Annotated in this window: 84 protein-coding genes; 34 read left to right on the top strand and 50 right to left on the bottom strand. The window is 71.1% G+C overall.

All coding sequences use genetic code 11. From position 1 onward, the window contains the following. Positions 1 to 512: 512 nt before the first annotated feature. The 3 genes from proC to ACIRP2_RS19900 all read right to left on the bottom strand — a co-directional run bounded on the left by proC (position 513) and on the right by ACIRP2_RS19900 (position 3,003). On the bottom strand, positions 513 to 1,322 hold the full coding sequence (proC, locus tag ACIRP2_RS19910) for a pyrroline-5-carboxylate reductase (RefSeq protein ID WP_404251908.1): 810 nt from the start codon (positions 1,320 to 1,322) through the stop codon (positions 513 to 515). Positions 1,323 to 1,438: 116 nt separating this feature from the next. After that, positions 1,439 to 2,239 carry an ABC transporter permease gene (locus tag ACIRP2_RS19905; RefSeq protein ID WP_404251906.1) on the bottom strand — a complete coding sequence of 267 codons (801 nt, stop codon included), beginning with the start codon at positions 2,237 to 2,239 and terminating at the stop codon, positions 1,439 to 1,441. Then, a complete protein-coding gene (locus ACIRP2_RS19900; protein WP_404251904.1) occupies positions 2,236 to 3,003 on the bottom strand; it encodes an ABC transporter ATP-binding protein in 768 nt (255 codons plus the stop codon). The genes ACIRP2_RS19905 and ACIRP2_RS19900 overlap by 4 nt, the downstream gene beginning before the upstream one ends. 214 nt (positions 3,004 to 3,217) lie before the next feature. Here ACIRP2_RS19900 and ACIRP2_RS19895 point away from each other — a divergent pair, with 214 nt between their 5' ends. Next, positions 3,218 to 3,595 carry a hypothetical protein gene (locus ACIRP2_RS19895; protein ID WP_404251902.1) on the top strand — a complete coding sequence of 126 codons (378 nt, stop codon included), beginning with the start codon at positions 3,218 to 3,220 and terminating at the stop codon, positions 3,593 to 3,595. On the opposite strand, the gene ACIRP2_RS19890 is transcribed toward ACIRP2_RS19895, so the two are convergent. The 3 genes from ACIRP2_RS19890 to ACIRP2_RS19880 form a co-directional block, all read right to left on the bottom strand. Continuing rightward, a complete protein-coding gene (locus ACIRP2_RS19890; protein ID WP_404251900.1) occupies positions 3,523 to 4,353 on the bottom strand; it encodes a class I SAM-dependent methyltransferase in 831 nt (276 codons plus the stop codon). The genes ACIRP2_RS19895 and ACIRP2_RS19890 overlap by 73 nt on opposite strands. A 156-nt stretch (positions 4,354 to 4,509) precedes the next feature. Then, a complete protein-coding gene (locus ACIRP2_RS19885; RefSeq protein ID WP_404251898.1) occupies positions 4,510 to 5,073 on the bottom strand; it encodes a hypothetical protein in 564 nt (187 codons plus the stop codon). A gap of 114 nt (positions 5,074 to 5,187) precedes the next feature. Beyond that, on the bottom strand, positions 5,188 to 5,523 hold the full coding sequence (locus ACIRP2_RS19880; protein ID WP_404251896.1) for an SH3 domain-containing protein: 336 nt from the start codon (positions 5,521 to 5,523) through the stop codon (positions 5,188 to 5,190). A 123-nt stretch (positions 5,524 to 5,646) separates the two neighbouring features. On the opposite strand from ACIRP2_RS19880, the gene ACIRP2_RS19875 reads away from it, so the two are divergent. Beyond that, positions 5,647 to 7,905 (top strand): PQQ-binding-like beta-propeller repeat protein, encoded by a 2,259-nt coding sequence (locus ACIRP2_RS19875; RefSeq protein WP_404251894.1) that lies wholly within the window; start codon positions 5,647 to 5,649, stop codon positions 7,903 to 7,905. 43 nt (positions 7,906 to 7,948) lie between these two features. Here the strand turns inward: ACIRP2_RS19875 and ilvD are convergent, their stop codons facing one another. The 4 genes from ilvD to ACIRP2_RS19855 form a co-directional block, all read right to left on the bottom strand. Then, positions 7,949 to 9,799: a dihydroxy-acid dehydratase gene (gene ilvD, locus ACIRP2_RS19870; protein ID WP_404251892.1), complete on the bottom strand. Its 1,851-nt coding sequence runs from the start codon at positions 9,797 to 9,799 to the stop codon at positions 7,949 to 7,951. A 180-nt stretch (positions 9,800 to 9,979) separates the two neighbouring features. After that, positions 9,980 to 10,621 (bottom strand): TetR family transcriptional regulator, encoded by a 642-nt coding sequence (locus ACIRP2_RS19865; RefSeq protein WP_404251890.1) that lies wholly within the window; start codon positions 10,619 to 10,621, stop codon positions 9,980 to 9,982. Next, the gene (locus ACIRP2_RS19860) at positions 10,618 to 11,430 is read right to left on the bottom strand and encodes a sugar phosphate isomerase/epimerase family protein (RefSeq protein ID WP_404251973.1); all 813 of its coding nucleotides are present in this window, start codon (positions 11,428 to 11,430) and stop codon (positions 10,618 to 10,620) included. The genes ACIRP2_RS19865 and ACIRP2_RS19860 overlap by 4 nt, the downstream gene beginning before the upstream one ends. A gap of 97 nt (positions 11,431 to 11,527) precedes the next feature. Next, positions 11,528 to 12,475, bottom strand: a complete 948-nt coding sequence (locus tag ACIRP2_RS19855; protein WP_404251888.1) for a Ppx/GppA family phosphatase — start codon at positions 12,473 to 12,475, stop codon at positions 11,528 to 11,530. A gap of 40 nt (positions 12,476 to 12,515) precedes the next feature. On the opposite strand from ACIRP2_RS19855, the gene ACIRP2_RS19850 reads away from it, so the two are divergent. Next, positions 12,516 to 13,358: a hypothetical protein gene (locus ACIRP2_RS19850; RefSeq protein ID WP_404251886.1), complete on the top strand. Its 843-nt coding sequence runs from the start codon at positions 12,516 to 12,518 to the stop codon at positions 13,356 to 13,358. Between the two features lie 40 nt (positions 13,359 to 13,398). Here ACIRP2_RS19850 and ACIRP2_RS19845 read toward each other — a convergent pair whose 3' ends face one another. Beyond that, entirely contained in the window at positions 13,399 to 15,249 is a 1,851-nt protein-coding gene (locus tag ACIRP2_RS19845; RefSeq protein ID WP_404251884.1) for a hypothetical protein, read from the bottom strand. 240 nt (positions 15,250 to 15,489) lie between these two features. On the opposite strand from ACIRP2_RS19845, the gene radA reads away from it, so the two are divergent. Beyond that, on the top strand, positions 15,490 to 16,902 hold the full coding sequence (radA, locus tag ACIRP2_RS19840; protein WP_351077408.1) for a DNA repair protein RadA: 1,413 nt from the start codon (positions 15,490 to 15,492) through the stop codon (positions 16,900 to 16,902). Between the two features lie 80 nt (positions 16,903 to 16,982). Further along, a complete protein-coding gene (gene disA / locus ACIRP2_RS19835; protein WP_404251881.1) occupies positions 16,983 to 18,107 on the top strand; it encodes a DNA integrity scanning diadenylate cyclase DisA in 1,125 nt (374 codons plus the stop codon). A 155-nt stretch (positions 18,108 to 18,262) separates the two neighbouring features. On the opposite strand, the gene ACIRP2_RS19830 is transcribed toward disA, so the two are convergent. After that, positions 18,263 to 19,093, bottom strand: coding sequence for a hypothetical protein (locus ACIRP2_RS19830; protein WP_404251879.1), 831 nt, complete (start codon positions 19,091 to 19,093; stop codon positions 18,263 to 18,265). 171 nt (positions 19,094 to 19,264) lie between these two features. On the opposite strand from ACIRP2_RS19830, the gene ACIRP2_RS19825 reads away from it, so the two are divergent. From ACIRP2_RS19825 to cseC, 6 genes are all read left to right on the top strand, one after another. After that, positions 19,265 to 19,924: a phosphatase PAP2 family protein gene (locus tag ACIRP2_RS19825; RefSeq protein ID WP_404251877.1), complete on the top strand. Its 660-nt coding sequence runs from the start codon at positions 19,265 to 19,267 to the stop codon at positions 19,922 to 19,924. 145 nt (positions 19,925 to 20,069) lie between these two features. Beyond that, a complete protein-coding gene (locus ACIRP2_RS19820) occupies positions 20,070 to 20,972 on the top strand; it encodes an A/G-specific adenine glycosylase (protein ID WP_404251875.1) in 903 nt (300 codons plus the stop codon). 174 nt (positions 20,973 to 21,146) lie between these two features. After that, a complete protein-coding gene (locus ACIRP2_RS19815; RefSeq protein ID WP_404251873.1) occupies positions 21,147 to 21,782 on the top strand; it encodes a SigE family RNA polymerase sigma factor in 636 nt (211 codons plus the stop codon). Then, positions 21,770 to 22,522 (top strand): hypothetical protein, encoded by a 753-nt coding sequence (locus ACIRP2_RS19810; RefSeq protein WP_404251871.1) that lies wholly within the window; start codon positions 21,770 to 21,772, stop codon positions 22,520 to 22,522. The genes ACIRP2_RS19815 and ACIRP2_RS19810 overlap by 13 nt, the downstream gene beginning before the upstream one ends. A gap of 10 nt (positions 22,523 to 22,532) precedes the next feature. Then, positions 22,533 to 23,237 (top strand): two-component system response regulator CseB, encoded by a 705-nt coding sequence (gene cseB / locus ACIRP2_RS19805; RefSeq protein WP_404251869.1) that lies wholly within the window; start codon positions 22,533 to 22,535, stop codon positions 23,235 to 23,237. Beyond that, the gene (cseC, locus tag ACIRP2_RS19800) at positions 23,234 to 24,616 is read left to right on the top strand and encodes a two-component system sensor histidine kinase CseC (RefSeq protein WP_404251867.1); all 1,383 of its coding nucleotides are present in this window, start codon (positions 23,234 to 23,236) and stop codon (positions 24,614 to 24,616) included. The genes cseB and cseC overlap by 4 nt, the downstream gene beginning before the upstream one ends. A gap of 75 nt (positions 24,617 to 24,691) precedes the next feature. Here cseC and ACIRP2_RS19795 read toward each other — a convergent pair whose 3' ends face one another. Beyond that, positions 24,692 to 26,302: an MDR family MFS transporter gene (locus ACIRP2_RS19795; RefSeq protein ID WP_404251865.1), complete on the bottom strand. Its 1,611-nt coding sequence runs from the start codon at positions 26,300 to 26,302 to the stop codon at positions 24,692 to 24,694. Between the two features lie 126 nt (positions 26,303 to 26,428). Here ACIRP2_RS19795 and ACIRP2_RS19790 point away from each other — a divergent pair, with 126 nt between their 5' ends. Continuing rightward, the gene (locus ACIRP2_RS19790) at positions 26,429 to 27,043 is read left to right on the top strand and encodes a TetR/AcrR family transcriptional regulator (protein WP_404251863.1); all 615 of its coding nucleotides are present in this window, start codon (positions 26,429 to 26,431) and stop codon (positions 27,041 to 27,043) included. Here the strand turns inward: ACIRP2_RS19790 and ACIRP2_RS19785 are convergent. Together ACIRP2_RS19785 and ACIRP2_RS19780 are read right to left on the bottom strand one after the other, a co-directional pair. Beyond that, entirely contained in the window at positions 27,033 to 27,722 is a 690-nt protein-coding gene (locus ACIRP2_RS19785; RefSeq protein WP_404251861.1) for a M23 family metallopeptidase, read from the bottom strand. The genes ACIRP2_RS19790 and ACIRP2_RS19785 overlap by 11 nt on opposite strands. Positions 27,723 to 28,333: 611 nt before the next feature. Next, positions 28,334 to 30,862, bottom strand: coding sequence for an ATP-dependent Clp protease ATP-binding subunit (locus tag ACIRP2_RS19780; protein WP_093894034.1), 2,529 nt, complete (start codon positions 30,860 to 30,862; stop codon positions 28,334 to 28,336). A 427-nt stretch (positions 30,863 to 31,289) separates the two neighbouring features. Between ACIRP2_RS19780 and ACIRP2_RS19775 the strand changes: the two genes are divergently transcribed. Then, positions 31,290 to 31,898 carry an SCO3374 family protein gene (locus tag ACIRP2_RS19775; RefSeq protein WP_404251858.1) on the top strand — a complete coding sequence of 203 codons (609 nt, stop codon included), beginning with the start codon at positions 31,290 to 31,292 and terminating at the stop codon, positions 31,896 to 31,898. On the opposite strand, the gene ACIRP2_RS19770 is transcribed toward ACIRP2_RS19775, so the two are convergent. From ACIRP2_RS19770 to ACIRP2_RS19725, 10 genes are all read right to left on the bottom strand, one after another. Beyond that, positions 31,877 to 32,212 (bottom strand): Lsr2 family protein, encoded by a 336-nt coding sequence (locus ACIRP2_RS19770; protein ID WP_093894032.1) that lies wholly within the window; start codon positions 32,210 to 32,212, stop codon positions 31,877 to 31,879. The genes ACIRP2_RS19775 and ACIRP2_RS19770 overlap by 22 nt on opposite strands. Positions 32,213 to 32,356: 144 nt before the next feature. After that, positions 32,357 to 32,860, bottom strand: coding sequence for an amino-acid N-acetyltransferase (locus ACIRP2_RS19765; RefSeq protein WP_404251971.1), 504 nt, complete (start codon positions 32,858 to 32,860; stop codon positions 32,357 to 32,359). Positions 32,861 to 32,923: 63 nt separating this feature from the next. Beyond that, complete coding sequence (locus ACIRP2_RS19760; protein WP_404251856.1) at positions 32,924 to 33,424, bottom strand: BlaI/MecI/CopY family transcriptional regulator; 501 nt, start codon at positions 33,422 to 33,424, stop codon at positions 32,924 to 32,926. Between the two features lie 109 nt (positions 33,425 to 33,533). After that, positions 33,534 to 33,713, bottom strand: coding sequence for a hypothetical protein (locus ACIRP2_RS19755; RefSeq protein ID WP_361446901.1), 180 nt, complete (start codon positions 33,711 to 33,713; stop codon positions 33,534 to 33,536). A gap of 110 nt (positions 33,714 to 33,823) precedes the next feature. Next, entirely contained in the window at positions 33,824 to 34,405 is a 582-nt protein-coding gene (locus ACIRP2_RS19750; protein WP_404251969.1) for a hypothetical protein, read from the bottom strand. A 138-nt stretch (positions 34,406 to 34,543) separates the two neighbouring features. Further along, on the bottom strand, positions 34,544 to 35,341 hold the full coding sequence (locus ACIRP2_RS19745; RefSeq protein ID WP_404251854.1) for a type III pantothenate kinase: 798 nt from the start codon (positions 35,339 to 35,341) through the stop codon (positions 34,544 to 34,546). Beyond that, positions 35,341 to 36,384 (bottom strand): carboxylating nicotinate-nucleotide diphosphorylase, encoded by a 1,044-nt coding sequence (nadC, locus tag ACIRP2_RS19740; RefSeq protein WP_404251853.1) that lies wholly within the window; start codon positions 36,382 to 36,384, stop codon positions 35,341 to 35,343. The genes ACIRP2_RS19745 and nadC overlap by 1 nt, the downstream gene beginning before the upstream one ends. A gap of 2 nt (positions 36,385 to 36,386) precedes the next feature. Beyond that, a complete protein-coding gene (locus tag ACIRP2_RS19735; protein ID WP_404251851.1) occupies positions 36,387 to 38,129 on the bottom strand; it encodes an L-aspartate oxidase in 1,743 nt (580 codons plus the stop codon). Then, positions 38,126 to 39,214, bottom strand: a complete 1,089-nt coding sequence (gene panC / locus ACIRP2_RS19730) for a pantoate--beta-alanine ligase (RefSeq protein WP_404251849.1) — start codon at positions 39,212 to 39,214, stop codon at positions 38,126 to 38,128. The genes ACIRP2_RS19735 and panC overlap by 4 nt, the downstream gene beginning before the upstream one ends. After that, positions 39,211 to 40,161 (bottom strand): Rossmann-like and DUF2520 domain-containing protein, encoded by a 951-nt coding sequence (locus ACIRP2_RS19725; RefSeq protein WP_391746162.1) that lies wholly within the window; start codon positions 40,159 to 40,161, stop codon positions 39,211 to 39,213. Before ACIRP2_RS19725 ends, panC begins: the two co-directional genes overlap by 4 nt. 195 nt (positions 40,162 to 40,356) lie before the next feature. Here ACIRP2_RS19725 and ACIRP2_RS19720 point away from each other — a divergent pair, with 195 nt between their 5' ends. Next, on the top strand, positions 40,357 to 41,604 hold the full coding sequence (locus ACIRP2_RS19720; RefSeq protein ID WP_404251967.1) for a threonine aldolase family protein: 1,248 nt from the start codon (positions 40,357 to 40,359) through the stop codon (positions 41,602 to 41,604). A 70-nt stretch (positions 41,605 to 41,674) separates the two neighbouring features. Here the strand turns inward: ACIRP2_RS19720 and ACIRP2_RS19715 are convergent, their stop codons facing one another. Continuing rightward, a complete protein-coding gene (locus tag ACIRP2_RS19715) occupies positions 41,675 to 41,908 on the bottom strand; it encodes a hypothetical protein (RefSeq protein WP_404251847.1) in 234 nt (77 codons plus the stop codon). Positions 41,909 to 42,013: 105 nt separating this feature from the next. Here ACIRP2_RS19715 and ACIRP2_RS19710 point away from each other — a divergent pair, with 105 nt between their 5' ends. Next, positions 42,014 to 43,126, top strand: a complete 1,113-nt coding sequence (locus ACIRP2_RS19710; RefSeq protein WP_404251965.1) for a DUF5937 family protein — start codon at positions 42,014 to 42,016, stop codon at positions 43,124 to 43,126. A 12-nt stretch (positions 43,127 to 43,138) separates the two neighbouring features. On the opposite strand, the gene ACIRP2_RS19705 is transcribed toward ACIRP2_RS19710, so the two are convergent. Both ACIRP2_RS19705 and ACIRP2_RS19700 read right to left on the bottom strand, forming a co-directional pair. Next, on the bottom strand, positions 43,139 to 43,816 hold the full coding sequence (locus tag ACIRP2_RS19705; RefSeq protein ID WP_404251845.1) for a response regulator: 678 nt from the start codon (positions 43,814 to 43,816) through the stop codon (positions 43,139 to 43,141). A 42-nt stretch (positions 43,817 to 43,858) separates the two neighbouring features. Further along, positions 43,859 to 45,061 carry a sensor histidine kinase gene (locus ACIRP2_RS19700; RefSeq protein WP_404251843.1) on the bottom strand — a complete coding sequence of 401 codons (1,203 nt, stop codon included), beginning with the start codon at positions 45,059 to 45,061 and terminating at the stop codon, positions 43,859 to 43,861. A 96-nt stretch (positions 45,062 to 45,157) separates the two neighbouring features. On the opposite strand from ACIRP2_RS19700, the gene ACIRP2_RS19695 reads away from it, so the two are divergent. Together ACIRP2_RS19695 and ACIRP2_RS19690 are read left to right on the top strand one after the other, a co-directional pair. Further along, on the top strand, positions 45,158 to 46,150 hold the full coding sequence (locus tag ACIRP2_RS19695; RefSeq protein ID WP_404251841.1) for an SAM-dependent methyltransferase: 993 nt from the start codon (positions 45,158 to 45,160) through the stop codon (positions 46,148 to 46,150). A 102-nt stretch (positions 46,151 to 46,252) separates the two neighbouring features. Next, the gene (locus ACIRP2_RS19690; protein ID WP_351077463.1) at positions 46,253 to 47,395 is read left to right on the top strand and encodes an NADH-quinone oxidoreductase subunit D; all 1,143 of its coding nucleotides are present in this window, start codon (positions 46,253 to 46,255) and stop codon (positions 47,393 to 47,395) included. Between the two features lie 147 nt (positions 47,396 to 47,542). Here the strand turns inward: ACIRP2_RS19690 and ACIRP2_RS19685 are convergent, their stop codons facing one another. From ACIRP2_RS19685 to ACIRP2_RS19670, 4 genes are all read right to left on the bottom strand, one after another. After that, on the bottom strand, positions 47,543 to 48,553 hold the full coding sequence (locus ACIRP2_RS19685) for a hypothetical protein (RefSeq protein WP_404251839.1): 1,011 nt from the start codon (positions 48,551 to 48,553) through the stop codon (positions 47,543 to 47,545). Between the two features lie 93 nt (positions 48,554 to 48,646). Then, on the bottom strand, positions 48,647 to 49,627 hold the full coding sequence (locus ACIRP2_RS19680; protein WP_404251837.1) for an ABC transporter substrate-binding protein: 981 nt from the start codon (positions 49,625 to 49,627) through the stop codon (positions 48,647 to 48,649). A gap of 130 nt (positions 49,628 to 49,757) precedes the next feature. Beyond that, positions 49,758 to 50,435 carry an ABC transporter permease gene (locus tag ACIRP2_RS19675; RefSeq protein WP_404251835.1) on the bottom strand — a complete coding sequence of 226 codons (678 nt, stop codon included), beginning with the start codon at positions 50,433 to 50,435 and terminating at the stop codon, positions 49,758 to 49,760. A gap of 3 nt (positions 50,436 to 50,438) precedes the next feature. Beyond that, on the bottom strand, positions 50,439 to 51,149 hold the full coding sequence (locus ACIRP2_RS19670; protein WP_404251833.1) for an ABC transporter permease: 711 nt from the start codon (positions 51,147 to 51,149) through the stop codon (positions 50,439 to 50,441). A gap of 130 nt (positions 51,150 to 51,279) precedes the next feature. On the opposite strand from ACIRP2_RS19670, the gene ACIRP2_RS19665 reads away from it, so the two are divergent. Continuing rightward, positions 51,280 to 52,467 (top strand): betaine/proline/choline family ABC transporter ATP-binding protein, encoded by a 1,188-nt coding sequence (locus tag ACIRP2_RS19665; RefSeq protein WP_404251831.1) that lies wholly within the window; start codon positions 51,280 to 51,282, stop codon positions 52,465 to 52,467. A gap of 123 nt (positions 52,468 to 52,590) precedes the next feature. Here ACIRP2_RS19665 and ACIRP2_RS19660 read toward each other — a convergent pair whose 3' ends face one another. After that, on the bottom strand, positions 52,591 to 53,712 hold the full coding sequence (locus ACIRP2_RS19660; protein WP_404251829.1) for an alpha/beta hydrolase: 1,122 nt from the start codon (positions 53,710 to 53,712) through the stop codon (positions 52,591 to 52,593). A 140-nt stretch (positions 53,713 to 53,852) separates the two neighbouring features. Here ACIRP2_RS19660 and ACIRP2_RS19655 point away from each other — a divergent pair, with 140 nt between their 5' ends. The 6 genes from ACIRP2_RS19655 (at position 53,853) to ACIRP2_RS19630 (ending at position 58,790) form a co-directional block, all read left to right on the top strand. After that, positions 53,853 to 55,694: a phosphatidylglycerol lysyltransferase domain-containing protein gene (locus ACIRP2_RS19655; RefSeq protein WP_404251827.1), complete on the top strand. Its 1,842-nt coding sequence runs from the start codon at positions 53,853 to 53,855 to the stop codon at positions 55,692 to 55,694. Positions 55,695 to 55,787: 93 nt separating this feature from the next. After that, complete coding sequence (gene folP, locus ACIRP2_RS19650; RefSeq protein WP_404251963.1) at positions 55,788 to 56,585, top strand: dihydropteroate synthase; 798 nt, start codon at positions 55,788 to 55,790, stop codon at positions 56,583 to 56,585. Beyond that, positions 56,582 to 57,064, top strand: coding sequence for a nuclear transport factor 2 family protein (locus ACIRP2_RS19645; protein WP_391746141.1), 483 nt, complete (start codon positions 56,582 to 56,584; stop codon positions 57,062 to 57,064). Before folP ends, ACIRP2_RS19645 begins: the two co-directional genes overlap by 4 nt. A gap of 192 nt (positions 57,065 to 57,256) precedes the next feature. Further along, the gene (gene folB / locus ACIRP2_RS19640) at positions 57,257 to 57,616 is read left to right on the top strand and encodes a dihydroneopterin aldolase (RefSeq protein ID WP_351077489.1); all 360 of its coding nucleotides are present in this window, start codon (positions 57,257 to 57,259) and stop codon (positions 57,614 to 57,616) included. Next, positions 57,613 to 58,224, top strand: a complete 612-nt coding sequence (folK, locus tag ACIRP2_RS19635) for a 2-amino-4-hydroxy-6-hydroxymethyldihydropteridine diphosphokinase (RefSeq protein WP_376278781.1) — start codon at positions 57,613 to 57,615, stop codon at positions 58,222 to 58,224. The genes folB and folK overlap by 4 nt, the downstream gene beginning before the upstream one ends. A gap of 83 nt (positions 58,225 to 58,307) precedes the next feature. Further along, complete coding sequence (locus ACIRP2_RS19630; protein ID WP_351077492.1) at positions 58,308 to 58,790, top strand: DUF3180 domain-containing protein; 483 nt, start codon at positions 58,308 to 58,310, stop codon at positions 58,788 to 58,790. A 36-nt stretch (positions 58,791 to 58,826) separates the two neighbouring features. Here the strand turns inward: ACIRP2_RS19630 and folE are convergent, their stop codons facing one another. The 6 genes from folE to dacB form a co-directional block, all read right to left on the bottom strand. Beyond that, positions 58,827 to 59,432 (bottom strand): GTP cyclohydrolase I FolE, encoded by a 606-nt coding sequence (folE, locus tag ACIRP2_RS19625; protein WP_351077564.1) that lies wholly within the window; start codon positions 59,430 to 59,432, stop codon positions 58,827 to 58,829. Positions 59,433 to 59,583: 151 nt separating this feature from the next. Beyond that, complete coding sequence (gene ftsH / locus ACIRP2_RS19620) at positions 59,584 to 61,614, bottom strand: ATP-dependent zinc metalloprotease FtsH (protein WP_404251823.1); 2,031 nt, start codon at positions 61,612 to 61,614, stop codon at positions 59,584 to 59,586. Between the two features lie 211 nt (positions 61,615 to 61,825). Beyond that, positions 61,826 to 62,365, bottom strand: a complete 540-nt coding sequence (gene hpt / locus ACIRP2_RS19615; RefSeq protein ID WP_072487175.1) for a hypoxanthine phosphoribosyltransferase — start codon at positions 62,363 to 62,365, stop codon at positions 61,826 to 61,828. A gap of 96 nt (positions 62,366 to 62,461) precedes the next feature. After that, the gene (gene tilS, locus ACIRP2_RS19610; protein ID WP_404251821.1) at positions 62,462 to 63,526 is read right to left on the bottom strand and encodes a tRNA lysidine(34) synthetase TilS; all 1,065 of its coding nucleotides are present in this window, start codon (positions 63,524 to 63,526) and stop codon (positions 62,462 to 62,464) included. 201 nt (positions 63,527 to 63,727) lie between these two features. Beyond that, positions 63,728 to 64,861 carry a zinc-dependent metalloprotease gene (locus ACIRP2_RS19605; protein ID WP_404251819.1) on the bottom strand — a complete coding sequence of 378 codons (1,134 nt, stop codon included), beginning with the start codon at positions 64,859 to 64,861 and terminating at the stop codon, positions 63,728 to 63,730. Between the two features lie 253 nt (positions 64,862 to 65,114). Then, on the bottom strand, positions 65,115 to 66,617 hold the full coding sequence (gene dacB / locus ACIRP2_RS19600; RefSeq protein ID WP_404251817.1) for a D-alanyl-D-alanine carboxypeptidase/D-alanyl-D-alanine-endopeptidase: 1,503 nt from the start codon (positions 66,615 to 66,617) through the stop codon (positions 65,115 to 65,117). Positions 66,618 to 66,703: 86 nt separating this feature from the next. Between dacB and ACIRP2_RS19595 the strand changes: the two genes are divergently transcribed. Further along, on the top strand, positions 66,704 to 67,198 hold the full coding sequence (locus ACIRP2_RS19595; protein WP_003968257.1) for an inorganic diphosphatase: 495 nt from the start codon (positions 66,704 to 66,706) through the stop codon (positions 67,196 to 67,198). A 275-nt stretch (positions 67,199 to 67,473) separates the two neighbouring features. Continuing rightward, entirely contained in the window at positions 67,474 to 69,177 is a 1,704-nt protein-coding gene (locus ACIRP2_RS19590) for a threonine/serine exporter ThrE family protein (protein WP_404251815.1), read from the top strand. Positions 69,178 to 69,203: 26 nt separating this feature from the next. Here the strand turns inward: ACIRP2_RS19590 and ACIRP2_RS19585 are convergent, their stop codons facing one another. Further along, positions 69,204 to 69,899, bottom strand: coding sequence for a DedA family protein (locus ACIRP2_RS19585; RefSeq protein ID WP_404251813.1), 696 nt, complete (start codon positions 69,897 to 69,899; stop codon positions 69,204 to 69,206). Between the two features lie 146 nt (positions 69,900 to 70,045). Between ACIRP2_RS19585 and ACIRP2_RS19580 the strand changes: the two genes are divergently transcribed. Continuing rightward, entirely contained in the window at positions 70,046 to 70,411 is a 366-nt protein-coding gene (locus ACIRP2_RS19580; RefSeq protein WP_376211244.1) for a YbjQ family protein, read from the top strand. 61 nt (positions 70,412 to 70,472) lie between these two features. Here the strand turns inward: ACIRP2_RS19580 and ACIRP2_RS19575 are convergent, their stop codons facing one another. Further along, positions 70,473 to 71,231 (bottom strand): MerR family transcriptional regulator, encoded by a 759-nt coding sequence (locus tag ACIRP2_RS19575; RefSeq protein WP_404251811.1) that lies wholly within the window; start codon positions 71,229 to 71,231, stop codon positions 70,473 to 70,475. A gap of 137 nt (positions 71,232 to 71,368) precedes the next feature. On the opposite strand from ACIRP2_RS19575, the gene ACIRP2_RS19570 reads away from it, so the two are divergent. The 3 genes from ACIRP2_RS19570 (at position 71,369) to ACIRP2_RS19560 (ending at position 74,969) form a co-directional block, all read left to right on the top strand. Continuing rightward, complete coding sequence (locus ACIRP2_RS19570; RefSeq protein WP_404251809.1) at positions 71,369 to 72,673, top strand: ion channel protein; 1,305 nt, start codon at positions 71,369 to 71,371, stop codon at positions 72,671 to 72,673. 176 nt (positions 72,674 to 72,849) lie between these two features. Next, the gene (gene wrbA, locus ACIRP2_RS19565; protein WP_404251807.1) at positions 72,850 to 73,473 is read left to right on the top strand and encodes an NAD(P)H:quinone oxidoreductase; all 624 of its coding nucleotides are present in this window, start codon (positions 72,850 to 72,852) and stop codon (positions 73,471 to 73,473) included. A gap of 71 nt (positions 73,474 to 73,544) precedes the next feature. Then, positions 73,545 to 74,969: a glutamate decarboxylase gene (locus tag ACIRP2_RS19560; RefSeq protein ID WP_404251805.1), complete on the top strand. Its 1,425-nt coding sequence runs from the start codon at positions 73,545 to 73,547 to the stop codon at positions 74,967 to 74,969. Positions 74,970 to 74,985: 16 nt separating this feature from the next. On the opposite strand, the gene ACIRP2_RS19555 is transcribed toward ACIRP2_RS19560, so the two are convergent. From ACIRP2_RS19555 to ACIRP2_RS19530, 6 genes are all read right to left on the bottom strand, one after another. Further along, positions 74,986 to 75,771, bottom strand: coding sequence for an ABC transporter permease (locus ACIRP2_RS19555; RefSeq protein ID WP_404251803.1), 786 nt, complete (start codon positions 75,769 to 75,771; stop codon positions 74,986 to 74,988). After that, positions 75,768 to 76,715: an ATP-binding cassette domain-containing protein gene (locus ACIRP2_RS19550; protein ID WP_404251801.1), complete on the bottom strand. Its 948-nt coding sequence runs from the start codon at positions 76,713 to 76,715 to the stop codon at positions 75,768 to 75,770. Before ACIRP2_RS19550 ends, ACIRP2_RS19555 begins: the two co-directional genes overlap by 4 nt. A 77-nt stretch (positions 76,716 to 76,792) precedes the next feature. Beyond that, positions 76,793 to 77,434: a PadR family transcriptional regulator gene (locus ACIRP2_RS19545; RefSeq protein WP_404251800.1), complete on the bottom strand. Its 642-nt coding sequence runs from the start codon at positions 77,432 to 77,434 to the stop codon at positions 76,793 to 76,795. Between the two features lie 18 nt (positions 77,435 to 77,452). Further along, positions 77,453 to 78,004: a DinB family protein gene (locus ACIRP2_RS19540; RefSeq protein WP_404251960.1), complete on the bottom strand. Its 552-nt coding sequence runs from the start codon at positions 78,002 to 78,004 to the stop codon at positions 77,453 to 77,455. A gap of 99 nt (positions 78,005 to 78,103) precedes the next feature. Continuing rightward, positions 78,104 to 79,561, bottom strand: a complete 1,458-nt coding sequence (locus ACIRP2_RS19535) for an aldehyde dehydrogenase family protein (RefSeq protein WP_404251798.1) — start codon at positions 79,559 to 79,561, stop codon at positions 78,104 to 78,106. A 54-nt stretch (positions 79,562 to 79,615) separates the two neighbouring features. Continuing rightward, on the bottom strand, positions 79,616 to 80,497 hold the full coding sequence (locus tag ACIRP2_RS19530; protein ID WP_404251796.1) for a helix-turn-helix domain-containing protein: 882 nt from the start codon (positions 80,495 to 80,497) through the stop codon (positions 79,616 to 79,618). A 326-nt stretch (positions 80,498 to 80,823) separates the two neighbouring features. Here ACIRP2_RS19530 and ACIRP2_RS19525 point away from each other — a divergent pair, with 326 nt between their 5' ends. Beyond that, the gene (locus ACIRP2_RS19525; RefSeq protein WP_404251794.1) at positions 80,824 to 81,321 is read left to right on the top strand and encodes an ATP-binding protein; all 498 of its coding nucleotides are present in this window, start codon (positions 80,824 to 80,826) and stop codon (positions 81,319 to 81,321) included. Positions 81,322 to 81,398: 77 nt separating this feature from the next. Here the strand turns inward: ACIRP2_RS19525 and ACIRP2_RS19520 are convergent, their stop codons facing one another. Then, the gene (locus ACIRP2_RS19520; protein WP_266746995.1) at positions 81,399 to 81,641 is read right to left on the bottom strand and encodes a DUF397 domain-containing protein; all 243 of its coding nucleotides are present in this window, start codon (positions 81,639 to 81,641) and stop codon (positions 81,399 to 81,401) included. 503 nt (positions 81,642 to 82,144) lie between these two features. Here ACIRP2_RS19520 and ACIRP2_RS19515 point away from each other — a divergent pair. Then, positions 82,145 to 82,309: a hypothetical protein gene (locus ACIRP2_RS19515; RefSeq protein ID WP_404251792.1), complete on the top strand. Its 165-nt coding sequence runs from the start codon at positions 82,145 to 82,147 to the stop codon at positions 82,307 to 82,309. A 19-nt stretch (positions 82,310 to 82,328) separates the two neighbouring features. Here ACIRP2_RS19515 and ACIRP2_RS19510 read toward each other — a convergent pair whose 3' ends face one another. Beyond that, the gene (locus tag ACIRP2_RS19510) at positions 82,329 to 84,482 is read right to left on the bottom strand and encodes an FUSC family protein (protein ID WP_404251790.1); all 2,154 of its coding nucleotides are present in this window, start codon (positions 84,480 to 84,482) and stop codon (positions 82,329 to 82,331) included. Positions 84,483 to 84,606: 124 nt separating this feature from the next. Beyond that, entirely contained in the window at positions 84,607 to 85,812 is a 1,206-nt protein-coding gene (locus tag ACIRP2_RS19505; RefSeq protein WP_404251788.1) for a DUF2786 domain-containing protein, read from the bottom strand. A 422-nt stretch (positions 85,813 to 86,234) separates the two neighbouring features. Between ACIRP2_RS19505 and ACIRP2_RS19500 the strand changes: the two genes are divergently transcribed. Both ACIRP2_RS19500 and ACIRP2_RS19495 read left to right on the top strand, forming a co-directional pair. Beyond that, positions 86,235 to 87,239, top strand: coding sequence for a DUF1259 domain-containing protein (locus tag ACIRP2_RS19500; protein ID WP_404251786.1), 1,005 nt, complete (start codon positions 86,235 to 86,237; stop codon positions 87,237 to 87,239). 267 nt (positions 87,240 to 87,506) lie between these two features. Beyond that, entirely contained in the window at positions 87,507 to 88,712 is a 1,206-nt protein-coding gene (locus ACIRP2_RS19495; protein WP_404251784.1) for a cytochrome P450, read from the top strand. Positions 88,713 to 88,889: the final 177 nt, after the last annotated feature.

Below are 88,889 nucleotides of genomic sequence, written 5' to 3'. Positions count from 1 at the left end.
TTTCCCTTTCCGGCGAGTCCGACTCTATCAGATCCTTTCGGGCCTGATTCCCAGTCAGCGGGGCTTGTCTTCCCGGCCGTTGGGCCGTTCCGACGAGTGAGACTTTAGCGGAATCCTGGGCCTCGACGCTAATCGGGGTCACGTTCCTTCGAACGCGGATTCCTCATTTCGCAAATGCGCACAGAAAGTCGGGCGACAGATGTCGCCGACCAGATGTGGTTACTGCGGAATGGCTGTCCGGGGACCGACCGGGGTCGGCGCTCACGTCGGACAACTCGGAGCACATTACGGTCGCGGGCGTGTCGTGTCAACCCCGGGCTGGAACAGGTCCGGATGGAGGCCCTCGCGGCAGCCGGGAGGGCCGGAGGCGAGGGCGTCGGCATCGCGGTGAGGCGGAGGTCGATGCCGGGTGCGGCGCCTGCTGACGTTCCGATGACGTCGTCGCGAACCCACCGCCGTGTCGTTGCCCGGCGGTGGGTTCGCGGAGGTGGTGCGGGGTGGGCCCTGTCCGGTCAGCCGTTGCCGGTGGCGAGTTCGCGGCTGCGGTCGCGGGCGGCTTCCAGGGCGGCGATGAGGGCGGCCCGTACACCGTGGTTCTCCAGCTCGCGGATGGCGCTGATGGTCGTGCCCGCCGGGCTGGTGACGGCTTCGCGGAGCTTGACGGGGTGTTCACCGCTGTCCCGGAGCATCACGGCGGCCCCGATGGCGGCCTGGACGATCAGTTCGTGTGCCTGGGCCCGGGGCAGGCCGAGCAGGATGCCCGCGTCGGTCATCGCCTCGACGAGGAAGTAGAAGTACGCGGGACCCGAACCGGAGAGCGCGGTTGCCGCGTCCTGCTGCGACTCGGGGACGCGCAGGGTCTTGCCGACGCCGCCGAAGATCGCCTCTGCGGCCGCGAGGTGCTCGGTGGTGGCGTGGCTGCCCGCCGAGATGACGGACATGCCCTCGTCGACGAGGACGGGGGTGTTCGGCATGACGCGTACGACCGGGGTGTTCGCGGTGAGCCGGTCCTCGATGAACGTGGTCGTGATGCCCGCGGCGGCACTGATGACCAGGCGGTCGGCGGCGACGTGCTCGGCGAGCTCGTCGAGGAGCCGGCCCATGTCCTGGGGCTTGACCGCAAGGATGAGGATGTCGGCGCGCTTGGCGGCCTCGGCGTTGGTGACGGAGTCGACTCCGTAGCGGCTGTGCAGCTCCTCGGCACGCTCGGAGCGGCGGGTGGTGACCAGCAGGTTCGACGGGCGCCAGCCTGCCCGGATCATGCCGCTGAGCAGGGCCTCGCCGATCTTGCCGGTGCCGAGGACGGCAACTGTCTGGGTCATGCGGTTCACCCTCCGGGCTGTGCTCGCTGTTCTCGGTGCGTCGTGCTGACGGGGCTCGGTGCGCGGGCCCGTACGCGGGCCTGTGCTTGTGTCCGTCATCCTCGCACCGGGGGCGGTCAGGCGGTACGTCGGCGGAGTGTGGCCGCGCCGAGGGCGAGGACGAGCAGGGCGCAGCCCGCGACGACCAGGACGTCGCGGACGAAGTCGCCGGTGACGTCGGGGTGGTGGAGGACCTCGTTCATGCCGTCGACCGCGTACGACATGGGCAGGACGTTCGAGATCGCTTCGAGGGCGGGCGCCATCCGGTCGCGTGCGATGAACAGACCGCAGAGCAGGAGCTGCGGGAAGATCACCGCCGGCATGAACTGGACCGCCTGGAACTCCGATGCGGCGAAGGCCGAGACGAAGAGGCCCAGTGCCGTGCCGAGCAGGGCGTCGAGCAGGGCGACGAGGAGAAGCAGCCACGCGGAGCCGGTGACGTCCAGACCGAGCACCCAGACCGACAGCGCGGTGGCCAGGAGGGACTGGAGGATCGCCACCGCGCCGAAGGCCAGGGCGTAGCCGCCGATCAGGTCGCCCTTGCCGAGCGGCATGGCGAGGAGGCGTTCGAGCGTGCCCGAAGTGCGTTCGCGCAGAGTGGCGATCGAGGTCACCAGGAACATCGTGATCAGCGGGAAGATGCCGAGGAGCGATGCGCCGATGGCGTCGAAGGTGCGCGGGCTGCCGTCGAACACGTACCGGAGCAACGTGATCAGCACGACCGGGACCAGCAGGAGCAGCGCGACGGTGCGGGGGTCGTGGGTCAGCTGACGCAGGACGCGGGCGGCGGTGGCCAGGGTGCGGGCGGGGCTCAGTGGTGGCGCGGCCGGGTGGGTGCGGCCGGGAGACAGGGGCTGTGGGGCCGGGGGCGTGCTCATCGGAGGGTCTCCTGACGGGTGGCGGCTTCGTCGACCAGGTGGAGGAACGCCTCTTCGACGGTGGCGGTGCGGGCGGCGGTGCGCAGGGCCTCGGGTGTGTCGTCGGCGAGGATCTCGCCCTCGCGCATGAGCAGCAGGCGGTGGCAGCGCTCGGCCTCGTCCATGACATGGGACGAGACGAGGAGTGTGGTGCCGCGGTCGGCGGCGAGGGCGTGGAAGAGGTTCCACAGGTCGCGGCGGAGCACCGGGTCCAGGCCCACGGTCGGTTCGTCGAGCACCAGGAGTTCGGGGGTGCCGAGCAGGGCCACGGCGAGGGAGACGCGGGTGAGCTGGCCGCCGGAGAGGGCGCCGGCCAGGGCGTCGGCGTGGCTGGTCAGGTCCACCTCGGTGATCGCGCGGACGACGGCGGCGCGGCGGGCGTCCCGGTGGCGGCGGCCCGGTCGGAGGATCGCCGCGAAGTAGTCGAGGTTCTGCCGGACGGTCAGGTCGGTGTAGACGGACGGGCTCTGGGTGACGTACCCGATGCGCGGGCGGAGGGTGGGGTGGCCCGCGGGGCTGCCGAGCACGTCGAGGGTGCCGGTGACTTTGGCCTGGGTACCCACGATGGCACGCATCAGGGTGGACTTGCCGCAGCCGGAGGGGCCGAGCAGACCGGTGATCCTGCCGGGCTCGACGGTGAAGTCGAGGTCGCGGAGGACGGTGCGGTCGCCTCGTACGACGGCGAGGCCCCGGGCCTCGATGGCGACACCCGAAGAATTCATCATGCGATGAATTTTGATCCCGGCGGTCCCTCCCGTCAAGACGCGGGGCAGCGGTGGCGGAACGGGGCGGAGGAGCGGCGACGCGACTGGGACTTGGCGTCGCCGGGGTGCAGGCGGTCGAGGGCGCGATCGGACGGAGGTATTCCACTCCTCTGTGCTTCCGTGCCCATCGACCGGCTCCGGGTACGGGGCGGACGAGCAACTCCCGTAAAGAACAATGAAGGGAGTGCTGGTGGGGCTGCTGCCGGCCGTGGCCGAGACCGCCTGGGACATCAGCCATGTGCACATCGAGGCGCATGAGGGCGACGGAGACGGGGTGTTGCGGGTCCGGGTGGCGGGCCATGCCACGTTCCTGCGGCTGCCGAAGCTGCTGGACGCCCTGCCGCACGACCGGGCCGTGGTGCTGGACCTCAGCGGGCTGCACCACATGCACCACACCGACCACGCGTGCGCCGCGGCCCTGGGGGGCTGGGCCGCGGAGCGGAAGGCCCGAGAGGCTCGCGAGGAACGGCGGCCGTCGGATCAGGAGCGCGACGGGGGCGAGCCGGGCGGGGCCGAGGACGGGCGGATCGCCACGTTCAGGTCGACCACGTAACGCTCCTCGACCGTGCCGTCCGGGAAGACCGCCGCGAGCCGGTCGCGCTCCTCGGCGAGGAACCGGCGTGTGGGTTCCTCACCGAGGACGAGGAACGCGGAGTGGCTGCCGAGGTTGGCGAGGTGGGTGTCGAGGGGCACCCGCCGGGCCCAGGGCACCAGGCGGCGCACGAAGCCGAACTCGGGCGGCAGGTCACGGGAGGGGACGGGCGAGCCGTGGGCGCTTTCGCCGGCGCCGAGGAAACGGCGCATCCGGGCGTCCTGCTCGGCTGTCCAGGGGACCGCGTGGTCGAAGACGTTCCACCAGAGGGCGAGTGCGCCGCCGGGACGCAGGACGCGCAGTGCCTCGGAGCCGGCGCGGCTCCGGTCGGTCCAGTGCCAGGCCTGGGCGTACGTGATCAGGTCGGCCGATGCGGTGGCGAGGGGGAGGCGGTTCCCGTCGCCGCGCACGACCGGCACGTGCGGAAGTGCGCGGTGCAGTTCTTCCGCCATGCCGCGGCCCGGCTCGACGGCGACGACCCGGGCGCCCCGGTCATGGAGGAGCCGGGTGGAGATGCCCGTGCCGGCGCCGACGTCGACGGTCCTGGCGCCGCGCAGGGGGCGCCCGGCCAGCTCCTCGACGGCGTCGACGAGGGCGGACGGGTAGCCGGGGCGGGCCGCGGCGTACTGCGCGGCCGCACGGTCGAAGGAGAGCGCACGAGATGAGGAGGGCGGGAGCGGCCGGGGGTCGGGGCCATGGGCGGCGGCGGAAGGAGACATGAGGCCATCGTGGCCTGTGCGGGAGCCCGGTGCCGGTGCCCGCGGGAAACGGTGAACGGGTCTCGGCCGCGCACGGAGTCCGACCCGCACGCGAACCCGCGCGAGGGAAGTCCGGCCGCGCTCGTGCGGTGCGGCCGCGGGCCCTGCTTTCGGTTCCTACTTGCGCTTGGGCCGCTTGCCCTTGGGCGTCTTGGTGGTCTTGCGGGCGGCCGGGTTCCCGGTACGGGACGAGCGGCGCTTCGCGTAGCGGGCCAGGGCCGTCTCGTACTCCGTGCGGCGCAGTCCCTCGCCCGGCGCCTCCATGAACGTACGGAGGAAGTACGCGATCAGCGACCCGACGAAGCCGATCGTCTTCAGACCGCGCAGATTGGCCTCGCGCGCCGGATCGGCCGGGCGGCGGCTGAACCCCTCCCATGTCTTGCGGAAGGCGATCGCGCTGCAGATGGCGAACATCGCGACGACCAGGATGCCGACGAGATTGCCGACGTCGGCGATCTGCAGCCCCTGGAAGGCGAAGCGCAGGACGAAGCAGGCGGCGACCGCGGCGACGAGGGAGCCGACCGCCGCCCCGGCCCGCCGCAGCCCGTAGCCCCCGTCGTGGTCGACCCAGGTCGTACCGAAGAAGAACAGGGGCTCGGGCCGCGGACCCGGCGTGCCGCCGCCGGACGTGGTGCTGCCGGGTGTCGCGCCGGTACCGGGGTCTTCGCTGTTCTCGCTCACGAGGTCGATTATCCCCGGGCGGCCGCGGCTCCGGTCGCGCCGGTCATCGACGCGGGAACCCGACCCGGTCTCGGCCCTGCCCGGGTCGTGGCACCGGGCGGGACACGCTTGCGGTCAGTCGCAGCGCGGGGCGATGTAGCCGTCGCTGCCCGTGTGGACATAGGCGTCCGACACGAACTGGCCGTTGGCGATGTTGTCCCAGATGTTCGAGGTGCCGTACGGGCCGGTGACCCGCTCGCCCGGCTTCTGGCAGTAGACCGGAACCTTCACTCCGTACGGGAGCGTCCGGACGATGCCGTACTTGGTGCCAGGTCCCGTGCGGACGTTGACGCGGTAGCCGGGCGCGATGGGGTACCGGGTGACGTCGTCGGTGCCGGCGAGCGCGGCCGTGCTCTCGGCCGCCCCGGCCGCGTCGGTGGTGGCGGTGTCGATCTGCTCTTCCATGGCCATGAGGCCCTCCCCCGTTGAGAGACGGTGTGTACGACGCGCAGGCTACAAGCCCCGGCCGTATCGCACGCACCATCGACTAGGCTCCGTGCGTCGCGCTTGCGGACGAACACACGGGGGTGGGCGATGCCGCCGCTGCGAGGTACCGGGGCGAATCCGGAAGCGGAGCATCCGGAATACGCCGGTCAGTACCGCCTTGAGGCATGCCTCGGCGCGGGCGGCATGGGCGTCGTGCATCTGGCCCGCTCCACCTCGGGACTGCAGCTCGCCGTCAAGGTGGTGCATCGGCACTACTCCGCGGACCCGGAGTTCAGGGCTCGTTTCCGGCAGGAGGTCGGGGCCGCGAGGCGGGTCAGCGGGGCCTTCACCGCACCGGTCGTCGACGCCGATCCGGATGCCGCGCGCCCGTGGATGGCGACGCTGTACGTGCCCGGTCCCACGCTCTCCGATCAGGTGAAGCGGAACGGGCCGATGGCTCCCGCCGAGTTGCGCAGGCTGACGGCGGGACTCGCCGAGGCGCTGCGCGACATCCACCGGGCCGGGGTGATCCATCGTGACCTCAAGCCGAGCAATGTGCTGCTCTCCGACTCCGGGCCCAAGGTCATCGACTTCGGGATCTCCCGGCCGTACGACAGCGATCTGCGCACCGAGACGGGCAAACTGATCGGCTCGCCGCCGTACATGGCACCCGAGCAGTTCCAGCGGCCGCGCGAGGTCGGGCCCGCCGCGGACGTGTTCGCGCTGGGGGCCGTGCTCGTCCACGCGGCGACCGGCCGGGGGCCCTTCGACTCCGACAGCCCGTACATCGTGGCCTATCAGGTGGTGCATGACGAGGCGGATCTGGCAGGGGTGCCGACGGATCTGGCTCCGCTGATCGGGCGGTGCCTGGCGAAGGACCCCGCGCAGCGGCCCACCCCGGACGAGATCATGGCGACGCTGAGCCCTCCTTCGTACGACGCCGCCGCGTTCATACCGTCGCAGCGGCGACCCGGCACGGTCGGAAACCGGGCCGGAGCCGGCGTCGAAGCCGAAGACCCCGCGGTCGCGTCGCCGGGGGCCGGGGCGGAGGCGGAGACGCATGTGGGCGCGCGTGGGACCGGGCGGGGCAGGAGGGGCACCACGACCGGCGTCGGCAGACGGCGGTGGCAACTGGCATCCGCCGCCGCACTGCTCGTCGTGGGTGCCGGCGGGGCGTGGGCGGCCGGTGTCATGGGCGACTCCGGGGAATCGGGGGAGCCGGGTGACGCGAAGGGCGCGGTGGCGGCGTTCGCACCCTGGCGGACGCCGCTCGTGACCTCGGGCAGCGCGACGCCGGTCTGCTCCTCGGCGGCCGGCGGCGGCGAGCAGGCCGGAGAGGGGACGTCCGGCGGAACCGCGGCGCTGTACTGCGCCACGGGCGGTGCCGGCGCCGCCCGGCTGGATCCCGTCGACGGCCGGGTGCTGTGGTCCCGTCGCTCCGCCGGGAACGCTCCGACGTCCGGCGTGCTGTCGGTCTCCGGCGGTCTGGTGCACAAGGCCGTGCCGGGCGGGAAGCTCCGGGCGTACGACCCGGCCGAGGGCGAACAGGTCTGGGCCGCGGATCTCTCCCCGTACCTGGGCACGCCCTTCGCCTCGGGTGACACGCTGCTGCTGACGGCCGAGGACGGTACGACCGAGGCGCTCGACTCCGCCACCGGCGTGTCCCGCTGGCGGCATTCGCTCGCGGGGCACCTGCGTCCGGACTTCGCGCTGTACGACGCCGCGTCCGGGCTCGCCTACGCGTTCGAGCACTCGGCCTACGGATCCACCACGCTGGTCACGGCCCTCGACGCGGCTTCCGGGCACACGGCGTGGCAGCGACGGCTGGACGGAATGCTCACCCCGGTGGGGACCTCCGGCGGCGCACTCGTCCTGACATCCATGAACGGGGACACCCAGACCGTCGGGCTCGTCCGCTACGACCCGGAGAGCGGGCACGTCTCACGCGTGGCGCTGCCGTTCCGGATGAACGAACCGGAAGCCGTGGTGCGTGGGGACACCGCGTATCTGCTGGCCCACGGCGGAACCCTGGTCGCCGTCGACACGCGCCCGACCGCCGGGAAGGGCGACGGGAAGCGGGACGGCAAGGCCGTGCTCTGGCAGTTGGAGACCGCGGCCGGGCGGACGTCGGCGCCCGTCCTCGCCGCCGGGAACCGGCTGTACTTCTCCGCGGCGGACGGGCGCCTGCTCGCCGTGGACACCGAGCGCGGGACGCTGCTGGGCCAGACGAGCCCCCGACTCCGGGACGGGAAGCTCAGCTACGCCTCGGCGCTGCCCGCCCCCGTCGCCATCGGCCGGACCGTCGTCGGGACCGCGCCCGACGGGTCCGTGTTCGCCGTCGACGGCAAGGACCCCGCTCACTGGTGAGAGCGGGGCCCGGCCTTCCGTGGCGTTCGCGGCGCGGTTCAGTTCAGCCGAGCTTGGACACGTCCCGCACCGCGCCCCGGTCCGCGCTCGTCGCCATCGCCGCGTACGCGCGCAGCGCCGCGCTGACCTTGCGGTCGCGGTTCTTCGGCGCGTACACACCGTTCAGCGCCTCGCGGCGGGCGGTCAGCTCGGCCTCGGGGACGAGGAGTTCGATCGAGCGGTTCGGGATGTCGATCCTGATCCGGTCGCCGTCCTCGACGAGTGCGATGGTGCCGCCCGAAGCGGCCTCCGGCGACGCGTGGCCGATGGACAGCCCCGACGTACCGCCGGAGAAGCGGCCGTCGGTCACCAGGGCGCAGCTCTTGCCGAGGCCGCGGCCCTTGAGGAACGACGTGGGGTAGAGCATCTCCTGCATGCCGGGGCCGCCGCGCGGGCCCTCGTAACGGATGACGACGACGTCACCCTCCTTGATCTCCTTGCGGAGGATCTTGTCGACGGCCTCCTCCTGCGACTCGCAGACGACCGCCGGGCCCTCGAAGGTCCAGATCGACTCGTCGACGCCCGCCGTCTTCACGACGCAGCCGTCCTCGGCGAGGTTCCCCTTGAGGACCGCGAGGCCGCCGTCCTTGGAGTACGCGTGCGCCATGTCGCGGATGCAGCCGCCGGCCGCGTCCAGGTCGAGGGTCTCCCAGCGCTCGGACTGCGAGAAGGCGGTCGCGGAGCGGACGCATCCGGGGGCCGCGTGCCACAGCTCGACGGCCGCCGGGGACGGGGAGCCGCCGCGGATGTCCCAGTTCTTCAGCCACTCGGCGAGGGAGTCGGAGTGGACCGAGTGCACGTCCTCGTCGAGCAGGCCGCCGCGGTGCAGCTCGCCCAGGATGGCGGGGATGCCGCCGGCCCGGTGCACGTCCTCCATGTAGTACGTGCCGCCGGGCGCCACATTGGGAGCGACCTTGGACAGGCAGGGGACGCGGCGCGAGACCTCGTTGATGTCGTCGAGGTCGTAGGAGAGCTCGGCCTCCTGCGCGGCGGCGAGCAGGTGCAGGATCGTGTTGGTCGAGCCGCCCATGGCGATGTCCAGCGCCATGGCGTTGTCGAACGCGGCGCGGGTGCCGATGGAGCGGGGCAGGACCGTCGCGTCGTCCTGCTCGTAGTAGCGCCTGGTGATCTCGACGACCGTACGGCCGGCGTCCTCGTACAGCGCCTTGCGGGCGGTGTGCGTGGCGAGGACCGAACCGTTGCCGGGCAGGGAGAGACCGAGGACCTCGGTCAGGCAGTTCATCGAGTTGGCGGTGAACATGCCGGAACAGCTGCCGCAGGTGGGGCAGGCGTTCTCCTCGATACGGAGGATGTCCTCGTCCGAGACGTTCTCGTTGACGGCGTCACTGATCGCGTTGATCAGGTCGAGCTTGCGGACCGTGCCGTCGACGAGGGTGGCCCGGCCGGCCTCCATCGGACCGCCGGAGACGAAGACCGTCGGGATGTTGAGGCGCATCGCGGCCATCAGCATGCCGGGCGTGATCTTGTCGCAGTTGGAGATGCAGATCAGCGCGTCCGCGCAGTGCGCCTCGACCATGTACTCGACGGAGTCGGCGATCAGGTCGCGGGAGGGGAGGCTGTACAGCATCCCGGAGTGCCCCATCGCGATGCCGTCGTCGACGGCGATCGTGTTGAACTCGCGGGGCACCGCGCCGGCGGCCTTGATCGCGTCGGAGACGATCCGGCCGACGGGTGCCAGGTGGGTGTGGCCGGGGACGAACTCGGTGAAGGAGTTGGCGACCGCGATGATCGGCTTGCCGATGTCCTCGCTCGCTACGCCCGAGGCCCGCATAAGGGCGCGGGCGCCGGCCATGTTGCGGCCGTGGGTGACAGTGCGGGACCTCAGCTCGGGCATCGTCGCTCGCTCCTTCGACAGAAAAGACTGCTTCCGAGCCTACGCCTCCGGCTCCAAGATCTGGACACGGTGTCCGCTATGCGGGACAGGGTGCTCGATGGATGGGCGGCTCGCCGAGGCGGTGCGGGGCGCCGGGGCGCGTGGCGGGCGGGACGGTTTCGCCGCGGGCCGCGGGCGGGATCAGGATTCCGTCAAGTAGCGCTGCAGCGTCGGTGCCACCATCTCGACGATCTGCTCCGGGGGCGCCGAAGCCAGTGGCTCCGCCCGGATCACGTAGCGCAGCATCGCGATCCCGATCATGTGCGAGGCGGCCAGTTCCGCGCGGAAGGTCGCGTCCGGGACGTCCAGTGTCTCCGCGATGCGTTCCAGGAGGCGGCGCAGGACGAAGCCGCGGAGGACCCTCGCCGCCGCCTCGTGCGTCAGCGCGGACCGCATGACCGCCAGCAGCGGAACCCTCGACGCCGGGTTCTCCCACACGGCGATGAAATAGCGGGCCAGCCGCTCCCCCAGGCCGTCGGTGCCGCTGCCCAGGATGGCAGGGATCACCAGGGCCGGCTCGAAGGAGAGCTCGATGGCGGCCGCGAAGACCTCGTCCTTCGTACCGAAGTAGTGGTGGACGAGGGCGGAGTCGACGCCTGCCGCCTTGGCGATGCCCCGGATCGACGTCTTGTCGTAGCCGCGCTCCGCGAATTCGGTACGGGCGGCCTCCAGGATGCGGGTACGGGCATCGGGGCCGGCGGTTTCGGCCGCGCGGGAGGGGCGGCCGCGGCGCCTGGGGGCGGGCTTCGCGGAGCCGTCGGCGCCGGTGGTGCCGTCGGTCACGGGCGCGGCGCCTCGGCCGAGGAGGACGCCAGATGGAGCCGGGTGAAGGCCAGCGCCTCCGCCAGGTCGGCCTCGCGTTCGGCAGTGGACATGGCGCGGCGGGTGTTGACCTCGATGACGACATGGCCGCCGAAGCCGGTACGGGCCAGATGCTCCAGGAGTTCGGCGCACGGCTGGTCGCCCCGGCCGGGCACCAGGTGCTCGTCCTTGTTGGAGCCCTTGCCGTCGGCGAGGTGGATGTGGGCGAGCCGGCCGCCCATCCGGTCGACCATCGCCATGCCGTCGGTGCGGGCCGTCGCGGTGTGCGAGAGATCCACGGTGAAGTGGCGGTAGTCGTCGTTGGTGACGTCCCAGTCGGGGGCGTACGCGAGCATCTCGCGGTCCCGGTAGCGCCAGGGGTACATGTTCTCGACGGCGAACCGCACGTCCGTCTCGTCCGCCATGCGCCAGATCCCACTGACGAAGTCGCGCGCGTAGTTGCGCTGCCAACGGAACGGCGGGTGCACGACGACGGTCGTCGCCCCGAGCTTCTCCGCGGCGGCACGCGCCCGCTGGAGCTTCACCCACGGGTCGGTGGACCAGACGCGCTGTGTGATCAGGAGGCAGGGCGCGTGGACGGCGAGGATCGGTACCCCGTGGTAGTCCGAGAGCCGGCGCAGGGCCTCGATGTCCTGGCTGACGGGGTCGGTCCACACCATGAGCTCGACGCCGTCGTAACCGAGGCGCGCGGCGATCTCGAAGGCCGTCGACGTCGACTCCGGATAGACGGATGCCGTCGACAGGGCGACCTTCGCATCCGGGATGCGCACCACTGCTTCTGCCACTGGGACAGCGTACGGGCAGTGGTACGCCTCGCCGAGGGACCCGGGCGGAAAGTGAGAAGGGCCATGGCAGGCCCCGCGGCGCTCAGCGCAGCGCGGCCTGTTCCGTGGGCAGGTGGTCCAGTCGGCGCAGGATGACGCCCTCGCGCAGCGCCCAGGGGCAGATCTCCAGCTCCTCGACCCCGAACAGATCCATGGCGCCTTCCGCGACCAGCGCCCCGGCCAGCAGCTGCGCGGCCCGCCCCTCGGAGACCCCGGGCAGGTCGCACCGCTGCCGGACGGTCATCGACGCCAGCTTCGGCACCCACTCCTCCAGCGACTTGCGGGTGAGGGCGCGCTGCACGTACAGACCGTCGGTGGTGCGCGCGGCGCCCGCGATCCTGGCGAGCTGCTTGAAGGTCTTGGAGGTGCCGACGACATGGTCCGGGCGCCCGAGGCGGGTGAACTCCCCGACGCTCCGGGCGATCCTGGCCCGCACGGAGCGGCGCAGTGCCTTCACGTCCGCCGGGTCCGGCGGATCGCCCTGCAGCCATCCGGCGGTCAGCCGGCCTGCTCCGAGCGGCAGCGACACCGCGGCGTCCGGCTCCTCGTCCATGCCGTACGCGACCTCCAGCGAGCCGCCGCCGATGTCCAGAACCAGCAGCCGCCCCGCGGACCAGCCGAACCAGCGACGGGCGGCGAGGAAGGTGAGCCGGGCCTCCTCCGCGCCACTGAGGACGGCGAGGTCGATGCCCGTCTCCTCCCGTACCCGGGCCAGCACCTGGTCGGCGTTGCTCGCCTCCCGCACCGCGGACGTGGCGAACGGCAGAACGTCCTCGCACCCCTTGTCCTCGGCGGCCTGCAGCGCATCGGTGATCGTCGCCACGAGCCGGTCCACGCCGTGGGGGCCGATCGCCGCGTCCTCGTCGAGGAGTTCGGCAAGGCGCAGTTCCGCCTTGTGCGAGTGCGCCGGCAGCGGGCGCGCACCGGGGTGCGCGTCCACCACCAGCAGATGCACTGTGTTCGAACCCACGTCGAGGACTCCGAGTCTCATACCCGGAACGCTACCGGGGCGGCGGACTTACTCTTGGCGCGTGCCAAAGACGAAAAAGGCGAAGCCGGGCAAAAACACGAAGAAGCAGAGAACGAAGCAGGAGATGCAGCAGCAGGAAGCGAACGGACCGGACCGGTCCGAGGACGAAACGGGTATCGATTTCGCACGCGCCTGGGTCGAGTTCCCCGACCCGGCGGACGACGAGCAGGTCTTCCGCTGCGACCTGACCTGGCTGACGTCCAGGTGGACCTGCATCTTCGGCAGTGGCTGCCAGGGCATCCAGGCGGGCCGCGCGGACGACGGATGCTGCACCCTGGGCGCGCACTTCTCGGACAAGGACGACGAGAAGCGCGTGGCGGGCCATGTCGCGCGGCTGACCCCTGATCTGTGGCAGTTCCACGACGTCGGCACCAGGACCGGCTGGGTCGAGGTCGACGACGACGGGGAACGCCAGACACGGCGCTGGGAGGGTTCGTGCATCTTCCAGAACCGTCCCGGCTTCGCGGCGGGCGCGGGCTGCTCACTGCACATCCTGGCGCTGCGGGAGGGCAAGGAGCCCCTGGAGACCAAGCCGGACGTCTGCTGGCAGCTGCCGATCCGGCGGACGTACGACTGGATCGACCGACCCGACGACACCCGTGTGCTCCAGGTGTCGATCGGCGAGTACGACCGCAGGGGCTGGGGTCCGGGCGGTCACGATCTGCACTGGTGGTGCACATCGGCGACCTCCGCGCACGGGGCCGGTGAGCCGGTGTACGTGTCGTACCGGCCGGAGCTCACCGAGCTGATGGGCGAGAAGGCGTACGACCGGCTGGTCGAGCTGTGCGAGGAGCGCCTGTCCTCGCTGCTGCCGATGGCGCCGCACCCGGCGGACCCGGCGTAGCGGCCGGGGCGTCCGTCCGCCCCGCCCCCGACGCCCCGTTTCAGCCCGCCGGGGCGGTCGTGCCGGTCCCGGGGTCGGTGGGGGGCGACGGGTCCGGGGTCGGGGTCGGATCGGTCGGGGCCGGGTCCGTCGGCGTCGGCGTCGGTTCGCTCGGGCCGGGTGTCGGGTCGGTGGGCTGTGTGGGGTGCGGCGAGGACGAGGGCGGAGCCGACGGGCCGGTGGGGCCGGGCGTGCCCGGGTGTCCCGGACCGTCGGGTGACGGCGCCGTCGCCCCGTGCCCCCGGATCACGACGACCGAGTCCGAAGGGGCGAGGGCGATACGGGCGCTCCACGGACCGGCGGGTTCCCGCGGCCGGTCCACGAGGACGCGGACCGTGACGCTCTCACCCACGGCGAGCGTCCCCGAGGAACTGCTGAGACGCAGCCAGGACACGTCCGAGCGGGCCGACCAGGCGACGGGGGCACCGCCCGAGGCGGTCAGGCGGATCAGAGTCGTGCCGCCGGACGAGCGGGCCTCGACGGTGAGCCCGCCGATGCCCCCCACCGAACCCGAGCTGATCACCTCGGCCGAGACGTCCGGGGTGCGGCCGTCCCTGAAGCGGGCACCCGGCTGGGGACGGGCGTTGCCGGCGTTCTCGTAGTGGCCGTCCGGAGTGCCGTGGTCGTGGCGGACGTCCGTCTCGGTCGCGGTGACCGAGGAGCCCTCATGGCCCTCGCCGGTCTGCGGCGCGCCGCGGTAGGCGGTCCACAACGCGATCACCGGGGCGGCCACGACCGTCGCCACCACCGTCGTCGTCACGACCCTGGCCCGCATCCGGTCCCGGCGCGCGGCGTGGTCCTTCGGGTCCAGCGGGAAGCCCGCCCGGTCGAAGCGCGGGCCGCCGGACCGGCTCCGCTGGGCGTGGACCATCGCGACGTAGGCGGAGGGCCGCGGTGCCTCGACGACCGGCAGCACGGCGGCCGGGGTGAGCGGCCCTCCCGGCCAGGGGCCGTCGGCGCCGGCCCGCTCGGCGACCCGGCGGCAGCGGGGGCAGTCGTCGACATGGCGGACGAGTTCACGGCGCAGGGTGGCGGAGAGCAGGACGCGGTGGTCGCCGGTGAGCCGGGCGACGGTAGGACAGTTGCCGGTCTCGACGACGGCGAGGGCGGCGCGGGTCCGCTCCACCTCGCAGGCCGCTGCGGCCAGGAGGTCCCGGGCGGTAGCGGGTTCCAGGCCGAGGACGGAGGCGACAGCGCGTGGGGCGAGGCGGTGGCGCACGGCGAGTTCGAGCGCTTCGCGCTGTTCGGGGGTGGTACCCGCGGCCTCGGGCCAGGCCAACTGGGCGAGTTCGCGACGGTGCGCCTCGGCGGCGGCTTCGGATTCGGGGGTGTGGGCCTTGCCCGCCGGGGCGCCGCCCGGGGTGAAGGCGGCCGGAGCCTTCGCAAGGGCGGCAGGGGGCGTACAGCGTCCTGTGCGCGCCCCCTGGGCGGCCGTCCCACCCGGCTGTTTGCCCAAAGGCCCGCCCGCCCGCTTCGTCTCCGGCTTGAGCGGCTGCCTTCCCGACCGCTTCCCGGCCTTGTGGCGGTGCGCCTGGCGGCCCTGTTTCCGCTCGGCGAGCTTGCGCAGACACATCCACCTGGCCAGCGCGTACAGCCAGGATTTACGTTCCTCCTCGCCCGCCGGGCACCGGCCGCCCTGCCGTTCCGCGATCGCGAGCACCCCGCCGAGCGCCTCGGTGGCGGCGTCGTGGTCGCAGAGCACGGAGAGGCAGTAGGTGAACAGGCCGTCGAGATGCGGCTCGTAACGTGCGGGAGGCCGCCGCGGCGAAGGCTGCGCCGCGGCGTGGGGCGCACGGCGCCGCGTCCGGTGTGCGCCGGTGGTGTGCGTAGGGGGCTCCAGCCTGCTGCTCATCACCTGGCGACCGTAGGCAGCACAGAGCATGCTCTTAGCGCCTCTTCAGCACATTTAATCCTTACGGGTGAACGTATCGCTCAAAAGGGGACAGGAATTCATGATTCAAGAGGCCGAAACCGGGAAACCGAGGGGCCGAAATCAGACATTCCGGCGGAAGTGCCCGGGTAGCCGACGGGCACGCGCCCGCCCCGGGCCGCACCCGGCTGCACTGTCCGACCTCACCGATACGGTTGCGCCATGGCTGCCCGTACGAAAACCGCGAAGGACCGGCCGTCCTACCGCTGCACCGAGTGCGGCTGGACGACCGCCAAGTGGCTCGGCCGCTGCCCCGAATGCCAGGCATGGGGGACGGTCGAGGAGTTCGGCGGCGCCCCCGCCGTGCGGACCACCGCGGCCGGCCGGGTCAGCACGGCCGCGCTCCCCATCGGCCAGGTCGACAGCCGGCAGGCCACCGCCCGGTCGACCGGCGTGGGCGAGCTGGACCGGGTGCTCGGCGGCGGTCTCGTCCCCGGGGCCGTCGTGCTGCTCGCGGGAGAGCCGGGCGTCGGGAAGTCGACGCTGCTGCTCGACGTGGCCGCGAAGGCGGCGAGCGACGACCACCGCACCCTCTATGTCACCGCCGAGGAGTCCGCGAGCCAGGTACGCCTGCGCGCCGACCGGATCCGGGCGATCAACGACCATCTGTACCTCGCCGCCGAGACCGACCTCTCCGCGGTCCTCGGCCATCTGGACGCCGTCAAGCCCTCGCTCCTCATCCTCGACTCCGTGCAGACCGTCGCCTCGCCCGAGATCGACGGGGCGCCCGGCGGCATGGCACAGGTCCGGGAGGTCGCCGGCGCCCTCATCCGGGCCTCCAAGGAGCGCGGGATGTCGACGCTCCTGGTCGGCCATGTCACCAAGGACGGGGCGATCGCGGGACCGCGGCTGCTGGAGCATCTCGTCGACGTGGTGCTGTCCTTCGAGGGCGACCGCCATGCCCGGCTGCGCCTCGTGCGGGGCGTCAAGAACAGATACGGCGCGACCGACGAGGTCGGCTGCTTCGAGCTGCACGACGAGGGCATCACCGGCCTCGCCGACCCGTCCGGCCTCTTCCTGACCCGGCGCGACGAACCCGTCCCCGGCACCTGCCTGACGGTCACCCTGGAGGGCAAGCGCCCGCTCGTCGCGGAGGTCCAGGCGCTGACGGTCGATTCACAGATTCCGTCGCCCCGGCGCACCACCTCCGGCCTGGAGACGTCCCGGGTATCGATGATGCTGGCCGTTCTGGAGCAGCGCGGCCGGATCAGCTCGCTCGGCAAGCGGGACATCTACAGCGCGACGGTCGGCGGTGTGAAGCTCTCCGAGCCTGCCGCGGACCTCGCCGTCGCCCTGGCCCTGGCCAGCGCGGCCAGCGACACCCCGCTCCCGAAGAACCTGGTGGCGATCGGCGAAGTGGGCCTCGCGGGCGAGGTCAGAAGGGTCACGGGGGTCCAGCGCAGGCTGGCCGAGGCGCACCGTCTGGGTTTCACGCACGCGCTGGTCCCGACCGATCCCGGAAAGGTCCCGGCCGGTATGAAGGTCACAGAAGTCGCCAACATGGGTGATGCGCTGAGGGTGCTCCCGCGCCGGTCTCGCGCACAGGCCCCACAGGAGGAGAACGCGCGCCGGTAGACTTTGCCCTGGTCTCGCCCGTCCGTACGAACGGCATGAGGGACGCAAGGGCACCACAAACCTGTGACCGGAGGAGTGCAGTGGCAGCCAGCGACCGGGCAACATCGCCCGGAAAGTCCGGCCAAGGCACCGGTAACGAGGCGCTCATGCGCGCCTCGTTGTCCGCCGTCGCGCCCGGAATGGCCCTGCGGGACGGCCTGGAGCGCATCCTCCGCGGCAACACCGGCGGGCTGGTCGTCCTGGGCATGGACAGAACGGTCGAGTCGATGTGCACCGGCGGATTCGTGCTGGACGTGGAGTTCACCGCGACGCGCCTGCGCGAGCTGGCCAAGCTCGACGGGGCGCTGATCCTCGACAAGGACATGACCAAGATCCTGCGTGCCGGTGTGCAGCTGGTCCCGGACGCCTCCATCCCCACCGAGGAGACCGGCACCCGCCACCGCACGGCGGACCGGGTCTCCAAGCAGTGCAACTTCCCGGTCGTCTCGGTCTCGCAGTCGATGCGTCTCATCGCGCTGTACGTGGACGGCGAGCGCCGGGTCCTGGAGGAGTCCGCCGCGATCCTCTCCCGCGCCAACCAGGCACTCGCCACTCTGGAGCGCTACAAGCTCCGGCTCGACGAGGTCGCGGGCACGCTCTCGGCGCTGGAGATCGAGGACCTGGTGACGGTCCGGGACGTGACGTCCGTCGCGCAGCGGCTGGAGATGGTCCGCCGGATCGCGACCGAGATCGCCGAGTACGTGGTGGAGCTGGGCACCGACGGCCGGCTCCTCTCGCTCCAGCTCGACGAGCTGATCGCGGGTGTCGAGCCGGAGCGTGAGCTGGTCGTGCGCGACTACGTGCCGGAGCCGACCGCCAAGCGGTCCCGCACGGTCGCCGAGGCCCTCACCGAACTCGACGCGCTCTCCCACACCGAACTGCTCGAACTCCCGGTCGTCGCACGAGCACTGGGGTACAGCGGTTCGCCGGAGACGCTGGATTCGGCGGTCTCGCCGCGCGGCTTCCGGCTGCTGGCGAAGGTGCCGCGGCTGCCCGGAGCGATCATCGACCGGCTGGTGGAGCACTTCGGCGGCCTGCAGAAGCTGCTCGCCGCCAGCGTGGACGATCTCCAGACGGTCGACGGGGTCGGCGAGGCGCGGGCGCGGAGCGTGCGCGAGGGGCTTTCGCGGCTGGCCGAGTCGTCGATCCTCGAGCGGTACGTGTAGCGGGCGGTACGCGCGGCCCTGCACACGGAAAGCACGTCGGGACCCGGGAGACCGGGCCCCGACGTGCTTTCCGGAGCCGACCGCCCCCGGGCGCACGGCCCTTCTTCGAGCCCCTCCCTCGGCCTTCTCCCGGCCTCTCTGCCCGCGTCCTTCGCTCAGTCCTTCTCAAGGCGGAACGAGGCGCGCTGCAACGGCTCGCCCGGCGCCTTCGCCTCGACCAGATACGTACCGGGCGCCGCCGTCCCCGCGGGCGGCGTCGCGCACTGCGGAACGCTCTTCTTGCGGTCCCACTCGACGGTGTGGACGACGGTCGTGCCCGCCGGGACCTTCAGCAGCAGGCTGCCGCCGTTGCGCGGGCAGTCCTTGGAGGACCACACCTGCTTGTCGTCGCCACCGGCCTCGGTGATGGTGAGCACCGCGCTCCTCGGTCCGAGGTCGGCCTTGCAGGTGGTGGACGAGGTGTTCCTGGCCATCAACCGGAATTTCGGCTTCTCGTCGGGGCCGTAGCTGAGTTCGGTGCTCAGGCTCAACTGCAGTGTGGCGGGGACGCAGTCGGGGAGCGAAGAGCCGGCCGGGACCTGCTCGCCGGGCACCGCACCGCTGCCGCCCGCGCCCCCGGCGCCGGTGCCCGAACCGGCTGTGCCCGACCCGTGGCCGGTGCCCGTACCACCATCGCCGCCCGTACCGCCGCCGGAGCCCGCGCCCGTGCCGCCGGTGCCTCCGCCGCCGGTGTCGCCCGACTCGTCGCGTCCGCCCGGCTGTTGGGTGATGGCCGTGCCCGGCTGCGAGGGGCCGGGAGTGATCTCGTGCGCGGGACTCTTGCCGCCGGGCCGGGCGTCGTCCGTGTTCTTCTTGCCGTCGCTGCCGGAAGTGACGGCCCATACGATCAACAGCGCGAGCAGCGCAACCAGCGTCGCCGCTACGGCCCTCCGTCGCCAGTAGATGGTGGAGGGAAGCGGCCCGATCGGATTACGCAAAGATCCCACGGCGCAAACTCTACGAGAGATCGGCGCCGACTCCCGCCCCACCCGCCGCCCGGCCCCGAAGTTTTGCGGATCATCATCCCGGGTCGACCCTTTACGCCCGGAATTCCAGCCGAGTTGGGCCCCGGAATCACCTCGTCCGACCACTCCGTTTCGTTGACTACCCTCTGTCACATGGATAGTTCAGTTACTGCCCCGCTCTACCGGGACATCACCGACTTCGCTCATGACATGCCGTCATGGGTGCAACATCTGGCCGAGATATGGACGGAACTCGGCCTTCTGGTCTTCGGAGTCCTGTTCATCACCGGATGGTGGCGCGCCCGCCGGGCGGACGAGGGCGCCCTGGCCCTGGCGGTGCTCGCGCCGCTCGCGACGGCCTTCGCCTACGTGGGCAGCGAGGTGTTCAAGTCGTTGGTGAACGAGGAACGCCCGTGCAGGGCGGTCGCCGGGGCGGCGGCGTCACTGGTGCCGTGTCCGCCGGTGGGCGACTGGTCGTTCCCCAGCAACCACTCCGCGATCGCCGGCGCGGCAGCCGTGGCCCTGGCGATCGCCCGCCCCCGGCTGGCCTGGCTCACCGTGCCGCTGGCCCTGCTGATGGCCTTCTCCCGGGTCTTCGTCGGCGTGCACTATCCGCATGACGTGGCGGTCGGTCTGCTGGTGGGGGCGGCGCTGGCGGCCGTCGTGGTCGCGGTGCTGCGGCGCCCGGCACGGTCGCTCGCCCGCACGGTACGGAGCAGCGGGGCCCCGGTGGCGGCCCTGGTCTCGGGGCCGGGTGCGGGGCCGGCAGCGGGACCGGCCGGCCGGTCCCGGAGGCGGCGCAAACGGCACTGACGGCCCGAGGGAGTCCCCTTGGGCCGGTTGCCGGACACCGAGGGGACAAGACGGGTGGCATTATCACCCCAAGGGCCCTCACGAGGAGCGACACCACCGTGCGCGGAGCCGTTGTCCGCCCTTCCGTGCCAGGATCGTCGGTGCGATGACTGCCATGACTGCGACACAGACGCCCCCCGCCTCCCTCCACGCTCCCGTCATCGGGTGGTTCGAACAGCACGCCCGCGATCTGCCCTGGCGCCGCCCCGAAGCGGGCGCCTGGGGTGTGATGGTGAGTGAGTTCATGCTGCAGCAGACCCCCGTCAGCCGGGTCCTGCCGGTGTACGAACAGTGGCTGGCCCGCTGGCCCCGCCCGGCCGACCTGGCCGCCGAGCCGCCCGGCGAGGCGGTCCGCGCCTGGGGCCGGCTCGGCTACCCGCGCCGAGCGCTGCGGCTGCACGGGGCCGCCCAGGCAATAACGGAACGGCACGGCGGCGACGTACCGAGCGAGCACGGTCAGCTGCTCGCGCTCCCCGGTATCGGTGAGTACACCGCGGCGGCCGTGGCCTCGTTCGCGTACGGACAGCGGCATGCCGTGCTCGACACGAACGTCCGCCGGGTGTTCGCCCGCGCCGCGACCGGCATCCAGTACCCGCCGAACGCGACCACCGCCGCCGAGCGCAAGCTCGCCCGCGAGCTGCTTCCCGACGAGGAGGAGCGGGCCGCCCGCTGGGCCGCCGCCACGATGGAGCTCGGCGCCCTCGTCTGCACCGCCAAGAACGAGGACTGCGCCCACTGCCCGATCGCCGAGCAGTGCGCCTGGCGGCTGGCCGGGAAGCCCGCACACCAGGGGCCCCCTCGGCGCGGTCAGACGTACGCGGGCACGGACCGGCAGGTGCGCGGCCGGCTGCTCGCCGTATTGCGCGAGGCCATGACACCGGTGCCGCAGTCGGCACTGGACGCGGTGTGGGACGAACCGGTGCAGCGCGCCCGTGCGCTGGACGGACTGGTCGCGGACGGCCTGGTCGAACCGCTGGCCGGCGGCCAGTACCGGCTGCCGCTGAGCTGAGCCGCGAGCACCCCTCTCCGCCGCTGTTACACAACCGATGGACAGCCGTGCGTCGGCGTATGGCTGCTCCGCACAGCCCCGTGACAACAGCTCCGTAGCGTCGACGACGTCGGCCCGGCCCATCGGCGGCCGACAGCGGTTCGACGGGGTTCTACGGGGACGGAGGCGGTTGGAATGGCGCAGGGCGAGGTGCTCGAATTCGAGGAGTACGTGCGCACTCGGCAGGAGGCACTGCTGCGCAGTGCACGCCGACTCGTACCCGACCCGGTGGACGCGCAGGACCTGCTGCAGACCGCCCTGGCCCGCACGTACGGCCGCTGGGACGGCATCGCCGACAAGTCCCTCGCCGACGCCTATCTGCGCCGCGTCATGATCAACACCCGTACCGAGTGGTGGCGGGCCCGCAAGCTGGACGAGGTCCCCACCGAACAGCTGCCCGACGCGAGCGTCGAGGACGGCACCGAGCAGCGCGCCGACCGCGCCCTGCTGATGGACGTGCTGGGCGTACTGGCTCCCAAGCAGCGCAGCGTCGTCGTGCTGCGACACTGGGAGCAGATGAGTACGGAAGAAACGGCTGCGGCCCTCGGCATGTCGGCCGGTACGGTGAAGAGCACGCTGCACCGCGCGCTGGCCCGTCTGCGCCAGGAGCTGGAGAGTCGTGAGGCAGCGAGCAGGGAGGCCCGGCTCCGGGAGGAGCGGGGACCGGCGGCGGCCGACCGTGCTCCGGTACGTGCGCGGGCAAGGGCGCAGGTCCGGATGGAGTCGGACAGGCGTGTGGACGAACGGGGGCGGGAGCGGTGCGCGGCCTGACAGCCAGCGATGACAGCGGCAACGGCGACGAGGACGGCGACCGTGGCGGCAGCGGGAGCGACGGTGGCCGCGAGGGCACCTTCAGGCGTGGCCGGGCCCTGACCGGCTGGGCGGCGAGCACCGCGACCCTGGTCGCGCTCGCCGCCTTCGGGCTGTTCGTCGTCGGGTGCTCCAGCGGCGGCACCGGCACCCGGGACGAGGGCCCGGCGGGCACCCAGCCGGTCGCCCAGGTCACGCCGAGCGCCGGCGCGGCGACCACGGCGAAGCCGACGCCGCGGGTCGATCCCGTGACACTGCTGAAGCACGACCCCAAGGTCAGCGAGCGGGTCAGAACGGATCTGAAGCCCTGCAGCGGCTCCGAGTACCCGGTGGACACCTCGTACGGCACCCTGACCGGCGGTCCCTCGGCCGACGTCGTGGTGAACGTGATGACCTGCGGCGATTCGGTGGGGGTCGGCACCTATGTGTACCGCCAGCGGACCGACGGCACGTACGAGAACGTGTTCGCCGTCGAGCAGCCCGCGGTGTACGGCACCATCGACCGCGGTGATCTGGTGGTGACGGCACAGGTGTACGGGAAGAAGGACTCGGTCGCGTACCCCTCCGGCGAGGAAGTGATCACCTACCGCTGGGCGGACGACAAGTTCAGCGAGCACGACCGGGTGCACAACGACTTCAACCGAGCCGTCGGTAACGGAGAGGCCGGTCTTCCGGAATCCGCGGAACCGGCGGGGAACTGAGAGCAGCCCGATGGCCGAGACCCACGTCCTGTTCGTCGAGGACGACGACGTCATCCGCGAGGCCACCCAGCTGGCGCTGGAACGCGACGGTTTCGCGGTCACCGCGATGCCGGACGGTCTGTCCGGCCTCGCCGCGTTCCGGGCCGACCGTCCCGACATCGCCCTGCTCGACGTGATGGTGCCGGGGCTCGACGGCGTCAGCCTCTGCCGTCGCATCCGCGACGAGTCGACGGTCCCCGTGATCATGCTGTCGGCGCGGGCCGACTCGATCGACGTGGTGCTCGGCCTGGAGGCCGGTGCCGACGACTACGTCACCAAGCCCTTCGACGGGGCGGTCCTGGTCGCCCGGATCCGTGCCGTGCTGCGCCGCTTCGGTCATGCGTCGGGCGGGCAGCCGGGCAACGGGGACCGGGAGTCGCAGCCCCTCGGCGGCGTGCTGGTCTTCGGCGATCTGGAGGTCGACACGGAGGGCATGGAGGTCCACCGGGGCGGCGAGCAGGTGGCGCTGACGCCGACCGAGATGCGGCTGCTGCTGGAGTTCTCCGCCGCGCCCGGCACGGTGCTCTCCCGCGACAAGCTGCTGGAGCGGGTCTGGGACTACGGGTGGGGCGGTGACACCCGGGTCGTGGACGTCCATGTGCAGCGGCTGCGCACCAAGATCGGCCAGGACCGGATCGAGACGGTCCGCGGCTTCGGCTACAAACTCAGGCCATGAAGCGGCCGACGCTGCGGACGGGTGTCCGCTGGAAGATCAGCATCGCCATCGCGGCGGTGGGCGCGCTGACCGCGGTCGCGCTCAGCTTCGTCGTCCACAACGCCGCCCGGGTCTCGATGCTGGAGAACGCGCGCGAGGTCCAGCTGACGCGGCTGACGTACGCGCAGCTGCTGTACGAGGCGAAGAAGACGCAGAAGACCGATCCCCGGTTCGGCGCCAAGCTCAACGACCCGTTGATGCCACGCAGCCTGCGTGTGGAGACCAGCAAGAACCGGCGCGCCACGCATGTCGAGGAGCTCAAGCAGGGGGGACCCGACGTGTGGGCGGCCGTCCCGGTCGGCAACGGCAACGTGCTCTCGCTGCACACCCGTTTCACCGGCCGCAGCGCCAGGGTCCTGGGTGATCTCGACCGGGCGCTGATCATCGGCTCGGTCTCGGTGGTGCTCGGCAGCTGTGCGCTGGGTGTGCTGATCGGCGGGCAGCTGTCGCGCCGGCTGCGCAAGGCCGCCGCCGCGGCGGGCAGGGTCGCACAGGGCAATACGGATGTACGGGTCAGGGAGGCCGTCGGCGGGGTCGTCCAGGACGAGACCGATGAACTGGCCCGTGCGGTGGACGCGCTGACGGACGCGCTCAACGAACGGATCGAGGCGGAACGCCGGGTCACCGCGGACATCGCGCACGAACTGCGCACCCCGGTGACCGGCCTGCTGACGGCGGCGGAGCTGCTGCCGCCGGGCCGCCCCACCGAGCTCGTACGGGACCGGGCGCAGGCGATGCGCACCCTGGTCGAGGACGTTCTGGAGGTGGCCCGGCTGGACAGCGCGTCGGAGCGGGCCGAGCTGCAGGAGATCGCGCTGGGCGAGTTCGTCAGCCGACGCGTCGCGCTGCTGGACCCGGATGTACGGGTGCAGGTCGTCCATGAGTCCTGGGTCAGCACCGATCCGCGCCGGTTGGAGCGGATCCTCGGCAATCTGCTGGGGAACGCCGCCAAGCACGGGGCCACACCGGTCGAGGTCACGGTCGAGGGCCGGGTGGTGCGGATCCGCGATCACGGTTCCGGGTTCCCCGCGGCGCTGCTGCGTGAGGGGCCGAGCCGGTTCCGTACCGGAAGCAGTGACCGGGCCGGGCACGGGCACGGTCTCGGGCTGACGATCGCGGCCGGTCAGGCGCGCGTCCTGGGGGCCCGGCTGACCTTCCGCAACGCGGCACCGGAAGGGGCCGCGCAGGGCGCGGGCGGGGCGATCGCCGTGCTGTGGCTGCCCGAGCACGCACCCACGAACACCGGCAGCTTCCCGGTCCTGCGCCTGTCCGAACAGCGCACCCCGGACAGCGGTGACGGGAAGAGCGCGCAGTCCGGCAGCCGGCAGCCCGGCAGCTGAACCGGATACGGAAGGAGGCTCCCGGGGTGCGCCCCGGGAGCCTCCTCGTACATCGCTCGTACCACCGCGGAGGGGTCAGACCGCCTCGGGCTGCTTGGCGCCGACGGCCGCGGCCGGTGCGGCGCCGCCGTCCGACGACGTGGCCTCCGGGCCCGCTCCCCGCAGCGGCACCTCCTTGACGAACACCGACGCGATCAGCGCGATCACTCCGACCGAGGCGCCCACCAGGAACGCGATGTGCGTACCGGACGACACCGCGAACTGGTACGCCTCACGCACCGCGGCCGGCAGCTTCGCCAGGCTCGACGCGTCCAGCTGGGCGGACCTCGCCGTGACCGCCCCGCCGCCGCGGGCGGCCATCTCGTCCTGCACCCGGCCGGTGAACAGGGCGCCCATGATCGCGACACCGAAGGAGCTGCCGAGCGTACGGAAGAGGGTGGTCGCGGAGGAGGCGACTCCCATGTCCTTCATCTCCACGCTGTTCTGCGCGACCAGCATCGTGATCTGCATCAGGAAGCCCATGCCCGCACCGAGCACCGCCATGTAGATGCCCGAGGTGAGCCGCGTGGTGCCGGTGTCCATCCGTGAGAGCAGGAACAGACCGGACACCATCAGGACCGAGCCCAGGATCGGGAAGATCTTGTACTTGCCGGTGCTGGTGGTGACCCGTCCCGCGATCAGCGAGACGACCATCATCGCCAGCAGCATCGGCAGGAGCAGCAGACCCGAGTTGGTCGCCGACGCGCCCTGGACGGACTGCTGGTACAGCGGCAGGAAGAGCACCGCGCCGAACATCACGAAGCCCGACATGAAGCCGACGACCGACATCAGGGTGAAGTTGAGGTTGCGGAATATGTGGAGCGGAATAATCGGTTCTGCGGCCTGCATCTCGACGAAGCAGAAGCCCGTGAGCGAGACGGCACCGATCGCGATGAGCCCCACGATCACGGCGGAGCCCCAGGCGTACTCGGAACCGCCCCAGGTGGTGACCAGCACGATCGCGGTGATGCCGACGGTCAGCAGCGCCGCACCGAGGTAGTCGATCTTCACCTCGGCGCGCTCCCGCTTCGGAAGGTGCAGCACGAGGGTGACCATGGCCAGAGCGACCGCGCCCAGCGGCAGGTTGATGTAGAAGCTCCAGCGCCAGCCGAGGTGATCGGTGATGGTGCCGCCGACCAGCGGTCCGCCGATCATCGCGATGGCCATGACGCCGGCCATCATCCCCTGGTACTTGCCACGCTCGCGAGGCGGCACCAGGTCGCCGATGATCGCCATGACACCGACCATCAGGCCGCCCGCGCCGAGCCCCTGGACCGCCCGGAAACCGATCAGCTGGCCCATGTCCTGGGCCATGCCGCTCAGGACCGAGCCGACCAGGAAGAGCACGATGGACGTGAGGAACACGTTCTTGCGCCCGTACATGTCGCCGAGCTTGCCCCAGATGGGGGTGGAGGCGGCGGTGGCCAGGGTGTACGCGGTGACGACCCAGGACAGATGCTCCAGGCCGCCGAGGTCACCGACGATGGTCGGCATGGCCGTGCCGACTATCAGGTTGTCCAGCATGGCGAGCAGCATCGTGATCATCAGGGCGAGCATCACCACCCGGACACTGCGCTGCTGCCTCTCGGGTTTCCCGGCCGGCCGGTCACCCACCCCTCCGTCCGTCGCCTTCTTCAGCTCCGCCATGGTCCCCACTCCCCTGATCCCCGATGCGCGCCGGGTTCTTACTTGCCGCCCGGCTAGTTGACTACACTGGGGAAAGTAGACCCGTAACTAGCCGGGCGTCAAGTAAGTTTTTTGAGGGAGAGCGCCATGGGCAGCACGCCGCAGGCACGCCGGGGCAACACGCGCCAGCGCATTCAGGACGTCGCCCTGGACCTCTTCGCCGAACAGGGCTACGAGAAGACCTCGCTGCGGGAGATCTCCGAGCGGCTGGATGTCACCAAGGCCGCGCTGTACTACCACTTCAAGACCAAGGAAGACATCCTGGTCAGCATCTTCGAGGACCTCAACCGGCCGGTCGAGGAACTGATCGAGTGGGGCAGGGACCGGCCCCACACCCTGGAGACGAAGAAAGAGATCCTGCGCCGCTACAGCGAGGCTCTGACCGCCGCGGCCCCGCTCTTCCGCTTCATGCAGGAGAACCAGGCGACCGTGCGGGACCTCAGCATCGGGAAGACCATCAAGGACCGCGTCATCGGCCTGGTCGACCTGATCAAGGAACCCGACGCGTCACTGGTCGACCAGGTGCGCTGCTTCACCGCGCTCTTCACGATCCACGCGGGCATGTTCGCCCTGAAGGACTTCGAGGGCGACCCCGAGGAGAAGCGCAGCGCCGTCCTCGAAGTCGCCTTCGAACTGGTCACCCGGGCGCACAGCCCGGGGTCCGCCGAGCAGCGGGACACGTCCGGTCCGGTCAGACCGTGACGCCCTGCTTGGACAGGAACGAGACCGGGTTGATCGCGGAACCGTAGTTCGGGGTGGTCCGTATCTCGAAGTGCAGGTGCGGGCCGCTGGAGTTGCCGGTGTTGCCGGAGAGCGCGATCCTCTGGCCCGTCTCCACGGTCTGGCCGATGCGCACATCGATCTTCGACAGATGGGCGTACTGCGAGTACGTGCCGTTGCCGTGGCGGATCACTACGGCGTTGCCGTACGCGGGGCCGTCGCCGCCGCCGTTCGGGCCGGCCTTCACAACGGTGCCGCCGTGCGCGGCCTCGACCTTGGTACCGACCGGGACGGCGAAGTCCTGGCCGGAGTGCTTGTGGGCCCAGCGGGAGCCGTCGTTGCCGAAGCTCGCGCTCAGTGCGTAGTGGCCCACAGGGATCCTCCAGGCGGCGGCCTTCTTCGCGGCCGCCTTCTCGGCCGCCGCACGCTCGACCTTGGCCGCCTGGGCCGCCTTGCCCTGCGCGGCCGCCTGGGCGGCGACCGAGCCGGCCGCGCCATTGCTGATCAGGTCCGCCGTGTGAGGGGCACCCGCCACGCCGGCCGCGAACGCAGCACCGGCGCCGAGAACCATCGACGTTCCCAGGCCGGCCGCCACCACGGCGCCGCGGACACGGGACAGGGACGGACGACGGGAGTGCTGGAACGAAACGCGCTTCGACATAAGCGGAGAACCTCCGGAGATGACTGGACCCGACGCTTTCGCCGGGCCGGCCATCCCTTGGTAACCCGCACCCGCACCGATGCTCAAACACCCTATCTACGAACAAAAGCCGTATCCAGCACCTCGGGAATGTGCCGGTGTCGACTGCGCACACCCCTCGTTCGGGCCCACCGAAACTCTCGCTCCGGGTAGGTTTAACCCCAGCTCAAAATCGGTCGAAACGGACTGAACCCGGCGATCCGGGCTCCTCTCGTCCCGACTCCGGAAGCCCCTCGCCACACAGGGCCGAAGGCCCCTGTGTGGATCACGACGCCCTCCCCTATCGCCCGTAGTAGGGGCGGAACGGGCTGTGTGCCTTGTCACCGTCGGAGGGCCCTGGAGCCCTCCGATCAGGGCCGTCCGCCGCGCGCCGACGGCCGTCGCGCCGGGCCCGGCCGATACCGCGGGCCATGGAGGAGCCGCGGGCCGTCGAGGAGCCGCGGCGTCCACCGACTGCGAGACCGCACGGCGTCACGGCAAGGCCCGTACCGCACGGAAAAGGGGCTGCCCCGGACCGTTTCTCAACGGTTCCGGGGCAGCCCCTTCAGGCGCTCAGGCGCTCGGTGGCGTCCTTACACGTCCTTCGACATGTTCGGACCCGCACCGCCCGCCGCCTGCTCGATCGGGGGGACGTCGGGCAGAGCCGACTTCTCCTCGCCGCGGAAGGTGAACTTCTTCTCCTCACCCTCGCCCTCGGTGCCGACGACCACGATGTGACCGGGCCGCAGCTCGCCGAAGAGGATCTTCTCGGAGAGGATGTCCTCGATCTCGCGCTGGATCGTCCGGCGCAGCGGCCGGGCGCCCATCACGGGGTCGTAGCCCTTCTTCGCCAGGAGCGACTTGGCTTCCGAGCTCAGCTCGATGCCCATGTCGCGGTCCTTCAGGCGCTCGTCCACCTTGGCCAGCATGAGGTCGACGATCTGGATGATGTCTTCCTCGGTGAGCTGGTGGAAGACGACCGTGTCGTCGACACGGTTGAGGAACTCGGGGCGGAAGTGCTGCTTGAGCTCTTCGTTGACCTTGTTCTTCATCCGCTCGTAGCCGGTCTTGACGTCGCCCTGGGCGGCGAAGCCCAGGTTGAAGCCCTTGGAGATGTCCCGGGTCCCGAGGTTGGTCGTCATGATGATGACCGTGTTCTTGAAGTCCACGACCCGGCCCTGGGAGTCGGTCAGACGACCGTCTTCCAGAATCTGGAGCAGGGAATTGAAGATATCGGGGTGGGCCTTCTCGACCTCGTCGAAGAGGACGACGGAGAACGGCTTGCGGCGCACCTTCTCGGTGAGCTGGCCGCCCTCTTCGTAACCCACGTAACCGGGGGGAGAACCGAAGAGGCGGGAAACCGTGTGCTTCTCGCTGAACTCCGACATGTCGAGGGCGATCAGCGCGTCCTCGTCGCCGAAGAGGAATTCGGCGAGCGTCTTGGAGAGCTCCGTCTTACCGACACCGGACGGGCCGGCGAAGATGAACGAGCCACCGGGGCGCTTCGGGTCCTTCAGACCGGCCCGCGTACGGCGGATCGCCTGCGAGAGGGCCTTGATGGCGTCCTTCTGGCCGATGACGCGCTTGTGGAGCTCGTCCTCCATGCGCAGCAGACGGGAGGACTCCTCCTCCGTCAGCTTGAAGACCGGGATGCCGGTGGCGGTGGCCAGGACCTCGGCGATCAGCTCGCCGTCGACCTCGGCCACGACGTCCATGTCGCCGGCCTTCCACTCCTTCTCGCGCTTGGTCTTCGCGGCGAGGAGCTGCTTCTCCTTGTCCCGCAGGGACGCGGCCTTCTCGAAGTCCTGCGAGTCGATCGCGGACTCCTTGTCGCGGCGGACGCCCGCGATCTTCTCGTCGAACTCGCGGAGGTCCGGCGGCGCGGTCATCCGGCGGATGCGCATCCGGGAACCGGCCTCGTCGATCAGGTCGATCGCCTTGTCCGGCAGGAACCGGTCCGAGATGTACCGGTCCGCCAGCGTCGCGGCCTGGACCAGCGCCTCGTCCGTGATGGAGACGCGGTGGTGGGCCTCGTAGCGGTCACGCAGACCCTTGAGGATCTCGATGGTGTGCGGCAGCGACGGCTCCGCGACCTGGATGGGCTGGAAGCGGCGCTCAAGAGCGGCGTCCTTCTCCAGGTGCTTGCGGTACTCGTCGAGCGTCGTGGCACCGATGGTCTGCAGCTCGCCGCGGGCCAGCATCGGCTTGAGGATGCTGGCGGCGTCGATCGCGCCCTCGGCGGCGCCCGCACCCACCAGGGTGTGGAGCTCGTCGATGAACAGGATGATGTCGCCGCGGGTGCGGATCTCCTTGAGGACCTTCTTCAGGCGCTCCTCGAAGTCACCGCGGTAGCGGGAGCCGGCGACCAGCGCGCCGAGGTCGAGGGTGTAGAGGTGCTTGTCCTTGAGGGTCTCGGGCACCTCGCCCTTGACGATGGCCTGCGCCAGTCCTTCGACGACCGCCGTCTTGCCGACGCCGGGCTCGCCGATGAGAACCGGGTTGTTCTTGGTACGGCGGGACAGCACCTGCATGACCCGCTCGATCTCCTTCTCGCGCCCGATGACCGGGTCGAGCTTGGATTCGCGAGCGGCCTGGGTGAGATTCCGGCCGAACTGGTCGAGCACCAGGGACGTGGAAGGGGTGCCTTCCGCGGGGCCGCCCGCGGTTGCCGCCTCCTTGCCGCCGGAGTACCCGGAGAGCAGCTGGATGACCTGCTGCCGCACCCGGTTCAGGTCGGCACCCAGCTTCACGAGGACCTGGGCCGCGACGCCCTCGCCCTCGCGGATCAGGCCGAGCAGGATGTGCTCGGTGCCGATGTAGTTGTGGCCGAGCTGGAGGGCCTCACGGAGCGACAGCTCCAGGACCTTCTTGGCCCGGGGCGTGAAGGGGATGTGCCCGGACGGGGCCTGCTGGCCCTGACCGATGATCTCCTCCACCTGCTGGCGGACCGCCTCGAGCGAAATCCCGAGGCTCTCCAGGGCCTTAGCGGCGACACCCTCACCCTCGTGGATAAGGCCCAGGAGGATGTGCTCGGTGCCGATGTAGTTGTGGTTGAGCATCCGGGCTTCTTCCTGAGCCAGGACGACAACCCGCCGCGCGCGGTCGGTGAACCTCTCGAACATCGTTAATCGCTCCTCAGAGCGGTCAGGCAGTAAGGGGTCGGTCCCCTCCCTGTCCTTCCGCAGCTTAGTCCCGCAAGCGGGGACCGCTCATTCCAACTGCCGACACCGTCCTTGGCCTCCTGACCTCGAACGCCGACATCTGCTCCAACCCGATGGTGCGAGACGATGTTCCCGCAGGCCAGGCAGATACCCCTTTCGCCAGTACGCCGATGGCGAACGTGAGATGCCCGAGCCTGCGTGTCGCCCCTCCCCACTAGGGATGTCTTACCCGTAATTACAGACAGTCCATGCGGCGCGCGCCGGTTCCCTCCGCTACGGGCGAACATCTTTGCGCTCCCGAATACGTCTCTACGCCCCCCCCGGGCACACTACGCACCCGCGCGCGGACCCTGCGTAACCCCGGGGACGGCTCGGCCGTTCTTCCGGCATGGCCGTCACCGTCCCGCCTCCCCCGCCGTCGCTCGCCGACACGCGTGACGCCCACGCCGGTTACGCGCAGTGGGCGCGGTGGTACGAGCACGAGCTCGGCTGGCCGACGGAGGGCACCGCACCGGTGCGGCTGCTGACCGGACTGCGGTTCGACGTCCTCGAAGTACCCGCGGTCGCCGGCCATGCGGCACTGCGGCGGGTGGGCCGCACCGGGCCGGTGGCGCTGTCCGGCGGACGGATGAGTCTGCTGGTGGCGGCGGGAAGCGCCGACGAACTGCCCGGACTGCTCGACTGGCTGGAGTGGGGCGGCGTCGCCCTCTCGCTGACCGCCGTCGGCACGGGCGGCCGGATCACTGCGCCGGCACCGCCCGGACGGGCGGCCGGCCGGCCGGGGGCCGCCGTATGGCTGCGACCCCCCGGGCTGCGGCACGAGGGAGAGCCGGAACTCCCGGCCCTCGTCGGCCTCGGGAGCAGGGGTGGGGATGCTCCCGATCTCGTACGGCTCGTGGACTCGGTGGCCACGGAATGCCACCGGGCCCGATTGATGCACGCCCGAACGGGGCGGTCGACCGATGGGCCGACAGCTCAGCCGTTGGCCTTCTCGTAAGCCTCGCGGATCTCCGCGGGAACACGGCCGCGGTCATTCACATTGTGGCCGTTCTCGCGGGCCCACTTACGGATCTCCGCGGTGTCCTTGTTGCCGCCGGTGACGGCGCGACCCTTGCCACGGCCGGCCGCCGCGCGACCGCCCGTACGCCGACCGCCCTTGGTGTACGGCTCAAGAAGACCACGGAGCTTGTCCGCGTTGCTCGTGGTGAGGTCGATCTCGTAGGTCTTGCCATCCAGAGCGAACGTGACCGTCTCGTCCGCCTCGCCACCGTCGAGGTCATCGACAAGAAGGACCTGAACCTTCTGTGCCACCGGATTTCCTTTCATCGAAAATGCAGTACGCGGAAAGGAAACCGCTTTTCCCCGGAAAACACAAACCCTTGGGAGAGGTTCAGGATCGCAAGAAGACGGGAAACATGCGCGATTCGGACATAGGGCGACGGCTTCTTGTGACGGTCACAGGTGCAGAAGCATCCGGCTGTTGCCCAAGGTGTTCGGCTTCACTCGTTCGAGACCCAGGAACTCTGCTACACCTTCGTCATAGGAACGCAGCAGCTCGCTGTAGACATCTCCATCGACCGGCGTCTCCCCGATCTCCACGAAGCCGTGCTTCGCGAAGAAGTCGACTTCGAAGGTGAGACAGAAAACCCGCCGTACGCCCAGCCAACGGGCGGTCTGCAACAACTTGTCCAGTACTTGATGCCCGACTCCGGCACCCCTGATGCCGTGATCGACAGCGAGAGTACGCACTTCGGCGAGGTCTTCCCACATCACATGCAGTGCACCGCAGCCGATGACCCGGGCGTCCTCGTCGCGTTCCGCGATCCAGAACTCCTGGATGTCCTCGTAAAGTGTCACCGTCGCTTTGTCGAGCAGGATGCCTTCACGTACGTACCCGTCGAGGAGACTGCGGACCGATGGGACATCGCTGGTCCTGGCACGGCGGACAGTGATGGCCATGTTTATAACCGACGGTTCGGTACGGAAATCGGTATGCGGAAGCTCTGAGGACATACCCCGACGCTATCGCCCGGTGTCCGGACCCGCGGCATCGGCCGGATCTTCGGCCGCTTCTGCGTCGGCTTCATCAGCCGGTTCATCACCCGGCTCGGCCGCCACCCCGTCGGCCGCTTCTTCGGCCGGGTGTCCGGAAGCCCCGGGCAGTCCGGGGCGCACGATCCGCATGGCATCCGCGAGTGCCTCCCGCTGCTCGGCGGACATCATGCCGAAGAAGGCGACAAGAGCGGCGGCCGGGTTGTCGCTCCGCGACCAGGCTTCGTTCATCAGTGCGGCCGAGTAGGCGGCGCGGGTGGAGACCGCCGTATATCGATATGCGCGGCCGTCGACTTCCCTGCGCACCCAACCCTTCTGATGGAGATTGTCCATTACCGTCATGACGGTGGTGTAGGCGATGGAGCGTTCCTGCTGAAGGTCCTCGAGGACTTCCCGCACAGTGACCGGGCGGTTCCATTGCCAGACCCGTGTCATCACGGCGTCTTCCAGTTCTCCCAATTGGCGGGGCACAATGTCACTTTAGTGCTGGATGCCCGGAATGCCTGGTTATTTACGCGGCAAAAAGGCGCACGACTCCTGAGGAGTCGTGCGCCTTTCGGGTACTGCGAGGTACGGGGAGTCAGACGCCGTCGGTGCGCGGCGCCTGCTGGACGGACTCGGCGCGACCGACCGCCAGGTCCACGGCCGCGTCCTCCTTGGCCTTGTTGGGACCGCCCTGGCTCTTGACGATCGTCACGACGAGGCCGATGAAGAAGGCGGCCATCACCACGGGGGGCACGAGCGCGGATACGTAGTCCATGACGTCCAGAGTAGCGAGGCCGGTACGGACTTCCGCGCGCCCCCTCCGCGTCGAGCCGCTGAGGGCTGTCCCGTAATCCCTGGCGCCCGCCGGGGATTACGGGACGGCCCTCAGCCCGCCGCCCACTGCTGCCGCGGCGGGGCGGGCTTGCGGGGCGGGAAGACCTCGGAGGGCTTGGGAGCCGGGCGCCGCTCGGACGGCGGGACGGGCCGGGGCGGGGCCGCCGGGGTCTTGGGCCGCTCGGGTTCGGCGTCGGCCGCCCGACCGCCGGGCAGGGCCAGCAGGCGACTGCGGGGCGCCGGGGCCGCCACCGGCGCGGCACGCCCGGCCAGGCGGGCCCGCACCGAGCGCTCCGCGAGCATCTGACAGCGCTCCAGGAGCGCCGCGGCCACCGGCCTGTGGCGCAGGGCGCGCAGCGCGGCCAGGTCGTCGGGGCGGGGGTCGTATCCGCCCGCCAGGGCGTCCTGGAGCAGCTCCAGGTAGCCGCTGACGGAGCCGGGGAGGGCGTTGCGGTAGCGGACGAGGTCGGCGAGGAGGAACGTGCGCAGTCGTCCCGCCTCGCCGACCGCCTCGTCCACGGCGCCCGCCAGTCGCAGGCAGTCCTGGACGTCCTCGTCGGGCAGGGGCTTGGGGTGAAGGGCGATGGCGAGGGCACGTCGGAGCACCCGCAGCTCGTCCGCGCTGAACGCCATACCGCCGCGTGATCCGTAAGGCGTGGGCATGACGCGACAATACGTGCTAAAGGGACAAAATCCTCTTAGCTGGCCGTCGGCGGCGCGGCGTCGGCCCCCGCCCCGCCGGACCGTTCCCGCAGGTACGCCCCGTATCCGCTACATCCGGGACACATTCCGCTCGTAGACCAGGCGCAGCCCGATGAGAGTGAGCCAGGGCTCGTGCTCGTCGATGACGGAGGACTCGCCCAACACCATCGGCGCAAGGCCGCCCGTCGCGATGACGGTGACGTCGTCGGGGTCGGCCGCCAGCTCCTTCTTCATCCGCGCGACGACACCGTCGACCTGGCCGGCGAAGCCGTAGATGATGCCCGACTGCATCGCCTCGACCGTGTTCTTGCCGATCACGCTGCGCGGCCGGGCCAGTTCGATCTTGCGGAGCTGGGCGCCCCTGACGCCCAGCGCCTCGACCGAGATCTCGATGCCGGGGGCGATCACACCGCCGGTGTACTCGCCCCGGGCGGAGACCGCGTCGAAGGTCGTGGCCGTCCCGAAGTCGACGACGATCGCCGGACCGCCGTACAGGTCGACGGCGGCGACCGCGTTGATGATGCGGTCCGCGCCGACCTCCTTCGGGTTGTCCATCAGGATCGGCACGCCGGTCTTGATGCCCGGCTCGACGAGGACCGCGGGGACGTCGCCGTAGTAGCGGCGGGTCACCTCGCGCAGCTCGTGCAGGACGGCCGGGACCGTGGAGCAGATCGCGATGCCCTCGATGCCGTCGCCCAGCTCCTCGCCGAGCAGCGGGTGCATGCCCATCAGCCCCTGGAGCAGTACCGCGAGTTCGTCCGCGGTGCGGCGGGCGTCGGTGGAGATCCGCCAGTGCTCGACGATCTCCTCACCGTCGAACAGGCCGAGCACGGTGTGGGTGTTGCCGACGTCGATGGTGAGCAGCATCAGACGCCGGCCTCGTCGGTGTCGCGGAAGTCCAGGCCGATGTCGAGGATCGGCGAGGAGTGGGTGAGCGCGCCGACGGCCAGGTAGTCGACGCCCGCCTCCGCGTAGGCGCGCGCGGTGTCGAGGGAGAGTCGGCCGGAGGACTCCAGGACCGCGCGGCCGCCGACCAGGGCGACCGCCTCGGCCGTCTGCAGCGGGGTGAAGTTGTCCAGCAGGATCAGATCGGCGCCCGCGTCGATGACCTCGCGGACCTGCTGCAGGGTGTCGACCTCGACCTCGATCGGTACGTCCGGGAACTCGTCCCGTACCCGCTTGAAGGCCTCGGCCACACCTCCCGCCGCGATCACGTGGTTGTCCTTGACCAGCGCCGCGTCCGACAGCGACATGCGGTGGTTGACGCCGCCGCCGCAGCGCACCGCGTACTTCTCCATGGCGCGCAGGCCCGGCGTGGTCTTGCGGGTGTCGCGGACCTCGGCCTTCGTGCCTTCGAGCACATCGGCCCAGGCGCGGGTGGCGGTCGCGATGCCGGAGAGCCTGCAGAGCAGGTTGAGCGCGCTGCGCTCGCCGGTGAGCAGGTCGCGGGTGCGGGTGGTGACGGTCAGCAGCTTCTGGCCGGGGACGACGCGGTCGCCGTCCTCGACGTGGCGCTCGACGGCGAACTCGTCCGTGCAGACGATGGACAGGACGGCCTCGGCGATGCGCAGGCCCGCCACCACTCCCGCCTCCCGGGCGGTGAAGTCGCCCGTGGCCACGGCGTCCTCGGAGACGGTCGCGACGGTGGTGACGTCGACACCGCCGTCGAGGTCCTCCTCGATGGCCACGTGCGCGACGTCCTCGACCTGGACCGGGTCCAGGCCGGCGTCGGCGAGGAGCTGGGCGAGGTCGGGGTCGAGGCCGCACTCCAGCGGGTCGAGCTCGTAGAGCTCGTCCGCGCCGCAGCCGCAGCCGTCCCCGCAGCCGCCCGCGGACGGTGCGGGCGCGCCGATCTGGATCAGCGGTACGTCCACGGGTGTGGGGCGCGGATTCTCTTCGGGCGTGCTCACGGTTACGGCTCCTCGGTGACGTCGGCGGGGTGGGTCGGGGGTGCTGCTGCGCAGTCTGGTGCCTGCGTGGGACGTACGGGCCCGAATGCCTCGGTCTCCGTCCGACGGAGGACCGGTTGACGCTCCGGGGTGAGCCGGACGACGAGGTGACGGCGCCAGTTCTCGTCGTCGCGCTCGGGCCGGTCCTCGCGCCAGTGGCAGCCTCGGGTCTCCTCGCGCCGACGGGCGGCGGCGACCAGGACGCGCGAGACGAGCAGCAGGTTGGTGGCCTCCCAGGCCTCGACCCCGGGCACCGCGACCTTGGGCTCGGTCGCCTCGGCGGCGCGGGCGGCGCCGTCGTGCAGGGCCTCCAGCTCCTCGGCGGCGGCGGCCAGGCTCTCTGCGGAGCGGAGGACTCCGGCGCCCCGGGTCATGATCCGCTGGATCGTGCCGCGCGCCTCGGGGGCGAGCAGCGGCGAGGGGGCGGGCAGGGCGTCGGTCGCCGGGGCGCCCGCGCGGGGACGGTCCTCGACGATGTCGGCCGCGATGCGCTCGGCGAAGACGAGACCCTCCAGGAGGGAGTTGGACGCCAGTCGGTTCGCGCCGTGCACCCCGGTGCAGGCGACCTCGCCGCAGGCGTACAGGCCGGGCACCGTCGTACGTCCCCGCAGGTCGGTGCGGATGCCGCCGGAGGCGTAGTGCGCGGCGGGCGCGACCGGGACGGGCTCGGTGACCGGGTCGATGCCATGGGCGCGGCAGGCCGCCAGGATCGTGGGGAAGCGCCGCTCCCACATCTCGGCACCGAAGTGCCGGGCGTCGAGATACATGTTCTCGGTGCCGTGCAGCTGCATCCGACGGGTGATCGCCTTGGCGACGATGTCGCGCGGGGCCAGCTCCGCCAGTTCGTGCTGGTCGGCCATGAAGCGCGTGCCCGACGCGTCGACCAGATGGGCGCCTTCGCCCCGTACCGCCTCCGACACCAGGGGCTGCTGGCCCTCGGAGTCGGCGCCGAGGAAGAGGACCGTCGGGTGGAACTGGACGAATTCGAGGTCGGAGACCTCCGCGCCGGCCCGCAGTGCCAGGGCCACGCCGTCGCCGGTGGAGACCGCCGGGTTGGTGGTGGCGGAGAACACCTGGCCCATGCCACCGGTGGCGAGGACCACCGCGGGGGCGCGGACCGCGCCGACGCCGTCGTGCTGGCCCTCGCCCATGACGTGCAGCGTGACGCCCGCGGTCCGGCCTTCGGCGTCCGTGAGCAGATCCAGGACCAGGGCGTTCTCGACGGTGTGCAGGGCGGCTTCGCGGACCGCTTCGACCAGGGTGCGGGAGATCTCGGCGCCCGTGGCGTCGCCGCCCGCGTGGGCTATGCGGCGGCGGTGGTGGCCGCCCTCGCGGGTCAGGGCGATGTCGCCGCTGTCCGTGGTGTCGAAGTGGGCGCCGGTCCCGATCAGCCGGCGCACGGCGTCGGGGCCCTCGGTGACCAGGGTCCGCACCGCCGACTCGTCGCACAGGCCCGCGCCCGCGACCAGGGTGTCGTCCAGGTGCTGCTGGGGGGTGTCGCCCTCGCCGAGGGCCGCCGCGATACCGCCCTGCGCCCAGCGGGTGGAGCCGTCGTCGAGGCGGGCCTTGGTGACGACGACGGTGGCGAGGCCCGCGGCCGCGCAGCGAAGCGCGGTGGTGAGACCGGCCACGCCGGAGCCGACGACCACGACATCGGCGTCGATGGACCAGCCGGGGGCGGGGGCGGTCAGCCGTATTCCGGTCACGTGGTGGCTCCGAAGGTCAGCGGGATGTTGTCGATGAGGCGGGTCTTGCCGACCTTCGCGGCGATGGCGAGGATCGCGTCACCGGTGGTGCGGTCGTCGGGGATCTCGGTGAAGTCGGCCGGGTCCACGAGCGCGAGGTAGTCCAGGGCGAGCGGCGGCTGTTCGGCGGCCGCGTCCTCCAGGATCAGCTGCGCCGCGGCGCGTACCGCCGCGGGACCGTCCACGGGGCGGGCCAGGGCCACCGCCTGGGTGTCGGCCGCCGCTCGGGTCTCGCCGAGCGCGGTGAGGGCGGCGGCCCGGCCGGTGGTCGCCGCGGTGGTCTGCGCGCGGGCATGCAGCGCCTGCTGGGCGGCGAGCCTGTCCCGCGCCGCGAACAGGGCCCGGGACAGCGCGAGGGCGGTGTGCCGCTCCTCGGCGTCCAGGAAGCGGTTGCGGCTGGAGAGCGCGAGGCCGTCCGGTTCGCGGACCGTCTCCACGCCGACGATCTCGACCGGGAAGTTCAGATCGCGCACCATGCGGCGGATCAGCGCGAGCTGCTGGGCGTCCTTCTGCCCGTAGAACGCGGCATCGGGCCGGGTGAGGTGCAGGAGCTTGGCGACGACGGTGAGCATGCCGTCGAAGTGCCCGGGACGGGAAGCCCCTTCCAGCCGCTCGCCCATGGGCCCCGCCGAGATCCGGACCTGCGGCTCGCCGCCGGGGTAGACCTCCTCGACGGACGGCGCGAAGACCGCGTCCGCCCCGGCGGCGCCCGCCACGGCAAGATCGGCTTCGAGGGTACGGGGGTAGCGCTCCAGGTCGGCGGCCTCGCCGAACTGGAGCGGATTGACGAAGACGGTGACGACGACCTGCCCGTCCGGGCCCGCGGCCGCGCGTGCGGTACGGATCAGGGTGGCGTGGCCCTCGTGCAGGGCGCCCATGGTCATGACGACGGCCCGCGGTCCCCTGCGGGGCGCGGACGCGGCGAGTTCGGCGGTGGTACGGAGCAGGGGGGCCGCCGGGACGGTGCCGGCTGCACGGGTCGGGGCGGCGGGGCGGGGGGCGCCCGGTGTGCGCGGCGTGCCGGGCCTGCCGGTGGTGGGGGTCATCGGGGCTCCTGTGATCCGGTGCCGCCCGTGGTGCCGGTGCCGTCGGCGAGGACGCCGAGCAGGTCCTCGGCCAGCTCCGGCTTGAGCATGCCGTGGGCGAGTGCGCGGTCGGCGGTGGCGCGGGCCATCGCGACATAGCCGGCCACGGCCTGGGGAGCGTGCTCGCGCAGCTCGCCGATGTGCGCCGCGACGGTGCCGGCGTCGCCGCGGGCCACGGGGCCGGTCAGGGCCGCGTCGCCGGAGCGCAGGGCGTTGTCGAGCGCGGCGCCGAGGAGGGGGCCGAGCATCCGGTCGGGGGCGGCGACCCCGGCCGTACGCAGCAGCTCCATCGACTGGGCGACCAGGGTGACCAGGTGGTTCGCGCCGAGGGCGAGCGCCGCGTGGTAGAGCGGGCGGGACTCCTCGGCGATCCACTCGGGCTCGCCGCCCATCTCGATGACCAGCGCCTCGGCGGCGAGCCGCAGCTCCTCGGGGGCGGTCACGCCGAAGGAGCAGCCGGCCAGCCGCTGGACGTCGACGGAGGTGCCGGTGAACGTCATCGCCGGGTGCAGGGCGAGCGGCAGGGCGCCGGCCCGCAGCGCCGGGTCCAGCACCTTCGTCCCGTACCGCCCGGACGTGTGGACGATCAGCTGTCCGGGCCGTACCGCGCCGGTCTCGGCCAGGCCCTCGACCAGGCCGGGAAGGGCGTCGTCGGGGACGGTCAGCAGCACCAGCTCGGCACGCGCGAGAACCTCGGCGGGCGGCACCAGCGGTACGTCGGGGAGCAGGGCGGCCGCCCTGCGCACGGACGCGTCGGAGACGCCCGACACGGCGACCGGTCGGTGCCCGGCAAGCTGCAGGGACGCGGCGAGAGCGGGGCCGACGCGGCCCGCGCCCACGACGCCGACCGTGAGGCGGGCGGGGCGGTCCCTCGCGTCGAGGGGCTCCTTGGGGGCTGTTGCATTCACGCGGCGGTGGCCTTCCGTTCCAGTCCGCGGGGGGTACCGGACGATTCCTCTGCATGCTACGCCAGCGTTTCGTCCGGGTTCCCGGCTGTCCACAGCCTGTGGGAAAAGTCCGACGCGGCGCGGGGCGGGGCCGGTGGGCCCGGAATTCGTTCGGGTGCGAACCGCACTCTGCGTGATGATCGTCCCATGACAGACATGCCGCACACGGATCAGCAGGTACAAGGGCGACGGGCGCGGGGCGGGGCGCGGGAGGGCGCGGAGGAGATCGGACAGGCCGAGGGCGCTCCGGCGCACGAGCCGGATCCGTCGGGGGAGGAGGTGCAGCGGCTGCGCAGGCTGAACGCCTGGCACGCGGCCGAGCGGGTTCTCGCCAGGCCGCCCATGCACCTTTCGCTCGGTGAGCGGCTCGCCGCGCTGGCGGCGGGGGCGGGATCGGTCACCGATCTCGACCGTCCCGCGGACACCTACGGCGACGGCGTCGTCGCCGAGCTGGAGGGGCGGATCGCCGACCTGCTGGGCATGGAGGCCGCTGCGTTCTTCCCGACCGGGACGATGGCGCAGCAGGTCGCGCTGCGGTGCTGGGCCGGACGGACCGGCAGTCCCACGGTGGCGCTGCACCCCCTGGCCCACCCCGAGGTGCACGAGCGCGGCGCGCTGGGGGCGGTGACCGGGCTGCGCACCGTCCATCCGACGTCCGAGCCCAGGCTGCCCACGGCGCGGGAGATCCAGGACTTCGCCGAGCCGTTCGGCACGCTGATGCTGGAGCTGCCGTTGCGCGACGCCGGATTCGTCCTGCCGACGTGGGAGGAGCTGGAGGCCGTGGTGGCGGCCGCCCGGGAACGCGATGCGGTGGTGCACTTCGACGGCGCGCGACTGTGGGAGTGCGCCCCCCACTTCGGGCGGGAACTGCCGGAGATCGCGGCGCTCGCCGACAGCGTCTACGTCTCGTTCTACAAGACCCTCGGCGGAATCTCCGGGGCCGCGCTGGCCGGGCCCGAATCGCTGATCGAGGAGGCCCGCACCTGGCGCCACCGGTACGGCGGGCAGGTCTTCCAGCAGTTCCCCGCGGCGCTCGCCGCCCTGATCGGCCTGGAGCAGGAGCTGCCGCTGCTGCCTTCGTACGTGGCACAGGCGACCGTGGTGGCCGAGGCGCTGGCCGAGGGCTTCTCGGCGGCCGGCACCGGTTGGTTCCGGGTGCATCCGGAACCGCCGCACACGCACCAGTTCCAGGTGTGGCTGCCGTACGGGGCGGATGTTCTCACGGAGGCCTCGGTGCGGCAGGCCGAGGAGACGGGCGTGGTGCTCTTCCGCCGCTGGTACCCCGCGGCCGCCGGGCCGCCCGGGGTGTCGTTCACCGAGGTCACAGTGGGACGCGAAGGCCTGGAGTGGACGGCGGCGGAGGTACGGGAGGCGGTGGCGGAGTTCGTGAAGCGGCTGACCTGACGGGCGGCGGCCGGGCCGGCCGGGTGGCCGGACACGTCCGCCCCGGGGCGCCGCCCGGCCGGTTCCGCCCTCAGACGCCGCACCGGCCGACGGCACCGGCGCGGTGGCGTCGGGTGAACAGCTCCCGCAGCGCCGTCCGCCACCGGCGGCGCGCCGGGCGGCCCGCGATCACCAGGTCGAAACGGCGCCGGTCGCGGGCCTCTCGCACCACCCCCCAGTCGTGCCGTCCCGGCAGTGGAGGCGGCAGCTCACCTCGCTGAGCTGCCCGGTAGCTGTCGAACATGTGCTGCTGAATGGCGTCCATGGCCTCAGCGTGGGCCGGGCCCGACCGGTCCGGCCCACCGATTGACGACCACCGTCAAATGGCACGTGGGCCGCCGCGCGCACCCCGCACCATGGAGGGGTGAGCGTGCACATCGACATCGCCGGGCTGGCGCCCGAGAGCATCGTCTTCGAGACTTCCCCCCTCGCCGAGCTGGGGCTCGCCCTGCATGCCCTCTCCGAGCCCGGACACCACCCGGGGCTGCACGGCTGGGCGACGGCGACCGCCAGCGCGCTGGAACCCGACCTCGCCGACCGGCTGCACGAGGCCGAGTTCCTGTGGCGCAACACGTTCTCGGACGTCTTCCTGCCGTTCGCCGGAGTCCGTGGCGGCAGCGGCAGGACGGGCGCGAACCTCGCCGAGGACCTGGACATCCTCGACCGGCTGGACGACGAGCGGTTCGTCGCCGCCGCCCTGGAGTTCACCTGCTCCAGCCTGTACGGGCTCGGCGCGCCCTCCCCGCTCTGCGACGCGACGATGCGCGCCCGCGCCCTGGACATGGCGGCGGCGCGCGGCCCCCAGCAGGTGGAGTTCACCCAGCAGCTGCTGGCCGACCCCGCCCCCCTGCGCCGCTGGATCCGCCGCCTGTTCGAGGACTGCGACCAGGCGTTCTTCTCCGACACCTGGCGAAGGGTGCAGGTCCAGCTGGTCGCCGACGCCCGGCACAAGACGGATCTGCTGCGCCGCAAGGGGCTCGGCGAGGCGGTGGCCGCGGTGTCCACGGCACTGTCGCTCGACGAGGCCGGGACCCGGATCAGCGCCGACAAGCTCACCGAGGGCCGCGCCAATGCCGCCGATCCGGCCGTCGGCCGCCCCGGACTCACCCTCGTCCCGTCCGCCTTCGGCTGGCCGCACCTGAACCTGCTGCACGCGCCGGGCTGGCGCCCGGTGATCCACTACCCGGTGCACCGCCCCGAGCTGTCGTCCCCCGCCGTGGAACTGCTCCAGCTGCGCATGGAGGCGCTGGCCCACCCGATGCGGATGCGCCTGTGCCGTCATCTCGCCCGGTCCGCGTACACGACCGGCGAACTCGCCGACACGTACGGCATCACGGCGCCCGAGGTCTCCCGGCATCTCGCGGCGCTGAAGAAGGCGGGCCTGGTCACCACCAGGCGGCGCGGCCGGTACGTCCAGCACCAGCTGGACCTGACCGTGGTGGCCCGGCTGGGCAGCGACTTCCTGGAGGGCATCCTGCGCTGAGCCGGGGCCGGGTCAGCCCGCCCCGCCCCCGCCTGCCCTGACCAGCCCGGTCTCGTACGCGAGGACGACGACCTGCACCCGGTCGCGCAGGTTCAGTTTGGTGAGGATGCGGCCCACGTGCGTCTTCACGGTCGCCTCGGAGAGCACCAGGCGGGCCGCGATCTCGCCGTTCGACAGCCCCTGCGCGACCAGCAGCATCACTTCGCGTTCGCGTTCGGTGAGCTTGGCGACGCCCTTGTGCTGCGGCTCGCTGTTGCCGCTCGGCAGCATCGGTGAGAAGCGGTCGAGCAGCCGACGGGTGGTGGACGGGGCGACCACGGCGTCGCCGCTGTGCACGGAGCGGATGGCGGCGAGCAGTTCGCCCGGCGGCACGTCCTTGAGCATGAAACCGCTGGCCCCGGCCTTCAGCCCGGAGAAGGCGTACTCGTCGAGGTCGAACGTGGTCAGGATGAGCACCTTGGGCGCACCGGGCTGCGCGCAGATGCGCCGGGTCGCCTCGACACCGTCGAGCCTCGGCATCCGGACGTCCATCAGCACCACGTCGACGGCGGTGGACCGCAGGTTCTCGATCGCCTCCGCACCGTCGCCGGCCTCGGCCACGACCTCCATGTCCGGCTGGGCGGCGAGCACCATCCGGAAGCCGGTGCGCAGCAGCACCTGGTCGTCGACGAGCATCACGCGGATGGCCATGAGGTGTCCTGTCTCCTGTCTGTCCTGCGGAAATCCGAAGGTCTAGTGGGCCGGCTTGAGCGGCAGCAGTGCGCTGATCCGGAACCCGCCGCCGGGGCGCGGCCCGGCGTCCAGCGTGCCGCCGACCATGCCGACCCGCTCGCGCATGCCGATCATCCCGTGGCCCGCGCCGTCGGCGCCGCCGTCCTCGTACAGCTCGTGCGCCGCGCCCCGCCCGTCGTCCTCGACCAGCAGTCCGAGGCCGTCGTCGAAGTAGACCAGCCGCACACTGGCCCCGGCGTCCGGGCCGCCGTGCTTGCGCGTGTTGGTCAGGGCCTCCTGCACGATGCGGTACGCGGTCAGCTCCACCCCGCTGGGCAGCGGGCGCGGTGTGCCCTCGATCTTGAAGTCGACGGCCAGGCCGGTCTGCCTGACCTGCTCGATGAGGTCCTCGATCTGCTCCACATCGGGCTGCGGGACGTACTCCCCGCTCTCCTTGGCGTCCCCGGTCCGCAGCACCCCGAGCAGCCGTCGCATCTCGGCGAGCGCCTGCCTGCCGGTGCTGGAGATGGTCTCCAGCGCCTGCCGGGCCTGGTCGGGGGCGGCGTCCATGACGTACGCCGCGCCGTCCGCCTGCACCACCATCACCGAGACGTTGTGCGCGACGACGTCGTGGAGCTCGCGGGCGATACGGGCCCGCTCCGCGGCCACCGCGACCTTCGACTGGGCCTCCCGCTCCCGCTCCAGCCGGGCCGCGCGCTCCTCCAGCTGGTCGAAGTACGCGCGCCTGGTGCGCATCGAGTCGCCGAGCACCCAGGCGAGCACGAACGGCACGGTCATCACGACGACGACGAAGGCCTGCTGGAGCCATCCGGTCTGGGGCACGTCCTGCGGCCAGCGCATCTGGGAGATTCCGGCCGCGCTCAGGCTGCAGACCAGCGCGAGCCGGGACGCCCAGCGCTCCCCGATGGTGGCCACGGTGAAGACGATCACCAGCATCGCGAAGTTCACGACGCCCGGCTTGACCCCGAACACCAACTGCACGACGCCCATCGCGACGGTGAGCAGCAGCATCTTCTCCGGCGCGCGCCGGCGCAACGCGACGACGGTGCAGAGGCCGATGATGACCGGCACGGCAGCCAGCCGCCCATCTCCGCGACCGGAATCCGCCACCATGGACAGGCCGGAGAGCCCGAGGAGGAAGACAGCCCAGAAGCTGTCGACGCCCGTCGGGTGTCTGCGGATGAAGTCGTAGAGGCGCTGCACGTAACCCAGCGTAGGGACAGGCGGTGGGGGCACGGGTCAGCCGAAGGGCCGATCCAGCTCCTGGGACCGTACTCCCCAAGGTGGAGACTTGGGAACGTGACGGATGAGTGGCGTGGGTGGCAGGAGGCGGCAGAGACCGCTTTGTACGGAGACGAGGGGTTCTACCGGAGCCCCGAGGGGCCGGCGGGCCACTTCCGCACCTCCGTCCACGCGTCTTCGCTGTTCGCCTCGGCCGTCGCCCGGCTGCTGGTCGGGACGGCCCGGGAGCTGGGCACCGGCTCGGTCGATCTGGTGGACCTGGGCGCGGGGCGGGGCGAACTGCTGACAGGGGTGCTGGCCGCGCTTCCGGCCGCGGGGGCCGGCGATCTGGACGTGCGGGCGTACGCCGTGGAAATCGCCGAGCGCCCGGCCGGCCTGGATCCCCGGATCGAGTGGTGCACCGAACCCCCACGGGGAACGCACGGCCTGCTGTTCGCCAACGAATGGCTGGACAACGTGCCCACCGAGGTCGCCGAGACCGACGCGGACGGCGTCGACCGGTACGTCCTGGTGCGGACGGCGGACGGCGCGGAACGGCTGGGCCAGCCGGTGACCGGGGCGGATGCCGAGTGGCTGCGCCGCTGGTGGCCGTCGGCCGGTCCGGGCAGCCGGGCGGAGATCGGCCGCCCGCGCGACGAGGCCTGGGCGGCGGCGGTGTCCTCGCTGGCCGGGGGCCTCGCGGTGGCGGTCGACTACGCCCACGCACGGGAGGCACGACCGCCCTTCGGCACACTGACCGGCTTCCGGTCCGGCCGCGAGGTGCGACCGGTGCCGGACGGCAGCTGCGACCTCACCTCGCACGTGGCACTGGACGCGTGCGCCGCGGCGGCCGGGGCCGACGCGCCGCCCGAGGTGCTGACGCAGCGCGAGGCGCTGCGCCGCCTCGGCGTCGACGGGGGGCGCCCCCCTCTGTCCCTGGCGTCGACCGACCCGGCCGGATACGTACGGGCCCTCGCCTCGGCGGGCGAGGCGGCGGAACTGACGGCCCGGGGCGGCCTGGGCGACTTCGGCTGGCTGATGCAGCGCAAGGACGGCCCCGCCGGGGTCTGAGGCGCGCTCCCGGTTCCGGGAAGGCGCGGACGGCGGAAGGGTCCCGCACCCCACCCCACCCCGCACCGTCCATCACCCCACCGCTCAAGGAATACTGGCCGTATGACGGAGACGACAGTCGGCATCGGCGGCGCGGCGGAGAGCACCGACATGGTGCTCAACATCGGCCCCCAGCACCCCTCCACCCACGGCGTGCTCCGTCTGCGCATCGTCCTGGACGGCGAGCGCATCCAGCACGCCGAACCGGTCATCGGCTACATGCACCGAGGCGCGGAGAAGCTGTTCGAGGCCCGCGACTACCGGCAGATCGTGATGCTCGCCAACCGCCACGACTGGCTGTCGGCGTTCTCCAACGAGCTGGGTGTCGTGATGGCCGTCGAGCGCATGCTCGGCATGGAGGTCCCGGAGCGCGCGGTCTGGACGCGCACCCTGCTCGCCGAGCTGAACCGGGTCCTGAACCATCTGATGTTCCTCGGCTCCTACCCGCTCGAACTCGGCGGCATCACCCCGGTGTTCTACGCGTTCCGCGAGCGCGAGGAGCTCCAGGCCGTGATGGAGGAGGTCTCCGGCGGCCGGATGCACTACATGTTCAACCGCGTCGGCGGCCTCAAGGAGGACCTCCCCGCGGGCTGGCTCGGCCGTGCCCGGGACGCCGTCGCCTCGGTGCGGTCCCGGATGGACGTGTACGACGACCTGGTGCTCGGCAACGAGATCTTCCGGGGCCGTACCCGCGGTGTGGGCGTGCTGTCCGCCGCGACCGTCCACGCGTACGGGGTGTCCGGGCCGATCGCCCGCGCCTCGGGGGTCGACTTCGATCTGCGGCGAGACGAGCCCTATCTCGCGTACGGGGAGCTCCAGGACACGCTCCGGGTCGTCACCCGCACCGAGGGCGACTGCCTGGCCCGCTTCGAGTGCCTGCTGGAGCAGACGCACAACGCCCTCGATCTCGCGGACGCCTGCCTGGACCGGATGGCCGGCCTGGCACCCGGTCCGATCAACCAGCGGCTGCCCAAGGTCCTGAAGGCCCCCGAGGGCCACACCTACGCCTGGACCGAGAACCCGCTCGGCATCAACGGCTACTACCTGGTGTCCAAGGGCGAGAAGACCCCGTACCGGCTGAAGCTCCGCTCGGCCTCGTACAACAACATCCAGGCGCTCACCGAACTGCTGCCGGGCACGCTGGTCGCCGACATGGTGGCGATCCTGGGCTCGCTCTTCTTCGTCGTCGGCGACATCGACAAGTAGGCCGCCCCGCGGGGCGGCCCACGCCGACGTCTTCCGTTCGGACCGGGCCGGCGTTCGGATCAGGCCGGCGTTTTGATCAGGGCGGCGTTTTGATCAGGTCGGATCAGCGACCGGGGCACGAGCCCGGCAGGATCCGGACGAGAGACTCTACGAGATGGCGCTGCGCAGCTGCGCCATGTCCAGCTGCTCGGTCTCGTCATGCGCGGTCAGGTCGATGACCTTGCCGACGGCCCGGTTCTCGGCCGATCCCGTACGGTGCGCGGCCAGCGCCTCCTCGCCCACCACGTCCGCGAGGTCCTCGTTCTGCACGGACTCGATCGCGGCGCGCGCCTTGTGCGTGCCGAAGAAGTCGAAGCTGCCCTGCGGCACCGGCTGGCGCCGGGGGGCCGCGTACGGAGCGACCGTGCTGGCGACCGGCACGGTCCGGGCCGCGGGCAGCGCGGCGGACGGCCGGGACGCCGGAAGGGCGGTCGGCGGACGGAGATGCCGCGCGTGCGACGGGTCCGCGGCGGCCGCGTGCTTCCCCTGCCGCTCCTCCGCCTCCCGGGCGCGCTCCGCGAGATCGCGCTCCCTGGCCTGCTCGGCGGTACGGCGCGCCTCCTGGAGGGCCCCGTTGCGCGAGAGGTCCTCCAGCGCCTGGGCGGCACGCAGGTAGGCGGCCGGTGTCGGCGTGCTGCGCGCGGCGGGCAGTTCCCGGGGCGCGGCGGCTTCGAGCGCGAGCTGCCTGCGGCCCTCCAGCGCGCTGGCCCGGCCGGTCTCGGCGTTGGCGTACCGACGCAGCAGCGCGGCGTGCTCACCGCGCAGGTTGGCGAGCTCCACGCGCTTGCGGCGCAGCTTCGTCTCCAGCCGTACGCGCAGCTCCCGCGACTCCTCCAGGTCCGCCTCCAGCTCGGCCACGCGCTCCTCGGCCCGCCATTCGTCCCCGGCTCGGGCGCGCGTCAGCTCCGCGACGCGACGGCCCGCTTCCCGGTCCCAGCTGCGCATCAGATACGCACCGGTCACGGCAGCGGCCGCCGCGGCGGCCACCAGACCGCGCAGGACCAGGGGCTCGGCGAGCAGCCAGGCGCCCCCGGCACAGAGGACCGAGACTCCGGCGACGGCCGAAGGCGGAAGGATTCTGTGCAGAGGTGGCGAATGGCGATGACGTCCACGTGGCATGGCCTGAAATTTACCGTGTGTAGGAGGCACTTGGGGAGCCGCCCGCCAATCTGTTCCCGGCCGGTTACCTTACGGTCCCCAATCCCCCGGTCCTTACTTCTTGATGAGGCCCTTGGACCGCAGATAGTCCTTGGCCACATCGGCGGGCTTTGCGCGCTCCGCGTCGACCTTGCGGTTCAGTTCCGCCAGATCCTGGGTGGTGAGGGCCTTGGTGATCTTGCCGAGCGCGTCGGCGACATCCTGCGAACCCGCGTCCTCGGCATTGACCACCGGCAGAACGTTGTCCGCGTTCTGGAGCTTCTTGTCGTCCTCCAGAAACACCAGTCCATAGCTGTCCAGCACCGCGTCCGTGGTGGTGGTCAGGACCAACTGGTCCTTGCCGTCCTTGACCGCCTGCTTGGACTGCGGCGTTCCGACTCCCTTGGGGTCGATACCGGTGACATTGACGCCGTACGTCTTCTTCAGACCCGGCGCGCAGAACGGCCGCACCTCGCACTCGTCACCCGCCGCGATCTTCACTTCGGCCTTCGACCTGCCGAGATCCGAAAGGGACTTGAGCTTGTGCTCGGCGGCGAATTCCTTCGTCACCGCGAAGGCGTTCTGGTCGACGGCCCCACCGGCCGGGAGCACCTTCAGTCCGCGCGGGGTGGCGAGCTTCTCCAGCGCCGCGACCGTGGCGGCCGCGTCACCGGAGGCGACCGGCTTCTTCCCTGCCTGCTTCGCGCCGTTCACCTTGGCATTGAGGAATTCCGCGATCGTCGCGGCATATTCGGGGACGACGTCGATCTCGCCCTTCTCCAGGGACGGTTCGTACAGTTCCCGGTTGGCCACCGTGGTGATCGAGGTGCTGTATCCGGCATCGGCCAGGATCTGCGCGTACAGCTCCGCGAGCACCTTGGACTCGGTGAAGGACGCCGCGCCGACGACGAGCGACCCCTTCTTCCCCGAGCCGCCGCCGGAGGACGCCGAGCCCCCCTTGTCCTTCTCCAGGCTGTCGCCGCCGCAGGCGGCGAGCGAGCCGGCCAGCGCGACCATGCCGATGACCGCGCCCGCTATTCGCGAGGTCTTGCTCATGAGTTGTCTCCGTCCACAGCAACAGGGATGGTTCGAGAAGGGATCCCGGGACCGGAAGGGATCGCCGGGGCGTCGGGCACGCGAGGGCGCGTGCCCGACGGATGTTCGTGACGGACGGGTGTGGGGGCCGTCATACCGTCCCGCGACGACGGCGCAGCGGTGACAGCATCCGGTCCAGGACCACCAGCACCGCCTCCACCAGCAGGGCGAGCACGGCGACGAGCAGCGCCCCCGCGACCACCTGTGGCGTGTTGTACGTGTTGAATCCCGCGGTGATGATCCGGCCGAGACCGCCCTGCCCGACCATCGCGGCGATCGTCGCGGTGGCGACCACCTGGACCGCGGCCGAGCGCAGCCCGGTCATGATCATCGGGTAGGCGAGCGGCAGCTCCACCCGTACGAAGAGCTGTCCCCCGGACATGCCCATGCCCCGCGCCGCCTCGGCCACCGACCGGTCGACCTCCGTCATCCCGACGTAGGCGTTGGTGAGCAACGGCGGCACGGCGAACAGCACCAGCGCGATGACGGTCGGCACATATCCGGCGTTGCGCAGCGGCGAGACCATGAAGAGGGCCAGCACCGCGAAGACCGGAATCGCCCGCCCCACATTGGAGAGGTTGACCGCCAGCGCGCCCCCCTTCCCGATGTGCCCGAGGTACAGCGCGATCGGCAGCGCGATGAGGCAGGCCAGGGCGAGCGCGACACCGCTGACGTACAGATGCTCCCCGAGCCGGTGCGCCGCACCGCTCTCCCCCGACCAGTTCGCGCCGGTGGTGAGCCAGGTCCAGGCCTCGCCGAGAACTCCCATGGTTCAGGCCGCCTTTGCCGTGGCGCCCGCGCCCGCGTGCGCGGCACGTATGCGGGTCCAGGGGGTCAACAGCCGCTGGAGGCCCAGCAACAGCAGATCCGCGACGACCGCGAGCAGTACGCACAGGACCGAGGCGGTGAGCACCTGGGCCTTGAAGAAGCTGGGCAGGGCGTCCCCTATGAGGTTGCCGAGGCCGCCTCTGCCGATGATCGATCCGACCGTCGTCAGTGCGATCGTGGAGACCGTGGCGATCCGTACGCCGGCCATCAGAGCGGGCATGGCGAGGGGGACTTCGACCTCCCACAACAGGCGAACCGGCCCGTATCCCATGCCCTTCGCGGCCTCCTTCGCCTCCTGCGGCACCGCTTCGAGGCCGGCCAGGATGTTCCGCACGAGAATCGTCAGCGAATACAGCACCAGGCCGGTGACGACCAGCGCCGCGGAGAGTCCGAACAGCGGCAGCAGCAGCGAGAACATGGCGAGCGAGGGCACGGTGTAGAGCACCGTGGTCAGCCCGAGCACCGGTCCGGCGAAGCGACGGCTGCGACGGGCGAGCAGCGCCAGCGGAAAGGCCACCAGGAGTCCGATCGCCACCGAGACGGCGGTGATCCAGATGTGCTGGACCGTCGCATCGGTCAACTCCTGGCTGCGGGAACGGAGATACTCCCCGCAGATCCAGTCGTTCGTCACCATGCAGTTCTGTGCGGCAGCCATCCGTCCCCCACCTCCCGATTACCGCCTCGTACCGATGTCTGGCGACCCTATCCCCGACCACTGACAATCGCCGAAGCCGTTGTATTCCAGCAACATGTCCTTCACAGAACACGCGCGACAATGGGGAACCATGATCCGTTTCGAGCACGTCACCAAGCGGTACGCGGACGGCACCACCGCCGTCGACGACCTTTCCTTCGAGGTCTTCGAGGGTGAACTGGTCACGCTCGTCGGACCGTCGGGCTGCGGCAAGACGACCACCATGAAGATGGTGAACCGCCTGATCGAACCGACCGAGGGACGGATATTCCTCGACGGGGACGACATATCGGCCATCGACCCCGTTCGGCTGCGCCGTCGTATCGGCTATGTGATCCAGCAGGTGGGGCTGTTCCCGCACCGTACGATCCTGGAGAACACCGCGACCGTCCCCCATCTCCTCGGCTGGAAACGCGGAAAGGGCCGTGAGCGCGCGGCGGAACTCCTGGACCTTGTCGGACTTGATCCTTCCGTTTATGGCGACCGCTATCCGGAACAGCTCTCCGGCGGTCAGCGCCAACGCGTGGGCGTGGCCAGGGCACTTGCCGCGGATCCACCGGTGCTGCTGATGGACGAGCCTTTCGGCGCGGTCGACCCCGTCGTACGGGAACGGCTGCAGAACGAATTCCTGAAACTCCAGGCGCAGGTCCGCAAAACCGTGTTGTTCGTCACGCACGACATCGAGGAGGCGGTCCGGCTCGGTGACCGCATCGCCGTCTACGGACAGGGATCCATCGAGCAGTTCGACTCCCCGGCGACCGTGCTCGGCGCGCCGGCCACTCCTTACGTCGCGGACTTCGTCGGGGCCGACCGCGGGCTCAAGCGGCTCTCCGTCACCCCCATCGAGGAGAGCGACCTGGACCAGCCGCCGGTCGTCCACCTCGACGACTCCCTGGCGAGGGCGACCGAACGGCTGCGGACCGAGGGGGCGCGCTGGGCCGTCGTCCTGGACGGCGAGGACAACCTGCACGGCTGGATCCCGGCCGACAGCCCCGTCGGCGGGGCCGAGGACACGGTGCGCGCCCACGCCCGCAGGATGGAGGCGTGGCTGCCCGTCGGCGCCCCGCTCAAGCAGGCGTTCGCCACCATGCTCCAGCACGACGCCGGCTGGATCGCCGTCATCGACGAGGACAGCACCGGCCGCTTCCTCGGCGTGCTCACCCCGGCCCGGCTCCATGAGGCGCTGCGCCGCTCCATCGACGCGGACGCCCAGGCCGTCCCCCGCGCCGAGGTCGCCGTCGAGACCGTGGAGAGCTTCGCCAAGACCGCCGCGCGGTGAGCCGGCGTCCGACCCGGCCGGGCGGGTGAAGAGGGCCGGCCCGACGCAGGGACCGGGACCGGCACGGTCGGGGGGGACCGTCGGCACAGGAAGCGCCCCCGTCGGAGCGGAACCGGGCGTGGTTCAGTTCTCGCTCAGCCGACTGCTCATCCAGTCCAGCGCCGAAGGGATCTCCCGTCGCCAGGTGTTGAAGTTGTGCCCGCCGCTGTCGAGCACGATCGACGAGGCCTGGGCCGGCGCCTTCACCTTGTCGAGGAACCGCATCGTGGAGTGGTAGTTCCCCTCGCCGCGCTTGGAGGTCGTGACCAGGAAGGACGAGTCGGGCTGCGGCAGATTGTCCAGACTCCACATCAGATCGGAGCGGTTGCGCGCGTCCTGGTCGCCGTGGAAGAGGTCACCGGTCGTCGGGTCCTCGGCCGCCTTGTAGTACGCGGAGAGCCCGGCACTCGCGGCGAACCGGTCCGGGTGATGGAGTCCTATCTTCAGCGCACAGTAACCACCGGTCGAATTGCCCATGATGCCCCAGTTGCGCGCCAGTCTGCCGACCCGGTACTCGTCCGAGACCGCCCGCGGCACATCCTTGCCCAGGAACGTCTCGGTCTGCGGGCCGCCCTTTATGTCCACGCACTCGGTGTCCCGCGGCGGTGCCACCGTCGGCCGCAGCATCACCAGGATCATCGGCTGGGCCCGACCGGCCTTCACCCGATCGTGTGCCGTCCGCGGGTACCGAAGGCCCTTCAGGAGGTTTTCCGAGACACCCGGGTAACCGGTGAGGACGACGACCGCCGGGAACTTCCGGCGGGCGAACGCCGGCTGGAAGTACTCCGGCGGCAGATACACGTACGCCGAGCTCTCGATCTTCGACTCCCGCCCGGCTATGACGACCTTGTCGATCCGCCCGTTCCTCGTGGGCAGTGAACCGCCCGGCCCGTCCGGCCGCTGTATCCCGACCCGGACGATGTTCTTGGAGGCCAGGGCGCCGGCCGCGCGGTCCGTGACCACACCCAGCTCCTGCTTCTGGCCGAACAGATCGGCCCAGGACCCGTAGAAGAGGAATGTGTTGTTCGCCACCAGTCCGACGGAGACGAAGACCGTCACCTGGGTCGCCAGCAGCAGACCGACCCTGCCGAACACCGCGGAGACACTGCGCCGGGCCAACCGCGGCCAGAGCCAGACCGTGGCGGCGAAGAACACCACGGCCAGCATGATGGCGGCGGCCAGGAACGCCTTGCTGGTAAGACCCATGAGGGGGTGAACTTTCTTGTCCGGAATTTTCCGGCCGGCGGGTGAACCCCCGACCTGGAAGCCTCGTCCTACAAGTCGCACATCGTCCGGAGCGCCACGGCCGAAGGACTCAAGAATCTCTCGCGGAACCACGGGAAGCGATGTCTGTCACGCTAGATGGGGATAAATCGGGATCGGTTCCGAGTCCCGTACGGAAGTTCGTACGCGGCCCGCGACCCGAATCCGTACCGACGCTGGTCGGTACCGCCTGCGCCGTCGTCGGCCTGATCGACGTGGCCGCGGGCGTCTTCCCGCGCTTCCGGCACAGCCGGATGCACACCCTCGCCGAGGTGCTCCCCGGCGCCCTCGGGCCGTTCGCCGCCGCCCTCTCCCTGAGCGCGGGCGTCCTGCTGCTCCTGCTCGCCCACGGCCTCAAGCGACGCAAGCGGCGGGCCTGGCGGGCGGCGGCCCTCCTGCTGCCGGCCGGCGCGCTGGCGCAGTTCGCCTACCGGCACTCCGTCATCGGCACGCTCGTCTCGCTGGCGCTCTGCCTCCTACTGGTCCGCCATCGCGGCGAATTCGCCGCGCTCCCCGATCCCCGGAGCCGCTGGCGGGCGCTGGCCAACTTCGTGCTTCTCGGCGCGGGTTCGCTGGGCCTCGGCCTGATCATCGTCAGCGTCCACCCGGGCCGTGTCGTGGGAAGCCCCAGCGTTGCCGACCGGCTCCAGCACGTGCTGTACGGGCTGTTCGGGTTCGAGGGCCCCGTCGAGTACGCCGGAGTCACCTCCTCGACCGTGGCGTACTCGCTCGGCGCTCTCGGCCTGCTGACCGCCGTCACCACCATCTACTTCGCCTTCCGCCCCGAGCACCCGGCCGCACGCCTCACCGAGGACGACGAGGCCCGGCTGCGCGCCCTGCTGGAGAAGCACGGCGGCCGCGACTCGCTCGGCCACTTCGCGCTCCGCCGCGACAAGGGCGTCGTCTTCTCCCCCAGCGGCAAGGCCGCCGTCTGCTACCGCGTCGTGTCCGGCGTGATGCTGGCGAGCGGCGACCCGATCGGCGACGTGGAGGCCTGGCCGGGCGCCATCGAACGCTTCATGGACGAGGCCAAGGCCCACTCCTGGACCCCGGCGGTGATGGGCTGCAGCGAGACCGGCGGCGAGGTCTGGACCCGCGAGACCGGGCTGGACGCGCTGGAACTCGGCGACGAGGCGGTGGTGGACGTCGCGGATTTCTCGCTCGCCGGGCGCGCGATGCGCAACGTACGCCAGATGGTGAAGCGCATTGAACGACTTGGCTACGAGACCCGGGTCCGACGCGTCCGCGACATCGGCGAGGCCGAACTGGCCCACATCCGGCAGGCGGCCGCCGACTGGCGCGGCACCGACAACGAGCGCGGCTTCTCCATGGCGCTCGGCCGGATCGGTGACCCGGCCGACGGGGACTGCGTCATCGCCACCGCCCACAAGGCCGACGAACACACCGCCGACTCCCCGTACGGCGACCTGAAGGCCGTGCTCCACTTCGTCCCGTGGGGTGACGACGGCATGTCCCTCGATCTGATGCGCCGCGACCGTTCCGCCGACCCCGGCATGAACGAGCTGCTGATCGTCGCCGCCCTCCAGTCCGCCTCGCAGCTCTCCGTCGAGCGCGTCTCGCTGAACTTCGCGATGTTCCGCTCGGCGCTCGCCCGCGGCGAGAAGCTGGGCGCGGGGCCGGTGCTGCGGACCTGGCGCGGACTGCTGATCTTTCTGTCGCGCTGGTTCCAGATCGAGTCGCTGTACAAGTTCAACGCCAAGTTCCGGCCCCGCTGGGAACCCCGCTTCGTCGTCTACCGCGCCGCCGGCGACCTGCCCCGCATCTCCCTGGCGGCGATGCAGGCCGAGGGCTTCGTGAACCTCGCGCTGCCCCGTCCCTTCGCCCGCCGCTTCCCGCGCCGACGGGCGCGCCCCTGCGCCCACACCCCGCCGCCGGGTCAGGAGCACCACGCCCGCGCGGCATAACAGCACGCCGTATCGGCCTACGCTGGTCGCATGAGTACGTTGCGTGGACGAGGCACGGTCCGAGGCCTGCCGGAGTGGGACCGCTGTGCGGTCATGGGTGTCGTCAATGTGACCCCGGACTCCTTCTCCGACGGGGGCCGCTGGTTCGACACCACGGCCGCGATCAAACACGGCCTCGACCTGGTCGCCGAGGGCGCCGACCTGATCGACGTCGGCGGCGAGTCGACCCGTCCGGGCGCCAGCCGGGTGGACGCGTCGGAGGAGCTGCGCCGCGTGGTCCCGGTGGTCAAGGGCCTGGCGTCCGAAGGGGTCACGGTCTCGGTGGACACCATGCGGGCCCGTGTCGCCGACGAGGCGGTCGCGGCCGGGGCCGCCCTGGTCAACGACGTCAGCGGCGGCCTCGCCGACCCGGACATGGTCCGGGTCGTCGCCGCGGCCGACGCGCCGTTCGTGGTGATGCACTGGCGCGGCTTCAGCGAGTCCATGAACAGCCGGGCGGTCTACGAGGACGTCGTCGCCGAGGTCGTCACGGAACTGCGGCACCGGATGGACGCCGTGGTCGCGGGCGGAGTCGCCCCGGAACGGATCGTGATCGACCCCGGTCTCGGCTTCGCCAAGGAGGCCGGCCACGACCTCTCCCTGGTCGCCCACCTCGACGAGCTGCGCGCCCTGGGCCGCCCGCTGCTGGTCGCCGCCTCCCGCAAACGCTTCCTCGGCCATGTGCTGGCCGGTGAGGGCGCCGCGCCGCCCCCCGCGCGCGAACGCGACGCCGCCACCGCGGCGATCTCCGCGCTCTCCGCGCGTGCGGGTGCCTGGGCCGTCCGGGTCCACGAGGTACGGGCCACGGCCGACGCCGTACGGGTGGCCCGCGCCGTCGAGGGTGCCGCATGAGCGGGCCCCGCGACGAGCACGCGGAGGCGGCCGCCGACATCGCGGCCGTCGAACAGGCCAACACCTCCTTCTACGAGGCGATGGAGCGCGGCGACTTCGAGGAGCTCTCCGGCCTCTGGCTGCCGGGCGAGGACCTCACCGTCTCCTGCGTCCACCCGGGCTGGCCGGTGCTCACCGGCCGCGGCGAGGTGCTGCGCAGTTACGCCCTGATCATGGCGAACACCGAGTACATCCAGTTCTTCCTGACCGACGTCGGGATCTCGATGACCGGCGACACGGCGCTGGTGACCTGCACCGAGAACATTCTCAGCGGCGGCCCCGCGGAGGACGGCAACGCACTCGGGCCGCTGGTCGGGCAACTCGTCGTGGCCACCAATGTGTTCCGGCGCACTCCGGACGGCTGGAAGCTCTGGTCCCATCACGGCTCGCCCGTACTGACCGAATCCGATGAGGACGAGGACGAGGAAACCCCCTCCTGACCGAGGCATCCGCCCGATGGGTGGGTTGGAATCCGGGTCCGCGGGTAGTAGCGGCTACCAGCCCCGCGAGGCCTCTCCACAGCCCCCGCGGGCGAGCACTGTCGGTGCTCGCAGGTAGATTCGAAAGAGAGCACCTCGCCGTCCGCACGCGGCCCCGTGTCTCTACGCCCTACGACAGCAGGAGTGATTCGCGTGGATCGTGTCGCGCTGCGCGGCCTCAAGGCCCGTGGACACCATGGCGTCTTCCCCCGGGAACGGGAAGAGGGTCAGACGTTCATCGTGGACCTGGTGCTCGGCCTCGACACCCGCCCCGCGGCAGCCGCCGACGACCTGACGAAGACCGTGCACTACGGCGTCGTCGCCGAGGAGGTCGTCGACGTGGTGCAGGGGGAACCGGTCGACCTGATCGAAACGCTCGCGGAGCGCATCGCCCAGCAGTGCCTCAAGCACGAAGGAGTCGAGGAGGTGGAGGTGGTGGTGCACAAGCCCGATGCGCCGATCACCGTCCCGTTCGACGATGTGACCATCACCATCACCCGGAGCCGAGTATGACTGCATTTTCCACCAAAGGGCAGAGCGACCCGACCGTACAGCCGGTGCCCGCCTCCGTGGTCGAGCAGGTGGACGCCGCGGACATCACCCTCTCCAATCCCAAGCGTGCCGTGATCTCCCTGGGATCCAACCTCGGCAACCGCCTGGAGACCCTCCAGGGCGCCATAGACGCTCTGGAGGACACCCCCGGCCTGCGGGTCAAGGCGGTCTCCCCGGTGTACGAGACGGAGCCCTGGGGCGTCGCTCCCGGTTCTCAGCCCTCGTACTTCAACGCGGTGATCGTCGTGAAGACGACGCTTCCCCCGTCCTCGCTCCTGGAACGCGGCCAGGCCATCGAGGAGGCCTTCGACCGGGTCCGTGAGGAACGCTGGGGCCCGCGCACCATCGACGTCGACATCGTGGCGTACGCGGACGTCGTCTCCGACGACCCGGTGCTCACCCTGCCTCACCCCCGGGCCCGTGAGCGGGCCTTCGTCCTCGCTCCGTGGCACGACGTCGACCCCGAGGCCCAGCTGCCCGGCGCCGGCCCCGTCGCGGAGCTGCTGGCCGGTGTGGGCCGGGAGGGCGTACTGCCCCGGGCCGATCTGGAACTCCGTCTGCCCGAGTAGTCGTTAGGCTCGACGGACACGGATCACTGGCGATACGGACCGGTGGCGGCACGGGCCACCGGCGGCGAAGGGCGGAGCACTCGGTGAAGCAACTACGGCTCGGGGTACTGGCCGGCCTCTTCGCCGCGGCCGGGGTGCTCTCCTGGGGCGGCGCCCGCCTCTGGGACTCCGTCGGCAGCCTGCCGAGCGTTCCCCTCGCCGCGCCGATCGTGCTCGCGGTGATCGCGGTCATCCTGCTCGCCACGGCACTCTCCATCCGTTCCCGGCTGCGCGCCCAGCGCGAGCGCCGGCCGGGAGCCAAGGGCGTCGAGCCGCTGATGGCCGCGCGGGCCCTCGTCTTCGGTCAGGCCAGCGCGCTGGTCGTCTCGCTGGTGTCCGGCATGTACGGGGGCACGGGCGTCTTCCTGCTCGGCTCCCTCGACATCCCCGCCCGTCGCGACCAGGCGATCTACGCGGGCTTCGCGGTGCTGGCGGGTGTCGCGGTGGTGGCCGCGGCCCTCTGGCTGGAGCGCATCTGCAAGCTCCCTGAGGACGAGGACAACGACAAGAGCTCGGCGGCCGCGTAGGGGCCACCGAGCTCTCCTCCGTCGCTGTGCGGGAACTCAGCGCGCCATGATCAGACTCATCGCCTCGGCTCGCGTCGCGGGATCACGGAGCTGCCCACGCACCGCCGACGTCAGCGTCTTCGCACCCGGCTTGCGGATACCGCGCATCGACATGCACATGTGCTCGCACTCGATGACGACGATGACCCCGCGCGGCTCCAGGATGTCCATGAGCGAATCGGCGATCTGGGTGGTGAGCCGCTCCTGGACCTGCGGTCGCCGGGCGTAGACGTCGACCAGACGGGCCAGCTTCGAAAGGCCGGTGATCTTTCCGCTGGTCGCCGGGATGTACCCGACATGCGCGACGCCCCGGAACGGCACCAGGTGATGCTCACAGGTGCTGAACACCTCGATGTCCTTGACCAGCACCATCTCGTCGTGGCCGAGGTCGAACGTGGTCGTCAGAACATCCTGGGGCTCCTGGTGGAGGCCCGCGAATATCTCCTTGTACGCCCGTGCCACCCGTCCCGGCGTCTCACGCAGTCCTTCACGGTCCGGGTCCTCGCCCACGGCGATGAGGAGTTCGCGAACGGCGGCCTCGGCCCGCTTCTCGTCGAACTCACCGATCGGACCCTGGCCCTCCAACGTCACCGGGTCGGTCATCTGTGCCTCGTTCCTCTGAGCTGTCACCCGCACCTGCTTCCGTACGGGCGTACGAAAAAGCCGCGCCCCCACAGGCTAGAACCTGCGGAGGCGCGGCATCCATTCCGGGCCCGGTGCGGCCCCGTGACGGGGGCCACACCGGGGTCGCGGATCAGTTCTCCGGGCGCTCCTCCGGGATCACCTCGGTGGCCGGGACGGTGTCCGTGGGGACGACCGAGCCGTTCGCCGTGGTGGCGCCGTTGGTGAGGGCGAGCTCCTTCGGCGAGAGCACCGGCGGCCGCGTCGACGGGGTGCGTCGGGCGGAACCGGTCCAGGCCGGACGGGCCGGGCGCTTCACGATCGGGGCGAAGATCTCGGCGATCTCCTCCTTGCCGAGCGTCTCCTTCTCCAGGAGCTGGAGAACGAGGGCGTCCAGCACGTCGCGGTTCTCGACGAGGATCTCCCACGCGTCGTTGTGCGCGGTCTCGATGAGCTTCTTGACCTCTTCGTCGACGAGGGCCGCGACCTCTTCCGAGTAGTCGCGCTGGTGGCCCATCTCCCGGCCCACGAAGGGCTCGGTGTTGTCGCCGCCGAACTTGATCGCGCCGAGCCGCTCCGTCATGCCGTACTGCGTGACCATCGCGCGGGCCGTTGCCGTGGCCTTCTCGATGTCGTTCGCGGCACCGGTGGTCGGGTCGTGGAAGACCAGCTCCTCGGCCGCGCGCCCGCCCAGCATGTAGGCCAGCTGGTCGAGCATCTCGTTGCGCGTCGTGGAGTACTTGTCCTCCTCCGGGAGCACCATCGTGTAACCGAGGGCGCGGCCGCGGGAGAGGATCGTGATCTTGTGGACCGGGTCCGCCTGGGGGGAAGCCGCCGCGACCAGGGCGTGTCCGCCCTCGTGGTACGCGGTGATCTTCTTCTCCTTCTCGGACATGATCCGGGTCCGCTTCTGCGGGCCCGCCACGACGCGGTCGATGGCCTCGTCGAGCATCTTGTTGTCGATGAGCTTCTGGTTGCCGCGCGCCGTGAGGAGCGCCGCTTCGTTCAGCACGTTCGACAGGTCGGCACCGGTGAAGCCGGGCGTACGGCGGGCGACGGCGCCGAGGTCGACGTCCTTCGCGACCGGCTTGCCCTTCTGGTGCACCTTGAGGATCTCGAGACGGCCCTGCATGTCCGGCCGGTCGACCGCGATCTGCCGGTCGAAGCGGCCCGGACGCAGCAGCGCCGGGTCGAGGATGTCCGGCCGGTTCGTGGCGGCGATCAGGATGACGCCGCCCTTCACGTCGAAGCCGTCCATCTCGACGAGCAGCTGGTTCAGCGTCTGCTCGCGCTCGTCGTGGCCGCCGCCCATTCCGGCACCGCGGTGCCGGCCGACGGCGTCGATCTCGTCGACGAAGACGATCGCCGGGGCGTTCGCCTTGGCCTGCTCGAAGAGGTCACGGACCCGGCTGGCACCGACACCGACGAACATCTCGACGAAGTCGGAACCGGAGATCGAGTAGAACGGGACGCCCGCCTCGCCCGCGACGGCGCGCGCGAGCAGCGTCTTGCCCGTACCGGGAGGCCCGTACAGCAGGACGCCCTTGGGGATCTTGGCACCGACGGCCTGGAACTTCGCCGGCTCCTGGAGGAACTCCTTGATCTCCTGGAGTTCCTCGACGGCCTCGTCCGACCCCGCCACATCGGCGAACGTCGTCTTCGGGGTGTCCTTGGTGATCAGCTTGGCCTTGGACTTCCCGAACTGCATGACCCGGGAGCCGCCACCCTGCATCTGATTCATCAGGAACAGGAAGACGACCACGATCAGGACGAAGGGCAGCAGCGAGAGGAGGATCGAGATGAACGGGGACTGCTTCGACGGCGAGACGGTGTAGCCCTTGTCGATCTTGCCGCTCTCGAACTTCTGCTGCAGCGTGTCGGCCAGCTGGACACCCTGGTCGCCGATGTAGCTCGCCTGGAACTTGCTGCCGGACTCGCCCGAGAGCTTCTGGTCCTTCTTCAACTCGATCTTGATGATCTGTTCGTCACCGGTGGTCAGCTTGGCCTGCGCCACCTGGTCCTTGCTGATCGCCTGGATCACCTTGCCGGTGTCCACCGATTTGTAGCCGCCTGACGAGCCGACGACCTGCATCAACACGACCACGGCGAGGACGGCCAGCACGATCCACATGACCGGCCCACGGAAGTATCGCTTCACGTCCATCCATACGGGGCGATGACGCCCCGTCCCTCCTGCCCGTAGGTAAATGCTGCTGTGAGAAAAGACTGTTCTTCGGACGGTACCCCAGCATTGTCACCCGCGACCGCCGGGGACGTCTGTCAAAACCTGCCTTCGAATGCTCAACGGCGGGAATCCGGTAAAAGGTTCCCGGCGCCCCGCCCCGGTCGGGCCGGCCCTCGGGACCGGGAGGCGGTCAGCCGCCGTAGACGTGCGGGGCGAGCGTGCCGACGAAGGGGAGGTTGCGGTACTTCTCCGCGTAGTCCAGCCCGTATCCGACGACGAACTCGTTGGGGATGTCGAAACCGACCCACTTGCAGTCGAGCGCGACCTTGGCCGCGTCCGGCTTGCGCAGCAGGGTGCAGATCTCCAGGGACGCGGGCTCGCGCGAGCCGAGGTTCGACATCAGCCAGGACAGGGTCAGGCCCGAGTCGATGATGTCCTCGACGATCAGGACGTGCTTGCCCTTGATGTCGGTGTCCAGGTCCTTGAGGATCCGGACGACTCCGGAGGACTGGGTGCCCGCGCCGTACGACGAGACGGCCATCCAGTCCATGGTGACGGGGGTGGACAGCGCACGCGCCAGGTCCGCCATCACCATCACTGCGCCCTTGAGGACGCCGACGATGAGCAGGTCCTTGCCCGCGTACTCCGCGTCGATCTTCGCGGCCAGCTCGACGAGCTTCGCGTCGATCTCTTCCTTGGTGAGGAGCACCGACTGAAGGTCGGTGCCCATGTCCTTCTCGTTCACCCGCGTCTCTTTCTTTGCCTGCCGGGTCCGGGGTGTCCCGGCCCTGCGCGGCCGCTCGCCTGCATGTCAGCCGCTCGTGCTTCAGCTCTGCCGAATCACCAGTCTGCCACCCTGCCGCCTGGCTTCGACGCGGCCGGGCAGGTTGATGGCCCGCTGGCCGCGCCAGCCGGTGATCAGACGGTCGACTTCCTCGATGTGGCGGGCGAAGAGGGAACCGGGCGGGGAACCCGCCTCCATGGCGGCCCGGCGCAGCACCCGACGGCGCACGGCCGGCGGCAGCGCGTACAGCTTGGCGCACTCCAGTCGGCCCGCGTCGTCCCGCACGGTGCGGTCGGCCTCGGCGGCCCAGGTGTCCAGGGCGTCGGCGTCGTCGCGGGAGAGCTGCGCCGTACGGGCGAGAGCCTCGACGACTCCTTTGCCCAGCGCCTTCTCCAGGGCGGGCAGACCCTCGTGACGCAGTCGGGAGCGGGTGTAGGCGGGGTCGATGTTGTGCGGGTCGTCCCAGACGGGCAGCGACTGGACGAGGCAGGCCTTGCGGGCGGTCTGGCGGTCGAGCTGGAGGAAGGGGCGGCGGTAGCGGCCGGCCGGTCCCGACGCGGCGGCCATGCCGGAGAGCGAGCGGATGCCGGAGCCGCGGGCCAGTCCCAGCAGCACCGTCTCCGCCTGGTCGTCACGGGTGTGGCCGAGCAGGACGGCGGCGGCGCCGTGCCGTTCGGCCGCCGCGTCCAGCGCGGCGTAGCGGGCGTCGCGGGCGGCGGCCTCGGGGCCGCCCTCCTGGCCGACCTGCACGGCGACGGACTCGACCGGGTCGAGATGCATGGCGGCGAGACGGTCGACGACCTCGGCGGCCCGGGCGTCGGATCCGGCCTGGAGACCGTGGTCGACGGTGATGCCACCGGCCCGGACGTCGAGCTTGCGGGCCTCGAAGGCGAGGGCGGAGGCGAGTGCCATGGAATCGGCGCCGCCGGAGCATGCCACCAGCACGAGTGGGGCGTCCGGGCGGTCGGGGAGCGGGGCGCGCTGCCTGCCCGCACCGGCTTCGGCGAGCTCGGGGTGCGGGGTGCGCCGGGTGTGTTCGGTGAGTACGTCGTGGAGTACGCGGCGGACCGCCAGGCGTATCGCCGCGACCGCAGGATGGGGACCCATGTCCGGTGCCCTTCGTGAAGTTCGGGGGGGAGGTTCCTCGGAGTGCCGGGACGGGAGAGTGCCGTCACTCAGAGTGCGTCGATGGTGACAGAGGCAAGCCGTCCATCGAGCATTGCACGCCTTCCCATGCCCCTACGGTCCCTCGGATGGGTGATTACCGGCGCGTTCTCGTCCTGTCGTCCGCCGTCGGGCCCGTCGCGGTCAGGACTCTGCCTTACGGTGCACCCTCGCGATCCAGTCCGTCGGTTTCGCGATCTCCGCCTTGGTCGGGAGGGTGTTCGGCGAGGTCCAGACCCGGTTGAAGCCGTCCATGCCGACCTCGTCGACCACGGCACGGACGAATCGTTCGCCGTCCCGGTACTGGCGCAGTTTGGCGTCGAGACCCAGGAGCTTGCGCAGCGCCTGGTCGAGGCGGCTCGCACCGCGCGCCCTGCGCTGCTGGAACTTCTCCCGGATCTCGCCGACCGAGGAGACGACCTCGGGGCCGACGCCGTCCATCACGTAGTCGGCGTGCCCTTCGAGCAGGGACATCACGGCGGTGAGCCGACCGAGGATCTCGCGCTGGGCGGGCGTCTGGACGAGTTCGACGAGGCTGCGGCCGCCGTCCTCGCCGTTCTCTCCCTCGGGACGGCCCCCGGCCAGGGACTGGACGGCCTCGCGGAGCCGTTCCAGCACGGTCACCGGGTCGACATCGGTCTCTTCGAGGAATGACTGGATCTCGCCCTGCAGATGGTCGCGGAGCCAGGGCACGCCGGTGAACTGGGTGCGGTGGGTCTCCTCGTGGAGGGCGACCCAGAGCCGGAAGTCGTGCGGGTCGGCCTCCAGCTCGCGCTCGACGTGGACGATGTTCGGGGCGACGAGCAGCAGCCTGCCGCCGCCGTCGGCCGAGGCCGGGAAGTCACGGGGGGCGGGGGCGAACGTCTCGTACTGACCGAGTACCCGGGAGGCCAGGAACGACAGCAGCATCCCCACCTCGACACCGGTCACCTTGCCGCCGACCGCGCCGAGCACGGCGCCGCCGGGCCCGTTGCCACGCCGGTCCTGCATCTTGCCCAGCAGGGGCCGGAGCAGTTCACGGAAACCCGCGACATTGGCCTTGATCCAGCCCGCCCGGTCCACGATCAGGACCGGGGTGTCCTCCGGTTCGGTCCCCTCGGGGATCATCCGGGTGAAGGAACGGACGTGCTCCTCCGCGGCCTTGGCATGCCGACGCAGTTCCGCGACGACCTCGCGGGCCTCCTCGCGGCTGATCTCGGGCCCCGGCCGCACAAGTCGGGTCGCGGTCGCGACCGCGAGATTCCAGTCGACCATCTCGGCACCACCGATGCTCGTCATGCGTCAACCGTACGTGCTCGGCTCCGTCCGCGGTGTGGTGTTGACCGGCTCACCGGGTACCGGCGGCGAGGGTGGTCCGGTGCCCTCCGACGGATCCGCGCGGGGCGCCGGAGGCGGTGCGCCGCACGGCGGAGCGGCGCTCACGCACCGGACAGGCAGGAAGCCGGGGAGTGCCCGGGTACGGGATCCGCACGGGGCGCGAAACGCCCGTGCGCCGGAGGCGTTCCGGTGACGCGGCGCGGTGCCCCGGCCGTCACCGGACGGACCTGAGGCCGGTGGCGAGGGCGTCGAGGGAGGACTGGGCCTCGGACGGGGATGTCGTACCGGATGCCAGGAAGGCGAACGCGAGCAGTCGGCCCCGCCGGTCGACGACCGTCCCGGCGAGGGAGTTCACGCCGGTGAGGGTTCCGGTCTTGGCCCGGATCAGGCCGGTGCCCTCGGACTTCTCGTCGTAACGGCCGCTGAGCGTGCCGGTGAAGCCGGCCACGGGGAGGCCGGTGAGGATCGGGCGCAGTTCGGGGTGGTCCGGATCGGCGGCACGGGCGAGGAGCCCGGCCAGCAGTCCGGCGGTCACCTTGTCCTTGCGGTTCAGCCCGCTGCCGTCGGCCAGGTTCGCACCGGTCAGCGGCAGGCGGAGCTTCTTGAGCCGTGCGGTGACGGCCCGCCGGCCGCCGTCGAAGTCGGCCGGTTCGCCCGTGGCCAGGGCGGTCTGCCGGGCGAGTGCCTCGGCGATGTCGTTGTCGCTGTTGGTCAGGGCCCGCTCAACCAGGGCGGAGAGCGGGACCGACAGATGCGTGGCGACCGTCCGGGACTTGGCGGCCGGGCGGCCGCGCACCGGGTCGGACCGGGTCGCGATCCCGGCGTCGTGGAGCAGTTCGCCGAAGGTCCGGGCGGTGTCGCCGGCCGGGTCGTCGCTGCGGGGGGCGGGTCCGCTGTCGCTGCTGTCGAGCCTGCCCTCGTCGGTCATCAGGGCGCTGACGGGGGCGATGTTCTCGTTGGGGCCGATCGGGTGCCGTGCGGGGCCGGAGTAGCGGGAGGTGTCGTACGCGAGGCGGACCGATGTCACACCCCGGTCCTTCAGGGCGCGGGCGGTGTCGGCGGCCAGGGCGCGCAGAGCGGCCTTGTCGAGGGTGGGGTCGCCGCCGCCCACCAGGGTGAGACCGCGGGAGTCGGGGGACGCCCTGACCGTCGTGGCGATGCGGTGACCGGGGCCGAGCGCGCTCAGCGCGGCGGCCGAGGTGGCGATCTTGATCGTGGAGGCGGGCGTCATGGGCGTGTCGGCACCCTGGCCGTACAGCCGCTCGCCGGTCGCGGTGTCGATGACGACGGCGCTGCGCACGGTCCCCAGGGCGGGGGCCCTCAGCAGCGGTCCGAGGGTGGCGCGGAGGGCGGCCGCCGCGCCGTTCGGGGTGTCGCGCGCGTCCGGGGCGGAGTTGTCGACCGCGGCGGAGAGGGGCTGGAGGACGGCCGGGGCGCTGGGCGCGGGTTCCGGTCCGGACGGTGTGCCGGATCCGTGATCTGCGCCACCTGTACGGATCCGGGCGGCCGCCCAGTCCTGCTCGGCCTTACGCTGACCCGAGTCCCAGGGGCCGGCGGCAAGGACGACGCCGGCTGCGAGCGCCAGGCCGAGGCCCGCGGAGACGGCCATGAACTGCCGATCGCTCAGTCCCCTCAACCTGATCACGCCACTCTGCCGGGTGAGCCTGCTCAGTTTGTCCAGCGGGTCGACCGACGGTCTCTTCACCGGCTCGTCCACCGTTGACCAGCCCCTTTCGCGAGCACACATCTGCGTGGGGGACACTTAATCACCAGTCGTATGTGTTGATCATGGAGGAGCCACCCGTGGAGTTCGACGTCACCATCGAGATCCCGAAGGGTTCGCGGAACAAGTACGAGGTGGACCACGAGACCGGTCGGATCCGCCTGGACCGTCGACTCTTCACCTCGACCAGCTACCCGGCGGACTACGGCTTCGTCGAGAACACCCTCGGCGAGGACGGCGACCCGCTGGACGCGCTGGTCATCCTGGACGAGCCGACCTTCCCCGGCTGCCTCATCAAGTGCCGCGCCATCGGCATGTTCCGGATGACGGACGAGGCCGGCGGCGACGACAAGCTGCTGTGCGTGCCGGCCTCCGACCCCCGGGTGGAGCACCTGCGCGACATCCACCACGTGTCGGAGTTCGACCGCCTGGAGATCCAGCACTTCTTCGAGGTCTACAAGGACCTGGAGCCCGGCAAGTCCGTCGAGGGCGCGGACTGGGTCGGCCGCGCCGAGGCCGAGGCCGAGATCGAGGCCTCCTACAAGCGTCTTGAGGCGCAGGGCGGCGCGCACTGACCCGAGGGTCACGGCCGGATTCCGGCCGAGGTACTTCGCACGGTTCCGTTTACGGTTCCGTGCTGGAACCGGGCGGCACTCCTCTCCCTGGAGTGCCGCCCGTTTTCCATGTGCCGCGCCCGTTCCGCGCGACCACCCGTCCGGACCGCGTACCGGCCCGCCCCGCGGGTCCGTGCGCCCCGTGATTCCGCCCGCCTCGCCTCCGCGTACTTGTCCGTGGCCATACTGGGCACAAGCGCAATCGAAGACGCGCAGTTGATGAGGAGCGAGGCCGAGTGGTGGCGGAACCGGGCGGTCCGGAGGACCAGAAGCCCCAGTCCGACGAGGCGCGCAGTGCCTTCGTCCCGCCGACCGGGGTGGGACGGCGGACGTCCGCGTCCGAGGACGACCAGCCGACATCGGAGTTTGCCATTCCGGCTGGTCTGACGACCGAACCCCAGGGGGCGGCAACAGGCTCCGCTTCCGGTTCCGGTCAGGGCTCGGGCTCGGACACGATCGGCTCCGCCTTCGCCCCGCCGCGCACCTACAGCGCCCAGCACTCACCGCCCGCCTTCACCCCGGCGCACGGCAGCCCGATGATCCGGCTGACCAAGGAGGCCCCTTGGCAGGACCGGATGCGCACGATGCTGCGGATGCCGGTCGCCGAGCGCCCGGCGCCCGAGCCGGTGCAGAAGTCCGACGAGGCGGGCCCCGCGGTGCCGCGCGTGCTCGACCTGACGCTGCGCATCGGCGAATTGCTGCTCGCCGGCGGCGAGGGTGCCGAGGACGTCGAGGCGGCGATGTTCGCGGTGACCCGCAGCTACGGTCTGGACCGCAGCGAGCCCACCGTCACCTTCACCCTGCTGTCGATCTCGCACCAGCCCTCGCTCGTCGACGACCCGGTGACGGCGAGCCGTACCGTACGCCGTCGTGGTACCGACTACACCCGGCTGGCGGCCGTCTTCCGGCTCATCGACGACATCACCGCCGAGGATGTCGAGGTCACGTTGGAGGACGCGTACCGGCGCCTCGCGGAGATCCGGCGCAATCGGCATCCGTATTCCGGCTGGGTGCTGACGCTGGCCGGCGGCGGACTCGCGGGTGCGGCATCGGTGCTGGTCGGCGGTGGTGCGCTGGTGTTCGTGGTGGCCGCGATCGGCGCGATGCTCGGCGACCGGCTCGCCTGGCTCTGTGCCGGGCGGGGGCTGCCGGAGTTCTACCAGTTCGTGGTGGCGGCGATGCCTCCCGCCGCGCTGGGTGTGGCGCTGACGCTGACCCACTGGTCGGACGTGCGGCCGTCCGCGGTCATCACCGGTGGGCTGTTCGCACTGCTGCCGGGGCGGGCGCTGGTGGCGGGCGTGCAGGACGGGCTGACCGGCTTCTACATCACCGCCGCCGCGCGCCTGCTCGAAGTCATGTACCTGTTCATCGGCATCGTCGTCGGCGTGCTGCTCGTGCTGTATCTGGGCGTTCAACTGGGTGCCCAGCTCAATCCCGGGACCCGGTTCTTCGCCCCCGACCGGCCCGTGGTGCAGATCCTGGCGTCGATGGCGCTCTGTCTCGCGTTCGCCATCCTGCTCCAGCAGGACCGGTCCACGGTGCTGGCGGTGACCCTCAACGGCGCCGTGGCGTGGGTGATCTTCGGTGCGATGGCCAGGACCGGCCACATCTCACCGGTGCTGGCGACGGCGACGGCGGCCGGCCTGGTGGGCCTGTTCGGGCAGCTGTTCGCGCGCTACCGGTACACCTCGTCGCTGCCGTTCATCACGGCGGCGATCGGCCCGCTGCTGCCCGGCTCGGCCACGTACTTCGGTCTGCTGGGTATGGCGCAGGGCAATGTGAACGCCGGGCTCGTCTCGTTGTCGACCGCGGTCGCGACGGCGCTGGCCATCGCGATCGGGGTCAACCTGGGAAGCGAGATCTCCCGGCTGTTCATGCGGGTGCCGGGGGCGGTCGGTGGGGCGAACCGCCGCGCGGCCAAGCGGACGCGCGGCTTCTGAGCCGGCACCCGGATGCCGGCTCCGGGTCAGCGCTTGGCGTGGCGACCGCGCTGGCCGGTGACCGGGCTCTGGCCCTCGCCGCCGACCGCCGCCGCCTCCTTCTTCGACTTGGAGCGGGCCCGCAGGAACTCGATCGCGATCGGCACCACGGAGATGAGCACGATCAGGATGAGCATCGCCTCGATGTTCTGGTGCACGAACTCGATCTTGCCGAGTGCGGCGCCGAGCAGCGTGACCCCGACGCCCCAGAGCACCCCGCCGATGATGTTGAACGTGACGAACGAGCGGTAGTTCATCCGGCTCACACCGGCGATGATCGGCGTGAACGTACGCACGATGGGCACGAAGCGGGCCAGGATCAGCGACTTCGGCCCGTACTTCTCGAAGAACTCGTGCGCCTTCTCGACGTTCTCCTGCTTGAAGAGGCGGGAGTCCGGGCGCTTGAAGAGCGACGGGCCGACCTTGCGGCCGAAGAGATAGCCCACCTGGTCGCCGATGATCGCCGCCAGCGCCACCAGGGCGCAGACCAGCCAGAGCGGAAACTTCAGCTGGCCCGTGGTCACCAGCAACCCCGTGGTGAACAGCAGGGAGTCACCGGGCAGGAAGAAGCCGATCAGCAGTCCGGACTCGGCGAAGACGATGAGGAGGACGCCGGGAAGTCCGAAGGTGTTGATGAGATAGTCCGGGTCCAGCCAGCTCGGTCCGAGCGCAAGCGTATTCAAGGGTCCGGGCTCCTGGATCGTTCGATGGCGGCTGCGTGGCCGCCCAAAGCTATCAACGCAGAATGACGTCCCCGGGTTCCAGTGGCCCCCGCGAAAATACGCACCGGGCCAACCGGGACAAAGCTCTCTCCAGGAGGTGCCACACGATGAGTATCGAGGATTTCGGCGGCGGCCAGGCGGACCAGTCGGATGTGCTGGTCGTCACCACGAACGACGTGCCGGGCTACCAGGTGACCCGGGTGATCGGTGAGGTGTTCGGCCTGACCGTGCGCTCCCGCCACCTCGGCAGCCAGATCGGCGCCGGGCTGAAGTCCATGATCGGCGGCGAGCTGAAGGGGCTGACCAAGACGCTCGTCCAGACCCGGAACCAGGCGATGGAGCGGCTGGTCGAACAGGCCAGGGCACGGGGCGCCAACGCCGTCCTGATGATGCGATTCGACGTGACCGAGGCCGCCGACGTGGGCACCGAGGTCTGCGCGTACGGCACGGCGGCCGTGATCAGCAAGATCTGAGCGGCGGTCGGCACGGGGACGGGGGGCGCCCCCGCCTCCGTGCCGACCGAGCGTGCACGGGTTACGAGAGGCGCTCCGCGTTGGCGTCGATCGCGTCCCGCAGGTGTTCGGCCAGGCCCGGCCGCATCGACTCGTAGTACGCGCGGAACCGCGGGTCGGACACGTACATCTCGCCGAGCCCCCGGTGCATCTCGGGCGTGCACTGGTAGAACCACCCGGTGATGTGGAGCCGGTGGGCCTCGGCGAGGTCCATCGCCCTTTCACCGGTGGCCGGTTCACCGGCCTCCATCAGCGCGTCGTAGGCGGCGCTCCAGTCGGCGACCTCGGCCTGCATCCGCTTCCAGTCCTCCTTCGTGTAGCGGGCGGCCCGGCGCTGCGACTCGGCGTGGGCGGCGGTGCCGCCCCAGCGGCGTTCGGCCTCCTCCGCGTGCTCCTCGGGGTCCTTGCCCCCGAAGACCTCGAACTTCTCCTCGGGCGTGAGGTTGATGCCCATCTTCCGTGCCTCCATGGCTGTCTCGACGGCGGCCGCCATCTTCCGGAGCTCGGCGATCCGGCCGGTCAGCAGCCGGTACTGGCGGCGCAGATGCTCCTGCGGGTCCGCGGCCGGGTCGTCGAGCAGTACCGCGATCTCGTCGAGCGGGAAGCCGAGCTCCCGGTAGAACAGGATCTGCTGCAGCCGGTCGAGGTCGGCGTCGTCGTAACGGCGGTGGCCCGCGTGGCTGCGCCCGCCGGGCGAGAGCAGTCCGATGCCGTCGTAGTGGTGCAGGGTGCGCACCGTGACCCCGGCGAATCCGGCGACCTGTCCCACGGAGTAGTCCACGACTCCCCGCTCCCTTCTCCGTTCTCGGTACGTACCGAGCCTGAGTCCTGACGTGACGTGAGGTGCAAGCCCGGGACACCACCGCCTCCGGCACCACGGGAGGGGGTATGCGGCTTTTACGCCGTTATGGTGAGCCGATGGTCACAGATCCTCCCCCGCCCGCCGAACTCCCTCCCGTCGGGACCACTGGCGCCGGGACCACCCCGGTGCACCGGCTGCTGCCCGCCATCGTGCCCGCGCTCGCCGTCGGCGTCGCCTCGGCCCTCGTCCTGCTCGGGATCAGCCTGCTCGCGGAGAAGCTTCAGGACGTGCTCTGGGGAACGGTCCCCGACGCGCTCTCCATCGGCCGCTACTCCCCGCTCTGGACGATCGTGATGCTCACCGCCTGCGGGCTGGTGGTCGGGCTGCTCGTCCGGGTGGTACCCGGTCGCGCCGGTCCCGATCCGGCGACGACCGGCCTGGTGGATCCGCCTCTCGCGCCGGTCGTGGTGCCAGGACTGCTGCTCGTCACCGTCATCACGCTCGCGGGCGGGATCAGCCTCGGCCCGGAGAACCCGATCACGGCCGCCAATATCGCCCTGGCCTACTGGCTCGGCCGCCGGTTCGCTCCCGGCACGACGGCGGAGCTGTGGATCTCGCTGGCGGCGGCCGGCACCATCGGCGCGCTCTTCGGCACCCCGGTCGCCGCCGCCCTGATCCTCTCCGAGACGCTCGCCTCGCGCCCCGGGCCGGGTGCGCTCTGGGACCGGCTGTTCGGCCCGCTCGCCGCGGGCACCGCCGGCGCACTCACCATGACGCTGCTGGCCCAGCCCAGCTTCGACCTGTCGCTGCCGCCGTACACCCACCCGCACTGGGGCGATCTGCTCTCCTCGGTCGTCATCGCCCTGGCGGGCGCGGTGCTGGGCCTGGCGGCGGTGTACGCCTTCCCCTACGCGCACCGGTTCTTCCGGGCACTGAAGCACCCTGTCCCGGCACTCGCCCTCGGTGGACTGCTGCTCGGCCTGCTCGGGGTACTGGGCGGCCATCTCACCCTGTTCAAGGGGCTCGACGAGGTGAGGACGCTCGCCGCCGACCCGAGCGGCTGGTCGGCGGGGCAGTTCGCGGTCATGGCCGTGGTGAAGACGGCCGCGCTGCTGATCGCGGCCACCTGCGGCTTCCGGGGCGGACGGATCTTCCCCTCCGTCTTCGCGGGGGTGGCACTGGGGCTCTGCGCCCACGCCCTGGTCCCGTCGGTACCGGTCGCGCTCGCGGTGACATGTGCGGTGCTGGGCGTACTGCTGGCCGTCACCCGGCAGGGCTGGCTGAGCCTGTTCACCGCGGCGGTGCTGGTCAGTGGCGCGGCCGTGCTCCCGATACTGTGCATCGCCTCGCTGCCGGCCTGGCTGCTGGTGACCGGGCGACCGCAGATGCAACTGCACGAGGACGGTACGCCGCTGAGGTGAGCCCGGCGCGGCGGCGCGCACCGGCACACCGGCCCCGGAACGGCGGAGCGCGGCGCGCCCGCTCCGGCCCGGCCCGGCCCCCGCTCGACGCGCCGGATGCCACCGGTATCCGTATCGTCTCCTCCGTACGGAATTGCCCAGATACGCCCCGTCAGGTCCTGCCGGAGGTCTCCGCGATGCCCACGCCCGTCAACGTAGCCGTCATCTACTACTCCGCCACCGGCACCGTCGCCGCGATGGCCAAGGCCATCGCGCAGGACGCCGAGAAGGCCGGTGCGGAGGTACGGCTGCGCAGGGCCCGTGAACTCGCCCCGCAGGCGGCCATCGACTCCAACCCGGCCTGGGCCGCCAACGTGCGGGCGACCGCCGACGTCGCCGAGGTGTCGCACGACGACGTGATCTGGGCGGACGCCGTGATCTTCGGTACGCCGACCCGGTTCGGCAACGTCTCCTCCCAGCTCAAGCAGTTCATCGACACCCTCGGCGGCCTCTGGCAGGCGGGCCGCCTCGCCGACAAGGTCTACAGCGGCTTCACCTCCACCAGCACCCCGCACGGTGGCCAGGAGTCCACGCTGCTCGCGCTCTACAACACGGTCCACCACTTCGGCGGCATCCTGGTCGCCCCCGGCTACACGGACCCGTCGAAGTTCGTCGACGGGAACCCGTACGGCACGTCGCACGTGGCCGGCCAGGGCGACATCCCGGTCGGTGAACAGACCTTGACCGCCGCCCGGATCCAGGCCGAACGGGTCGTCAGGTTCACCCGGGCCGTCAAGGCCGGCCTCGCCGCCGAGAGCTGAACGCACCGCACGCCCACCGGACCGCGGCGGTTCGCGAAGGACCGCCGGGAGCCGAGAAAGGCTGTTCACCGATGCCTCTCCACAAGGGTTCGCCCCACGGTACGGAGCCGTCCGAGAAGCGCCGCAGGCTCGCCCTCAACCCGTTCTACGGAGAGGCCGACCCGGTCGCCGGAATGGAGTCGGCGCCGCCGCGGCACCGGCTTCCCGACGGGCCGATGCCGCCCTCGACCGCCTACAGCCTGGTCCATGACGAGCTGATGCTCGACGGCAACGCGCGGCTCAACCTGGCCACCTTCGTCACCACTTGGATGGAGCCGCAGGCCGGGGTGCTGATGGGCGAGTGCCGCGACAAGAACATGATCGACAAGGACGAGTACCCGCGCACCGCCGAGCTGGAACGGCGGTGCGTGGCGATGCTCGCCGATCTGTGGAACGCCCCCGACCCCTCCACCGCCGTGGGCTGTTCGACGACCGGTTCCAGCGAGGCCTGCATGCTCTCCGGAATGGCGCTGAAACGCCGTTGGGCGGCCAGGAACGCCGATCGCTACCCGGCGACCGCCCGGCCGAACCTGGTCATGGGGATCAATGTGCAGGTCTGCTGGGACAAGTTCTGCAACTTCTGGGAGATCGAGCCGCGGCTGGTCCCGATGGAGGGCGACCGCTTCCATCTCGATCCGCAGGCAGCGGCCGATCTCTGCGACGAGAACACCATCGGCGTCGTCGGCATCCTGGGCTCCACCTTCGACGGTTCCTACGAGCCGATCGCGGAGCTCTGCGCGGCCCTGGACGCCCTGCAGGAACGCACCGGCCTGGACATCCCCGTCCATGTGGACGGGGCGTCCGGTGCGATGGTGGCGCCGTTCCTGGACGAGGACCTGGTGTGGGACTTCCGGCTGCCCCGGGTCTCCTCGATCAACACCTCCGGGCACAAGTACGGCCTGGTCTACCCGGGGGTCGGCTGGGCGCTGTGGCGCTCGCCCGCCGAACTGCCCGATGAGCTGGTCTTCCGGGTCAACTACCTGGGCGGCGACATGCCGACCTTCGCGCTGAACTTCTCCCGGCCCGGCGCACAGGTGGTGGCGCAGTACTACACCTTCCTGCGGCTGGGCCGGGACGGCTACCGGGCCGTTCAGCAGGTCTCCCGGGACGTCGCGACCTCACTGGCGCAGCAGATCGAGAAGCTCGGCGACTTCCGGCTCCTCACCCGGGGCGACCAGTTGCCCGTCTTCGCGCTGACGACCGCGCCGGACGTGGAGGCGTACGACGTCTTCGACGTGTCCCGCCGGCTGCGGGAGCAGGGCTGGCTGGTGCCCGCGTACACCTTCCCCGCCAACCGGCAGGACCTGTCGGTGCTGCGGGTGGTGTGCCGCAACGGCTTCTCGTCGGACCTCGCCGAACTGCTGCTGGAGGACTTCCGGCTGATCCTGCCCGACCTGCGCCGCCAGCCGCACCCGTTGAGCAAGGACAAGCAGGCGGCGACGTCCTTCCACCACTGAGCGCCGGGCGCCCCGGTCAGCGACCGATCCGGGCGAACCTCCTCACCGCCAGCGGGAAGAACACCGCGAGCAGCACCAGCGGCCAGACGACCGCGAGCAGTTCGGCGTGGTCGGACGCCCAGGTGCCGCCCGCCCCGCCCGGATTGCCGAACAGGCCGCGTACCGCCGTGGCCGTGGCCGACATCGGGTTCCATTCGACGGCCGCGCCCAGCCATCCCGGCATCGAATCGGGGGCGGCGAAGACATTGGAGAGGAAGCCGACCGGCCAGACCAGGATCTGCACCGCCTGCACCAGCTCCGGCTTCCCGGCCACCAGGGCCAGTTGGATGCCGACCCACAGCATCGCGAACCGCAGCAGCAGGAGCAGCCCCACCGCCCCCAGCGCCGCGGCCGGCCCGTGGTGCCAGCGCCAGCCGACCGCGTGGCCGACGCCGGTCATCACGGCGAGGGCGGCCACCGACTGGAGCATGTCCGCGACGCTCCGGCCGACCAGCACCGAACCGGAGACCATCGGCATGGCGCGGAACCGGTCGATGACGCCCTTGTCGAGGTCCTGGGTGACCGCGATCATGGTCGACTCCAGACCGAAGACCATGGTGAGCGCGAGCATCCCGGGCACCAGGAACTCGGTGTTGTCGCCGTCGACGCCCTGCCCGCCGCCCACCAGGTAGTTGAACATCAGCAGCAGCATCACGGGGAAGACCAGTCCGACGACGATCCGCACCGGCTGCCGCGCCCAGTGCGCCAGTTCGCGCCGGGTCATCGTCCACGAGTCGGACACCGCCCAGCTCATCGCGCTCATGCCGCCACCTCCGCGTGTTCCGGCTTCCGCTCGGTGAGCGAGAGGAAGACCTCGTCCAGCGTCGGGCGCCGCACCGCGATGTCCTCCGCCTCGATGCCCGCCTCCTCCAGAACCCGTACGGTCCGGGTCAGGATCGCCATCCGGTCCGGCGCCGGCGCCCCGATCAGCCGCCGGTCCGCGTCGACGACCGCGCCGTCACCCAGCAGGCGTGCCGCGTCGGCCAGACGGGACCCGTCCCGTACGACGACGTCGATGCGGTCCCCGGCCACCATCGCCTTCAGCTCGTCGGACGTCCCCTCGGCTGCCACCCGTCCGGCGTCGACGACCGAGATCCGGTCCGCGAGCTGATCGGCCTCCTCCAGGTACTGCGTGGTCAGCAGTACGGTCGTGCCGGCGCCCACCAGGGAACGCACCGCCGACCACACCTCGGCCCGGCCGCGCGGGTCGAGTCCGGTGGTCGGCTCGTCCAGGAAGAGCACCTCCGGGTCCGTGATCAGCGAGGCGGCCAGATCGAGCCGTCGTCGCATGCCGCCGCTGTACTGCTTCACCGGCCGCCGACCGGTGTCCGCGAGACCGAAGCGGGCCAGCAACTCGTCCGCCCGCGCGCCCGCCCGGCGGGCGCCCAGGTGGTGGAGCCGGCCGAACATCTCCAGGTTCTGCCGACCGCCGAGTTCCTCGTCGACCGCCGCGTACTGCCCGAGCAGCCCGATGCGGCGCCGCACCTCGCCGGCCCGGTCCCGTACGTCGAACCCCGCCACCTCGACCCGGCCCTCGTCGTGCCGCAGCAGCGTGGACAGGATGCGTACCGCCGTGGTCTTGCCCGCGCCGTTGGGGCCGAGCACGGCGTGGACGGTGGAGCGGCGGACCGTGAGGTCCAGGCCGTCCAGGGCGCGTTTCTCCCCGTATCGCTTGTGCACACCTTCGACAACGATCGCGTCGGTCAAAGTCCCCACACCTCCCGTAGTCAAACTTGACTAGCGGGGTCGAAGGTAACGCCGTCGATTCCATTCGTCAAACTTGATTACTCGTCGTCGCCAGGATCCGGGACACCCGTCGCGTACGGGTTCTCCTGCCCCTCGGCAAGCACACCGACGAAGGGTTCGCCCTCCCCCGCGAAGGTGTACGCGCCACCCTCGATGCGGGCGATCAGGCCACGCGTCCACTCGGCCCCGGCGTCCGCCGAGTGGACCCACATGTTCATGATCTCGCCGATGTGGCCGAGCGACCCAGGCCCGGCCTCCGGCGTGTAGTACTCGGTGACCGAGGCCCGCCAGGCCGCGAGGCCGGCCACCCGCTCCTTGAGCAGCGCGACCGCCTCGGCCCGCTCCAGGTCGACGATGCCGCCGAGACCCGCCGACAGCACGTCCAGCTTCTGGTCGTACGAGGTCAGCGCCGCGCGCAGCAGTGCGAGGTACTCCTCGTTGCCCCGCTCGGTGATCTCGTACTCGGTACGGGGCGGGCCGCCCGCCGTGCTCGGAGCGGTCTCGTGGGCGATCAGCAGTCCCTGCTTCGCCATCTGCTTCAGCGCGTGGTAGACCGACCCGGGCTTGGCGTTGGACCACTCGTGCGCACCCCAGTACTCCAGGTCGTTGCGCACCTGATAGCCGTGCGCCCGGCCGTGCTGACGCACGGCGCAGAGGACCAGCAGCCGGATCGCGGACATGTCACGCACCCCTTCTATTCAACTTTGATCAGCGTAACCGCCCACCTCGGCCACCAACTCGAACGCGGTACGGCCGTCCAGGGACTCGCGGACGATGTCGGCGTGCCCGGCGTGCCGGGCGTGCTCCTCGACGAGATGGAGCAGCAGCCACCGCATCGAGACCCGCCCCTCCTTCGGGAACCAGGGCGCCTGTGGCAGCGGGAAGGTGTCGTCCAGACTGGGCACCGACCGGATGAACTTCTCGACCTCGACCACGACTCCGTCCCAGAACTCCAGCATCCCCTCCACCGTCTCGTCACCGACGAGCCGGAAGCTGTCCGCCCAGGTCTCCTCGGTCCGGGAGGTCTCACTCGGCCGCTGCTGCGCCATCCGGAGCCAGTTGAGCTCCCCCTCGGCGACGTGCTTGAGCAGCCCGGACAGGGAGAGCCCGCTCGCGCTGGGCCGGCTCGCCGCCTGCTCCTCCGTCAGACCGATGAGGGAGCGCCGGATCGCGCCGCGTTGCGCCTCGACGAAGGAGAGGAGCGCGCCGCGCTCGTCGCCAGAGGTCTCCGCGGGAACGTGATCGACCATGATGACCGCCTTGGTGAGCCGTGCCGGTTTCTTCCTGACACCGACCAAGCTACGGACCCTTGCGGTCAGCTTCTGTCCTCGATGCGGCGGGACGGCGTGTCAGAAGGGGAACGCGCTCCGGCCGTACTGAATGGACATCCATGTCTCGGTGGTGAAGGCACGGACGGTCGCCTCGCCGTTCAGCCTGCCGATCCCTGAGGACTTCTCGCCGCCGAAGGCGACCAGCGGATCGTCCTGGACGGTGGAGTCGTTGACGTGGAACATGCCGCTGACGACCCGCTGCGCGAACCGCACTCCGCGTTCGGCGCTGCGGGTGTGCACGGCGCCGCTCAGCCCGTACGGGGTGTCGTTGGCGATCCGCACGGCATCGTCCTCGCCGTCGAACGGCACCAGCAGCGCCACGGGGCCGAATATCTCCTGGGACAGCAGCGGGGAGCCCTCGGGGAGCCCGGTGAGCACGGTCGGCTCGACGAGGTTGCCGCGGGTCCCGCCGCGCACGAGCGCGGTGGCCCCCTCGGCGAGCGCCTGGTCGACCAGGGCGGTCAGGGCGTCCGCCTGGAAGGTGTTGATGACCGGACCTATGTGGGTCTCGGGGTCACGCGGATCACCGGTCCTCAGCGCGGCCACCCTGGCGGTGAACTTCTCGGTGAACTCCCGCTCGACACCGCGGTCCACCAGGATGCGATTGGCGGCCATGCAGACCTGCCCCTGGTACACGAAGCGGCTGAAGACGGCCGCGTCGACCGCGTAGTCGACGTCGGCGTCGTCCAGCACCACCAGGGCGCTGTTGCCGCTGAGTTCGAGGATCGTCCGCTTGAAGTGCCCGGCCGCGATCGCGCCGACCTGGCGGCCGACCCGGTCCGTGCCCGCGAAGGAGATCACCTTGGGTACGGGGTGCTCGATGAACGCGTTCCCTATTTCGGCGACATCGGTGATCAGCACGTTGAGCAGCCCGGCGGGCAGGCCCGCGTCCTCGAAGATCCTGGCGATCAGACCGCCGCCGACGACCGGGGCGTTCTGATTGGGCTTGATGACGACCGCGTTGCCGAGCGCGAGGGCCGGCGCGACGGACTTCATCGTCACCAGGAAGGGGAAGTTGAAGGGGCTGATGACCCCTATGACGCCGACCGGTTCGCAGTAGAGGCGGTTCTCCTTGCCATCGGCCGGGGAGGGCAGGATGCGGGCGCGGGGGCGCAGTGTCCGATGGATCGCGTCGCGCAGGAATTCCTCGGCGACCCGGACCTCGTACTCCGCCTTGAGGCGGGTTCCGCCCAGTTCGTCGACGATCGCCTCGACGATTTCGTCGCGCAGTTTCCCGATGACGTCCAGGGCGCGCTCCAGAACCCTGCGGCGCTCGTACGGGCCGGTGGTGGCCCAGGACCGCTGGGCACGCTCGGCGGCCCGATAGGCGAGGTCGACCTCGTGCGCGGTCGCGATGGTGATCGCGGCGAGTTTCTCCCCGTTGTAGGGATTGAAATCGATGATGTCCCACGAGCCGGTTCCGGTCCGCCACTCACCGTCGATGTATTGGTCGGCCAGCTCGTAGAAGAAGGACATGCGATCCCTTAACTCAGGTGCAGACTCCCGTCGAACCGCCATCGTACTGATGAATCAGGTGAGTTGGAGTAGACCACGGAGCAGATCGCGGCTCTCCTCGGGGCCCGGGCTGTCCTCGTGCAGCCGCGCCATGGCCTTTTCGTACTGAGCGACTTCTTCGGCCTTGTCCAGATAGAGCGCACTTGTCAGCTGCTCCAAGTAGACAATGTCCGACAGATCGGATTCGGGGAATCGGAGCATCGTAAAAGAACCGCTCTCTCCGGCATGCCCGCCAAAACTGAAGGGCATCACTTGAAGAGTGATGTTGGGCTGTTCCGACATTTCGATCAGATGCCGCAATTGTCCGCGCATGACATCACGGTCGCCGTACGGTCGGCGCAACGCCGCCTCGTCCAGTACGGCATGGAAACGAGGTGCACGTTCGGAGACGAGGGCCTTCTGGCGCTCCAGCCGCAACGCGACACGGCGGTCGATCTCGACGGCGGGGGCGTCGCCCATGCCTCGCGCGACGACCGCGTGCGCGTAGGACTCGGTCTGCAACAGGCCGTGGACGAACTGGACTTCGTACACCCGGATGAGCGATGCCGCTCCCTCCAGACCGACGTACGTCTGGAACCATCCGGGCAGCACGTCCCCGTAACTGTGCCACCAGCCCGCCATGTTGGCCTCACGGGCCAGGCCGAGCAGGGCGTCGCGCTCCGCATCGTCCGTGACGCCGTAGAGCGTGAGCAGGTCCTCGACATCCCTGGCCTTGAAGCTCACCCGTCCCAACTCCATGCGGCTGATCTTCGATTCGGAAGCCCGGATGGAGTAGCCGGCCGCCTCCCGGGTGATCCCCCTGGAGTCGCGCAGCCGCCTGAGCTGTGAGCCCAGCAGGATGCGCCGCACCACAGATCCACTCGACTCGCCTGCCGCCACTGGCCCGATCCTCCCCATCGCTTCCTGGACACCGGGGCTCCCCCTGAACCCCAAGTGCCGGATTCTGCCACCAAAACGCTTCAGCCCGTACTCATTCGATTACGGAAATGGGAAGGCCGCCGTAAAGCTACGAAAATACACGCAGGGAGAAATGACCAAGAACCGGCACGGGTTCGGACAGGTCAGGCGCGTGCACGTGCATCTGCCCTTGCATCTGCCCTGCGCATTCGGAACCATGGCTCTCGCGCACCTGCGTGCTCGTTCGTGTTGTGCCGCTGTACCCCGTAGTACCGATACAGCCGCGAATCCCGGGAGTGCCTCGCATGGGGACGAATGGATCGACGATGCTCGAGCCGTTAAGGCAGGGGCTTCCCCCCATCGATCCCTCAGCCGTCTCCGGCTCGGCCACCTGCACACTGCCCGCCCGCTACGAAGCTGTGGGCGGGGCACGGCGGTTCACCAGGAAGACGCTGAGCGGCTGGGGACTGGACGATCGCTTCGACGACGTCGCACTGGTCGTCTCCGAACTCGTCACCAACGCCCTGCGGCACGCCCTGCCCGGGGACACCGCACAGGACTTCCAGGAGCCGCCCGTACGGCTGCACCTGATGCGTTGGAGCTCACGCCTGGTGTGCGCCGTGCGCGACCCCAGCCCGGAGAGCCCCGTCGCCGCCGAGGCGGCCGACTCGGCGGAATCGGGCCGCGGCCTCTTCCTGGTGGAGTCCTTCAGCGACTCCTGGGGCTGGCACCCCTCGCCCGCCCTGGGGGCGGAGAACCTGAACAGCGCGGCGGTGCCGCGCGGCAAGGTGGTCTGGGCGTTGTTCCGACTGTCCGACAACTGACGGCGCGCCCGGCGCGTGGCCGCCGTCGGCGGATCGCTTCGGGCCGGTACCGGCCGGACGCCGGCCCGGGGATTCGGTCAGCCGCCCGCTATGAGGTGGTCGAACTCCCCGTCCTTCACCCCGAGAAGCAACGCCTCTATCTCGGCGGGCGTATAGACCAGGGCAGGCCCGTCGGGGTGGCGCGAATTACGCATCGCCACATCCCCGCCGGGCAGTTTCGCGAACTCCACGCAGGATCCCTGGGAGTTGCTGTGTCTGCTCTTCTGCCAGACGACTCCGCGAAGCTCTGTGGCCGCCATGCCGTTGTACACGTGGTGCACAGGACGCTCCCCGAGTTGCAAGGTGCAAGTGTCAACTGTCCCGGATCATAGCTCTGTTCAAATATCCCTGCATGAGCAGATGCATGCGCGGATGCACGTGCACGCAAGGTGTTCCCGCGATTACAGCGTTACGGCATATGCATAGACGCGCGGGAGGCCTGTTCGGCTCCGTCTACCCCGAGCCGGGCACCCCATCCCCGAGAACCCCCGCCGGCAGCTCGGCGCGGTCATGCGTCGACGAGGGGAATTCCGCGCGCACACCGCCATGCGCTCCGGCAGCGTCATCATCGCCGGAATCGTCACCGCCTCGCACCGACCGGCTGCGGCAGCGGGAAGGGCGACCCGGGCGGCGGCTCCGACGCCGGGGCCGACGAGGCGCCGCTGGAAGGCGGTTGGACCAGAAGGGCCGACGGCAGGACGGTGATGCTGTCCGTCGCACGCGGGAAGGCCGTGCTCGTCACCGGCAGCGGGCCCGCGCGGGCTCCGTGGAGGAGGGGGACGAGGTGACGCCGGCCCTGAAGTGCGCCGGCGGCGACACCGCCCGCACCGCGGGGTCGGTCGTGTCCGACGACGGCGGAACCGTCGAGGTGTCCTGGAACGACGGCACGGAGGACGTCCTGGCCAGGACCGGACCGGGAGCGACCCCGTCGGGCCCGACGACCCCCTGACGGCCGACCGCGCCGCCCGTCAGTCCGCCCTGCGCCGGGGCCGGACCGGCTTCGACGTCCCGTCCAGCCCACGGGAGAACTCCTCCAGGGCCTCGAGGAGGAGGCCGGCCCCGTCCCGCACGAACGGATCCGTCCCGCCTTCGCCCGTCCGCTGCCGCGCGTCCCACTCCTCCAGCGCCTCGCGCACCTCCGCCCAGTCCGGTACGCGCCGCTCCCGCACCTCCTTCGCCCCTCGTTCGGTGGCCCGGCGCAGCGCCTCGGCCAGGCGTGCGGCGGCCGGTACGGGGGTGGCACCACCGCACGGGAGATGGGCCTCCAGAAGCATCGCGACCCGGCCGAGCTCGGCCAGGGCGTGCTGGGTGTCGTCGGCGGCGGCACGGGACAGGCCGCGATTGCGCACCGGTTCGTGCTGGGCGGTGGCCAGCGTCTCCTGCCAGGCCACACGTGCCTCGCGGGTGTCGAGGAGCGCGGAACGGACGTCGTCGTGCCCGCGCTCGGCCGGCTCGGCGTACTGGCCGACGACCGCGGCGGCGTACCGCCCGTCCGCCTTCAGCCAGTCGCCCAGCCTGCCGCGAAGTCTCGGGGTCTCCCAGGCCGGGTAGACGGCGTACGAGATCATCGCCAGCAGGCCGCCGACGAGGGTGAGGACGACCCGTTCGAGAACGGTCTGCGACACGTTGTCGCCCGCCATGCCGAGCAGGAAGACGACGTATGCGGAGACGCACGCCTGGCCGACGACGTATCCGGTGCGCATCAGCAGATACATCAGCAGGGCGCAGACCACGGCGAGCACCGCGGACGACGTCACACCGGGGTGGGCGGTCCGGACGATCGCGGTGGCGAGCGAGACCCCGACGATCGTCCCGCCGAAGCGGGCCACGGAACGCCCGTACGTCTGGGTGAACTCCGGCCGCATCGCCATGACGGCCGCCATGGGTGCCCAGTAGCCGTGGCCGAACGGCAGCGCGGCGCCGATGAGGTAGCCCACGGCGACGACGACGGCCACCCGGACGGCGTGCCGCAGGATCGGTGAACCGGGGCGCAGTTCGGCCCGCATCGCCCGCACGACGACCGGGACCAGCCGCAGCAGCGTGGGGCGGCGACGGTGCGGGGCGCCGGGCGCCTCCTCCCCGGCGGCCTCGATGGCCGCGGCGGCCTCCTCGGCCTCGGCGTCCTCCTCCTTCGTCCCCGCCCCCTCGGCCGTCTCGATCACGTCGGAGAGCAGCGCGCCGAGCCGGTCGGCGGCGCGGCGGGGCGGGCCGCCGAGGAGGGAGCCGGTGTCGGGCGTCCGCAGTACGGCGACGGCGGACGGGGAGAGCTTCACCGGGTCGCCGTGGCGGATCGCGCGTGCCGCCGAGTCGAGCACGGATCCGGCGGCGGCGAGGAGCTCACGGACCCGGTCCCGCTCCGGCCCCTCGGCCGGCACGCCCATCGCCGGGTCCGCGAGCGAGGCGAGCACCGGCCTGATCCGTTCGGCGACACCCCGGGGGCCACGCAGTTCGGGCGGTCGGCGGCGGGCCTGCCAGGGCGTGACGGCTGCCGCGCTGCGGGCCTTCATCAGCGGCACCGGGTCGAAGGCGGCGAGCGGATCGTGGCGCAGTCGCCGCGCGTAGTCGGCCTCGGCGGCCAGGGCGTCGGCGAGGGCGTCGCGCTGGGCACCCCATCTCCGTACCGGGAACAGGACGATCAGCGCGGCCTGCACGACACCGCCGAACAGGATCACCGCGGCATGCACCGCCGAGTTCGCGACGGAGGTGGGCAGCGTGACCGTCACCAGCATGATCGCCACGTTCGACGACGCGATGATCCCGCCGGTCGGCCCCGCCGCCCAGGCCAGGCCCGCCAGGAACGTCCAGAGCACCAGCAGGGCCAGGAACAGCAGTGTGTGGGAGCCGGTGAGATAGCCGAGGAACGTCGACACGGCGAGGCTCGCCCCGGAGACCAGGGCGAGGACGGGCCGGGGACGCCAGCTGCGCTGGAACGTGGCGATGGCCGCCTGGAACGCGCCGAACGCGGAGCTCGCGGCGACGACGGGCCCGAAGAACGCGAGGCCGACCCCGATGACGAGGGCGAGACCGACCGCACCGCGGATCGCGATGAGCGGTTCGAGACGCCGCCGCTCGATCGTCAGCCCCGAGCGGGCCGTCTCCTTCAGCGCCCGGAGCCAGCTCATGCCCAGAGCCTAGCCGGAACATCCGATAAGCCCGAATTACCACATAAATACCGGACGGCCTGCCGGGGAGTCGACTGACGGAAACGCCGGTACGGCCCCGGAGCGGAGGCGGCACCCGAGGCGCCTACCGGCTCCCGCGCCCGCCGTCGATCCCCGGCCCGTTCCCGCCCATCCTCGCCCGGTCCGCGGCGGCCGTCCCGTGGGTCCATCCGTCCAGGTCCATGGCGCCCCGGACGCGCGTGGTCGTGGTCTCGGGAAACATCCGCTCGGCGGTGTCAGCGACCGCCATGTCGCGGGCGGCGAGGACCGGGAGCAGGTGGGGGGTCGCGGTCCCCACGGCTCCGGCGCGGGCCCCGGTCCCGGCCTCCTCCGCCTCGGCGTCCGCGGTGACACGGGCGGCATCGGCGGCGAGCCGGCTGCCCAGGCGCTGGGCGTACGCCATCAGGAAGGACTGCCGAAACGTCTTGGTCCGCTTGCGTCCGCCGGCCCGCTGGCCCGCCTCGGCCTTCGCCATCGCCACCGTGCCCTGGACCAGCAGGGAGGTGTACAGCAGTTCCACGGCGTCCAGATCCGGATCGAAGCCGACCACCGTGGAGAAACCGAGATCGCCGTTCCACACCGCGCGGCAGCGGTTCGCGGAGGCGACCGCGTCGAGCAGGATCGCCTTCGCCGTCTCGTACGGGGCATCGACCCCGATCCGGCATGCCCCGGGCGCCTCCTTGCTGTGGGTACGGGCGGCGAGCAGGGCCTCGTCGATGGAGTGCCGGGCCATCAGTTCCTGCGCCTTGGTGGTGAGTGCCTCGGCCTCCTCGGGGAATCCGGTCGCCTCCGCCTTGGCGAGCAGGGCACGGATCCGGGTCAGCATCCGGGGTTCGTCGTGCGCGGGCGGCAGGCGGAGTCCGTGCGGAAGGGCGCCGGGCGGCGGACCGACCGGTTCGATGGCGGGGAGCCGGAGCAGCAGCCGGTACAGGCCGAGAAGGGCGGAGGCGTAGGAAAACCTGTCGGGCCGGTTCCGGGCCGGCGCGGCGGGCAGTCCGTCGAGCTGGGACCGCCAGCGGGGCGGCAGTCGCTCGTACCGTCCGGTCTCCGAGCCGATCAGCCCGGCGACGAGTCCGACGGCGGTCTCGTCGAGTTCGCGGCGGACGATGCGTACGACGTCGGCGGGGAGCCAGCCCCGCTCCCAGGCCCGGCGGACGAACTCCTCACCGCGCCGGTGCAGTTCGGCATCGACCGCGGGGTGGGCGGCCAGGAGGGAGGCACCACTGTCGAGACCGGCGTCGCCGTCCGAATAGAGGGCCGCCGCGAATGCCTGGTCGATCACCGGTTCCATGAGGTCAGGGTAGGCAGGGCGGTACGGCGCGGTCCGCCTGGCCCCGCCCCCGTCGACCGGCCGACGGCCGTGCCCACGGAGCCCGCCGGGCACGGAGAGGCGGCCCGGGCCGCCCACAGCGGAGGCCCCGCACGGGCCAGGTTGTCCACACCCTGTGGATATCGAACTCCCGCGCGACCACCGCGGGCGCCCGACCCGGCGGGGCACCCCTCGACGCCCGCGGACCGGGCCACCGGGGTCGAGGTACGGGTGAGGGACCGGGGCCGACCGGGCCGGAAGGGCGAGGGGCCCGGTCCGCTCGTCCGGAATCGGTCCGGGCGGCGTGATTGGTCCATCCAGCCCGACCCGATGACGATGTATCCGCTTTCATCCTTTTATCCAGGTTTAGCGTGCTTTCATCTCGCCATGGAGGCGATCAAGTGATGACCGGAGACCGACAGCAGGACACGCAGGCACGGGCGATCCCGTCGCGGCGGCGCGTACTGGCCGCCGCCGCCGCGCTCGCCCCGGTACTGACCACGGCCGGACCCGCCGCCGCTCGCGCCCTTCCCGCGGAGATGCCCGGGACGGGGCACACCGGGCGGGTCGAGCCGGTGCGGACCGATCTGGCGGACTGGGCGGGCGTGGCGAGAGCGCTGGGCCGCAGCGGCAACATGCTGCGCGGAACGACGTACCACACGGGCTTCCCCCGGCGGGACCTCCACGTGGTCTCCAAGGGCGTCCTCGTCACACCGGGGCTCGCCATGGGCACGCACGTGGCCTTCGTCCGCTACACCGACGGCTCCACCATGCTGATGGGCGACGTGGTGGTCACCGAGAAGGAACTGCAGCGGGTGACCGACGCCTGGCAGGCGCACGGAATCGAGCAGACCGCGCTCCACAAGCACCTGCTCGCCCAGATCCCCGACCTCTGGTGGACCCATGTCCACGCGCACGGCCACGATGCGGTCGCCCTGGCCCGCGGTCTGCGCGCCGGCTTCGACCGCACCAGCACCCCGCCCGCCGTGCCGCCCGGCCCCGTGACCACGGTCGACCTGGACGTCGCGGGGATGGAGGCGGCGCTCGGCGCCAAGGGTTCCGTCGAGGACGGGCTCTACAAGATCATCTTTGTCCGCCGCGAGACCATCGCGTACGGCCATCTGGTCCTGCCGCCCGGCCTGGGGTCGACCAGCGCGTTCAACTTCCAGCCGCTGGGTGGCGGGCGTGCCGCGCTCAGCGGCGACTGCGCCATGCTCGCCGACGAGGTTCCGCACGTACTGAAGGCCCTGCGGCGCGGCGGGATCGAACTCGTCGAACTGCACAACCACCACCTGGCGGAGGACCCCCGCCTGTTCTTCACCCACTTCTGGGCCGTGGGTGACGGCGTCGAGCTGGCACGGGCGCTGCGCCCCGCGGTGGACGCCACCGACGTCGTGCCGTCCGGCTGAGAGCGACCCCCGCGCACCGGCCGCGCCGCCCCGCCCCTGCCGCCGGGCCCCACCGGCCGCTGCCGTGCCCGTCGGCCCCGCCCCCACCGGCCGGCCGGGGCCGCGGACCGATTCCGCCGGTCCAGCGACCCCGGCCGCCGAATCCGTTCTTCATATGGACCAATCGGCCCGGAGCGGCGCGTGTCCGTACGGACGACCGGGCACCCATGACCCGTCCAGCCCGCCCATTCCTCGAACCACCCGTCAGATCCCCCTCTGGAGCTCCGCATGGAACCAGTCGCCGACGCACGGTACTGCCCGTTCGACTACGCCGAGGCCCTCGAATTCGACCCGGTGCTCAGGCACTTGATGACCGAAGAACCCGTCTCCCGCATCCGGCTGCCGCACGGTGACGGCGAGGCGTGGCTCGTCACCGGCTACGACGACGTGCGCACGGTGACCACCGACCGGCGTTTCAGCCGGAGCGCCATCATCGGCCGGAACTTTCCGCGCATGACCCCCGAGCCGATCGTCCAGGACGAAGCCATCAACGTGATGGACCCGCCCGGCAGCAGCCGGCTGCGGAGCCTGATCTCCAAGGGCTTCGCGCCGCGTCACATGGAACGCATGAGAGTGCGCACCCAGCACGTCGTGGACGAGCTGTTCGACCGGATGGAGGAACACGGCGCCCCCGCCGACCTCTTCGAGCACCTGGCGGCCCCGCTTCCCCTGACCACCATCTGCGAAGTCCTCGACATTCCCGAGTCCGACCGCGCGCAACTGCGGGCCCACGCCCGGACCATGATGGACACGACCGTCGAGAACCGGGACAACGCGATCCGGTCCAAGGCCGAACTCCGCTCCTACTTCCAGACGTTGACGGCACAGCGGCGCGCGAACCCGGGTGACGACCTGGTCAGCGCGCTGGCCACGGCGCGCGACGGGGACGAGATCCTCAACGACAAGGAACTGACCGTCATGGCCATGGTCCTGATGATCACCGGTCAGGACACCACCACGTACGAGCTCGGGAACATCTCCTACACGCTGCTCACCAGGCCCGACGTGCTCGCGATGCTGCGCGAGCGACCCGACATGCTCCCGCAGGCCATGGAGGAGCTGCTGCGCTTCATCCCCTTCCGCAAGGGCGTCGGCATCCCTCGGGTCGCCACCGAGGACGTGGAGCTCAGCGGGGTGAGGATCCGTAAAGGCGACATCGTGCACGTCTCCTATCTGACGGCCAACCGCGACCCACGGAAGTTCGACCGGCCCGACGAGCTGGATCTGGAGCGCGAGAATCCGGCCCACATGACGTTCGGCTGGGGCGGACACCACTGCCTCGGCGCGCCGCTCGCCGCCACGGAGCTCCAGGTCGCCATCAGCACCCTGTTGAAGCGTTTCCCCGCTCTGAAGCTGGCGACACCGGCCGAGGAGGTGCGCTGGAACAAGACCTCGATCTGGCGCTATCCCCTGGAACTGCCCGTCAGCTGGTGACAGGGGCGGTCCGGCAGCGCACCGGACCGCCGCGCACGGACTGCGACCGTCCTCGATGACGAGTCGCGGGGGGGGGGGGGGGGGGGGGCCGCCCCCCCCGCCCGCCCCCCCCCCCCCCGCCCCCCGGCCCCCCCCCCCCCCCCCCCCCCCCCCCCCCCCCCCCCGCCCCCCCGCCCC

This window comes from Streptomyces sp. NPDC101194, assembly GCF_044767885.1.
Classification (GTDB): domain Bacteria; phylum Actinomycetota; class Actinomycetes; order Streptomycetales; family Streptomycetaceae; genus Streptomyces.
The sequence above is the reverse complement of the archived record's forward strand: the minus strand, read 5'-3'. Positions and strand labels throughout refer to the sequence as shown.

Bases quoted from the DNA above. Each gene is read 5' to 3' on its own strand.
- proC (WP_404251908.1), bottom strand. From the start codon at position 1,322: ATGACCCAGACAGTTGCCGTCCTCGGCACCGGCAAGATCGGCGAGGCC.
- ACIRP2_RS19765 (WP_404251971.1), bottom strand. From the start codon at position 32,860: ATGGCCATCACTGTCCGCCGTGCCAGGACCAGCGATGTCCCATCGGTC.
- ACIRP2_RS19685 (WP_404251839.1), bottom strand. From the start codon at position 48,553: ATGCCACGTGGACGTCATCGCCATTCGCCACCTCTGCACAGAATCCTT.
- ACIRP2_RS19495 (WP_404251784.1), top strand. From the start codon at position 87,507: ATGGAACCAGTCGCCGACGCACGGTACTGCCCGTTCGACTACGCCGAG.
- radA (WP_351077408.1), top strand. From the start codon at position 15,490: ATGGCTGCCCGTACGAAAACCGCGAAGGACCGGCCGTCCTACCGCTGC.
- ilvD (WP_404251892.1), bottom strand. From the start codon at position 9,799: ATGCCCGAGCTGAGGTCCCGCACTGTCACCCACGGCCGCAACATGGCC.
- ACIRP2_RS19605 (WP_404251819.1), bottom strand. From the start codon at position 64,861: ATGACGAGCATCGGTGGTGCCGAGATGGTCGACTGGAATCTCGCGGTC.
- folK (WP_376278781.1), top strand. From the start codon at position 57,613: ATGACTGCATTTTCCACCAAAGGGCAGAGCGACCCGACCGTACAGCCG.
- ACIRP2_RS19680 (WP_404251837.1), bottom strand. From the start codon at position 49,627: ATGAGCAAGACCTCGCGAATAGCGGGCGCGGTCATCGGCATGGTCGCG.
- panC (WP_404251849.1), bottom strand. From the start codon at position 39,214: ATGACCCCCACCACCGGCAGGCCCGGCACGCCGCGCACACCGGGCGCC.
- ACIRP2_RS19570 (WP_404251809.1), top strand. From the start codon at position 71,369: ATGGTCACAGATCCTCCCCCGCCCGCCGAACTCCCTCCCGTCGGGACC.
- ACIRP2_RS19560 (WP_404251805.1), top strand. From the start codon at position 73,545: ATGCCTCTCCACAAGGGTTCGCCCCACGGTACGGAGCCGTCCGAGAAG.
- ACIRP2_RS19780 (WP_093894034.1), bottom strand. From the start codon at position 30,862: ATGTTCGAGAGGTTCACCGACCGCGCGCGGCGGGTTGTCGTCCTGGCT.
- ACIRP2_RS19525 (WP_404251794.1), top strand. From the start codon at position 80,824: ATGCTCGAGCCGTTAAGGCAGGGGCTTCCCCCCATCGATCCCTCAGCC.
- ftsH (WP_404251823.1), bottom strand. From the start codon at position 61,614: ATGGACGTGAAGCGATACTTCCGTGGGCCGGTCATGTGGATCGTGCTG.
- ACIRP2_RS19670 (WP_404251833.1), bottom strand. From the start codon at position 51,149: ATGGCTGCCGCACAGAACTGCATGGTGACGAACGACTGGATCTGCGGG.
- folP (WP_404251963.1), top strand. From the start codon at position 55,788: ATGGGTGTCGTCAATGTGACCCCGGACTCCTTCTCCGACGGGGGCCGC.
- ACIRP2_RS19555 (WP_404251803.1), bottom strand. From the start codon at position 75,771: ATGAGCGCGATGAGCTGGGCGGTGTCCGACTCGTGGACGATGACCCGG.
- ACIRP2_RS19775 (WP_404251858.1), top strand. From the start codon at position 31,290: ATGGCCGTCACCGTCCCGCCTCCCCCGCCGTCGCTCGCCGACACGCGT.
- ACIRP2_RS19645 (WP_391746141.1), top strand. From the start codon at position 56,582: ATGAGCGGGCCCCGCGACGAGCACGCGGAGGCGGCCGCCGACATCGCG.
- ACIRP2_RS19530 (WP_404251796.1), bottom strand. From the start codon at position 80,497: ATGGGGAGGATCGGGCCAGTGGCGGCAGGCGAGTCGAGTGGATCTGTG.
- ACIRP2_RS19900 (WP_404251904.1), bottom strand. From the start codon at position 3,003: ATGATGAATTCTTCGGGTGTCGCCATCGAGGCCCGGGGCCTCGCCGTC.
- ACIRP2_RS19655 (WP_404251827.1), top strand. From the start codon at position 53,853: ATGTCTGTCACGCTAGATGGGGATAAATCGGGATCGGTTCCGAGTCCC.
- ACIRP2_RS19795 (WP_404251865.1), bottom strand. From the start codon at position 26,302: ATGGCGGAGCTGAAGAAGGCGACGGACGGAGGGGTGGGTGACCGGCCG.
- ACIRP2_RS19875 (WP_404251894.1), top strand. From the start codon at position 5,647: ATGCCGCCGCTGCGAGGTACCGGGGCGAATCCGGAAGCGGAGCATCCG.
- folE (WP_351077564.1), bottom strand. From the start codon at position 59,432: ATGACCGACCCGGTGACGTTGGAGGGCCAGGGTCCGATCGGTGAGTTC.
- ACIRP2_RS19855 (WP_404251888.1), bottom strand. From the start codon at position 12,475: ATGAGACTCGGAGTCCTCGACGTGGGTTCGAACACAGTGCATCTGCTG.
- tilS (WP_404251821.1), bottom strand. From the start codon at position 63,526: ATGGGTCCCCATCCTGCGGTCGCGGCGATACGCCTGGCGGTCCGCCGC.
- ACIRP2_RS19505 (WP_404251788.1), bottom strand. From the start codon at position 85,812: ATGGAACCGGTGATCGACCAGGCATTCGCGGCGGCCCTCTATTCGGAC.
- ACIRP2_RS19535 (WP_404251798.1), bottom strand. From the start codon at position 79,561: ATGTCCTTCTTCTACGAGCTGGCCGACCAATACATCGACGGTGAGTGG.
- ACIRP2_RS19825 (WP_404251877.1), top strand. From the start codon at position 19,265: ATGGATAGTTCAGTTACTGCCCCGCTCTACCGGGACATCACCGACTTC.
- ACIRP2_RS19905 (WP_404251906.1), bottom strand. From the start codon at position 2,239: ATGAGCACGCCCCCGGCCCCACAGCCCCTGTCTCCCGGCCGCACCCAC.
- ACIRP2_RS19785 (WP_404251861.1), bottom strand. From the start codon at position 27,722: ATGTCGAAGCGCGTTTCGTTCCAGCACTCCCGTCGTCCGTCCCTGTCC.
- ACIRP2_RS19690 (WP_351077463.1), top strand. From the start codon at position 46,253: ATGACGGAGACGACAGTCGGCATCGGCGGCGCGGCGGAGAGCACCGAC.
- cseC (WP_404251867.1), top strand. From the start codon at position 23,234: ATGAAGCGGCCGACGCTGCGGACGGGTGTCCGCTGGAAGATCAGCATC.
- wrbA (WP_404251807.1), top strand. From the start codon at position 72,850: ATGCCCACGCCCGTCAACGTAGCCGTCATCTACTACTCCGCCACCGGC.
- ACIRP2_RS19545 (WP_404251800.1), bottom strand. From the start codon at position 77,434: ATGTCCGCGATCCGGCTGCTGGTCCTCTGCGCCGTGCGTCAGCACGGC.
- ACIRP2_RS19755 (WP_361446901.1), bottom strand. From the start codon at position 33,713: ATGGACTACGTATCCGCGCTCGTGCCCCCCGTGGTGATGGCCGCCTTC.
- ACIRP2_RS19580 (WP_376211244.1), top strand. From the start codon at position 70,046: ATGAGTATCGAGGATTTCGGCGGCGGCCAGGCGGACCAGTCGGATGTG.
- hpt (WP_072487175.1), bottom strand. From the start codon at position 62,365: ATGGGCACCGACCTTCAGTCGGTGCTCCTCACCAAGGAAGAGATCGAC.
- ACIRP2_RS19815 (WP_404251873.1), top strand. From the start codon at position 21,147: ATGGCGCAGGGCGAGGTGCTCGAATTCGAGGAGTACGTGCGCACTCGG.
- ACIRP2_RS19675 (WP_404251835.1), bottom strand. From the start codon at position 50,435: ATGGGAGTTCTCGGCGAGGCCTGGACCTGGCTCACCACCGGCGCGAAC.
- ACIRP2_RS19895 (WP_404251902.1), top strand. From the start codon at position 3,218: ATGAAGGGAGTGCTGGTGGGGCTGCTGCCGGCCGTGGCCGAGACCGCC.
- ACIRP2_RS19510 (WP_404251790.1), bottom strand. From the start codon at position 84,482: ATGAGCTGGCTCCGGGCGCTGAAGGAGACGGCCCGCTCGGGGCTGACG.
- ACIRP2_RS19890 (WP_404251900.1), bottom strand. From the start codon at position 4,353: ATGTCTCCTTCCGCCGCCGCCCATGGCCCCGACCCCCGGCCGCTCCCG.
- cseB (WP_404251869.1), top strand. From the start codon at position 22,533: ATGGCCGAGACCCACGTCCTGTTCGTCGAGGACGACGACGTCATCCGC.
- ACIRP2_RS19665 (WP_404251831.1), top strand. From the start codon at position 51,280: ATGATCCGTTTCGAGCACGTCACCAAGCGGTACGCGGACGGCACCACC.
- ACIRP2_RS19820 (WP_404251875.1), top strand. From the start codon at position 20,070: ATGACTGCCATGACTGCGACACAGACGCCCCCCGCCTCCCTCCACGCT.
- ACIRP2_RS19720 (WP_404251967.1), top strand. From the start codon at position 40,357: ATGCCGCACACGGATCAGCAGGTACAAGGGCGACGGGCGCGGGGCGGG.
- ACIRP2_RS19705 (WP_404251845.1), bottom strand. From the start codon at position 43,816: ATGGCCATCCGCGTGATGCTCGTCGACGACCAGGTGCTGCTGCGCACC.
- ACIRP2_RS19745 (WP_404251854.1), bottom strand. From the start codon at position 35,341: ATGCTGCTCACCATCGACGTCGGCAACACCCACACCGTGCTCGGCCTG.
- ACIRP2_RS19540 (WP_404251960.1), bottom strand. From the start codon at position 78,004: ATGGTCGATCACGTTCCCGCGGAGACCTCTGGCGACGAGCGCGGCGCG.
- ACIRP2_RS19790 (WP_404251863.1), top strand. From the start codon at position 26,429: ATGGGCAGCACGCCGCAGGCACGCCGGGGCAACACGCGCCAGCGCATT.
- ACIRP2_RS19845 (WP_404251884.1), bottom strand. From the start codon at position 15,249: ATGAGCAGCAGGCTGGAGCCCCCTACGCACACCACCGGCGCACACCGG.
- ACIRP2_RS19500 (WP_404251786.1), top strand. From the start codon at position 86,235: ATGACCGGAGACCGACAGCAGGACACGCAGGCACGGGCGATCCCGTCG.
- ACIRP2_RS19660 (WP_404251829.1), bottom strand. From the start codon at position 53,712: ATGGGTCTTACCAGCAAGGCGTTCCTGGCCGCCGCCATCATGCTGGCC.
- ACIRP2_RS19880 (WP_404251896.1), bottom strand. From the start codon at position 5,523: ATGGCCATGGAAGAGCAGATCGACACCGCCACCACCGACGCGGCCGGG.
- ACIRP2_RS19750 (WP_404251969.1), bottom strand. From the start codon at position 34,405: ATGGCGTTCAGCGCGGACGAGCTGCGGGTGCTCCGACGTGCCCTCGCC.
- ACIRP2_RS19715 (WP_404251847.1), bottom strand. From the start codon at position 41,908: ATGGACGCCATTCAGCAGCACATGTTCGACAGCTACCGGGCAGCTCAG.